The organism is Ereboglobus sp. PH5-5, from assembly GCF_029504805.1.
In the GTDB taxonomy this organism is placed as follows: domain Bacteria; phylum Verrucomicrobiota; class Verrucomicrobiia; order Opitutales; family Opitutaceae; genus Ereboglobus.
In genome coordinates this window covers 1-115,343 of the sequence record NZ_JAQFIT010000001.1, presented here as the reverse complement: position 1 = coordinate 115,343, position 115,343 = coordinate 1, and the positions used below count along the sequence as shown (strand labels likewise).

63 protein-coding genes (1 of these 63 running past the window's edge) are annotated in these 115,343 nt (G+C 61.9%); 37 read left to right on the top strand and 26 right to left on the bottom strand.

Annotated elements, in window-relative coordinates; translation table 11 throughout:
* A protein-coding gene (locus tag M2103_RS00315) for a DUF6250 domain-containing protein (RefSeq protein ID WP_277508000.1) crosses the window boundary here: on the top strand, positions 1-342 show its 3' end. The gene continues 411 nt to the left of window position 1, outside the view; only the last 342 of its 753 coding nucleotides appear in the window; the start codon falls outside the window, past its left edge; its stop codon occupies positions 340-342.
* 103 nt (positions 343-445) lie between these two features.
* Here the strand turns inward: M2103_RS00315 and M2103_RS00310 are convergent, their stop codons facing one another.
* The gene (locus M2103_RS00310) at positions 446-1,387 is read right to left on the bottom strand and encodes a diacylglycerol kinase family protein (protein WP_277507998.1); all 942 of its coding nucleotides are present in this window, start codon (positions 1,385-1,387) and stop codon (positions 446-448) included.
* A gap of 43 nt (positions 1,388-1,430) precedes the next feature.
* Positions 1,431-4,913: a glycosyl hydrolase 115 family protein gene (locus M2103_RS00305; protein WP_277507997.1), complete on the bottom strand. Its 3,483-nt coding sequence runs from the start codon at positions 4,911-4,913 to the stop codon at positions 1,431-1,433.
* A gap of 164 nt (positions 4,914-5,077) precedes the next feature.
* Between M2103_RS00305 and M2103_RS00300 the strand changes: the two genes are divergently transcribed.
* Positions 5,078-6,667, top strand: coding sequence for a peptide ABC transporter substrate-binding protein (locus M2103_RS00300; protein ID WP_277507996.1), 1,590 nt, complete (start codon positions 5,078-5,080; stop codon positions 6,665-6,667).
* 136 nt (positions 6,668-6,803) lie between these two features.
* Here the strand turns inward: M2103_RS00300 and M2103_RS00295 are convergent, their stop codons facing one another.
* Positions 6,804-9,011 (bottom strand): TonB-dependent receptor, encoded by a 2,208-nt coding sequence (locus tag M2103_RS00295; protein ID WP_277507995.1) that lies wholly within the window; start codon positions 9,009-9,011, stop codon positions 6,804-6,806.
* A gap of 146 nt (positions 9,012-9,157) precedes the next feature.
* Positions 9,158-9,487 carry a hypothetical protein gene (locus M2103_RS00290; RefSeq protein ID WP_277507994.1) on the bottom strand — a complete coding sequence of 110 codons (330 nt, stop codon included), beginning with the start codon at positions 9,485-9,487 and terminating at the stop codon, positions 9,158-9,160.
* A 267-nt stretch (positions 9,488-9,754) separates the two neighbouring features.
* Between M2103_RS00290 and M2103_RS00285 the strand changes: the two genes are divergently transcribed.
* Entirely contained in the window at positions 9,755-10,213 is a 459-nt protein-coding gene (locus M2103_RS00285) for a hypothetical protein (protein ID WP_277507993.1), read from the top strand.
* A 179-nt stretch (positions 10,214-10,392) separates the two neighbouring features.
* On the opposite strand, the gene M2103_RS00280 is transcribed toward M2103_RS00285, so the two are convergent.
* A complete protein-coding gene (locus tag M2103_RS00280; protein ID WP_277507992.1) occupies positions 10,393-17,292 on the bottom strand; it encodes an autotransporter-associated beta strand repeat-containing protein in 6,900 nt (2,299 codons plus the stop codon).
* 1 nt (position 17,293) lies between these two features.
* Here M2103_RS00280 and M2103_RS00275 point away from each other — a divergent pair, with 1 nt between their 5' ends.
* On the top strand, positions 17,294-17,599 hold the full coding sequence (locus M2103_RS00275) for an addiction module protein (protein WP_277507991.1): 306 nt from the start codon (positions 17,294-17,296) through the stop codon (positions 17,597-17,599).
* Between the two features lie 2 nt (positions 17,600-17,601).
* The gene (locus tag M2103_RS00270; protein WP_277507990.1) at positions 17,602-17,904 is read left to right on the top strand and encodes a hypothetical protein; all 303 of its coding nucleotides are present in this window, start codon (positions 17,602-17,604) and stop codon (positions 17,902-17,904) included.
* A gap of 116 nt (positions 17,905-18,020) precedes the next feature.
* Here the strand turns inward: M2103_RS00270 and M2103_RS00265 are convergent, their stop codons facing one another.
* The gene (locus M2103_RS00265; RefSeq protein ID WP_277507989.1) at positions 18,021-21,125 is read right to left on the bottom strand and encodes a TonB-dependent receptor; all 3,105 of its coding nucleotides are present in this window, start codon (positions 21,123-21,125) and stop codon (positions 18,021-18,023) included.
* A gap of 103 nt (positions 21,126-21,228) precedes the next feature.
* Here M2103_RS00265 and M2103_RS00260 point away from each other — a divergent pair, with 103 nt between their 5' ends.
* The gene (locus M2103_RS00260; RefSeq protein WP_277507988.1) at positions 21,229-22,239 is read left to right on the top strand and encodes a LacI family DNA-binding transcriptional regulator; all 1,011 of its coding nucleotides are present in this window, start codon (positions 21,229-21,231) and stop codon (positions 22,237-22,239) included.
* Positions 22,240-22,301: 62 nt separating this feature from the next.
* Here M2103_RS00260 and M2103_RS00255 read toward each other — a convergent pair whose 3' ends face one another.
* A complete protein-coding gene (locus M2103_RS00255) occupies positions 22,302-22,901 on the bottom strand; it encodes a pseudouridine synthase (RefSeq protein WP_277507987.1) in 600 nt (199 codons plus the stop codon).
* 476 nt (positions 22,902-23,377) lie between these two features.
* Here M2103_RS00255 and M2103_RS00250 point away from each other — a divergent pair, with 476 nt between their 5' ends.
* The 8 genes from M2103_RS00250 to M2103_RS00215 all read left to right on the top strand — a co-directional run bounded on the left by M2103_RS00250 (position 23,378) and on the right by M2103_RS00215 (position 32,185).
* The gene (locus M2103_RS00250) at positions 23,378-24,175 is read left to right on the top strand and encodes a phosphatase PAP2 family protein (RefSeq protein ID WP_277507986.1); all 798 of its coding nucleotides are present in this window, start codon (positions 23,378-23,380) and stop codon (positions 24,173-24,175) included.
* A gap of 171 nt (positions 24,176-24,346) precedes the next feature.
* Positions 24,347-25,897, top strand: a complete 1,551-nt coding sequence (locus M2103_RS00245) for a calcineurin-like phosphoesterase C-terminal domain-containing protein (protein WP_277507984.1) — start codon at positions 24,347-24,349, stop codon at positions 25,895-25,897.
* A 238-nt stretch (positions 25,898-26,135) separates the two neighbouring features.
* Positions 26,136-27,287 carry an ABC transporter permease gene (locus M2103_RS00240; RefSeq protein WP_277507983.1) on the top strand — a complete coding sequence of 384 codons (1,152 nt, stop codon included), beginning with the start codon at positions 26,136-26,138 and terminating at the stop codon, positions 27,285-27,287.
* Positions 27,288-27,322: 35 nt separating this feature from the next.
* Entirely contained in the window at positions 27,323-28,159 is an 837-nt protein-coding gene (locus M2103_RS00235; RefSeq protein ID WP_277507982.1) for an ATP-binding cassette domain-containing protein, read from the top strand.
* A gap of 54 nt (positions 28,160-28,213) precedes the next feature.
* Positions 28,214-29,227, top strand: a complete 1,014-nt coding sequence (locus M2103_RS00230; protein WP_277507981.1) for an MlaD family protein — start codon at positions 28,214-28,216, stop codon at positions 29,225-29,227.
* Between the two features lie 128 nt (positions 29,228-29,355).
* Entirely contained in the window at positions 29,356-30,027 is a 672-nt protein-coding gene (locus M2103_RS00225) for an ABC-type transport auxiliary lipoprotein family protein (protein WP_277507980.1), read from the top strand.
* A gap of 78 nt (positions 30,028-30,105) precedes the next feature.
* Positions 30,106-30,777: a response regulator transcription factor gene (locus M2103_RS00220; RefSeq protein ID WP_108826357.1), complete on the top strand. Its 672-nt coding sequence runs from the start codon at positions 30,106-30,108 to the stop codon at positions 30,775-30,777.
* A gap of 16 nt (positions 30,778-30,793) precedes the next feature.
* Positions 30,794-32,185, top strand: coding sequence for a HAMP domain-containing sensor histidine kinase (locus M2103_RS00215; RefSeq protein WP_277507978.1), 1,392 nt, complete (start codon positions 30,794-30,796; stop codon positions 32,183-32,185).
* 113 nt (positions 32,186-32,298) lie between these two features.
* Here the strand turns inward: M2103_RS00215 and hisC are convergent, their stop codons facing one another.
* The 3 genes from hisC to M2103_RS00200 all read right to left on the bottom strand — a co-directional run bounded on the left by hisC (position 32,299) and on the right by M2103_RS00200 (position 34,900).
* On the bottom strand, positions 32,299-33,402 hold the full coding sequence (gene hisC, locus M2103_RS00210) for a histidinol-phosphate transaminase (protein WP_277507977.1): 1,104 nt from the start codon (positions 33,400-33,402) through the stop codon (positions 32,299-32,301).
* A 64-nt stretch (positions 33,403-33,466) separates the two neighbouring features.
* Positions 33,467-34,129: an NAD(P)H-dependent oxidoreductase gene (locus M2103_RS00205; RefSeq protein ID WP_277507976.1), complete on the bottom strand. Its 663-nt coding sequence runs from the start codon at positions 34,127-34,129 to the stop codon at positions 33,467-33,469.
* A gap of 75 nt (positions 34,130-34,204) precedes the next feature.
* On the bottom strand, positions 34,205-34,900 hold the full coding sequence (locus tag M2103_RS00200) for a TetR/AcrR family transcriptional regulator (protein WP_277507975.1): 696 nt from the start codon (positions 34,898-34,900) through the stop codon (positions 34,205-34,207).
* 483 nt (positions 34,901-35,383) lie between these two features.
* Between M2103_RS00200 and M2103_RS00195 the strand changes: the two genes are divergently transcribed.
* Both M2103_RS00195 and M2103_RS00190 read left to right on the top strand, forming a co-directional pair.
* The gene (locus tag M2103_RS00195) at positions 35,384-36,169 is read left to right on the top strand and encodes a trigger factor (protein WP_277507974.1); all 786 of its coding nucleotides are present in this window, start codon (positions 35,384-35,386) and stop codon (positions 36,167-36,169) included.
* 252 nt (positions 36,170-36,421) lie between these two features.
* The gene (locus M2103_RS00190; RefSeq protein WP_277507973.1) at positions 36,422-38,404 is read left to right on the top strand and encodes a hypothetical protein; all 1,983 of its coding nucleotides are present in this window, start codon (positions 36,422-36,424) and stop codon (positions 38,402-38,404) included.
* 71 nt (positions 38,405-38,475) lie between these two features.
* Here M2103_RS00190 and M2103_RS00185 read toward each other — a convergent pair whose 3' ends face one another.
* On the bottom strand, positions 38,476-39,924 hold the full coding sequence (locus tag M2103_RS00185) for an amino acid permease (protein WP_277507972.1): 1,449 nt from the start codon (positions 39,922-39,924) through the stop codon (positions 38,476-38,478).
* A gap of 157 nt (positions 39,925-40,081) precedes the next feature.
* Here M2103_RS00185 and M2103_RS00180 point away from each other — a divergent pair, with 157 nt between their 5' ends.
* Complete coding sequence (locus tag M2103_RS00180) at positions 40,082-41,452, top strand: DcaP family trimeric outer membrane transporter (protein WP_277507970.1); 1,371 nt, start codon at positions 40,082-40,084, stop codon at positions 41,450-41,452.
* A 156-nt stretch (positions 41,453-41,608) separates the two neighbouring features.
* On the opposite strand, the gene M2103_RS00175 is transcribed toward M2103_RS00180, so the two are convergent.
* The 3 genes from M2103_RS00175 to M2103_RS00165 all read right to left on the bottom strand — a co-directional run bounded on the left by M2103_RS00175 (position 41,609) and on the right by M2103_RS00165 (position 44,124).
* Entirely contained in the window at positions 41,609-42,379 is a 771-nt protein-coding gene (locus tag M2103_RS00175) for an amino acid ABC transporter ATP-binding protein (protein ID WP_269467221.1), read from the bottom strand.
* Between the two features lie 138 nt (positions 42,380-42,517).
* Positions 42,518-43,180: an amino acid ABC transporter permease gene (locus tag M2103_RS00170; RefSeq protein WP_277507969.1), complete on the bottom strand. Its 663-nt coding sequence runs from the start codon at positions 43,178-43,180 to the stop codon at positions 42,518-42,520.
* 119 nt (positions 43,181-43,299) lie between these two features.
* On the bottom strand, positions 43,300-44,124 hold the full coding sequence (locus M2103_RS00165) for an ABC transporter substrate-binding protein (protein WP_277507968.1): 825 nt from the start codon (positions 44,122-44,124) through the stop codon (positions 43,300-43,302).
* A 379-nt stretch (positions 44,125-44,503) separates the two neighbouring features.
* On the opposite strand from M2103_RS00165, the gene hutI reads away from it, so the two are divergent.
* Positions 44,504-45,718 carry an imidazolonepropionase gene (hutI, locus tag M2103_RS00160; RefSeq protein ID WP_277507967.1) on the top strand — a complete coding sequence of 405 codons (1,215 nt, stop codon included), beginning with the start codon at positions 44,504-44,506 and terminating at the stop codon, positions 45,716-45,718.
* A gap of 370 nt (positions 45,719-46,088) precedes the next feature.
* Entirely contained in the window at positions 46,089-46,589 is a 501-nt protein-coding gene (locus M2103_RS00155; RefSeq protein ID WP_277507965.1) for a hypothetical protein, read from the top strand.
* Between the two features lie 305 nt (positions 46,590-46,894).
* Here M2103_RS00155 and M2103_RS00150 read toward each other — a convergent pair whose 3' ends face one another.
* Complete coding sequence (locus M2103_RS00150) at positions 46,895-47,875, bottom strand: malate dehydrogenase (RefSeq protein ID WP_108824007.1); 981 nt, start codon at positions 47,873-47,875, stop codon at positions 46,895-46,897.
* A 341-nt stretch (positions 47,876-48,216) separates the two neighbouring features.
* Between M2103_RS00150 and M2103_RS00145 the strand changes: the two genes are divergently transcribed.
* From M2103_RS00145 to M2103_RS00135, 3 genes are all read left to right on the top strand, one after another.
* Positions 48,217-49,152: a L,D-transpeptidase gene (locus tag M2103_RS00145; RefSeq protein WP_277507964.1), complete on the top strand. Its 936-nt coding sequence runs from the start codon at positions 48,217-48,219 to the stop codon at positions 49,150-49,152.
* 136 nt (positions 49,153-49,288) lie between these two features.
* Positions 49,289-49,624: a zinc ribbon domain-containing protein YjdM gene (locus M2103_RS00140; protein WP_277507963.1), complete on the top strand. Its 336-nt coding sequence runs from the start codon at positions 49,289-49,291 to the stop codon at positions 49,622-49,624.
* Between the two features lie 219 nt (positions 49,625-49,843).
* The gene (locus tag M2103_RS00135; RefSeq protein ID WP_277507962.1) at positions 49,844-52,930 is read left to right on the top strand and encodes a TonB-dependent receptor; all 3,087 of its coding nucleotides are present in this window, start codon (positions 49,844-49,846) and stop codon (positions 52,928-52,930) included.
* A 229-nt stretch (positions 52,931-53,159) separates the two neighbouring features.
* On the opposite strand, the gene M2103_RS00130 is transcribed toward M2103_RS00135, so the two are convergent.
* The 4 genes from M2103_RS00130 to gdhA form a co-directional block, all read right to left on the bottom strand.
* On the bottom strand, positions 53,160-54,017 hold the full coding sequence (locus M2103_RS00130; protein WP_277507961.1) for a family 16 glycoside hydrolase: 858 nt from the start codon (positions 54,015-54,017) through the stop codon (positions 53,160-53,162).
* Between the two features lie 84 nt (positions 54,018-54,101).
* Positions 54,102-56,153, bottom strand: coding sequence for an alpha/beta fold hydrolase (locus M2103_RS00125; protein ID WP_277507959.1), 2,052 nt, complete (start codon positions 56,151-56,153; stop codon positions 54,102-54,104).
* A gap of 494 nt (positions 56,154-56,647) precedes the next feature.
* The gene (locus tag M2103_RS00120; protein ID WP_108824001.1) at positions 56,648-57,745 is read right to left on the bottom strand and encodes a sugar kinase; all 1,098 of its coding nucleotides are present in this window, start codon (positions 57,743-57,745) and stop codon (positions 56,648-56,650) included.
* A 203-nt stretch (positions 57,746-57,948) separates the two neighbouring features.
* Complete coding sequence (gene gdhA, locus M2103_RS00115) at positions 57,949-59,301, bottom strand: NADP-specific glutamate dehydrogenase (RefSeq protein ID WP_277507958.1); 1,353 nt, start codon at positions 59,299-59,301, stop codon at positions 57,949-57,951.
* A gap of 461 nt (positions 59,302-59,762) precedes the next feature.
* On the opposite strand from gdhA, the gene M2103_RS00110 reads away from it, so the two are divergent.
* From M2103_RS00110 to M2103_RS00095, 4 genes are all read left to right on the top strand, one after another.
* Positions 59,763-60,470, top strand: a complete 708-nt coding sequence (locus M2103_RS00110) for a zinc metallopeptidase (RefSeq protein WP_277507957.1) — start codon at positions 59,763-59,765, stop codon at positions 60,468-60,470.
* Between the two features lie 108 nt (positions 60,471-60,578).
* Entirely contained in the window at positions 60,579-64,625 is a 4,047-nt protein-coding gene (gene smc / locus M2103_RS00105) for a chromosome segregation protein SMC (RefSeq protein WP_277507956.1), read from the top strand.
* 83 nt (positions 64,626-64,708) lie between these two features.
* On the top strand, positions 64,709-65,875 hold the full coding sequence (locus M2103_RS00100; protein ID WP_277507955.1) for an MBL fold metallo-hydrolase: 1,167 nt from the start codon (positions 64,709-64,711) through the stop codon (positions 65,873-65,875).
* A 93-nt stretch (positions 65,876-65,968) separates the two neighbouring features.
* Positions 65,969-66,919: a family 43 glycosylhydrolase gene (locus tag M2103_RS00095; RefSeq protein ID WP_277507954.1), complete on the top strand. Its 951-nt coding sequence runs from the start codon at positions 65,969-65,971 to the stop codon at positions 66,917-66,919.
* Between the two features lie 67 nt (positions 66,920-66,986).
* Here the strand turns inward: M2103_RS00095 and M2103_RS00090 are convergent, their stop codons facing one another.
* Positions 66,987-69,872, bottom strand: a complete 2,886-nt coding sequence (locus tag M2103_RS00090) for an insulinase family protein (protein WP_277507953.1) — start codon at positions 69,870-69,872, stop codon at positions 66,987-66,989.
* 81 nt (positions 69,873-69,953) lie between these two features.
* Between M2103_RS00090 and M2103_RS00085 the strand changes: the two genes are divergently transcribed.
* Positions 69,954-71,594, top strand: a complete 1,641-nt coding sequence (locus tag M2103_RS00085; RefSeq protein WP_277507952.1) for a peptide ABC transporter substrate-binding protein — start codon at positions 69,954-69,956, stop codon at positions 71,592-71,594.
* 36 nt (positions 71,595-71,630) lie between these two features.
* Positions 71,631-72,023, top strand: coding sequence for a VOC family protein (locus M2103_RS00080; protein ID WP_277507951.1), 393 nt, complete (start codon positions 71,631-71,633; stop codon positions 72,021-72,023).
* Positions 72,024-72,066: 43 nt separating this feature from the next.
* On the opposite strand, the gene M2103_RS00075 is transcribed toward M2103_RS00080, so the two are convergent.
* The 3 genes from M2103_RS00075 to M2103_RS00065 are packed head-to-tail and all read right to left on the bottom strand — an operon-like array spanning position 72,067 to position 73,511.
* Positions 72,067-72,558: a hypothetical protein gene (locus M2103_RS00075; protein WP_108823994.1), complete on the bottom strand. Its 492-nt coding sequence runs from the start codon at positions 72,556-72,558 to the stop codon at positions 72,067-72,069.
* 18 nt (positions 72,559-72,576) lie between these two features.
* Positions 72,577-72,918: a hypothetical protein gene (locus M2103_RS00070; RefSeq protein WP_277507950.1), complete on the bottom strand. Its 342-nt coding sequence runs from the start codon at positions 72,916-72,918 to the stop codon at positions 72,577-72,579.
* Entirely contained in the window at positions 72,915-73,511 is a 597-nt protein-coding gene (locus tag M2103_RS00065) for an RNA polymerase sigma factor (RefSeq protein WP_108823992.1), read from the bottom strand. Before M2103_RS00065 ends, M2103_RS00070 begins: the two co-directional genes overlap by 4 nt.
* A 265-nt stretch (positions 73,512-73,776) precedes the next feature.
* Between M2103_RS00065 and M2103_RS00060 the strand changes: the two genes are divergently transcribed.
* The 3 genes from M2103_RS00060 to thrC all read left to right on the top strand — a co-directional run bounded on the left by M2103_RS00060 (position 73,777) and on the right by thrC (position 76,904).
* Positions 73,777-74,991, top strand: a complete 1,215-nt coding sequence (locus M2103_RS00060) for an aspartate kinase (protein WP_277507949.1) — start codon at positions 73,777-73,779, stop codon at positions 74,989-74,991.
* Between the two features lie 73 nt (positions 74,992-75,064).
* Positions 75,065-75,460 (top strand): four helix bundle protein, encoded by a 396-nt coding sequence (locus tag M2103_RS00055; protein ID WP_108823990.1) that lies wholly within the window; start codon positions 75,065-75,067, stop codon positions 75,458-75,460.
* Between the two features lie 76 nt (positions 75,461-75,536).
* Positions 75,537-76,904, top strand: coding sequence for a threonine synthase (gene thrC, locus M2103_RS00050; protein ID WP_277507948.1), 1,368 nt, complete (start codon positions 75,537-75,539; stop codon positions 76,902-76,904).
* A 162-nt stretch (positions 76,905-77,066) separates the two neighbouring features.
* Here thrC and cimA read toward each other — a convergent pair whose 3' ends face one another.
* Both cimA and rpmB read right to left on the bottom strand, forming a co-directional pair.
* A complete protein-coding gene (gene cimA / locus M2103_RS00045; protein ID WP_277507947.1) occupies positions 77,067-78,638 on the bottom strand; it encodes a citramalate synthase in 1,572 nt (523 codons plus the stop codon).
* Between the two features lie 119 nt (positions 78,639-78,757).
* Entirely contained in the window at positions 78,758-78,988 is a 231-nt protein-coding gene (gene rpmB, locus M2103_RS00040) for a 50S ribosomal protein L28 (protein WP_277507946.1), read from the bottom strand.
* Between the two features lie 199 nt (positions 78,989-79,187).
* Between rpmB and M2103_RS00035 the strand changes: the two genes are divergently transcribed.
* Positions 79,188-79,967 (top strand): ribonuclease HII, encoded by a 780-nt coding sequence (locus tag M2103_RS00035; protein WP_277507945.1) that lies wholly within the window; start codon positions 79,188-79,190, stop codon positions 79,965-79,967.
* Positions 79,948-81,138 (top strand): ATP-binding protein, encoded by a 1,191-nt coding sequence (locus M2103_RS00030; RefSeq protein ID WP_277507944.1) that lies wholly within the window; start codon positions 79,948-79,950, stop codon positions 81,136-81,138. Before M2103_RS00035 ends, M2103_RS00030 begins: the two co-directional genes overlap by 20 nt.
* Before the next feature lie 77 nt (positions 81,139-81,215).
* On the opposite strand, the gene M2103_RS00025 is transcribed toward M2103_RS00030, so the two are convergent.
* Complete coding sequence (locus tag M2103_RS00025) at positions 81,216-82,232, bottom strand: IPT/TIG domain-containing protein (protein ID WP_277507943.1); 1,017 nt, start codon at positions 82,230-82,232, stop codon at positions 81,216-81,218.
* A gap of 56 nt (positions 82,233-82,288) precedes the next feature.
* Between M2103_RS00025 and hemW the strand changes: the two genes are divergently transcribed.
* The 4 genes from hemW to M2103_RS00005 all read left to right on the top strand — a co-directional run.
* On the top strand, positions 82,289-83,533 hold the full coding sequence (gene hemW / locus M2103_RS00020) for a radical SAM family heme chaperone HemW (protein ID WP_277507942.1): 1,245 nt from the start codon (positions 82,289-82,291) through the stop codon (positions 83,531-83,533).
* A gap of 37 nt (positions 83,534-83,570) precedes the next feature.
* Positions 83,571-84,617 carry a M23 family metallopeptidase gene (locus M2103_RS00015; protein ID WP_277507941.1) on the top strand — a complete coding sequence of 349 codons (1,047 nt, stop codon included), beginning with the start codon at positions 83,571-83,573 and terminating at the stop codon, positions 84,615-84,617.
* Between the two features lie 665 nt (positions 84,618-85,282).
* The gene (locus M2103_RS00010) at positions 85,283-105,295 is read left to right on the top strand and encodes an autotransporter-associated beta strand repeat-containing protein (protein WP_277507940.1); all 20,013 of its coding nucleotides are present in this window, start codon (positions 85,283-85,285) and stop codon (positions 105,293-105,295) included.
* Between the two features lie 1,301 nt (positions 105,296-106,596).
* The coding region (locus tag M2103_RS00005) for a hypothetical protein (protein WP_277507939.1) at positions 106,597-115,343 on the top strand (8,747 nt) is incomplete at its 3' end.

Here is a 115,343-nt window from a genome sequence, read left to right as displayed (position 1 = left end):
CTCAACCTCTACTATGCCGGCTACGGCGGCAATGCGAACACGACAACGCGCTTCCGCCGTTACGATGGCACGGGCGCGCGTCCGCTGCTTCCGGAGCACGACCTCACCGACGCCGGGCACATGCTCAAGCCCGATCACACATACAAGATCGTGCTGATCGCGCAGGACGGCGAGGCGCGCTTTGTTTGCGACGGCAAAACAGTATTCTCCTACAAGGATCCAAAGCCGCTCAAGGAGGGCTGGTTTGGTTTTCGCACGGTGGACTCAAAAATGCAGATCAAAAATTTCCGTGTCACCACGCTGGATGTTCACGCGCATTTTGAGGAGGAGAAGGGCAAGTAAGGTTTGGGCGGGCAGCGGGGCGCGCGCCGGAAACCGCGCCATTGGCTCGCGCTCCCGGTGAAACAATTTAACGCGCGGGCGATTTATACTTTCGCCCAATATATTAAGGCGCCTTCTCGCGCGGGGTCATCACGCGCAAACTTTGCGGCAGGATTTTCACTTCAATTCGCGCCGCCGCTTCGCGCGGTTCGCCGTCGGTGTGAATCATGCCCGGTTCGGGACGTTCGATGACAAATCCCGGCGCGCGCAGGTGCGTGACTTTTTTGCTGCCATACAGGCGGCGCGTGAGCAGGCGGATCGCAAGCGGCAGCGCGTTGAGCAGCGACACGCCGCGCACCAGCGTCAGGTCGAGCTGTCCGTCGTCGATGCGCGCCAGCGGAGTGATGAAGCCGTCGTTGCCGTATTGGTCGGAATTGCCGATCGCCAAAATAAACGCCTCCGCCTCGAGCCGTTGCTTTGTCGTGACGGGCGCCGGGAGTGCGTTTTCATCGAGGGGCGTGATTGCGCAGGACACCGGCTTGTAGCGGAAAAATTCCGAGAGAATGATTTTCAGGTAGCGCGGAAATCCGCGTTTTTTGAGCGAGCGAAACCGGGCGCTGATTCCGGCATCGAAGCCGAGCCCCATCATATTGAAAAACGGATGTTCGTTTGCCATCGCCGTGTCGATCACTCGCGGCGTGCCGTCGACAAGCGCGCGCAGGGCGTTTTCGTCCGGGCGGGGAATGCCGAGGTGCCGCCCAAGTCCGTTGCCCGATCCGCACGGGACGAGGCCGAGCGCAACCGGGGCGGGCGCGTTGACGAGCGCGGTCGCGGTTTCGTTTATTGTTCCGTCGCCGCCGACCGCGACGACGAGCTCGCATCCGTCCGCGATTGCGGCGCGCGCCAGTTCCGTCGCGTGATGCGGACGCTCCGTGCTCACGAGCCGCGCGTCGAGCGCGCCCGCCGCGTTTTGCTCCGCGATGAACCGCCGCACCCGTTCGACAACATGCGGATTGCTGATGTTGTAACCCGAGCGCGGATTAAAAATGAAGCGGGCTTTTTTCACGGAATATTATTCGGGCATTGTTGGTTTAAGCTCATCGATATTCTCACTCAATCGTTACGCGGTCGATCACGACGCTGGAGTCGATGCCGTGGAGATGCAGCGTGTGCTCGCCCGCGGTGAGCGCGGAGGGCGGAAGCGGGATGTCGAAGGTGCGCTCGTTGGCGAGGACGCCTTGCGCCCACTCGGGTTTGCCGTCGTTGATGATGAGTTCGGCGAGTTGCGGTTCGGGGGCACCGTCGATTGCGTAGGCGATGCGGAGTTTGCCGGAGCCGTCGATGGCGTGCGTGGGGAGGACGTGGATGCGCAGGGTTGCGGAATTGGGTTGGGCGGCGAGGGTGTATTTAAAAATAAGAGTGGGGGCTGTTTTTGCTTCTAATATCGATGTCGCTGATGTCGTGGCGGGAGTAATGGTAGTGACTGTTCCTGAGCGTCCCAATCCGTCAATCGGAGTGAGCATGCCTGTCGTCCAGATTTCAATGCCATTCTCTTCCGCTTCTGTCAGCGGATCTTTTGGCGCGGACGGGAGCGGTTGCTGGAAATTGGGGACGCGCCACTTGGAGATGCGCATGGATTTCCAATCGTTGTCGGCGGGCTCGAGTTGCATGAGGTGTCGCCATTTGCCGCCGGCGATGAGATTGTTGTAGCGGTGCGTGATGCGCGCGAGTTGGAGGTTGAGGACGTCGGCTTGGTAGCCGAGTTTGTTGAGCGCGGTTTTGTCGCCGGCGATGTGCTTGAGCGCGGCTTCCTCGCCGGTGAAGTAGCGGTTGTTGGCGAGGATGGAGCCTTGCACGGGATACTCGACGAGTTGATAAAACGCGTCCTGCTTTTCGGCGGGGATGCGTTCGCGGATCGTGGCGAGGAGTTCGTTCATTTTGCGCGCGAGTTCGTCGCGGCGTTCGCGTTGCGCGGGGGTGAATGTGGATGGTTTTGGTTTTTCGCGGGGCAGCCACCATTGCAGGTGCTCGGGGCGGCGCTCGAAGTTGTAGCGGTAATACATGTCCATCAGTTGCGCGATGTCGGGCGCGTGTTCGGCGCCGAATTCGCGCGCGGCCCATTGGCGCAGAAAATCGATTTGCATGTTCGGAAGCGTGGCGACGGAACCGATGTCCCATGCCATTTGCAGGAAAAACTCGGTGGTGATTTCGGCGGGCTTGATGTCGCCGACGTTGGCGATCCAGATGCGGTCGGCGCCGAGCTGGTGGGCTTTGTTCATTTCCTCCCAGATGAGCGCGGGCGGCGTGGTGCTGAGCCAAAGGTAGGCCATGGGGCGTCCGAGGTAGGAGAGGTGGTAGTAGATGCCGAAACCGCCGGTGCGTTTGCCGTCGCGCATGGCGGCGCGGTCGGCGTCGGAGGGGAAGTTGCGGATGTAGCCAAAGTTGTCGTCGGGGAACATAATCGTGACGTCGTCGGGCACGCGCAGGCCGCCGCGGTAGAGGTCGAGCACTTCCTTGTAGGCGCAGAACATTTGGGGGACGCGCTCGACACCGGGCGAAACGTGCTTGGCGATGAGCGCGCGCTGGTCGGCGAAGATTTTTTCGAGGCGGGCAATTTGCTCTTCCTTTGTGCCGCCGCCTTGCATTCCGCTGTCGTGGATGCCGCGCATGCCGATGGTGTAGATGTTTTCGTAGCGACCGTTGGTTTTGGCGCGCTCCTCCCAGTAGGCGAGGACGCCGTCGCGATTGGTGGCGTAGTTGTAGTCCTTGTGGGGGGCGGTCCACTCGGTGACGTTGTTGCGGAGCATGGGCTCGGCGTGCGAGCTGCCCATGACGATGGCGTAGTCGGAGGCGAGTGCGGCGTTGGCGGGGTTGCTGTTGAACGCGGGCGAGCAGGCGTGCATGGCGGGCCAGAGCGTGTTGGCCTTGAGGCGCAGGAGGAGTTCAAAAACTTTTTCGTAGGTCTTCGGGCCGATGCCGCCGGTTTCCGGCTCGAAGGTTTTTGCTGCCCAGGGTTGCAGGCCCCAGTCCTCGTCGTTGATGAAGATGCCCCGGTATTTGACCGAGGGCGGACCGAAAACGCGCGTGCCGGCGGGAATCGAAATGCTGGTTTTCTTTTCGGGCGTGACGTCCGCCCACCAATGCCAGGGCGAAACGCCGATCATGCGCGAGAGTTCGTAAACGCCAAACGCCGTGCCGCGTGGATCGCTGCCGGCGATGACGAGCGTGTTGTTGTCGAGCGCGGTGATGAGAAAGGATTCCCATGAGCCACGGAAAACGGCGAGGTCGAATTCCTGGGTGGAGAGGAGCTGATCAATGAAAGGGGATTTTCCAAGAGTGCCGATGAGAATAACAGGAGCATCGGAAAGTTGGATTCTAGTTTTGAGGGTCGAAATTACCACAGGGCGCTTTCCGGTGACGCGCTCTATGTCGGCGGCGAGGTGATTGGCGGCGAGGGAAACGACTTTGGCGTCCATATCCGAATAATGGATACGCGCGACGGCGGTTTCACCGGCGAGCGTGAAGTTTGCCGCGACGGCGGAGTCGGCGGGCGGGGAAAGTTTCACGTAAGTCGGCGCGTCGCGGTCGCACGAAATTGCGCCGTCTTTTTCGCGGAGCTCGACGACTTGGATGGAGCTGCGGCGGAGTTCGAGGTTGTTTTTGTCGTCGGGCGAAATGGTGCCGTTGCGTCCGGGATGCGTGAAATAGAAACAATACGCGCGGTCGGTGGCGTGATCGACCACGACGCCGCAATGCCCGCCGTTCACGCCGTCATCCGCGCCCTTGCCGGGTTTGCCGAGGAGCGGATCGCCGGGCTGCGGCGTCCAGTTGAGGAGATCGTCGGAGCGGTAAACGCCGATGCCGCGCCAGAGATCGACGAGCATCCAGTAGTGTCCGCGCCAGCGGAAAACATACGGCCCCTCGCCGGGGCGCTCGCCGACGCCGGCGCACTTGCCCCTGTCGGTCCAGTTGTGGAGGTCGGGGCTGTCGGCGTAGTAGATGGATTTGGCGTCGCGCTCGTTGTTATACCACATGCGCCAGCCGCCTTGGGGCAGCGGAAACACGCACGCGTCGATGACGCGGTCGCTGGCGAGCGCGAGCGTGCTTTGGTAGTGCCAGTCGATGAGGTTGCGGCTGGTGAGGTGGATGATGTCGCGCGGGTGTTTCCAATCGGTGAAAACGCCGGGCACGAGCGTGAGATACATGTGGTAAACGCCATCGTGCTCGATGACATCGGGCGCCCAGTGCGTGAGCGTCTTTGGATCGGTTCCCGCAGGAAGCGGGATGCCGTGGAAGCGCGCGTCGCAACGGTAGGCCCACGTCGCGCCGCCGTCGTTGGATTGCGCGATGCCGACGGGCGTGCCGTGCACCCAGCTCACGCCGTCGAGCCCGGGGACGTTGGCGCGGCGGTTGGTGTAGAACATGAGCCAGTTGTTCCCGGCGCGGTTGTGGATGACGACGGGATCGGCCGCGCCGTCGTAAATGGTGTCGCGATAAAGCGGCTTGGGCGCGCGCGCGCCAATGCAGAATGGAGAATGAAAAATGAAGAATGAAAAGGCGGCGAGGGCCAGGGCGCGACGAAATGGGAGCATGAGGCGCACGATGTCCCGCGCGGCACGGGCTGCCAAGTCTGCTGTTGGGGGCTCGCCATTATGTGAGGTCGCGCATGCGCTAAACCAGCACCCGCCCGAAGTGTGTTCGGCTGCGCGTGTTTTTCCACTTCCACCGCATAAAATACCGCCTACACATTTCAAACATGCGATTTCTCCACCTCCTCGCGCTGCTGTTTCTTTCAGCCCTTCAGCCTTTCGGCCCTTCAGCCCTTTTTGCCTCCTCTTCCGTCTTGCGCATCGGCAACGGCGCGGAGCCGCAGGATATGGACCCGCAAACGATGTCGGCCTACACCGACCAAAACATCGCAATCGCGCTCTTCGAGGGGTTGGTGGCGATCGACGAGGCCACTTCGCAACCCGTCCCCGCCGTTGCCGAAAGCTGGGAGATCTCGCCCGACGGACTCACGTGGACATTCCGCCTGCGTGCCGGCGCTCGCTGGTCCAACGGCGACCCGGTGACCGCGCAAGATTTCGCGACATCATTCCGGCGCATCCTTTCGCCCATGCTCGGCGCCGAATACGCCTACATGCTTTACCCGGTCAAAAACGCAGGGGCCTTCAACACCGGCAAGCTCTCCGATTTTGCGCAAGTGGGCGTCGCCGCGCCCGACGCGCGCACCCTCGTGCTCACGCTCGAGGCTCCGACGCCGCACCTGCTCTCCATTGTCGCGCAACCGATGTGGTTTCCCGTTCACGCGCCGACGATTTTGCGCTTTGGAAAGCTCGACCAGCGCGGCACGGCTTGGACGCGTCCGGAAAACATCGTCGGCAACGGCGCGTTCACGATGAAAAGCTGGGAGCCGAACCGCCAGATCACCGTTGAGAAAAATCCGCTCTACTGGGACGCCGCCGGCACGCGGCTCGACGCGGTCGTGTTTTTCCCGAACGACGACATCGCCACCGACGAGCGCAACTTCCGCTCCGGACAGGTTGACATCACCTACGACATTCTCCCCGAAAAAATTCGCGCCTACCGCAAAAACAACCCCGCCGCCCTGCGCATCGACCCGTTGCTGGAAACCTTTTTCCTGCGCTTCAACACCAAGCGCCCTCCGCTCGACAATCCGAAAGTCCGCGCCGCGCTCGCCCGCGCCATCAACCGCGACCTGATCGCGCGCGTGCTCCACAACAGCCGCACGCCCGCGCGCTTTTACACGCCGCCAAACACCGGAGGTTACACCTGCGCGACCGCGATTCCCGACGACTTCGCCGCCGCCCGCCGCCTGCTCGCCGAGGCGGGTTATCCGAAAGGAAAAGGGTTTCCGAAACTCGACATCCAGATGAACAACGACGCAGTCAACCGAACCGTGCTCGAGGCCATTCAGGAAATGTGGCGGCGCGAACTCGGCATCAGCGTCACAATCACGAACAAGGAATACCGCGTGTATCTCGACGCGCAGCGCGCCATTGGCTTCGACATCAGCCGCTCGCGCTGGGTCGGCGATTTCAACGACCCGATCACCTTTCTCGACATGTTTGTGACCAACGGCGGGCAAAACCAGACACACTGGAGCAACGCCGAATACGACCGCCTCATCGCCGAGGCCGGACGCGCGTCCGACCGGGAGAAACGCTTCGAGCTTTATCAGCGCGCCGAAAAAATCCTCCTCGACGAGGCTCCGATCGCGCCGATCTTCTTTGGCACGCGCAGCTACCTGATTTCCCCGCGAGTGAAAAACTGGGTGCCCTCGCTCCTGGGAATCCACCGTTATCAAAAAGTGTGGGTGGAGTGATTGTCGGGGAATCTCAAAGGCAAACGCTTCGGTTTCGACGTTTCGAGTGTTAGCGACAGTCTGCCAACCGCCCTGCCTTTGGCGGCGCTTTCCCGCTTGTTTAGGTTGCGTTTGCTCCGTGCCAAGAGATCCGTGGTCAGAACTCAATGCCCGCGGTTGCGAAGAGGGTGCGCGGACGCACGGGGCCGTAAAAGTAGGTCGGATCGCGGTCTTCGCCATTGTCGAAAAGGTCATCCTGACGATCATCAAACAGGTTTCGCACGCCGACGCCGATTTTCAGGTCCATGTGTGTTGAGAGGCGGAAGGTTTTGCTCAGGTTCAGGTCGAGCTCCCAGAACTTCGGCGTTCTGCGATGAATGTCCGCCTCCTCGCCGACGGCCAGCATGCCGCCGGTGTAGTTGAGCAGGGACACGATTTGCCAGCCCGCGCCGCAATCGTATGTGACGGAAAACTTCCCCGTCCATTCAGGGCGCTTGACAAACTCCCTCGTGGCCAGGCCGCTGACGCGGAAGATGGGATCGTCGAAGCGCGCGCGGATGTAGCTGACGCTGCCCTCGAGTCGCAAGCCGGGGGCAGCCATCCATTGGAAACCGTTTTCCCAGACAAAAACCCTGGCGTCGGGGCCGTTGACGCGTTCCCAGATTCCCGTGCCGTTGACGTCGCTGTCGTCGATGTCGAACGTGTCGTGCAGGAATGTGTAGTGGACGGTCGAGCTGAGTATGAGGCGTTTTCCGAGGGCGGGCACCAGCCAGTCGGCGCCGAGCGTGAAGGAGTCCGAGCGCTCCTCCTCGAGGTCGGGCGAGTTGCGCAGAAAAATGGCGCCGCCGGAGCTCACGCCGATGTGGAGATCCTCGTTGTAGGCGCCGGGGGCGTTGAAGCCCGCCGCGTAGGAGGCCCGCAACGTGAGGGAGTTGACCGGCTGGTAGCGCAAGGCGACGCGCGGCGAAAAGATGGCGCCGCCAACATTGTCATGCCGGTCGACGCGCACGCCGGGCACGAGCTCCAGCCCGGGCCGGAGCGTCCAGATGTCCTGGGCAAAAAAACCGTAGGTGGCGAAGTCGTCGCTGGTGTCGGCGATGGAGGAATCGTAGGGACGGCGTTCCTTCAATTTTTCGTAACGGTATTGCGCGCCGTAAACGAGCTCGTGCGCGCCGAGTTTTTGCGTGACTTGGGCGTCGAGAAAGACGACCTGGTTGCGCGTGTCGCTCCAGATGCGATGCGCGACATCGTTGATTGCGGACTGGTTTGCGGGATCGGCGGCGAACGCTTCCAGCGCGGCCTCCTCGGCGGGCGTGGGATTGCCGGGATCGGCGAATCCGCCAGCCTCGTCGAACGCGCCGAACTCGGCGTCGGCCCGCGCTCCGTAGAACGCATCGCGCCGCAGGCGCAGGTAGGAACCGCGCAGCGAATAGGAGAGGGCGGGCGTGAGTTGATGATCCCATTGCAGGTTGAGCATGTGGATTTTGTGCGCCAGCGATTCGGCGACGCGGGCTTGCTCCTCGGGCAGGTCGAGCCGGTCGCCGCCGCGGTGCGACTGGTCGATGTATTGATAGGTGGCTTTGAGCAGCTTGTCCTCGTCGGGACGATAGTAAAACTGGAGGCCGCCGACCTTGCTTTCAAATTCGGGCAGTTCGGTGAATCCGTCCGTCGTCAAATCGAGGCCGTCCCGATCCTCCCAGAGGCCGTAGGCGGTGAGGGCGAGTTTTCCCGAGCGGTCCAGCCAGCTGGATTTGAAGGTGAACTTCCACTCGTCCGCGTCGCTTTTCAAGTTGGAGTAGCTCAACAGCGCGCTGGTGTGGTTGTGCGTGGGCATCGTGGTGATGAGGTTGACGACGCCGGCGACCGCCTCCGGCCCGTAAAGCACGGAACTGCTTCCTTTGACGATCTCGATGCGGTCGATGAAAATCGTGGGGAAAAGATCGGCGCCATAAACCTTGGCCAGCCCCGAGTAGAGCGGCGCGCCATCAAACAAAATCGCGGTGTAATCGGTGCTGAGCCCGAGAAGCTGGATTTCGTTGAGGCCGCAATTGGAGCAGTTCGACTCAAAGCGGGCGCTCGGTATCAAGCGCAGGCTGTCGGCGAGGGTGACGCCCCCGTGCGCCTTGATTTCGGAGGCCAGGAAAAACTCGGTTTTGACGGGCGCGTCGGAAGCCAGCCGCTCCGTTCGCGTGCCCGTGGAAACGGTGAGGCGGTCCAGGTTGATGACATCGTCGTCGTCGCGGGTCGCGCCGCGAACGCCGGAATTAAGCGCGATGAGCGCGATTGCGATGACGAGCCGCGCGATGTTGCATCTTGCGGTGTTTGAATTGAGCAGGGATCGGGAAAAAAGGGAAATTGTGGACATTGGTTTTCATGTTGGGTTTCGGGTGTTTTTCGGGACGGTTCGCGCAATCGCGGGAATACAGCTCGCGCATTGCAAACAGGAGGAACCGCGTCGCATGTCATGTTCGGCAATCGCGGGCGTCGCGCCCCAAAGCGGACGAGTTTTTATCAAACGCGCGCCGGCGGCCCGCATTGGAGCGGGTGCGTGTGTTTCGGAATCCCAAACAGCGGCGCCTCGGGCGCCGTGAAAAAAACCTCGCGCCACACGATCACGTTCGCGGGCGGGACGTCGAGGGCGGCCGTGAGTGTGGCACCCTGCGCAAAGTCCGTGATCACGCAAGTATGGTCGGGCTGGTCGGCATCATTGTGCAGCATCTTGTGCAGCTGGGGCGAAGCCGCGAGCATGCCAACCGCCAGCACAAGCGCGCACAGCCCCGACGCAAAAAGCCGTCGGAAAAAGGGAGCTGCGGTGTGCGCGTTTTCGTGCATTGGCGACATGAAAAGACCGACTGTAACGAGCCTGTCAATCCTTCGCCGCCCCGGTTGTGCGGTTGAGTGAAAGAGATTTGCTCAGTCGCATTTTTAGGTGGGGCGAACCGTCCCGGTGAGCCGGAAATCTTACGGCTCGCCTTGGGGCGTCACAAATCTTCGACTCGCCATTCACGGCAATTTCAAGCATGCCGGCTTGTGTTGGAAACACTCAAACCGTGCCCAACCCCAAGTTCAATGAAACGCCTCCTCGCCCAAACATTTTCATTTTCGCTCATGATTGCCGCCGTCGTCATCGCCGCCGGATGCGCGAGCGGCGGATCAAAATCCGGCGCGGTCAAAGTCGTGCGCGTCTGGCCGGAATACCGCGCGGCTGAATCGTTCGACCGCATCTCGGAGTATTTTTCCGGCAGGGAAAACACGGGCGGCCAAATCGTTCTCCGCACCCGCCCCGAAAGCCGGGAGGGCTACTATTTTTTCACCCGCGTGAAAATCCCCGGCGACATTTCCGGCGCGCGCATTGTGCTCGACGTCATCATGCCGACCTCGCCCGATCCGAAAACCTATTCGCTGCCCGCGCCGCCGCTGCGCAAGGGCGCGCTGATTCTCAATCCCGGGCTCACCGGCGCGGACTGGCCCGACGCAAAGGCCCGTCCCACGGCCTGGCGCCTGAGGCTGCTCGCCGCCGACGGCGCGGAAATTTTCTCACGGCAAAGCTATCTCTGGTCGAAGTAAGCGCGCGTGGCGCCCTGCCGTCACGCCCCCCGGCGAGGTCATGCCGGTGCGCGACCGGGCGGTCGCTTTTCGCGGCAGCTTAAATGAAAAAGCGCGAGCCTGCACTTTGCTCGCGCTCGAACCGCCCAAGAGTGGCGATGGTGTTGTTTTGTGGCGTGTCGGTGACCGGTTCCGGCGGCTTACCAGTGGCAGCTTATGCCGAGGTTGGCGGTGTAGTTTTCGAGTTCGCCGCCGATGCTGCCGGAGATGTCGGCGTAGAGCTCGAAGTGCGCGTTGAAACGCAGCGTCGCGCCGGCGCCGATGTCAACCGAGCCGCCGCTGAAATCGTCGGCGTAATCATACCGGTCGCGCAGGCGGGTGCGGCCCGCGTCGTGGTAGCGGAGAACCGTCGTGCCGTTTTTGCCCTTGAACTCGTGGTCGTAGGCCACGCGAAACGCGGGGCGCAGATCCCATTTTCCAAACAGCCGGACGTTTCGCGAAAATTGCACGCCCACGAGGCCGCGGAACGAATCCACGTCGCTCACCTTGAACAGGCGGTGCGCGCTGTCGATGTCCTCCTGCACGTTGGTGATGCTGTAAAGAATGCGCTCGCTCACGTCCACCATCCAGCCGGACTTGGTGCGGAAGGTGTGACCGAGCGAAAGCGAGAGGCCGAAGCCGTTTGTGCCGAGCCGCATGTCGTCCATGCCGTTCACGCGGGTGTCGTGCTTGCCTTTCGCCAGGCGCGCGATGCCTTCGGCGTGGAACGCGTCGTTGGGCTGGTAGGTGAGATAAAATCCGCCGCCGCCGGTCCGGGTGGTGGTGTCGGCGTCGGTCATGTCGATGTCGGTGTCGGTGAAATCGAGGAACACGCCCGCCGCGTATTTGAGGCCGCCTTTGCTTTTTCCTCGCGCGGCCTTGGGCGCCTTGACGAGGTTCACGCCGGTTTGCACGGACCTGGTGTCCGCCTTGGCGCCTTCGTAGAGCGTGCCTTTTATCTTGTCGTGGCGATAGGCGCCGGCCACCCACAGGTCTCCGCCGATGCGGTGCTTGCCGTCGTTGGCGAGGCGCAGGAGGCTGATGCGTTGCGAGAGCGTGTCGAAGGCGGTTTGCGTGCCGATGTGGACGGCGGCGTTGATGCCGGTGACGGCCGGGATGACGGGGATGAGGTTTTCGCGGGAGAGGCGCCAGTTGTTGCCGTCGCTCGTCACATCCCAGGCGTAGATGGTGTCGTCGGGGTTGTTGGCGATGCTGATGGAGAGGTCGGCGGTGTTGTTGCCGGATTCGATCAATATCACCGAGGAGGGCGCGTCGCCGTTGAGCGGGGAGTAGCCGTCCTCGTCGGTTTCGCTGAGGGTGAGGGCGATGGAGCCGGTGCCGGTGACGAAGTCCGTCGCCTTCAGGTAATCCGAGGCGATGATGGCGCCGAGGTTGGAGTTGACGGTGGCGGAGAGGAGGAGCGCGCCGTCGAGGGAGAGTGACGAGACGGTCTGGCGCGTGCCGCGCATGTCGAGCGCGGCCCCTTGGGAAACGATGAGCGGCGAGGCGGCGGAGAGCTGGTTGTCGGCGCCGGTCTTGAGGGTGCCGGCGGCAACGCGGACGGCGCCGGTGTTGCCGAGCGCGGAGAGGAGCGTGAGCACGCCCGCGCCGCGTTTTTCAAAGACGCCCGCGCCGGTGATTTGCGGGGTGTAGTCCGCGTCGGCGGCCTGGTTGACGGCGACGGTGCCGGCGGCGTCGAGCGTGATGGCGCGGGAGAGGATGGTCGCGTCGCCCTCAAGGACGCCCCCGGCCACATGGTAGGCGAGCGTGGTGGAGTTGCCCGTGTTCGTGATGACGAGTTCGCCGTCGCCGGCCTTGGTGAGCGTTTTGCCGAGGCCGGTGATGGCGCCGGCCCAGGTGCCGCTTGCGCCGGCGGCGATGGAGAGCGTGCCGTTTTCGTCGAGGCCGAGGGTGCGGTTGGAGAGGAAACCGTCCTCCGTGATTTCGAGCGCCGCGCCGGAGCCGGTGACGCGGACTTCGCGATTGAGGGAGACGAGGCCGAGGCGGTCGTCGGCGGCGATGCGGAGCGTGCCGCTTTGGAGGAGTGTGCGCCCGGCGTAATTATTGGCGCTGGCAAGGGTGGCCACGCCGTCGGCGCCGGCGTCAACGACGACGAAGATGCCTTGCTCGGCGATGGTGGCGCCGCCGACGGAGGCGAGGATGGCGCCGTCGCGGAGGGTGATTTTGTCGTTGGAGCCGATGATGGTGCCGCCGGTGCCGGTGATTGTGAGGCCGGCCCAGTCGTTCGCGCCCGCGCCGGTGGCGGGATTGAAGCCGGGGGTGTCGGAGAGGTCGAGCCAGCCGCCGTCGAGGATGAAGGTGTGCGTGGTCGCGGTCGCGTCGGCGGCGGTGAAGTCGCGGAGCAGGACGGCTCCGTCCACGATGCGCGTGACGGCGTCGGCGGAGAGGAGGCTTGCGCCGGAGGTGGCGGCGGAGAGCGTGAGCGCGCCCGTGCCGAGCTTGGAGAGCGTGCCGGAGCCGGCGATGCCGCCGGTGAGCGTGATTGCGTTCGCGCCGGTGTCGAGCGCGGCGGAGCCGCCCGCGAGCGTGAGCGTGTCGGAGAGCGCGAGGCTGGCGAGGGCGCGGAGGGTGCCGGAGGAGAGGGTGATGCCGGCGCCGGCGGTGCCTATTTGCGCGTCGGTGGAGACTGCGAGGAGGCCGGCGTCGAGCTCGATGCCGCCGATGAAGGTGTTGGCGGCGTTTTCAAACACGAGCGCGCCCTCGCCGGATTTCACGAGTTTGCCGGCGGCGTTTGTGATGAGCGCGCCGTTTGTCGCGACGCTGGTGGAGAGGGCCGCGCCGGTGAAGGTGAGCGTGCCGGTGTTGTCCACGACCATGTCGGAGACGGTGGCGGCGGATTCGAGGGCGATGCTTGCGGTTGCGGCTCCGGTGAAGCGCACGGTGTCGCCGTCCTGGAATTTGGATTTGCCACCGGTGTCGCCGTTGTAGCCCTGCCAGTTGGCGAGGCCGATGTTCCATGTGCCCGTGCCGCTCGCGCCGGTCCATTCCATGTAGCGCGAGTCGTCCATGCCGTAGATGTAGAGGAGCGTGCCGGAGGTGGCGGCGAGTTCGCTGACGATGCGCAGCGAGCTGTCGATGAGGACGCCGTTGACCTCAAGGTTTTGCACGGAGGCGAGCGCGCCGGCGTTGCCGAGGGCGTAGGTGCCGGAGGCGATGCCGCCGGCGATGCTGATCGAGACGACGTTTGTGGCGTTGGCGGTGTTGATGGCGCCGGTGACGTCGAGGGTGTCGGCAATGCCGCCGGCGTGGATGCCGAACTCGACTCGGGCGGCTCCGTTGAGGGTGAGCGCGCCTCCGATGGCGAGCGCGCCGGCGCCGGTCTCGCCGGCGTCGCCGACGAGGAGCGTGCCGTCGTTGACGGTGACGCCGCCGGTGAACGCGCCGATGCCGCCGGCGGTCGCGCCGGGGGCGACGGTGAGCGCGCCGCCAAGTTTCGCGCCGTCGGCGAGGAGGAGCGAGCCGGCGGAGACGAGGGTGGGGGCGGCGAAGGCGGCGTTGTCGGTTGTGCGGAGTATGAGGTTGCCGTCGCCGATTTTGACGAGCGTGCCGGAGCCGGCGAGCGTGGCGGTGGATTCGACGGTGTGGGCTTGCGTGTCGAAGGTGCCGCTCGCGGCGGCGATGACGAGCGTGCCGCCGAGCGTGCCGGTGGCGCCGAGAATGTCGCCGTTGGCGCGGAGTGTGGCGGGGCCGGTGAGGCTGATGGTGCCGGAGGCGTCGCCGAGCTGGGCGGCGCGATTGAACGCGAGCACGCCGTCCTCGATTTCAAGGCCGCCCTCGAAGACGCCCGCGGCGTTGTCGAATGTGAGCGTGCCCGCGCCTTTTTTGACAAACTTGCCTGTTGCCGCGACGGTGCCGGAGCTGAGGTAAACGGCGTCCGCGACGCCGTCCACCGAGGCGGAGGTCGCGCTGGCGGTGATGGCGCCGCCGGTGAAGGTGAGCGCGCCGGTTGACGCCACTTCGATGTCGCCGGCGGTCACGCCCGCGTCCGCGACGAGGACGGTGCCGGAGGCGGTGGAGGCGAAGCGGATGCTGTCGCCGGTGACGAAGCGTGTCTCGCCAAAGTCGGACGTGCCGTTGTCGTTCCAGTTTGAGGCGGCGGTGTCCCAGGCGCCGCCGTTTGCGCCGTCCCAGGTCATGCGCAGGTTGCGGTAGGAGGCGGCGACGGTGATGTCGTTTGTGCCGACGGTGAGGGCCAGGCTGTTGCGTCCGGTGAGCGGGCCGCCGTTGACGGTGTAGTCGAAGTTGGAGTTGTTGGCGGTGATGCTGTTTGCGGAGACAATGGTGTAGGTGGCGTTGCCGAGGTTGATGAAGTTGAGCGTGGTGGTGCCGGTGGCGGAGAAGGCGCCGCTGATGTCGAGGGACGCGCCGGAGCCGGCGTCGGCGAGGTTGAATTCGAGGAGGGCGCCTTGCGAGAGGGTGAGGTTGCCGCCGATGGAGCCGGTGGTGATGGAGAGCGTCTGGCCGCTCGAACGCGCGAGGTTGCCGATGTAGGCGGCGGTGTTGGAGATGCTGATGGCGGAGACGCTGTCGATGTTGCCGGAGAGGGAGCCCGCGTTGATGGCGATGGAGGGGACGCCGGTGAGCGCGCCGCCGAGGGCGAGCTGGCCGGAGCCTTGTTTTATGATGCCGCCGGGGCCGGTGATGGCTCCGTTGAGCGCGGTGGTGAACGCGCCGCTGTCAATCACGGTGGTCGTGCTGAGCGTGACGGCGTTTGAAACGGTGGCGGCGGCGGAAAAGCCCACGGTCGCGGTGCCGGTGACGGCGAGCGCGCCGGTGCCGAGCGCGGTGTTGCTTCCAAGCGTGAGCGTGCCCGAGGCGAGCGTGACGCCGCCGGCGAAGGTGTTCGCGCCGGAGAGATCGAGCGTGCCGTCGCCGGTTTTCAGCAGGCCGCCCGCGCCGCTGGCGAGGCCTGTGATGGACACGAGTTTGTCCGCGGCGATATTGGCCGTCACGGTGTCGCCCGCCGCCGCGCCGAGCGTGATGCCTCCCGCGCCGGGCGTGGCGAGCACGCCGTCGCCGATGATGGCGGTGTTGTTTGCGAGCGCGAGGTTGCCGGCGATGGCGAGTGTTTGCGCGGCGCCGTCCGCGCCGTCGAGTCCGACTTGAAGCGTGCCGCCGGTTTGGATGGCGACGGAGCGGTTGAGCGCGCCTCCGGCGGCGGAGTCGATCGTGCCTTCGCCGCCAAAGGTCGCGCCGTCGGCGACGGTGATGGTGCCGCCGAGCGTGGCGGAGTTGGCGAGCAGGAGGCGTCCGGCGTGGAGGTTGATGGCTCCGCGTTGTGAGGAGGAATCGCCATTGGCGAGGATGAGCGTGCCCGCGCCGTCACCGGGGGCGGCGCCGACGGCGGCGGGGTCGTTGTTTATGTTGATGACGGTGTCGGTGAAGGTGCCGGTGGAAATGGTGTCGTGCGCGCCGGATTCGCCGCCAATCTGGACGATGGCGGCGGGGGCGATGTTGAAGTTGGCGGTGCCGCCGGCGCCGAGGTAGAGGAAGCCGCCGGAGGCGGCGCCCGCGCCGGCGATGTTGCCGGAGTGCGTGGCGGAGACGGTGGCGTTGTAGGCAAGGAGGCCGCCCAGGTGAAGGGAGATGGCGCCGCCGGTGCCGGCGCGCGCGGTGTTGCTGGTGAAGACGGCGTCGGTGAGGGTGAGGATGGTGCCCGCGCGGGTGGTGATGGCGCCGCCGGTGTTGGCGGAGTTGCCGGTGAAGCGTGCGCGGTTGAATTCGTAGCGGCTGTTGCCGCCGTTTAGGAAGACGCCGCCGCCCTCGTTGGCGACGTAGTTTTCATCGAAGAGCACGTCGGTGAAGGTGTAGGTTTTCAAGCTGGTGTTTCCTCCCGTAATCAAAACGGTGGCGTGGGAGCTGGAGTTGTTGTTGGCGAATGTGGCGCTGGTGATGGTGGCGACGGTGTCCGCGGCGAGGTGAATGGCGGAGCCTTGGGAGCCGGCGGTGGGACCGACAGAGTTGGAGACGAAGACACCGCCGTTAACGGAGAGAGTGCCGCCGGCGAGGACGGCGATGGCGCCACCATTGCCGGTGGAGGTGAAGTTGCCGTAAAAGGCGGCGTTGTTGAGGACGAGGTTCGAGGAGCCGGATTCGAGGATGGCGCCGCCGGCTCCGTTGGAGGAGAAGTTGCCCCGGGTGAGGTCGGTGGCATTGCCGAAGGTGGCGCTGGTGATGGTGGTGATGCCGGTGGCGTAGACACTGATGGCACCGCCGCCAATGATGGATGATGAATTTTGCTCAAAGACGGCGCCGTCGATCGTGGCGCGCGCGGCGGCCACGATGTGGACGGCTCCGCCCGGGTGGGCGAGGGAGGTGTTGGTGGTTTTGTTGCCGTAAAATGCGACGTCGGTCATCGCGACAGTGCCGGCATAGACGGAGACGGCGCTGCCGCGGGAGGCGGCGGTGTTGCTGGTGAAGACCGCGTTTTTGAGGATGTGCGACTGGTTGATGGAATTGTAGAGGATGGCGCCGGCGATGTTGGCGGAGGAGTTGCCGAGGAAGGTGGCTCCGTCGATGATGGAGCGCGCGCCGCTCGCGATTTGGATGGCGCCGCCGCTGGCGCCGCCGAGGGTGCTTTTGTTGTAATAAAACTCGCCATTGCGGAGCTCGAGGAGGGCGTCGGCAGCGGTGATGGAAAGGGCGCCGCCACCCTGGCCGCTTTGGCGGTTGATGTTGCCGAGCGCGGGGTTGTCCTTGTCGCCGAAGCGGACGTTTTGCAGGTCGAGCGTGCCGGAGGCGCGGAGGCTCAGGCCGGGGCCGCGTCCCACTATGTCATTGTTAATAAAAACGGTGGTGCCGCTGCCGGTGGTGCGAAAAACAGCGCCCGCGGTGTTGCCGATGATGGCGCTGTTGCCGCCGGTGGCGAGGTTGTCGAAGGTGTAGAGCGCGCCGGCGGCGACATCGATGGTGGTGGTGCCTGCGCTGAGGACGAGCTGCGCGGGGGCGTTGGTGCTGGTGGTGATTGTGGTGGTCTGGGCGCGGACGCACGGCAGCAAGGCGCCAAAGGACAAAAAGGCTGCTGCGAGCGGAACGAGCATCTTGACAGGGTTGAATGGGTGGGAGGCAGGGTTTCGGGTTGTCATTTTGAAAAAGCGGGACAGGGTGGCGGGCATGAGTGTTGCTGAAATAAAAGCTGAGATCGCCCGGCTGACGCCAACGGAGAAGGCTGAACTGGCGCTGGAGTTGTTCGCCGGGGTGGATGAGGGGCGTCCGTTGAGCGCGGAAATTGAGCATGCTTGGGGCGAGGAAATCGCGCGGCGCGCGGAGGCGGTGCGAAACGGGACCGCCGGAGGTGTGGACGCCGATGCGGTGTTTGCCGAGCTTGACAGTCGATTCCCGTCGTGAAGGTGAAGTTTTGGCCAATCGCGCGGGAGGAATTGTTCGTGGCGGTCGAGTATTACGGAGCCATCGAAAAGCGGCTTGGCCCCAAGCTGAAGGAGGAGGCGCGCATCGCGCGTGAGCGTATCGCGGGCAACCCGCTGGCGGCGGCCTTGCGCGCGGGCGGATACCGCCGGGTGAACCTGCGGATGTTTCCGTATTACTTCGCCTACATCATCCTGGATGAAACAATTTGGGTGCTGGCTTTCGGGCACCACGCGCGACGCCCCGAATACTGGCTCGGACGCGAGGGGGAAGTTTTCCGCCGGTGAGGCCGGCAGCGTTGCGGAAAACGATGGCAAGGGGGAGTGTTGCGAAAGGTTCATGGCGGTTTTGGGATTTGTGTTTTCGGGGCTTTCAGTTTTTTGCTGGGGCCGGCGGCGGCGGGTCACCACTGGCCTTTCACGGAGAGGCTGACAACGGAGCCGACGCGGTCGGTCAGATACAGGGTGAGCGGGTTGTCGCCCTTTTTTTCCTGCCAGACGTAGCGCGCGTCGAAGACGTTGCGAACGCTGAAGGAGACGGTGTAGCGCTGGCTGATGCGCCAGTCGCCGCTGATGTCGGTCTGGGCGCGGTGGCGGCGGATTCTCTCCCCGTTGGCGACGATTGGGAAGTCGTCGCTCCAGTTGCAATTGACGTTGAGGCTCAGCGCGCGCCACGAGTAGCTGATGCCGGCGTTGATGGTGTGCGGGACGAGGTTGGAGACAATGGTGTCGGCGTAGGTGCGCGTGTAGTTGGCGCGGAGACTGACGGGGCGGAGGACAGGGGCGATCATGCCGAGGTTTTGGCTCCAGGAAAGCTCCATGCTGCGGGTGGTAACCTGGCCGCCGCTGTTGAAGCGGGTGGAGACGTTGTAGCCGGGATATTGGTCCGCCAGGACGTCGTCGTAGCTTTCGACGGGCACCTCCTCGTTTTGAATTTTGCTGTCGATGTTGTTTTGGTAAACGGCGACGGAGAGCTGGCCGGCCCTCTTTAAATACCATGCGAGACGGGCGGAGAATGTTTTGGCTTTTTCAGGACGCAGATTGATATTGGGGACGCTGATGCGGTTCTGGCTGCTCATGACGTTGATGACGCCGATGAGGTCGTCGTAGTTGGGGCGGCGGATGGTGGTGCCGTAGCCAAGCTGAAAGACGAGGTTTTGGCGGATGAGGTATTTCAGGGACGCGCTGGGGAAGAAGTTGTCGTAGTCATATTTGCGGGTGGCGCGGGGGAGGGAGAAGAACTGGTAGTCTATGCCCTCGGTGGTGGTGGCGTAGCCGGTGCTGGCGCCGATGGTGTAGCCTTTGAGCTCGACCTCGCGGGCGGAGCGCGGGTTGGGCTCGTGTATTTTGATGTTGGTGTCCTCGTAACGGATGCCGGCGCGCACGGTGAGGCGCTTGTCGAGGAAGGTGGTGGTGCCCATCAGGTAACCGGCGTCTATGCGCTCGCGGAAATTGCGGTGGTAAAGGACGTTGGTGCTGTAGTAGTCGGCGACGGTGGGGGCTGGGCGGAAGATTCTGTCGGCGGCGTCGCGAGTCTGGTCCTCATCCCAAACCCTGGCAATGGCGGCGGGATCGAACATAAAAATGGTGCCGCCGGAGGGCGTGATGATGGAGCCGCCAAGATCGCCGAAGTCGAAATCGTAGGCACTTTTGAAGGAGGCGTTTTGGGCGGAGATATTGGCGGCGGAGGTGTCGGTATAGGCTATGCGTTTCAGCCAATACGCCTGGTCGAAAGTGCGCTTTTGCTGGTGGCTTTTCAGACCGGCTTTCCAGTGGATGGGCAGGAGCCAGCGGGTGATCGCGGAGGCGTTGGCCTGGGCGGTGAAATCCTTGCGGGTGTTTTTGCGCCCGTCCTCCACAAAGAGGGTGGTGTCCCTGTTAAAGGAGGCGCCGGAGGCGATGTCCTCGCCGGAGAGTTGTGTGACGGTGAAGTCGGAGGTGTCGGCGCCGGGAGTGCGGGTGGATCGGAAGTTGATGCCCCTGGCGTTGGCGCGGGCGAAGTAGGCGGCGCCTTTTTGGCCGTAACCGTCGCTGACGCTTTTCGAGTCGGAGTAGGCGACCGTGGCGTCGAGGGTGATGTCGCGGAGTTTGTATTCGAGGCGGACCTGCGGGGCGAAATAGCGGCTGTTGAGGACGGAGGCGCGCTGCTCAACCTGGGCAAAGGCGGTGGTGCCGGTGGTCTCGAAGGAATACATCGGCGCGTTGCCGATGACGTTGAGCGATGTGGCGCGGTTGGTGCCGAGGCCGGCGCTGAAGGCGACCTTGCGCAGCTTGCTCCACGTGTCGGTCTTGTTGTAGTTGATGGTCGCGCCAAGCGTGAGTCGGGGCGTGATTCGCCAGTCGCCGCGGATGGTGGCGGCGAAGCGGTGGTTCACGCGCGGCTGCTCTTGAAAGTAAAAGTTGTTGGGCAACTGCGGGCGCGGGTCGGCGGCGGTGGGGGCGTAGTCGGTGACGAGGCCGGTGCGGTGCGTGATCGAGTAGATGTTGCTTTCGCTGATATTGATAATGAGGCCGTATTTGTTGCGCACCGCGGTGGAGAACTCGGCGAGGAAACCGGGGCGGACTTTGAGCGAGCCGCGGTCGTCGTCGGGGCCGAGCGTTTTGTCGAGGGTGAGCGCGGAGGAGTGCGCGTTGACGACCAGGCGCGCGGCGAAGCGGGTGCCGCGTCGGTCGAATGCGGTCTTGCTGCGGAGGTTGATGGTGCCGGCGGGGGCGCTGGCGTCCACATCCGCGCTGATGGTGCGCGAGATGTCGATCGACTCCATGCTGTTGAGCGAAATCAACTCGAAGGAGGGCGCGCGCGTGACGGCGTTGAAATCGCCGCCGGGGGGATTGGCGGCGCCGGCGGCCATGCCGTCCACGGTGACGTTGGTGTATTCGGCGGGAAGCCCGCCGATGCTGACGTTGGAGGCCTCGCCGGAAACGGAGTTGACGAAGATGCCGGGGACGTTGCGGAGGAACTCGCCGATGTTGCCCTCGGGGTCGCTGCCGAAAAGGTCGGACGAGATGGACTGGCCGATGTCCATCGAGGCGCGCTGCCGCATGATGACCTTGGCCTGGCCCTCGCGCTCGGAGGTGACGGTGAACCTTTCCAACTGGACCACGTCGTCGTCGCCTCCGGTGACGGCGGGCGCCCTGGCGACGGGCAGGTCGAAATCAAGCGTGGCGGTGGCGCCGGCGGCAACCGTGACGGTGCGCGTGATGTCGGGCAATCCGGCGTAGCTGAGCACAAGCGCGACCTCGCCGGCGGGCAGGCCGGAGATTTGGTAAAAACCGCCGGCCTCGGTGAAAACAGTTTCACCGGTGGGCACGGCGCGGATTTGCGCGTCGCGCACATATTCCTCGGTCGCGGGATTAAAAACGCGCCCGGTGACGGCGCCGGAACCGGCATTTGCCGCGGTCTGGGCCCGCGCCGCCACGCCCGGCAAGGAGATAAGCACGGCGAGCGCGGCGAGGAGAGACAGGGGAAGATGGCGAAGGGCGGACACGGGGCGGGTGCGAGGTTTCATGCTCGGCATTCTATCAGAAAGATTTCAATATTATCATTGAAAATTGATTTTGTTTTTTGAAACTTTGGAAAATTTTTAGAAAAACAGCCCCTATTTTCAAGCCATGAGCAAGCCCTCCATGATAAAGATTCAGGAATTCGCGCGCCTCACGGGAGTGTCGATTGCGACCATCTCGCGGGTTTTCAACCACCACCCGAACATCCGTCCCGACTTGCGCAAGCGCGTGTTTGCCGCGGCGCGCGAGCACGGCTACCACCCCCGGCTTTCGCTCAAGCAAAAGAACGTGGTCATCATCACGCCCTACAACGCGGTGTGGCCGGTGCAGAGTTGCGTGGACATGATTCTGATGGCGCTCACGCAGGAGATGCCGCGGCGCGGCTTCCGCCTGGAAATACTGCCCGTCAACAATCGCGACCGGCTTGAGGACATGCAGTTTTGCGCCGCGGTCGCCATCGGCGCCGAGCCCGCCGACTTTGCCGACTGGCCCGACCGGTTTCCCGTTCCGCTGGTCATCATGGATCGCGACGGAAAGCCCAATCCGTCCCATGTGTTCTATGTTCGCTCGGACGAGGCCCAGGGCATGAAGATCGCGATCTCGCATCTCCACGAACGCGGTTGCCGCAAGATCGGCTGCATCGTCCATGGCGATCCGGGCACGGGCAACGCCGACCTGCGGCACGCCGCCGTCATTCGCGCGCTGAACGCGCGAAAGCTCCCTTGCGACGATTCGCTGGTCATGTTTTCCGGGCCGGGCTCCGAACGGTATGTGGAGTTGATCGGGAAACTGTTGAAGCGCGGTGTGGACGCCCTGTTTTGCCCGGGGGGAAACGCCGGGGTCATGGCGTATTACGCCTTCTCGCTTTACGAGCGCCGGGTGCCGGATGACATCTCGCTCATCGCCTCGGAGCAGACGGCGTTTTCCAACTACACGGTTCCCCCGCTGACGACGATTTCGCCCGACTATGCGGCGATGGCCGCGTCCACCGCCGATGTCATCGAGGCGTGCCTGGACGGGGAAAGGCCGCAGCCCCACACGATTTTGCCGTATGGTTTGATCAAGCGCGAAAGCGTGGCCCTGCCGCAAACGCCGCAGGCGACGGCGAAAAGAAAGTAGCCCCTGGGGGCGCGGGCATCCTGCCCGCCGGTTTGAAGGTCTGTGCGGGCAGGATGCCCGCGCTACGAAAAACACGCTTCGCGCCCGGCGGTTGTGAGTTCGCGCCACTCGCCGGGGGCGAGTCCGAGCGCGGCGAGGCGGAGGGCGCCGATGCGCACGCGCACGAGCCTCAGCGTCGGATGCCCGACGGCGGCGGTCATGCGCCGAACCTGGCGGTTTTTGCCCTCGGTGAGTTCGAGCGAGAGCCACGCGTCGGGTATGTTTTTGCGAACTCGAATCGGCGGATCGCGCGGCGGAATCGCGGCGACTTCCGGCGAGGCGGGATCAATCAACTCCGCGCGGCACGGCAGCGCGCGGTGTCCGCCGATGACGATGCCGCCGCGCGCGAGCCGCGCAAGCGCGCCGGGCTCGGGGATGTTTTCAACCTGCGCAAAATACTCGCGCGCATGGGCGCGGGCGGGATTGAGCAGGCGGTCGACAAGCGCGCGCTCGTCGGTGAGCAGCAACAGCCCCTCGCTGTCGGCGTCGAGACGCCCGACGGGATACACGCGCGGCGGCAGCGGCGCGGGCGCGGAGATGTCCGCGAGCGAGCACCAGCGCGAGCCGGGCTCGGGCGTGAATTGCGAAAGCACGCCGTAGGGTTTGTTGAGCGCGAGGAGCATGAAATTCTGAGGCGTGGCTTTACAACGCCGCGCGGTTTTCAACAAGTTTCAATGCAATGTTAAATCTTGCCGCCGCGGGAGGCCCGGGAGTTTTCCCCGGCGTTTGCTTTCCATAAGGAAGTTCCGTTTCCCGGTCTCTCCGCCCAACACAAGGCGGTTCACTCGCAGGCGCTCGCGACGCTGGCGGTCACATATGACGCGGCTCGTTTTTGCCTCGGAGACAATGGCGCGGGATTTCGAGGAAAACTTTGTCGCGACACCCGGTTGCCCGTGCGCGTTCTTGTGCGCGCTCGTTTTCACCCGCGCGTTTCGCCAGACGCCGCCTAATCTTGGGATGCGTCCGGCTCCTGGAAATCCTGTCTTTTGATTTGCTCAATCGCGCGTGTCCCGGCTTTGCTTTCAGGAAACATCCGCCTTTCGCAATCAAACACCGGGCAACCGCACTTCCCGCCGAAACGCCAAACCAGATGCTACCCATGAAAAAGCTGCTCACCATAACGCTGTTGTTGGCGTCCGGCCTTGCCGCTGCCTTCGGGGCTCCGCCGATTCACCACCTGACCACGGAGCATGAGGACATCCTCGCAAAGCTCGCGACGCCGCGCTTTCTGACAACGGATCACGAACTCATTCTTGCGAAGATTCCGCCGCCGCCCGCGAACGATTCTCCCGCCGGAATGGCCGACGTGGAAACACTGCTCCAAGTCCAAAAAGATCGCACGCCGGAGCAAGTCGCGCGCGCCGTGCGCATCAACGCGCACGCATTCCTGTCCATTGAGGAGGGTTGCATGGGGCAGGTTGTTTTCGGTCCCGCGTTCACCGGGGAAAACCTGCCCCGCACGGCCGCGATTTTGCGGCAGGCAACGGCGGAGCGCCGCGTGGTCATGATTGCGTCCAAAAACCAATGGAATCGCGTTCGTCCCCACAAACGCGGCCTCGGAGTCGAGCCTTGCGTGGACGTGCCGCGCAGCGCCTCCTATCCAAGCGGCCATTCCTCCTGCGGCGTGCTCTGGGCGATGTTTTTGGGCGGGGCGTTGCCCGAGTATAAAACGCTTTTCGACGATGCCGCGCGGGAAATCATGTGGAGCCGAGTCCTCGCGGGCGCGCATTATCCGAGCGACACCCAGGCGGGTCGGCTTCTCGGGCAAATTATCGTGGAGGAAATGTTGAAGAACCAGTCCACTCAAAACGCCGTGAAAGAGATGCGGGCGGAATTGCTCGAATTCCTTGAGAAATATCCGGAGGCCAGGGCAAGGGCTGAAGGACTGAAAGACTGAAGGGCTGAAAGTGGAAAACCAAAATACCGGAGGCCGGTTTCGAGCCAAACGCCAGTCGGACGCTCTTACATTTTATCTTTTAATTTAACCTTTTCCATTGGCGCGGCAGCGCCCCTCCTGACTCCTGTATTCTGACTCCTGACTCCTTTCGCACCGGCTCCTTTCTCAATTATGACCACCCATCACCCGACATCCATCACCACCATGCACCGCATCGCGCGCGCCATCGCCGCGTTTCTTTTCCTTGCCGTCTCCGGCATCGCTTTTGCAAAAGGCACTCACCCCGACATCAAACCGGACGCCGGCATCGACCTCTACGGAAGCATTCTCGACGAAACCGGCGCGCCCGTCGCGGGCGTTGTCGTAAGCGACGGTTTCCAGTGCGTCGCCACCGACGCGAGGGGCGTTTATCAAATGAAGCGCAACTCGAAGGCGCGCATGGTGTATTATTCCACGCCGGAAAACTTCGTCGTTGAAACCGGCGGCGCGCCCGGCAAGAACAGCCTGGCCAAGTTCTGGACAAAACTCGGAAATGGCAACCGCCACAACTTCGACCTCGCGAGGCTTCCCGCGCCCGAGAGGGAATTTACGCTCGTTTGTGTTGGCGACCCCCAGACGCGCATCGACGCCAACCTCGCGCGTTACAAGGAGGAGACCATCGCCGACCTTCGCGCATTCGGCGAGGCCTCGCGCCTGCCCTGCTACGCCATTCTCCTCGGCGATGTCGTCCACGACAACCTGCAGTTTCTCGAACCCATGCGCGACATCACCAGCCTCGCCGAAATACCCTTCTTCGCCGTCATCGGAAACCACGATCACAACGAGGCCGTCAAAAACGACGACTATAAATCCGGCGAGAATTTTGAAAACGTCTTTGGCCCGCTCAACTACTCCTTCAATCGCGGCGGCGTTCACATCATCGGCATGGACAACATCCTCTACGGCGACAGGAAAAACTACAAAGTCGGCTTCACCGACGAGCAGGTCGAGTGGCTCCGCCAGAACCTGCGCTTTGTGCCGAAAAACAAAGCCATCGTTCTCGCTTACCACGCCCCGTTGCGCGCCGACAACTCCCTGCAAAACCGCGAGGCCGTGCTCTCCCTGTTGAAAGGCTACGCCGACGTGCAGCTCATGGCCGGCCACATGCACACCCAGGAGAATCTCGTCATCACCCAGCCGATCGACGCCTTCGAGCACACCCACGCCACCGCCTGCGGCGCGTGGTGGCGGTCCACGCTCAACACCGACGGCACGCCAAACGGTTTCGCCTTCTACACCTTCAACGGAAACAAGGCCGCGAACTGGGCCTACAAATCCATCAGGCGCGGCCTCGATTTCCAGATGCGGATGTATCGCGGCGACGCGCGCTTCGGCGGCCCCGGCGGCCACTTCACTTATTATCAAACCGCGGACGACATCGTCGTCGATGTCTGGAACTCCGATCCGTCGTGGAAAATTATCGCCTACGAAGACGGTGTGGAGGCCGGCCCGTTGAAAAAACTTCCCCGGATGGTCGATGCCTATGCCGCCGGTTACCATGTGGGCGAGCTCAAGCGCAAGTCGTATGCCTCCGGCGGAAACGGCGAAAACACGCACCTTTACCGGCACACCTTGAAAAATCCAAACGCCCGCGTCGAGGTCCGCGCGACAGACCGTTTCGGAAACACCTATTCGGTGAAGGAATTCACAACCGGTCTTTCCGCCGCGAAAGATTACAATTAAAACTTTCCAAAGCCCGCCTGGGTTTCGTGGGCGCGCACCTCGCGTGCGCCCGCAAGGCGCGTCCCTGCGGTTCCGCCCGCGCCGCGGTGACGCCGCCCAGACTTCCTTTGCGCGCGCTTATGCGGGGATTTAACCGTATATTTTACGAAACATTGCAAAATCTTGGGATGCGCCCTGCAAAACGTGGCACACTTTTGCGTTTAGGTTTTCCCAATAATGAACCAGTTATTTTGTGCGAATGAGCATTTCCACCACGACAACATCCACCGCAGCGCGGGCGCGCGCCGTTCCGGACCAGGACGGCGTTCGACTTGAGCTCGGCGGCTCGTGGCAAATCACCGGCGGCACGCCCGAATGGGCATCGTTCGACACCGCCAGCCTCGCCGCGCTCGCATTAAAGGCCGGCAGGCTTCGCCCCGACACTTCACAGGTGACGGAATGGGACACTTCGCTCGTCCTCTTCCTGCGCGAGGCGTTCGACTGGTGCGAAAACAACCAGGTGGAGCCCGACGAAAGCGCGCTTCCCGAAAACATTCGCCGGCCGCTCAAGTCCATGCGCGATGCGCGCGTGCGCCCGATCGACAGGCAGCGCCGCCCCAACATTCTCGCCACGGCCGGTCTCGCCTCCGTCTCCGCCTACAAGCAGGCCAAACAATTCACGCAGTTTGTCGGCGAATGCGTGATCAGCGCGTTTCACCTCGCGCGCCATCCGAAGAAATTTCGCTGGCGCGACTGCCTTCAGGAAATGCAACGCTGCGGCGCCATGGCGCTGCCCATCGTCGGGCTCATCAGCTTTCTCGTCGGCGTCATCCTCGCCTACATCGGCGCCGTTGTGCTCCGCCAATACGGAGGTGACATCTTCATCGCCACCCTCGTCGCGCTCGCCATGGTTCGCGAGATGGGCGCGATGATGACCGGCATCGTTTTGTCCGGGCGCACCGGCGGCGCGTTTGCCGCGCAGATCGCCAACATGAAGACCGGCGAGGAAATCGACGCGCTCGTCACATTCGGCATTCGCCCCGTCGATTTCCTTGTCATCCCGCGCATCGTCGCGCTCGCGATTATGATGCCGCTGCTTTCCCTCTATTCCAACGCGCTCGGCAATCTCGGCGGCATGACCGTCGCCGCCTTGCTTCTCAAAATCTCGCCCTCCGCCTACTGGATTCAGATGCAGTCCGCGCTCGACATGTCCGACATCACCACCGGCCTCATCAAGGCCGCCACCTACGGCATCATCATCGGGCTCGCCGGCTGCCTGCGCGGACTTCAGGCCCGGCGCGATTCCGCCGGCGTCGGCAGCGCCGCCACCTCCGCGGTCGTCACCGCCATGCTCTACATAATCGTCGCCTGCGCCGTTTACGCGGTGCTCTTCAATATTCTCGGATGGTGACGCGCCGCGCGCTAATAAAGAATGCATAATGTAGAATGAACACTCCCGCTTCCAACACCCCGTCACCGCACCGCCCTGCCGCGTCCGGCGCGCAAACCGCCATCGGTGTTGAAAACCTGCGCTGCGGTTACGACGGGCGCGTTGTGATCGAGAACATCAACTTCACCGTCAAGCGCGGGGAAATCTTTTTTATCGTCGGCGGCAGCGGTTGCGGCAAAAGCACGCTCCTCAAGCACATGATCGGCCTTCACCAGCCGACGGCGGGCCGCGTGGTTTATTTCGGCGAGGACTTCACCAACGCCAACCTCGCGCGCCGTCGCGAACACCTCAAAACTTTCGGCGTCCTCTACCAGAGCGCCGCGCTCTGGAGCGCGCTCACGCTTCGCGAAAACGTCGCGCTTCCCCTCGAGGAATACACCACGCTTACAAAACAGGAGCGCGACATTGTCGTCGCGCACAAACTCGCACAGGTCGGCCTCAGCGGCTTCGAGGACTATTATCCCTCGGAAATCAGCGGCGGCATGAAAAAACGCGCGGGCCTCGCTCGCGCCCTCGCGCTCGACCCCAAGATCGTTTTCTTCGACGAGCCCTCCGCCGGACTCGACCCCGTAACCTCGCGCAACCTCGACAATCTCCTGCTCTCCATCCGCGACAGCCTCGGCACCACGCTCATCATCGTTTCGCACGAGCTCGCCAGCATCTACGGCATCGCCGACCGCATCCTGATGCTTGATCGCGAGGCGCGGGGCGCCATCGCCGAGGGTCCGCCCGCGCAACTCGCCGTGTCGAGCACCGACACCCGCGTGCGCGATTTCCTGCAGCGCGGCGCGCTCGCCCGGCCTCAGCGCGACGAGTTTAAGGTGAAGAAATGAAAACTAATTCCCGTCCCTCTCAATGAACCCGAACTTCAAACTTAAACTTTTCCCATGAGAACCAGAGTCAGCCCGACCTTGGTCGGCTTATTTGTCCTAGGCGCCATACTGATCGCCATCGTTGGCATCGTGTCCTTTGGCGGCATCAATTTTTTCTCCAGCCCGAAACGCTTCATCGTGTATTTTGACGAATCGACGCACGGGCTCGACCTCGGCTCGCCCGTGAAACTCCGCGGCGTGCGCGTCGGGCGCGTGGTCGACATGAATGTCGTTTACAACGGGGCCACCAACGCATCCGTCGTCGCGGTCGTCTGCGAGTTCAGCCGCAACATCATAGTCGACAGCAAGGGCTCCCTCATCGACGTCAACGACCGCAAGAGCCTGCAACAAATGATCAAGCACGGACTCCGCGCCGAGCTCGGCATCCAGGGCCTCGCCACCGGGCTGCTCTTCGTCGAGCTCGATTTCCGAAATCCCTCGGAGTTCGCAAACCAGCCTCCGCCCGCCGTGACCATGCTGGACGACAAAGGCTACGTCGTCATTCCCGCCACGACTTCCGCCATCGCCGCGCTTCAGGCCAACATCACCGACCTGCTCGCCGATGTGAAGCGCATGAACCTTCCCGAATTCACACACGAGCTCCGCGGCCTCATCAAGGACCTGCGCGGCCAGGTCAACTCGCTCGATCTTGCCTCCCTCAACACCGAGCTCACTCGCGCCGGCAAATCCGTCGCCTCGCTCGCCGAGTCTGCCGAGGTGCGAAGGATGTTCATCGACATGAGCTCCGCCATCGCCGAGTTTCGCCGCACCCTTTCAAGATTCGATCGTGCTGTCGGGCCGGTCGGCGAGCGCCTCGACACCGTGCTCGTTGACGCGCAAACCGCCATCAACAAGGTCGGCGAGGCGGCGGACGCCGCCAAACAATTGGTCGAGGCGCAGGGCGGACTCGGTGAGGACGCCACGCGCGCCCTCCGCCAGTTCAGTGAAACAGCGGAAACCCTCCAGCAGCTTCTCGACTATCTCGAACGAAATCCCAGCGCGATTATCTCCGGAAAAAAACAACCGTGAAAGTCAGAATACCAGAAGACCAGAGGCCAGAAAGCCAGAGACCGGAATCCTAAAATCCCATCTTAAAATTCCTCACCGCGCGGCAGCGCGCCAACTGTAAACCGTAAACTGCAAACTCCTCCCTTTCCATGACCACCATCCGATCCCTCCGTTTTCTATCCTCCGTCCTCTGGCTTTCTGGCCTTCTGGCCTCTATCCTTCTGGCCTCCGGTTGCTCCATCGTGCCCGAACCCAAGGCCGACCCGACACGCTATTACGTGCTCACGATGCCGTCCGATGGGGCGCAAACCGGTGCCGGCGAAATAAACAAGGGCAAGCCATTCCTCACCCTTCGCGCCATCGAGGTTCCCTCCTACCTGCGCGCGCGCCGAAACATCGCCGTGCGCCACGGAACCAGTGAAATTGTTTATCACGAATTCTCCCGCTGGGCGGAGACGCTTGAGGCCGGAATCACGCGCATCGTGAGCGAGCGTCTCATCGCCACCAATTCCGTGTCCGGCGTGGAACTCCGTCCCGGCCGCGTGAAACGCGATTACGACGTGGGCATCCGCATCATCGAATGCGAAGGCGCGGTTCCGGCTGCCGGGGCGTCCCCCGTCGCGCGCTTCACCGCCGAATATGAAATTACGGCGCCGGGAGGTAACGCGGTCACGGGCATCCGCCAATTCACCGCCCCCGCCGCCGACTGGGACGGCAAGGATGCTTCCGCCCTCGCCACGCTCCTCGGCCAAGCCGCCGCCGCCCTCGCCGACGACATCGCGCGCAATCTCCCGGCAACGCCGTGCGCCGGCGCGGAATAGCGGAGTCACCTTCGCGCCCATTCACCCGTCCGCACATATTTCTTCCGCAACGCCCGCAACTATGCTCTCATGCGTGCCGTGAGGATTCTCGTTGTCGAAGATGATGCAAAAATCGCCCAGTTTGTGGTCAAGGGACTCAAGCAGGAGGGCTACGCCGCGGACCACGCGCCCGACGGGGACACGGGGCTCGCGCTCGCAATGAACACGCCTTACGACGCCGCCATCGTCGATGTGATGCTGCCGCGGCTCGACGGCCTCTCGCTCGTCAAGCGCCTGCGCAACCACCGCGCCGATTTGCCGGTGCTTTTTTTGAGCGCGCGCGCCACCGTGGAGGATCGCATCAAGGGGCTTCAGGCCGGCGGCGACGACTACCTGACGAAACCCTTCGCGTTTGCCGAACTCTCGGCGCGCCTGCAGGCGTTGATACGCCGCGCCACGCGCGCCCCCGAGGCGATGCGGCTTTCGGTGAACGACGTCGTCATGGACCTGGTGACGCGCGAGGTGACGGTCTCCGGGCAAAAAGTGGAGCTGCAGCCGCGCGAGTTTTCGCTGCTCGAATACCTGATGCGCAACCCGGGCAGGCCGCTCACAAAGACAATGATTCTCGAACATGTGTGGGATTACAGCTTCGATCCGCAAACCAACGTCGTCGATGTGCTCATGCACCGGTTGCGCATGAAAGTTGATCCCGACAAAACGCGCATCGAAACGGTGAGGGGCGTCGGTTATGTTTTCAAGGGGAGCCATTAAACAAATACGCCGCTCGGTGGCGATCCGCCTGAGCGTGACGTTCGCGCTGCTGTTCACCGTCGGCTTTACGGCGCTGTTCATCCTGCTCTACTGGCTGCTGGGGAAACAACTCGCGCAGCGCGACGAGGACGCGGTCAGGAACCGCATCGAGGAATACGCGCACATTTACAGGACGCAGGGCGAGCCCGGCCTGCAACTCGCGCTGTATCGCGGATCAAACACACTGCTCGACCGTCCGCTGTTTGTCCGCCTGATCATGCCAAGCGGCGCCACGCCCATCCTGATAGTCCCGGGCGACTGGATCGACAAGGAGGCCAAGCGCGTGAGGGTGCCCGACAGCTGGGGTTTCTGGACGGAGCAGCAAGTTTACTCGTGGCGCGTGCCGCAGGACCAGCAGGAGGACCTGATTGTGTTTTCAAAAATGCTGCGCGGCGGCTCCCTGCTGCAAGTGGGCGTCAGCACAAACAACCGCGCCACCCTGCTCAAGCCGCTCCAGCGCACATTCACGTTTGTGGCCGGGGCGGTCGTGCTGGTGGGCTTTGCCGTCGGCTGGTTCGCCGCGCGCCGCGCCGTCAAGCCGCTCCAGGGCGTCATCGACACGGCGCAGCGAATCATCAGCACCGGCGCGCTCGACGCGCGCGTGGCCGAGCCCAGGCGCGACAACGACATCGCCGAGCTCGTGCGCCTCTTCAACACCGTGCTCGACAAAAACGCCGCGCTGCTCCGCTCCATGCGCGAGGCGCTCGACAACGTCGCGCACGACTTGCGCACGCCGCTCACAAGCATGCGCGGCACCGCCGAGCTCGCGCTCGCCAACGGCGGCGAGCCGGCCATGCGCGACGCGCTCGCCGACAACATCGAGCGCTCCGACGAGGTGCTGCGCCTGCTGCGCGCGCTCATGGAAATTTCCGAGGCCGACTCCGGCATGCTCAAGCTCAAGCGCGAGCAATGCAACGTGGAGACGATCCTGCGCGCCGCGTGCGACCTGTATGCCGACGTCGCCGACGCGCGCGCGCAGACCCTGGAAGTCGCGCCGTTTGCCGCCCCCCTGTTTGTATCCGCCGATCCGATACGCCTGCGGCAGGTCATCGTGAACCTGGTGGACAACGCGCTCAAATACACGCCCGACGGCGGACGCGTGATGTTGGGCGCGCGCGCCGAAAGCCGCGGCATCCAAAACGGCGCGCTGCTCGCGGTCAGTGACAACGGCCCCGGCGTGCCCGAGGCCGAGCAGGGGCGAATCTGGGAGCGGCTTTATCGCAGCGACCAGAGCCGCTCGCAAACCGGCCTCGGCTTGGGATTGAGTTTGGTGCGCGCGATTATCGAGGCGCATGGCGGCGTGGTCTCGGTGCGCAACGCCGCCCCGCCCGAACACGGCGCAATCTTTGAGGTGTGGCTGCCGGAGTAGGGGAGGGAAGCCGGCGATCGTCAGGTCGTCCCTTGGTATTTCGCCGGCATGGACTGTCGCAAAGGAAAACCTTTTGGCGGGGCGGTTTGGCGCTCTTCGGTTTCCGCCGCGAATCATGCGAGGGCTTGCCTCAGCTCTGCCAGAAACTTCTCATTCTGCGGAGCGGTGCCGATCGTCACGCGAATCCACTCCGGCATCGCATAGCCGCGCAGCGGGCGCACGATCACGCCGCGGCGCTGCAATGCCTCAAACGCGCGCGCGCCGTCGCCGACCTTGACAAGCATGAAATTCGCGCGGCTCGGCACGCACTCCAATCCGAGCGCGCGGCAGCCCTCCTCGACTTGCGCGAGGCCGCTTTTGTTTTCCCTGGTGCAGCGCCCCGTGAAATCGTGGTCGTCGAGCGCGGCGATGGCGGCGGCTTGCGCGATGGCGTTCACGTTGAACGGCTGGCGCACGCGGTTGAGCAGCGCGGCAAACTCCGCGCTTGCGTATCCGTAGCCGACGCGCAGCGCGGCGAGTCCATAGAGCTTGGAAAACGTGCGCAAGCCGATCACGTGGCGGCCCTCGGCGATCAGCGGGCGAATGTCCGGCGCGTCGCCGTCGGCCTCGACAAATTCCGCGTAGGCCTCGTCGAACACAAGCACGACATGCGGCGGCAGCGCGCGCGCGAAATCGAGGATTTCCCCGGCGCTGTTGACCGTGCCGGTCGGGTTGTTCGGGCTGGCGTAATAAACGATGCGCGTCCGCGGCGTGACCGCGCGCAGCATCGCGGCGAGGTCGTGCGTGTGGTTGATGAGCGGCACCTCGACCGGCTTCGCGCCGAAGAGCAGCGCGACCAGCTTATACACGGCAAACGCGGGCGCGCCCATCACCACCTCGTCGCCGGGGCGCAGGAACACGCGCCCCACGAGTTCGAGCAATTCGTTGGAGCCGTTGCCGACCACAAACTGCTCCGGCGAAAGCCGCCATTTTTCGGCGAGCTTGGCGCGCAGCGCAACGCATCCGCCGTCGGGATAAAGCTGCGCCTGCGCGAGCGCGCGCCACGCCGCCTCGATGCCGAGCGGCGACGGCCCGGCGGGATTTTCGTTCGACGCGATTTTGATGATGCCGTCGGGATCGAGGCCGAGTTCGCGGGCAACGTCTTCGATGGGCTTGCCCGGTTCGTAAACGGGCTGCGTGAGGACGGACGGGTTGGCGAGTTCCTGAAGCGTTGGCATGGCGGTAATCAATGGTGTGTGCGGTGATTTTCATGCGGCTCCGGAGAGCCGCATTCCAGTCACTTTACACATGTGTGATTACTTCGCTATCCTCAAAACGCACTTTTGGAATTGACGAGTATTTGTCATCGGCGGCGCGATAACCGGCGGCGCACGCGACAAGCGGCATGTGGCTTTCGCGGTCGAGCCCGAGAATCTCCGCGTATTTTTCGCGGTCGATGCCCCCGAGCGCGCATGTGTCGATGCCGAGCAGCGCCGCCGATGTCATGAACTGCCCGAGCGCGATGAACGACTGCTGCGCTTGCGAGATATCCAGAACGCCGGCTTTGGCCTGTTGCTCAATGCTGCTCTCAATCGCCTGCCGGAAAGGCTTGAGCGTTTCGGCGGGCACGCCGCGAACTTGCGCCGCGCGCCTCAGGTAGTTGTCCAGATATTCGTCGCCGATGTTTTTGCGGAGGGCGAACACGACAAAATGCGAGGCATCCGCCGGTTGTGTCTGCCCGTAGGAGGCCTCGACCAGGCGCGCGCGCACCGCGGGGTCGTTCACCACGAAAAACTTCCACGGCTGCAGGCCGAACGCCGACGGCGAAAGCACGAGCGCCTTCTCCAGCGCGGCCCACGTTTCGGCGGGAATCTTTTTTGATGCGTCGAACTTTTTCGTCGCATATCTCCAGTTGAGCGCGCCAAGAAGCTGGGCGGTTGTGATTGTGTTTTCTGATGTGTCCATAACGAAAAATGAAGATATGGTTGCGGCTGAAATTCTCACCGCGGCATAGTTTTTGAATAGTTGACTAGTTGTCTATTAATACTTGGTCGGGTCGAATTCCTCTGATTCCACGGGCGGGGCGGTCGTTTCCACTGAGGTTGGCGCACTCGGCGAGCTGGGCTTGCCTGGTGAGCTGTCCCTGCTGGCCAGCATATGTTCGCACACCCGATCTCCGAGCGACGCAAGTGTTTCGGCGTTATTGTGCAGGCGCGCCTGCGCGAGCAAACCCTCGAAATACGCCATTGCGCAACGAGCCTTTTCGGCGCTATTTCCCGGGGCGGCAAGGCCTTCCTTTTGTGCGTCGTTTATTGCTGATTCCCAATATTTTGTCTTGTTGCTGAGGATCTCGCAAATCTTGGCGCGAATCGCCTCGTCTTGTTTGCAAATTTCGGAACCCAGTGTGCAAAACGGGCACCCCAGCACGCGCCCCGTGCGTTCCTTGATCGCGACTTGTTGCCGATAGACGGCATCACAATGCGCACGGATGCGTTGCATTGGTTCTATAGTTGGCGAGAACTGGCTGTCCCACAATGGTTTCTGCTCACGCCAATAGCGATCCAACGCCGCGACGGCCAGGTCCGCCTTGGAATCGAAAAAGTAATAAAAACTCCCCTTCTTTACTTCCGCTTTCCGGCAAATGTCATCAACGGTAATGGCGCCGTAGCTCCGCTCCCAGATAAGCGAGAGCGCGGCGTCCATCAGGCGTTGATCGGCATTGCTTGTGCGTCCCATGCGGCATACTTTGTTGACTTATTGGTCAACAAACAAGGTTAAAATTCATTTACCGCCGCGGGCGAATTATGAAAAACGCCGTTAAGTCTGTTTGGTTGGCGGTGACTGGCGAAAGGAAGCGGGAGGTTTTTTTGCGCGACGGTTGCGCCATTGCCGGAGTTTTGGGCGGCGGGCGTTTGACTTTATATTAACAATTCGGGCCAATTGATTATATAATTTAATAAATATTGTTGCGAAATTATGATTGCGCGGGGCCGCAAGTGCCTTCGAGTTCGCTCGAATTTTATAACATAATGGAGGATGGTAAAATGCGCGCGACGGGGTTTCTCCCTCCGGGGCGGGGGTTTTTTCATACTTATTATACACTTTTGGACGCCACATCCGGAAAAAATTATATTACAGCTCATATGTTTTCAGTGATATGGACTGTCCAGCTTGGTCAACCCGCCCTCGCAGTATATTAACCCATAGGAAAATCCCAAAATGTATACATCATTCATGCAAGTAACCCCGGGCTGTATCCGCATTACGCTTGAAGCGGCGTGGAGCACGGCCGCCTCGGACTACGCGGAAGCCTGCGCGCTTTATCGTGACATCCCGGTTCCCGGTTTTTCGCAGGGCGAGGTGCCCGCGATCATCACCGCCAATTGCTTCAGCCGCGAGATACGGGCGGAGACCATTCGGCGGTGCGCGTCGCGGTTGATCCGCTCGGTTCTCGTTGAAAAGGGAATCCGCACGGTCGGTCCGCTTTTGATTCTCCAGGCCTCGCTCGAGCCCGGGGAAAAATTCGTTTGCACGATTGAATTGCTTTTGCGCCCCGAGGTGTCGCTGCCCGATTGCGGGAGCTTTGAGCCCGTGACGGACAGCAAGCACACGCGGCGCACGGAGGCGAGGGAATGGCTGGTTGCCAACACGGAATGCAATGTGCCGGAGCCGATCATTCGCAAGGAGCTCGATTCCATGCAGCGCGACATTGTGCAGCCGGGCTCAAAGTTGTGGGACGAGGCCGAGCACAACGCGCTCCTGCACATCATCGCGCACGAGGTGGCGGACCGCCACGGCATCACGGTCAGCGAGACGCGTTTGGAGGAGCACCTCCGAAATGTGGCGGGCTCGGTTGGCATGAGCCCCGCCAAGCTTCGCGCCGCTTATAACAAAAACGGCCAGATCGAGGTGATTCGCGAAAGCCTTTTGATTGAGGCGGTCCTGGACTTCCTCACGAAACAAGAAGAAGCGTTCCTGGCGCAGGAATCGGCGATCGTCGCATAAGTCCGCGGCCTTGGTGCCGGCGCATGCCGCGTCCTGTTAATCCGGGGTGGCGTTCGTGCCACCCCGGTTTAATTTTTTAATGGGGCGGGCGGGAGGCCCGGCGTTTATTTGGGCTTCGTTTTTTGATTTTGCGGATCGGACAGCGCCGGTTTCCCCATTGATTCGGTGTTTGTCCGGGTAAAATTATTTACGGCGTGACTGCCGCGAAACTTGCGTCCACAAGTCCCGTCTTATCCGCTCAACCTCCTTTTTATGCAATTCGCGTCCCGTCGTTTCCTTGTCGCCTGCGTCCTTTCGTTGTTTCCTGTTTTCGCAACCTTGAGTTTTGCGCAGGCCGTTTCCGGCACCGTCGCCGCTTCGGGCACTGCCGCGCGAGAGCAGGAACCCGTCGTGCGACTCGACACGCTCGTGGTCACGGCCGCAACCGAGCTGCCGCCTCCGGAAAACTGGCTGGCCACCAGCATCCCGGGCTTTGAGGTTTACTCCAGCGCCAGCGAGCGCGCCTCGCGGAAACTGATCCAGGACTTTGAGATGTTTCGCATCGCGCTCGACGCCGCGTGGCCGATCAATGTCACCGTTCGCAAACCCGCCACGCTGATTTTGTGCGGGCGCGCGGGTTTCGACGATTTTATTCCCCGATCGGACCTGGCCGATTATTCGAAGGACAGCGCGCGCGCGAGCGCCACGCTCATCGGACCCGAACAGGCTTTCATTGTGATCGACATGAGCACCTCGAGCGTGACGCTCAACGACACCACTTACGATATCGACGCCTCGTCGCTGGGCGCGACATTCGATGTCGATTATTACAGCATCCTTTATCGCGAGTATGTGCATTATTTGCTCAGCCAGACGGAGACGCCGCCGCCCGCGTGGTATGAGGAGGGCGTCCTGCAAATCATCCAGAAAATGGAAGTGTATCCCAAATACATCCGCATCGGGGAGCTCAGGTCCGTGCGCCGAGGCCAGGGCAAGAACAACATGGCGGTTGTCGCCCCCGTTGCCGGCGACGGCGAGGACATCGAAACCAGCGACGAGGAGGACGCCGGCATTCCCGGCATGGAGACCATACCGGACGAGGATTTTAACGTCGCCCTGGACCGTCGCGCGCTTCTCGGATTCAAGGATTTTTTTGGCGTCACGCGCGATTCGCCGCTCGCGCGCAATCCGATCGGCAACAACGTCTGGGCCAAGCAGTGCTACGCCTTTGTGCACAGGTGCCTTTACGGGATTCCCAACAAAAACTACAAGGCCGCGCTCGAAACCCTTGTGGCGCGCTCGGCGAAGGAGCCGATGACCGAGGAGTTGTTCAAGGAGTGCTTTGGCGTGACCTACAAAAGATTTCTTGTCGAACTGCGCGGCTACATCGGCCTCGCGGCCTACCAATACACGGATTTCGTCGTCAAGGGGAAGGGTGAGCGCATCGACGCGCCGGCGCGCGAATTCACGCTCGCGCCGGAGGGGGACAGCGCGCGCATGAAGGCCGACGCGCTCGTGCTCGCCAACAATGCCTCCCCCTCGATTCCCACGCTGCGCGGCGCTTACGGGCGCGGGGCGCGCGATCCGGAATTTCTTGCCTCCTACGGGCTCGCCGCCCATGCGGCGGGCCAGACCGAGCTCGCCCGCCGCATGCTCTCGAAAGCTGTCGCGGGAAAGGCGAAACGCGCCGCCGCCTATCCCGCATACGCGGGCATTTTGCTGGACGACGCCAAGGCGCATCCGGAGGCCTCCGACGGCGTGCACATAACGCCCGCGCAACTCACGCCGATTCTCGAAGTGCTTTTTGCCGCGCGCAAGTTGAGGCCGGCCCTGCCGCAAACCTACCGGACGATTGCCGACGCATGGATCGCAAGCTCGGCGACGCCGTCCAATGAAAACTTTGTCGTCCTGTCGGAAGGCCTGGTGCTGTTCAGGAATGACAGGGCGCTGCTCTACCAGTCCGCCCGAATCCTGCTGCGCATGAAAAATAACACGGCTGCGCGCGCCTTGGTCGAATTTGCCCTAAAAACATCGAAGGACGACGCGGAGCGCGAGCGTTTCAACGAGCTGAAATTGCAACTGCCGACTCCGCCGCCCGCCGCGGATGCCGCGCAGGATTCGTCCGCGACCCCGGATGGTGAAGCGCAGCAAGTGTCCCAGCCGAGCGCTTACGAAGTCAAGCGGACCAAGGTCGGCACACCGCCGCAGCAGCAACAACAACCGCCGCCGCAACAGCAGCAACAGCCGCAGCAGTAAAAGCGCGTTTGCGAAGGGGAGGGCGGCTTTTTCAGCCGCCCGTCGAGGCGAAGGACTCGTCCGTTTTCCGGTTACTGCGCGCCCTGTTTGGGCTTGCGATGCAGTATCCAGTAAAGCAACGCCAGGACGCCGATCCATATCGGCATGATGATGACGGAGGTTCGCATACCCGCCCACGCGGCCATGACAAACAGGATGAACGCCACGAACCCGATGCAAATCCAGTTTGTGACCGGGAAACCCCATGATTTGAAACTCGTCGTGTAGCCTTCGCGATTCTTCGCGCGGCGGAACATCAGGTGCGTGAAGCTGATCAACGCCCAGTTCAGCACAAGCGCCGCGACCACGAGCGCGAAGAGCAGGCCGAGCGCCTTGCCGGGCATGGTGTAGTTGATGAGCACGCCGATGCCGGTGCCGCACGCCGAGGCGATGAGCGCGTTGACGGGCACGCCGCGGCGGTCGGTTTTCTTGAAGAGCGCCGGCGCGTTGCCCTTGTCCGCCATGCTGTAAAGCATGCGGCTGTTGCAATACACACCGCTGTTGTAAACCGAGAGCGCCGCGGTGAGGATGATGAAGTTGAGAATGCCCGCCGCGCTCGGCACGTGCATTTGTTTCAGGATGAGCACGAACGGGCTCGCGCCGTATCTGTCGCCGAGGTCGGAGTTGCTGACCGCGTTGATCGCCTTCACCATTTCCGGCCAGGGCTGGAGCATGATCATGACGGTGAGCGCGCCCACGTAGAAAATGAGGATGCGGAAAAACACCTGGTTGACCGCCCTCGGGATGGTCTTTTTCGGATTGGCCGTCTCGGCCGCGCTCACGCCCACGAGCTCAAGCCCGCCGAAGGAGAACATGATCAGCACGAGCGCTATTGAGAAGTTCTGGAACATCGCGAAACCGCTTTCGGCGGGCGCGAAAAATCCGCCGTGCTTCCAAAGGTTTGACACGCCGGCCTCCGGACCCGCGCCGCCGCCGATCAGCAGATACGCGCCAAACACAATCAGCCCGATCACCGCGAGCACCTTGATGATCGCGAACCAGAACTCCGCCTCGCCGAATATCTTCACGTTGGCGAGATTGATTGCGTTGATGAGTATGAAGAACACCAGCACCGGAATCCATTGCGGCATGTCGGGCATCCACCAGTGTATGTATTTCGCCACTGCCGTGAGTTCGGCCATGCCCACGAGCACGTAGAGCACCCAGTAGTTCCAGCCCGACATAAAGCCGGCAAACTTGCTCCAGTATTTATACGCGAAGTGCGCGAACGATCCCGCCACCGGCTCCTCGACGACCATCTCGCCGAGCTGGCGCATGATAAAAAACTCGATGATTCCGCCGATCAGGTAGCCGAGAATCATGGCAGGGCCCGCGAGCTGGATGACGCCCGCCGAGCCGAGAAACAGCCCCGTGCCGATGCAGCCGCCGAGGGCGATAAGTTGGATGTGACGGTTTTTCAGTCCGCGCTTGAGCAAACCTGTTTGCGGCGGCTGGGTATCGGGCGTGACGCTTTGGTCCATAAGAGATTAGTGGGCGGTAGTTGCTGGGAAAGAAGCGTCTAGAAATGAGGGGCGGGGCAAGGGGGAGGCAAGAAACAATATCGTTGGTTTGGAAAATAATATCGACCACGGCCGATGAAATCGCAGAGCATCGAAATTTCTGTCCATCGAAAACACCATGAACAAAACCTCGCTACGTAACATCAGCGCAAGTCTTGCGCTCTTATTAACCGCTGCTCTTCCCTCGACAGCCCAAACCTCGTCATCCGAGGTCGAGCAATTGCGCGCCTCCGTCAAGGGCCTGCAGGAAATGGTTATCAAACAGAACGCGCAAATTTCGCGTCTCGAGCAGCAGCAGGGCGGCAACACGCGCCCGGCCCCGGTTGCCGTCGCGCCAGCCGAGCCTGTGGCCATCGGCCTTCACGACATCGGTGACGGTTACATCTTCGTGCCCGGCACCAACACCAAGGTCCGCCTCAACCTCAGCCCGCGTCTCGACGTCATCGCCGACAGCCGCAACCCCGGCCTCAACAGCCGCTTTGCCGTCGCGCTCGTGCCTGTCAAAAACAATAATGTCCCTGGCTCCGAAGTCGGCGGCTACGACAGCTCGAACCACACCTACGTCACCGGACGCGGCTCGAACATCACCTTCGACGCCGTCACCGTGGCCGGTGACAACGAGATCACCGTTTTCTACAACAACGACTTTTACGACACCAGCAATGGCCGCGACTTGGGCTACCGCATCAATCACCTCTATGCCCGCATGAAGACCCGCTTCGGCAAGTTCACGCTCGGCAAGACGGTCTCGCCCTTTGAGAACGTTGACTCATGGCCCGCGACGCTCGACTACAGCGGCGCCAGCGCCAAGGTCTTCTCGCGCCCTTCCATGCTGCGCTACGACACGCCGACCTTTGGCCGCGGCTTCAGCACCGCCTTCGCGATCTCCAACCCGGACGCCTCGCTCTACAGCGCCACGGGCAACGACGGCAGCGTTAGGGATCGCCTTCCCGACGTCTCGGCCAACATCCGCTGGGAAAGCGAAAAATGCGGCAGCGCCCAACTCGGCGGCATCGTGCGCAAACTCGCCGTTGACGGTCCTGTTGACGACGACGTTCTCGGCTGGGGTTTGAGCCTGAGCCTTTGCCCCAAGTTTGGCGAAAACGACAGCATCCAGCTCGAAGGCACCTACGGCGAAGGCATCTTCAGCCACATCAATGACTTTTTCCGCGACGGTGACATGGCGTTCAACAGCAAGGGCGAACTCAAGGCGCTCACCTATTGGGGTTTTGTTGCCGGCTACACGCACCGCTGGTCGCCGAAGTATCGCTCCACGGCTTCCTACAGCGTGTCCAGCATCAAGAACATCTCCACCCAGGCCGAAGACGCCTACCACCGCGTGCAATACGCCTCGGTGAATTTCGTGTGGACGGTGATGCCCCGCTTCGACGTCGGCATCGAGGCCCTCTACGGCAAGAACAAGGTGAAGAGCGGCTCCTCGGGCGAAAACGTCCGCGTGCAGATGACCTTCAGCTATTCGCTGTTCTAAGAATTGCGAAAACGTTGAATCACAAAAAACGGACGCCCGAAAAGGCGTCCGTTTTTTTTGTGGGGGCGCGCCTTGCGCGCGCCCTCGCGTCATCCCGCTTTTTGGCTGCCCTCGCAAACAGTCGTTCGCACACGAGGGCGCACGCAAGGTGCGCCCCTACGAGGCCAGCACTTTTTTCAAGAACATGCGCGTGCGTTCGTTTTTCGGTGCGGTGAAGATTTCCTGCGGCGGGCCTTGCTCCACGACCTCGCCCTTGTCCATGAAGACAACCCGTGTCGCCACGTCACGCGCGAAACTCATCTCGTGCGTCACCACGACCATCGTCATGCCCTCGGTGGCGAGGTCCTTCATCACATTGAGCACCTCGCCGACGAGCTCGGGGTCGAGCGCCGATGTGGGCTCGTCGAAAAGCATGATTTGCGGCTGCATGGCGAGCGCGCGCGCGATGGCGACGCGCTGCTGCTGGCCGCCGGAAAGGCGCGAGGGATACTCGTCGCGCTTGTCGGCGAGGCCGACCTTGACGAGCAGGTTTTCGGCGAGGGCGATCGCGGCGGCCCGGTCCATGTGTTTCACGCGCATGGGCGCCTCGATCAGGTTTCCGAGCACGGTCATGTGCGGGAAGAGGTTGAAACGCTGAAAAACCATGCCGAGCGAGGCGCAGTGCGCGGACACCTCGGACGCGGTGAGCTTGTGGACGTCGCGGTCGTTCTCGCGCTTGTCGAAAAGCTCGCCGTGGATGGTGATCTCGCCGGAGGTGATGCGCTCGAGATAATTCAGGCAGCGCAGGAGCGTGCTTTTGCCGGAGCCGCTCGGCCCGATGATGCACACGACCTCGTCCTTGTCGACGTGCAGGTTGATGCCCTTGAGCACTTCGAGTTTCCCGAAGTTTTTGCGGACGTTTTTGATTTCAATTATTTTTTCGGACACGGCGGTGAAAAAGATTTTTGGGAGTTTTTATTAACCACGGATTTCACGGATTTGCACGGATCCGGACTCCGGCACTTTTGTATTTATCCGTGATAATCCGTGAAATCCGTGGTTCAGAAATGCAGCGAAAAAAGCGGCTCATTCGTATTTCGCGTGGCGCTCCTCGATCTTGGAGAAGATGTAGGTGAAGAGCGTCGTCATTATCAGGTAGATGAGCGCCGAGGGCAGATACACGAGGCTTTTGCCGCCGGAGCTTTGGATCTGCGAGGTGATTTTCATGAGGTCGGTCAGGCCGATGAACGCCACGACGGAGGTGTCCTTGAGCAGCATGATGATTTCGTTGCCCACCTGCGGCACGAGCCGGCGGATGGATTGCGGGATGATGACGCGCCCCATCGTCTGCCAGTAAGTGAGCCCGAGCGCGTGCGCGGCCTCATACTGGCCCTTGTCGATCGACTGGATCGCCGAGCGATACATCTCGGCGAGATACGCGGCGGAGTTGAGGCTGAACGCGATCAGCGCCGCCTGCAACGCGTCGAGATAACGCAGGTGAAAAATCAGCTTCGGCAGCACGAAATAAATAAAGCACAGTTGCATGAGCAACGGCGTGCCGCGAATGAACCAGGTGTAGAAACCGCACACGGCGCGCAGAACCGGGTTCTTGCTGATTTTGCCCAGCGCGATGAAAAAGCCCAGCACGAGCCCGCCGATCAAACCCACAAAGGCAATGAGCAAGGTGTAAACGGCGCCGCGTGCCAGTTGCGGCATCATCGGCCAGATTTCGTTAAAAATGTCAGTCATGTTGAAATTTTCGATTTTCGATTCTCGATTTTCGATTGGGAGCTACCGCTCCGTTTTCGATTTCGGGCACGCGCGGAAGCGCGCAATCGAAAATCGAGAATCGAAAATCGAAAATCACCTCACTCTGGATATTCCTGCTTCACGTTCGAGACGATGTCCTCGTTGAACCATTTTTTGGAAATGGCCTGGAGCGTGCCGTCGGCGCGCATTTCGGCGAGGATCTTGTCCACCTTGGCGTGCAGCTCGGTGTTGGTTTTCTTGAAGGCCGCGCCGATGGGCTCGTAGGCAAACGAGGCGGGCGCGTAGGCGAAGCCGCGCTTGGCGTCGTTCACATAGTAGCTGCCCACGACGAGATCGACGACGACGACCTGCAGGCGGTCGAGCTCAAGATTGTCGAGCGCCTGCGTGGCGCCGGGATACGATTCGAGCGTGAATTGCTTGTTTTTGTTTTCGTCGAGAAACTTTCGGCAGGCGGAATCGGCCGTGGTGCCTTTTTGCACGCCGACCTTCATGCCGGCGAGGGCGTCGAGGCTCGTGATTTTGCCGGCGATGGCCTTCTTCGCGACGATCACCTGCTTGTTGGCGATGTAGGGCTTCGTGAAGAGGTAGTTTTTCATGCGCGCCTGCGTGATGGAGCACGCCGAGATGGCGGCGTCGTAACGCTCGGTGTTGAGCCCCTCCCAAATGCCGTCGAACTCGATCTCGACAATCTTGAGATCCTTGCCGAGGCGCTTCGCGATCTCGCGCGCCATGTCGATGTCGAAGCCGACGGTTTTGCCGCTGGCGTCCTTGAATTCCATCGGGGGATAACTGGCCTCGAGGCCGATGCGGAAAGTGTTTTGGGAGTCGCCGCCGCCACCGCAACCGGCGAGGCCGAATGCGAGGGCAAGCGCCGAAACCAGCGCGGTGAGTTTGGCAGGGATGGACAATGCGGGTGTTTTCATGAGTGTGGATTGTGCGAGGAAAACCATCACGCATGGGCAAGTTTTGCGCCGGGGTCAATTGAGGCTTTGCATAATTTACTCCGGACGCCGCCGGGTGTAATTGCAATTGGTAGCAGTTTGATGGAATACGCGACGAAGCGGAGTTATTTTGGAGTGCGGTGGCAAAGGGAGCGCAAGCGACCGGCGACACCGCTTTGAACAGCGTAAGATTTTCACCGGGCGCAACTCGCTCAAAGCGGTGTCGCCGCTTCGCTTTGCCACCGCACTCCAAAGGATTGCATCTTTGCGTTTTGCTACCATTCGCAATTACACCCGGCGCCGCCCCGCCCGTCACACAATTCTTGAAGCGATCCGGAGATGCATCTCTACTAGGTGCATCATGCCAGCCCTCATTATTCGCAATGCCCGCATTCTCACCCTGTCCGGATCACCCGTCGCCCGCCGCGGCGCGGAGTTGCGCGCGCTGGGAGTGATTCCGCAGGGCGAGGTGCTGGTCGGCGACGATGGGAAAATTGCCGCGGTCGCCGAAAAAATCGACACGGCGCCCGCTGACGCGCAGGTGATTGACGCGGCGGGGCGCGTGCTCATGCCGGGTTTTGTCGACTGTCACACGCATGCGTGCTGGGCGGGCTCGCGGCTCGATGAGTGGCGGGCGCTGCTCAACGGCGAAACGTATTCCGATCTGCTCAAGAAGGGCGGCGGGATGCTTGCCACGGTGCGCGCCGTGCGCGAGACCACGCGCAACCAGCTGGCCGCAAACCTGCGCGGGCGGCTCGACGAATTTTTGCGCAACGGCACGACGACGCTCGAGATCAAAAGCGGCTACGGCCTCACGCTCGAGGCCGAGCTAAAAATGCTTCGCGCGATCCAGCGCGCGGCGGGTGACTGGCCGGGCACGGTCGTGCCGACGGCGTTGCTCGGGCACGGTTGCGAGGGCAGCAGTCTCGACGACTATGCGAAAATGGTCGTGCGCGATATTTTGCCGGAGGTGTTGCGCGAGTTTCCGGGGATCGCGATCGAGGCGTTTTGCGACCAGGGCGCGTGGACGGTTGAGACGTGCGTGCGCCTGCTCGAAAAGGCGCGCAAGCACTTGCCGATTCGCGCGAGCGCCGACCAGTTCACGCCGACCGGCATGGTGCCGGAGGCGGTGCGGTTGCATGCGGGCTGCGTGGCGCATCTCGAGGGAACGCCGAAGGAGCAGCTTCGCGAGCTTGCCGAGTCGCCCGTTGTCGCCGTGCTCACTCCGCTGACCGGATTGCATCTCAACCAGCGTTTCGCGCGCGGAGGATTTCTGGCGGAAAACGGGGGCGCGGTTGCCATCGCCACGAATTGCAATCCCGGCACGTCGCCCTCGTGCTCGATGCCGCTTGCCATCGCGACGGCGGTGCGTTTTTGCGGGCTCGACATCGAGGAGGCGATTGTGGCCGCGACGGTGAATCCGGCGCTTGTGCTCGGCCTTGCGGATCGCGGCACAATCGAGCCGGGCAAACGCGCGGATTTGGTTTTGCTGCACCACAAGGACGAACGCCTGCTCGCCTACGAGCTGGGCGGCAATCCCGTCGCCCAAGTCATCTGCGGCGGAAAACTCGTGTGAGCAGTCGGGGATTCGATATTCCGGGGAGTGCCCCCATTTACGAACGCGATTTATTCTTTTGGTGGGCGCCAAGGGCAGGGCGGTTGGCAGCCTGTTGCTAACCGCCGTGTTTGCCTTTCATAATTCTTGGCGCGCGCCTACCCATTAAGGATCAAAACTAACTCATAAATGGTATCGTGGAGGCACGTAAAAGTGACGTTGCAATCAACGCACTCGCCTGCATGTTGAGACTGCAAATAAATACGAATAATTCATTAAATTAATGCCCTTTTATTCCCGTCAAAACTCATACCGCCAACGAAAATAAAAAAACATCGCCCCTGCCCCCTTCAAAGCCCCTATAAACTCATATATTCAGAAAACATTCACCATGAGAAAGCTTTTTGCATTAATGTTCCTTCTCCCTCTTTTGGTAACATCTTGTGGACGGGATGCGAAAATCGTTTGCCTAGAAATGAGGTTGGGAGACAATAGGGTTTTCATCTCACAGCCTCTTGCTGAGGCGTTTATTATAGATGATAATGTTTTGTTTCCTTTCACTAAGGGTGACTCAAAAAAGGTGGCAGCTATTGCGCACACTTATCGGGGAAGCGTTGTGACAGTGCTTGTCGACGGTCTGAAAACTGTCGATCTTGCAATTCCGATAGACTTCTCCGAATCAGAAATAGAATTAATATCAATTCGTCCTGATAACCTAAAATTGCTGGAAAGCCGACTCAGTCAGCGTAAAATATCAATACATAAAAAGACTACTAATAATGCGAACTCGAAAGGTCCGAATAGAAACTTTTTACTATATAGGGATAATCCTGAAAAGCAAAACGAACTGAACAAAATGCTAGATGCTGTTCAAGAGGAACTGAATCGATAGTTGTTACGGGACGAATTAAAATCCGAGAAATCATGAGGGCAGTCAGAGGGGGTGGGTCGATTTTTTTGATTTTTAAATACAAATGTGAAACGACAATTACAAAGTGAATTGCCAGTATTGTTGCTGTTGTTGGCCTGGCATTCTTCAAAGTCGCATGGTTGTAACCTCCCGTAACACGCGGCGCGCACGCCCGGTTATAGTTTCATTTGAGACACTCTGAAATCACCGCGCAAAAAAACGGCGTCCGTTTTTGCGGACGCCGTTGAAAGTGCGGAAGGATTTTGCTTGTTGCGCGGTTGCCCCTCTTAGAGCAACTCGGCGACCATCGCCTTCTCTTCCTTGAGCTCGTTCTCGGTGGCGGTCATTTTCTCGCGCGAGAACTCGTTGATTTCCACGCCTTGCACGATCTTCCAGTTCTTGCCGTCGCTGACGATCGGGAACGAGTAGATGAGGCCTTTCTCGATGCCGTAGCTGCCGTCGGAGCAGACGCCCACGCTGAAGCAGGTGCCGGCGGGCGTCGGGTTGACGAGGTTGCGCACGGTGTCGACGACCGCGTTGGCGGCCGAGGCGGCGGAGCTGAGGCCGCGGGCCTTGATGATGGCGGCGCCGCGTTGCTGCACGGTCGGGATGAAGGTGTCCTTGAACCAGATCTCGTGCTTGATGACCTCGGTGGCGGGTTTGCCGCCGATCTTGGCGTTGAAGTAGTCGGGATACATCGTTGAGCTGTGGTTGCCCCAGATGGCGAGGTTCTTGACCTCGGTCGTGTCGACGCCGGCCTTCATGGCGAGCTGCGTGACGGCGCGGTTTTGGTCGAGCATGGTCATCGCGAACCAACGGTCGGAGGGGATCGACTTCGCGTTGTTCATGGCGATGAGGCAGTTTGTGTTGCAGGGGTTGCCGACGACGAAGATGCGCACGTCCTTGGCGGCGTTGGCGGCGATCGCCTTGCCCTGGCCGGTGAAGATCTTGCCGTTGATGCTGAGCAGGTCCTTGCGCTCCATGCCTTGCTTGCGGGGAACGGAGCCGACGAGCAGCGCCCAGTTGACGTCCTTGAAGCCGGCGTTGAGGTCGGCGGTTGCGACGATGCCCTTGAGGAGCGGGAACGCGCAGTCTTGCAGTTCCATCACCACGCCGTTGAGCGCGGGAAGCGCGGGCTCGATCTCAATGAGATGGAGGATGACGGGTTGCTCCGGGCCGAACATCGCGCCAGAGGCGATGCGGAAGAGGAGCGAATAACCGATTTGTCCGGCAGCGCCGGTAACAGCGACACGAATGGGTGTTTTCATAATTGGAACCTGTCAGGTTGCGGGATTTGGCGCGCGAGTCCACGAGTTTTTTAAAAAATAACACCGGCAAATCACAAAAATCACGCCGCGCATTCGCATTTTCTGCGCATTGCGTTTTTTTATTCGCGAAGGCGCGGGTCGCGTGCATTTTTATGCGCGGATGAACAAAGCAAGAGCAGGCATTGCCGGGTTGGGCGTGGCAATTGGCCGGTCAAAATCCTTCAGCCTCCGGGCGCATCGTGGAACGACTCTGTAAATTCCAAGTCCTGAGAGTTCAAATGAGCAAATTTCCAAAAATTAAAAAGCGCGGCGCGGTGCGCGGTTTCCTTGGGGTTTGGATTTTGAAATTGGGAGTCTTTCCGGGACTGGTAATTTCAAGCGCCGCCGATTCCGGGCAATTTCCCCGCCCGCCCGCCGACATCCTTGAGGCGCAAGTCGCGCTCGCGCGCCGCAACATTTCCAGCGGGCCCATCGATGGCAAGTTTGGCGCGCAAACCCGCGCCGCGTTGATCGCGTTTCAGGAGGAGCAATCACTCGACGCCACGGGCAGGCTCAACGGGGAAACCCGCGCCGCGCTCGCGCTTGCCGCGCCTCCGGTCACCACTCGCATTGTCACCGCCGCCGACCTCGCCTCGCTCCATCCCGTGCCTCCAACCTGGCTCGGCAAATCGCAACAGCCCTCGCTCGCCTACGCCACCGCGCTCGAAATGGCGGCCGAGCAATCCCGCGCGCATCCCGCGCTTCTCCGCCAGCTCAATCCCGGCATGATTTGGGAAAAAATCGAGCCCGGCACGATCATCGCCATTCCCGATACCGGCCCGGGGACGCGCGCCGCCACGATTCGCGCCGGTGAAAAAGCGGCGCGCATCATTATCAGCCTTGGCGAGCACACGCTTCAGGCGCGCGCTGACGACGGGCGGCTCCTTGCGCATTTCCCCGTGAGCATCGCGCGCAAAATTGAAAAGCGCCCCGTCGGCACGCTGCGTGTCAAAACCATCGCGCCCAACCCCAACTACACATTCGATCCCGAGATTTTCACCGAATCCGAGGAGGCTCGCGAGCTCGGGCGCAAACTCATCATCCCTCCCGGCCCGAACAATCCAGTCGGCCTCGTCTGGATCGGCCTCGACAAATCCGGCTACGGCATCCACGGCACGCCGGAACCGGAAAAAGTGGGGCGCACGGAATCGCACGGTTGTTTTCGCCTCGCAAACTGGGATGCGCTCGCACTCGTAGAACTCGTCGAAATCGACACCGAGGTGATTGTGCTGCCATGACGGGAGAACGGTTTTCCGTGACGCGAAGGGGAAAACAAATGCGTGTGAAATGGCGCGTTTTCCACCAACGGGCATTGTTTCGATTGGACAATCCCGGGGCGGTGCGGCATCTCGTCCGCGCACACTTTTTTTAATCATGACCAAACCCGACGCCTGTCCCGCCTGCACACTTGAAGACATTCTCGAGCATCCCGCCCACTGGGAATGCTCCACCTGCGGACACGAATGGCCCAAGGAGGCCGCCGCCGAGGAGAGTGGCGCGCGTGTTGTGAGGGATGCCAACGGCAACGTGCTCGCGGACGGCGACACGGTTGTGCTCATCAAGGATTTGAAATTGCGCGGCTCGTCGGGAGTTTTGAAACAGGGCGCGAAGGCGAAAGGCATCCGCCTGGTTGATGGCGACCACGAGATTGATTGCCGCATCGACGGCGTGGCGATGGCGCTGAAAGCGTGTTTCGTGAAGAAGGCATAGGCGGGGTTTTCGAAACACGGAGCCATCGCGGGGCCGGTGTTCGCGCGATGTTTGAGGTTGAAAAATCACGGGGCGCGGTTTGACTGGAGTCGAACTCCACGCCAACCCCAACCCCGCGTCCCCATGTGTTTGCGTTCGCCCTGCTCCCCACGAAAGTTAAGACAAATTGTGTGTGCCTGCGTCATCGCGTGGTGTTGTCCGGACGGGCTTCGTGCGCAAATGGAGACGACGGCGGCGCTCGGCGGCACGGTTTTTGGCGGTGTTTTGAAAACGCCGGTTGGCGGCGCGCGCGTGGTGTTGCGCCATGGGGCGACGGGGGATGTTTTTGAGACGCGCACCAATCACGCCGGCCGGTATTTGTTCACCGGATTGCGCCCGGGCGAACGCCTTTCGCTGCGGGTGGGCGCGTCTGGACATGAGGTCGCGGATATCCCGGAGATCGTGCTTTCGCTGGGGGAGGACCGTCAGCTTGACGTGGCGCTTTCCGCTTCGGCGGATGAGATTGTGCACCTTGAAAAGTTTGTCGTCGAGGCGCGCCGCGAGCATCCGCAACCGGGCACATCGACCGCGCTTACGCAACGCGATATCGAGGAGCGCCCGTCGATCGACCAAACCGTCAACGACTACGCGACCGCTGATCCGCGCGTCACGATGCTTGACGAGGAGAACAGTGTCATCGCGGCGGCGGGGCAGCATCATCTTTTTAACTCGCTTCAAATCGACGGCATTCGTCTCGACGACGGTTTCGGTCTGAGCGACAACGGCCTGCCCGCGCTCGGGAATCCGTTTTCGATGGAAACCATCCAGGCCGTTTCGGTCGATCTTGCGCCGTATGACGTGCGGCGCAGCGGATTTACCGGCGCGTCGATAAACGCCGTGACACGGAGTGGTGAGAACGCCTTTTCCGGTTCCGCTTACTACAAATACGCCAACGAAAAATTTCGAGCAAAGGATCCCGCCACCGGCCAGCGCACGCGTTTTACGGACGAGACGTATGGTTTCACACTTGCCGGCCCGATTATAAGAAACCGGCTGTTTTTTTTCGTGAACTGGCAGCGCAAGGAACGCACTGATCCGTCGCGCGAGGCCAGTTTCATCCCCGCTCCCGGGGCGCTTGAGAGGATTGTCAACATCGCGAGGGAGAAATACGGCATCGAGCCCGGCGTGCTTTTTGACCCGGGCGAGCGAAGTCAGAAAAGCGATTCCCACATGGCCAAACTCGACTGGCGCATCAACGCGAGGCATCGCTTGTCCGCGCGTTACTCATCGTCGTATGGCGACAATCCCGTTTATCAGAATTATGCCAGCACGGCGTCCACGTCCCTGAGCAGCCATTGGTATGTCAACTCGCGCGACTTGAAAGCGTGGAGCGCGCAAATGACCTCGCAATGGCATCCGAATTTTCAGACCGAGATCAGTTTTGCGAACCAGCGATACTCCTCGGACCGTCAGCCAAACTCCCGCCTGCCGCAAATCAGGGTGAACAGTGTTGACGCCGCCGACGGCAGCGGCGCCGAGACGCTGTGGCTGGGCGCATACAGCACGAGCCACTTGAACTTTCTGACGACAAAAAAGCAGCAGGCCAAAATCTCGGCAACGTGGTTGCTTGGAAGGCACACGCTCCAGTTTGGCGCCGAGCGCGTCCGCAATGATTTCGACAACAAATACCTCGATTACGCCTGGGGGCACTACGCCTTTGCGTCCATCGACGATTTTGAAAGCGGAAAGATCAGCTCCTACATTTACCAATACACAGCCGATGGCGGCGCGCCGGGTTTTGCCTGGGGCTACGCGATCAACACCGCGTTTTTGCAGGCCAACTGGCGCTTCTTCCGCTCGCTCACCATCACCACCGGACTGCGTTTCGATTATCCCGAGATGAACGAAGCCCCGCGTGAAAACAAACAGGTCGAGCAGACCTTTGGCGTGCGCAATAACTCGACGATTGACGGCGTTTACACCTTCAGCCCGCGCGTCAGTTTCACATGGTCGCCGCGCAAACTGCGCAAGGCGCAAGTGCGCGGCGGCGTCGGCATTTTCCAGGGGCAGATACCCGGCGTCTGGATGGGCAACTCCTACATCAACGATGGCATGACGGCGTTTCGCACCACGCAAAAACCCGGCAGCGTGATTGTTGATGTCGATGCCCAGCCCGAAGGCGAGCCGGGCTCGAAACGCATGCGCGTGGACATGATGGACAAGGATCTGCGAATGCCCAGCCTGCTGCGCGGAAACATCGCCGTGGATTTTCAACTGCCCTGGCAGCGCATGAGCGCCTCGATCGAATGGCTCTTTTCGCGCGCGGAAAAAAGCCTCGTCTATCGCAATCTCAATTTGAAGGAACCCGTTGCCGGCCCCGACGGGCGCCCGCTCTACGGCGAATGGGAAATCAAGACCGACAAGGATGGAAACGTCACCGGCATTCCGCACATCACCGACAGCCAGCTCAACCACGGGGCGTTTGATGATGTGTATTGGCTCACCAATGCCGACAAAGACAAGGATTCCTCCCGCAGCTCGCATCTCACATTCAGCCTCAGCCGCCCGATGCGCAACCATTGGAGCGCGAGGCTCGCCTACACACGCGGGCACGCAACCGAGGTAAGTCCCTTCACAAACAGCAGCGCCTCGGCCAACTTTACCCGCCGCATCGGCATCAACCCCAACAGCGATGAATCGGGCGCGTCGGCCACGGAAATACGCGACCGCGTCATCGCAAGCGTGACGACCAGGTTTGCCCTCATCCGCGGCTTCAACACTATCATGACGCTCACCTACGACGGCCACAGCGGCCGCCCCTACAGCTTCACCTTTCGCAACGACGCCAACGGCGACGGACAGTCCGGCAACGATCTTTTCTACGTTCCCGCCGGGCGCAATGATCCAAAACTCTACTGGGCGAGCAAAACCGACGAGGACGCATTTTTCGCCTACCTCGCCACCAATGACGCCCTCCGCCGTTACGCCGGAAGAATCGCTTCCCGCAACAGCGAGCGCAGTAAATTCCAGCACCGCCTCAACCTGAGTGTTACGCAACAAATCCCCTTTTGGCGCACTTTGCGCGCGGAGGTGTATTGCACCATCACCAACCTTGCAAATCTGCTGAACGAAAAATGGGGCCGCGTTCACCAATACAATTCCCCCTACAATCTCGGCATCGCCTATGGTTACTACGATCCCGAAGCGGAAGTGTATCGTTATTCCATGACGGATTCATCCGGAACTTTGGTCCAGCCCCGCTCGCAACCTCTCCAAAGTAGCAACAGCCGCTGGCGCATTCAAACCGGAGTAAGGGTGAAATTTTAGCCGGTCTGTTTTCTTGGTCTTGCTCGCGTTATTTGATGCTCGGGCGGCGTCAGAAAGGGCGCGACCTTTGGGGTAGGGCGGTTGGCTGACTGCCAATCGCCGTGTTTGCTTCACGTGATTCTCGGCCCGCTCGACGGGCACGCCCGACCCATTAAAACTCATGATTGGTATAAATCGCGCAATGGGTTTTAGAAAAGCAAAGTGTTCCGAAGCTTGCCCCGGAAAATCTTCACTCGGTTGAAATCCAGGCATTGCGCAGTTCGATTGGCGCGCCGCGGGTTTCGATTTTTAGCGGCGCGGGCGTTGTGGAGTCTGCGATCTTTACGCTGTCGTGGATTCTCACGCCGTTTAAAAAAATGGTCGCGCGGTCGTCGCGCGTTTCAATGTCGAGCGCCTGCCATTCGAGAATGGCGCGCTCGGCGCGTATCGTTGGCGGCGTGTCGCCGAGCGCTCCGCATGCCGGCGCCGCGCCAGCGCGCCCGTAGCTGGCCGGGAGAGCAATCCACTTGTCCTTCCAAAGCGTGACGGCGGCCGCGCTTTGGTCGCTGAGCAGACGGAACTCAATGTGCGCGCGGACGTTTTTTCCGGCGATTGTTTCGCTTACGAGGATTGCGGAATCAAGTGTCCTTACGCCGTCGCGCATGCGATTGGTGAACACCATGCGCGTGTTTGCGCCTTTCGGCGGCTTTACTTGCAACCGCGGATTCGGGCGCATGTATTGGGCGAGACGTATTTTTTCCCCCGTCTTGGAATTGACGATTTCCATTTGCGGACTGCCGCAGCAATCGGGACGAAGCGCGCCCGTCCAATCGCCACCATTTAGGGAAACCGGCGACATTTCGTCGGGGCGCGTGCCGTGCAAAACAGCGACCGGTTCCGCGCTGCTTTCGTCGTCGAACGCGAGAAGGATGTTTGCCTGATATGCGTTGTCGCCCGTTGCGAAGACTTGCGCGACATGATCCCCCGGATTCTTCGGCAGCCAGTCACCAACAAAGGGATCGTGTTTCGTCGGGACAAATTTTTCGGGCGCGGCGATGCCAATCGACGAAAGGCAGCACGACAAAACGATGAGCGGAAGAAAACGCATGAGATTCACTTGAATTGCCGCAAACAGGCGCAAAAGGCGCAAGCGTGATTCTGAAATAACGACGCCTCGTCCGGACGAAATCGCCTAGTCGGCAGGCGCGTTTTTTTTCAGGAAAGTTTCCAGCGCATTGAACACTTTTGCCCGGTTTGCCTCCATCTGAATACCATGACCTTCGCCTTCCGGGGCATGCAGGGTAAACTCGATTTTGAAGTGTCTCAATCGCGCCACCAGTTGTTTGTTTTGCCGCTCATAATCAATGCGGTCATCCTTGTCCCCATACATCAGGAAAAGCGGGACTTTAATGCGCGATATGAAGTTTATCGGTGAAGCGGCAGTCAGGAGGTCTTTGTCTGTTTTTGGATCTCCCACCCATTCTTTCCACCAGAACGCCGCCCGTTCGCCATCGCGCCCCCTTCGCTCGTATCCGGCAATTTGCTCGAAAATATCTGATACTGGAATGAAAGCTACGCCCGCCTTGAATTTGTCCGGCATACCTGTGAGCGCACAGAGGGTGGCATAGCCGCCATAACTGCTCCCGGCGATGACGAGCCTGTCGGGATTGGAATACTTTTGCGCGACAGCCCAGTCGATTGCGTCATAAATATCCGTTTGCATGGCGAGGTTCATTTGTTTGCGGCTCAATTCGGAAAACCGTTTTCCATAGCCGGATGAACCGCGAAAATTGACGCGCAATACAGCGTAACCGCGCGTCGCGAAAAATTGCGTCTCGGGATCAAACAAATCGTAATCGCGAACGCTCCAGGGGCCGCCATGCACAAGTAGCACGGTGGGCAGGCAGTCGCCGACGGTTTTCCCCGGCGGACGGGTAATATAACCGTGGATGACCAAGCCGTCGCGGGCCTTGAACTGAATCGGCTCGGTTTGTCCAAGAGCCTTGGGGTTCAGCCACTCCGCGCTTCGGTATATCTGTTCAAGATGTCCTGTTTTTTGGTCAAACAGATAGTAGCGTCCAGGCTCCTGACTCGACTGGCTGCGAATGATCAAACGCTGATAATCGAGCGACCAGCTTGTGAAGGTGTTGGTAAATTCGGGCAGCACGGAGTCGATTTCCGTTTGAAGCGCGCTTAAATGCGGATCCAGCCAGATTGTGGTGGCCTTCCCGTCCCAATAACGAATGCCCGCCACCGTGCCGTCCCATGGGGACAAAATGCCGGTTTCAACATCGACATTTTCATTGGCTATGAGCGGCCCCTCTACGGTGTCGCTTTCCGGAAGATATGCGTAGATTGCGGCCCGATCTTTTCCCTGGCGGCCAGAGAAAAGGAATTTTTTGCCCTCATAATCGAAACCCATCGGCAAAAAATTTTCATTCTCACCGAAGACAATGCCGCTCATGGGGCGCACGCTGTTGTCATCGTCAATCCAATAAACGCGCCCGGCGGGATATTGGCTGGGATTTTTGAGGAGTCCCTTGGTGTCATAATCCTCGGGGGCATGGCCGGAAGCCACGCGCATCACGCCTTGCTTGTCGGCAAACCATTCCATGGTGCGTCCGGGATCACGCCGCACCAAGGCGATTTCTCCAGTCTTGGTGTTGAGTTGATAAACCCCCGGGACCGGTTCCATGCCGGCATATTTCCAAGAACGCCTTTCTTCGTATGCATCGCCTGTTTTCCGACGGGCCATGAGCACCCGGTCGGGCCACAATGTTCGAGATGGAATCATTTTTGCCCAGCGCAACAAAGCCGCGGCACTTTGTTTTTTATTTCCCTTAATCAACGGCGGAACTAATTCGACGAAATCTTCACCATCTATATCGTATGCGTAAATCGCTCTTTTTTCATTTTTGAAGCCTCCGGTCATCCACGCCATAATCCGCTTATTGCCCACCCAGGTAAAATACTGGACATGAACATCGTCCGCGTCATGGAGTTTCGCCGCTTTTCTATCGTCAACGGAAATGAGAGCCAACCCGTAACTGGCGAACACATCGCGCTGGGATTTCACCCGGTTGTGCGCAAAAATACTAACCATATTTTTGCCATCAGGTGACAGCTTGATGGTAAATCGTTCATACTTTCTAAAAATATCCTCAACGCGAACCGTCGGTTTCGCATAGGCATTTGCGGAACCGAGCAAAATTACAAAGACAAGCAATGGCGGGAAAATTTTCATGACGGAAAAAATGTCTCAAAATGACCAACATCGACTTGTCCCGACGAGGCAGGCGCTAGTTGGTGCAAGCTGGCTTTGATTCGAACTAAACGAGCCGTTAATATCCAAGCCTGAAATGCAGTTTGGATCGATTGCAAAACTCGGCGCAACCTGAGATGCGGCCGCTGAGATCAGCCATCGATGAATCTTAAAAGACGAGGGGTGGAGGGCGCGGAATTAGCGCGGCCATTTTAGCATGCAGTGCCCCGGCTATATATACCGGGCAGTGCTGTTACGGGAAATCCTTGGGAATCGATTTACGCATGCTTTTCCATCAACTTCACACAACACCACCCCAACGAGATGCTGCGCAGTAAATTCGCGGGGAGTGCCGCAAAAGGCGCAAGCGTGATTCTGGAATAACGACGCCTCGTCCGGACGGGATAAATCGCAAATCCAAAAAAGCCCGGAGTGAATCCGGGCTTCGTTAATCAAATGTTTGCCCTTGCCGGTTCTCAGCGGACGACGCGGGCGCCGCCGCCGGCGATTTGTTTTTCGACTTCCTTGCGCGTGGCCATCGAGGTGTCGCCGGGCGTGGTCGAGGCGAGCGCGCCGTGGGCCGCGCCGTATTCGACCGCCTTTTGCGGGTCGTTGTGCTCGAGGAAACCGAACGAGAGGCCGCTCGCAAAACCGTCGCCGCCGCCGACGCGATCGAGGATTTCGAGGTCGTTGTATTTGCGGCTTTCGTAGAACTTGCCGTCGTGCCAGCAGATCGCGCTCCAGTCGTTGACGGTGGCGGTCTTCACGACGCGGAGCGTGGTGCCGGCGGCCTTGAAGTTCGGGAATTCCTTCACGGCGGTTTCGATCATCGCCTTGAACGCGTCGACTTCGATCTTGCTGATGTTATGGTCAACGCCCTTGACCTCGAAGCCGAGCGAGGCGGTGAAGTCCTCCTCGTTGCCGATCATCACGTCGATGTATTTGGCGATCTCGCGGTTGACCTCCTGCGCCTTCTTGAGGCCGCCGATGGTCTTCCAGAGCGAGGGGCGGTAGTTGAGGTCGTAGGAAACGATGGTGCCGTATTTGGCGGCGGCCTTCACGGCCTCGATCGTGAGCGCGGCGGTCGATTCGGAGAGCGCGGCGAAAATGCCGCCGGTGTGGAACCAGCGCACGCCGAGCTTGCCGAAAATGTGGTCCCAGTCGAAGTCGCCCGGCTTGAGCTTGGAGGCGGCGGTGTTGCCGCGGTCGGGAACGCCGACGGCGCCGCGAATGCCGAAGCCGCGCTCGGTGAAATTGAGGCCGTTGCGAACGGTGCGGCCGATGCCGTCGTCCTCGCTCCACTTGATGAAGTCGGTGCAAACGCCGCCCTGCATGACGAAGTCCTCGAGCAGGTGGCCGACCTCGTTGTCAACGAACGCGGTGGCGACGGCGGTGCGCAGGCCGAAGCATTTGCGCAAGCCGCGCGAGGTGTTGTATTCGCCGCCGCCCTCCCAGACTTTGAAGGAGCGCGTGGTGCGGATGCGGCCCTCGCCGGGATCGAGGCGGAGCATGATCTCGCCGAGCGAGATTTGGTCGAAGGCGCATTCCTTGGCTGATTTGATTTTGAGGCTCATGGTGTTTGTTTTTTTGGAAGTTTGAGGAAAATAGTCTGCCCATTAGGAAGCAGGCGGTCGAGGCGTGTCCAATCAAAAGTCGCACGCGTGTCCGAAAGTCTTTCGGGGAGCGTAAGACTGGCCGGTTCGCCCGCCAAAAAGCCCCGGCATTTTTGGCGCCGGGGCTTCATGGTTATGGCTAGGACATTTCTGTGCCTGTGTTGTCAGACGACGCCCTGTTCGATCATCGAGTCGGCGACTTTGCGGAAGCCGGCGATGTTCGCGCCGAGCACGAGGTTGTGCGGCTCGCCGAATTCCTTGGCGGTTTCGGCGGCGGTTTTGTAGATGCCGCGCATGATGCCCTGGAGCTTGAGGTCGACTTCCTCGAAACGCCACTGCTGCATCGAGGCGTTTTGCGCCATTTCGAGCTGGCTCGTGGACACGCCGCCGGCGTTGGCCGCCTTGCCGGGGCCGTAGCCGATTTTCGCGGCGAGGAATTTTTCGACCGCCTCGGGCGTCGAGGGCATGTTCGCGCCCTCGGAGACGCAGACGCAGCCGTTCTTGAGGAGCGCGTCGGCGTCCTTGCCGTTGAGCTCGTTTTGCGTGGCGCTCGGGAAGGCGCAATCGCAGGGAACGGTCCACACGGCGTTGTGCCCCTCGGGATATTTTTCGACGGGTGTGTAAACGGCGCTTTTGCGCTCCTTGGCGTATTCGGTGAGGCGTTCGCGGCGCACTTCCTTCACGTTTTTGAGGAGTTCGAGGTCGATGCCCTCCTTGTCGTAGATCATGCCCTTCGAGTCGGAGCAGGTCACGGGTTTTGCGCCGAGCTGCTGGAGTTTTTCGATGGTGTAGATGGCGACGTTGCCGGAGCCGGAAACGGTGCAGACCTTGCCCTCGAGCCCGCTGTGGGCGGCCTTCATCATGTGCTCGGCGAAATAAACGGAGCCGTAGCCGGTGGCCTCGGTGCGCACGAGCGAGCCGCCCCAGTTGAGGCGCTTGCCGGTGAGCACGCCCTCGTAGTGGCGGGTGAGTTTTTTATACTGGCCGTAAAGGTAGCCGATTTCGCGGCCGCCCACGCCGATGTCGCCGGCGGGCACGTCGATCGTCGCGCCGATGTGGCGGTAGAGCTCGTTCATGAACGACTGGCAGAAGCGCATGACCTCGTTGTCGGACTTGCCCTTCGGGTCGAAGTCGGAGCCGCCCTTCGCGCCGCCGATGGCGAGGCCTGAGAGCGAGTTTTTGAAAATTTGCTCGAAGCCGAGAAACTTGATGATGCCCGCGCGCACGCTTGGATGGAAGCGGCAGCCGCCCTTGTAGGGGCCGACGGCGGAGTTGAACTGGATGCGGTAGCCCTTGTTGACCTGCACGTCGCCCTTGTCGTCAACCCAGCACACGCGGAAGAAAATCTGGCGCTCGGGTTCGACGATGCGCTCGATGATGTTGTGCTTCAGGTATTTTTTCTCGCGCTCAAAAAGCGGACGCAAGGAGTGCAAAACTTCCTCGGCGGCTTGGTAGAACTCGGCTTGCGCCGGGCTGCTGAACTTGAGGGCCTCGATGGTTTTTTGGACGTATGGCATGGCTGGAAATGTGTGATGTGGAGAGAATCAACGCTTTGTGCGAGGGGCAGACCTTGAGTCGCCATGCTCCGCTGCACAAATCGGAAATTGGCAGGATGGCTAACAATAAAAATAACTAATAGTAGTTGTTCGCTGATGAAAAAAATCTTTCACCAAATTAGGAACAGTGAACACTGTTTAAAATAATTTTTGAGAATAAATTACATAAATCGAGGGCAGTTGTTTTATCCTCTTTGCGCACTGTTGAACCAAAAACGTCATGCAAAAAAGAAAAATGGTCAGTTTAACCAATTCTAATAATCTTCGCGGCATCTTCGGTTGCGCAAGGCTGGCGGGCTGGCCGGAGTTTCATGTCATCCGCTGACACATTTGATCCATCTCGCGCTTGCCTCTTGTGATAATCTTGAGACCTGCGAAATTATTGGAAACAAAACCCAAAAAACAGAATCTCTTTCAGCGTAATGACCATACAACTCTTTGCCTTCGCATTTCTTTCGCCGCCGATTGTCCTGGGGCTGCTGCTATTCTCGATCATTTTCGCGGGTTATGCGCAGTATCGTGTGTCGAGCGCCTATGGCAAAAACGTCCGCATCCCATCGCGCGGACGCATCACGGGGCGCGAGGCTGCCGAGGCGGTGATGGCGCGCGCCGGCATCCGCGACGTTGAAATCGTCCAGACGCCCGGGCACCTCACCGATCATTACGACCCGACGCACAAACGCCTCGTTCTCTCGACGGAAAACTACCAGGGCACCAGCCTCGCCGCGCTCGGAGTCGCGGCGCACGAGGCGGGCCACGCCATCCAGCACAAGGTCGGTTATTCGATGCTCCAGACACGCATGGCGCTCGTGCCCATCACGCAAATCACATCGCGCATTTTGCCCTTTGTGATTGTCGGCGCGTTTTTCTTTCGCGGCTTTGGCGGCATCATGCTGGACGTCGGCATTGTTTGCTACGCCGTGCTGACGCTTTTTCACCTTGTCACGCTTCCCGTTGAGTTCGACGCCAGCCGCCGCGCCAAGGCCGAGCTCGCGGGGCTCGGCATCATCGCGCCCGAGGAAAAAAAAGGCGTGAGTGAAACCCTCAACGCCGCCGCGCTCACCTATGTCGCGGCTTTCCTCAGCTCGTTGATAAACCTCCTCTGGCTCGTCTCCGCCAGGCGGAATTGACGCGCAAGCCGGCGGGTGCGCGGGCAATGTGAACAATTTCCCGCGTGTGTGTGAATTTTCCGTTTGCCGAGCAAGAAAGCGTCCGCTCCATTAGCGGGCTTCATTTTCATGTATCTCAAGGCACTCAAACTGCACGGCTTTAAATCTTTTGCTGATCCATCCACACTCGACTTCGAACGCGGCGTGACCGCTGTCGTCGGCCCCAACGGCTGTGGCAAGTCCAACATCGCCGACGCCATCCGCTGGGTTCTCGGTGAACAAAGCGCAAAGGCGCTCCGCGGCGGCAAAATGCAGGACGTCATTTTCGAGGGCGCCGACACCCGCAAACCTTCGCAAATGTGCGAAGTCTCGCTGCTCCTCACCGACTGCGAAAAACAACTCGGCAGCCAGTTCCACGAAATCGAAATCATGCGCCGCGTCCATCGCGACGGCGGCAGCGAATACTTCTTCAACAACACCCCCTGCCGGCTCAAGGACATCCACAAGCTTTTCATGGACACCGGCATCGGCCGCACGTCCTACTCGATCATGGCGCAGGGCCAGATCGACCAGATCCTCTCCTCCAAACCCGAGGAGCGCCGCGCCGTGTTTGAGGAAGCCGCCGGCATCACCAAATACAAAAGTCAGCGCCGCGAAGCCCTCCAAAAACTCGCCCTCACCGACACCAACCTCGCCCGCGTCTCCGACGTCATCACCGAGGTCGGACGCCAGATCGGCTCCCTGCGCCGCCAGGCCTCGAAGGCCCTTCGCTACAAGCGCGTCTCGCACCGCCTCCGCCACCTCGCCCTCGCGCACAGCGGCCACCAGCACGGCAAAATCACCGCCACGCTCGCCGAGCTCGACGAGCAAGTCGTCAAACTCCGCGCCGCCTCCGAAACCCGCCGCGTCCACTACTCGCAACAACAGCAGGATCTCGAGGAGAAAAAAGCCCACCGCTCGCGCCTCAACCAGCGCGTGCAGGAAGCCCAGCAAGCCGTCTTCGATCTGCGCACCGAGCGCGAACAAATCCTCAACGCCGCCAACCTCGCGCAAATCAAGCGCACCGGCCTCATCGAGCGCCTCGACGCCACCCGCGCCACCCTCGGCGAACTCGAAATGCAGCTCCGCGACATCGCCACCCAAGTCGACACAGGCGCGCAGGACAAACAACTCCAGCTTTCCCTCCTCGGCACCTCCGAGGCGCAACTCCAGGAAATCATCCAGCAAGTCACCGTCGCCGACGCCTCCCTCGCCAACACCGAGCAGGAACTCACACAATCCAAGTTTCAAATCCTCCAAGTCGAAAGCACCCTCGCGCGCCTCCGCACCGATTGTTCCAGCTACGAGGTTGACCAAAAAACCTCCGTCCACCGCCACGAGGCCCTCCTCGCCGAAATCGAAGGCGTCCGCCAGCAGCAAAGCGCCGCCGCGCAAATCGCCACCGAGTTCGAGCAGCGTGTCGAGGAAGCCCACGTCGCCAAGGCCCGCGCCCAGCAGGACGCCCGCGACGCGCAGCAAGCCATCGCCGACCGCACCCGCGAATTTCGCGACGCCCAGCGCCGCCTCACCGAAATCGACCGCCAGCTCACCACCCGCTCCGGCCGCCTCCAAGTCCTCCAGCGCCTCCACGAATCCTTCGAGGGTTTCGGCGAAGGCGCGAAAGCCGTCCTCCAAGGCCAGCTCGACAACATCCTCGACGGCGCGCCCCGCCCCGTCGCGATTATGGACGGCCTCAGTTTCGCCCCCGAATACACCAGGGCCATCGAAGTCCTCCTCGGCGCCGCCGCCGAGGCCGTGACCGTCGCCGACCTCGCCACCGCGCAAAAAATCCTCACCCACCTCGAAACCTCCCAAACCGGCTCCATCTGCCTTCGCGTCGGCGAACTCGCAGAAAAGCAGAGGCCGGAAGACCAGAGGCCAGAAAGCCAGAAGACAGAAAATCAGAATCCGGAATCTTCCGGCCCTCTGGCCTCTGGCTCTCTGGCTTCTGGACTGACGCCAGTCAGCGCAATCCTCAACACCGCCGCCGAGCAGCACCCCGCCGCCGGTCTCCTCTCCGCCTGCTACATCGCCGACGACCTCGCCGCCTTCCTCGACTACTGGAAACAAAACCCCGCCTTCCCCTTCCTCGCCGTCGCCACGCGCAAAGGCGAATACGTTGACCGCCGCGGCCTCGTCTCCGGCGGCAGCAACAAGAAAAACCCCCGCAGCATCGTCCAGCGCGAAAACGAAATGCGCGAAACCGCCAACGCCCTGGCCGACGACCAAAAGGCGCACGACGAGCAAAAAACCATCTGCGACGCCATCAACGCCCGCATCGCCGAGGCCGAAACCGCCCTCGCCGAAAAACGCGAGGAGGAACTCGCCATCTCGCAACAAGTCGCCGCCATCCAGGCCGAGCAACGCAACGCGCAAAAAGCCCTCGAGGACATTTCCAACAAACTCCGCCGCATGGAAGCCGAGACCGCCTCGGTCGAAGCCGCGCGCAACGAAGCCCACGCCCGCTGGGAAAAAGCGCAAACCCAGCTCACCGAGGCCGAAACCCTCCACACGCAAGGCAAGGAGCGCATCGCGCAAATGGAAACCCGCCTCGCCGAACTCCGCGTCGAGCGCGACACCAAGCGCGAAAGCCTCAACTCCGCCCGCCTCGCCGCCTCCGAGCAACGCAGCAAAGTCGATTACCTCGACCGCGGCATCGCCGACATGGAACGCCGCCGCGCCGAGCTCGGCACCCTCCTCATCCAGCGCCAGCAGGAAATCGAACTCTGGACGCAGCAAATCCAGGACCTCGAAGGCGAGACGGCCGCCAAGCGCGCCCGCGCCGAAACCCTCGACGAAACCATCACCGTCGCGCAGCAGCAAGTGGAGCAAATCCGCGTGCAACTCGTCGAAGTCGAGCAACAAATCACCGGCGTCGAAGGCACGCAGGACGGCCTCCGCGTCGAGGCGGAAAAAGCGCACGACGAATTTAGCAAGTGCGAGGTGAAACTCGCCGAAAGCCGCGCCCGCGCCGATTTTCTCAAGGAGGAAGTCGAGCGCGAATTCCAAACCGACATCACCATGCTCGACTGGAAAAACCTCCTCTGGCACGCCGACGACGAACCCGAGGGCATCGAAAATCTCGACCTCGACGAAGACGAAGAGGAAGGCCAGAAGCCGGAGGCCGGAGCGCCAGAGAGCCAGAAGCCGGAAGACCAGAAACCGGAGGGGCAGCAGCCTGCTTCCGATCAAGCCGCTGCGCCCGATCAGTCCACGCCGTCCGATCAATCCGATCCGTCCGTTTCCGAATCCGCCGAATCTGCTGCAGAAGTGCCGCAAGCGGCACCTGCCGAAGCCGCCGCCGCCGCACCCGCCGAGCTCGCCAAACGCACCCGTCGCCGCAAACAAAAGCAAAAAGGCGAGCCCACCGAGGAAGACCTTGCCGCGCTCGACAACACCAACTGGGACCAAGTCCGCTCCGACGTCGCCAGCCTGCGCCAGCGCATCAACAGCATGGGCGACGTGAACCTCGTCGCCATCGAGGAATACCGCTCGCTCAAGCAACGCTACGACTTCCTCAAGACGCAAAACGACGACCTCGTTAACGCGAAAACCGAACTCCTGAAAACCATCGACGAAATCAACAACACCTCGATGCAGCAGTTCCAGATCACCTTCGAGCAAATCAAAAAGAACTTCGACTACACCTTCACAAAACTCTTCGGCGGCGGCAAAGCCGCGCTCGACCTCGTGCAAGCCGACGACCCGCTCGAAAGCGGTATCGAAATCACCGCGCAGCCCCCCGGCACGAAACTCAAGGGCATCTCGCTCCTCTCCGGCGGGCAAAAAACGCTCACCGCCGTCGCGCTCCTCTTCGCGCTCTACATGGTGAAGCCCTCGCCCTTCTGTTTGCTGGACGAACTCGACGCGCCGCTCGACGAATCCAACATCGGACGCTTCACGGACCTGCTCTCGCACTTCACGAACGAAAGCCAGTTCATCATCATCACGCACAACAAGCGCACGGTGGCCGCCGCCGACGCGATCTACGGCGTGACGATGGAGGAGCGCGGCGTTTCGAAGACCGTCTCGATGCGCTTCAACAAGGAACTCGGCGACGCCGAAGTCCAGCGAGGCAGCGACGACACCATCGCCGAGGCCGTCCGCGGCACACAGCAAAAATCCAACGGCGCGTAATCGCCGCATTCGGTTCCCGCGCATCTCTCGCCAATCCTCGGCGCGCTCGGCGCGCTCGCCCTGCCGCTCAAACCCAACACCGCATGGCGTCCGCCAAAAAAACAACCAAAGCAAGAAAGTGGATTAAGCGCATGTTGATCATCGGACTCAGCCTGATCGGCGCGATGGCGCTGTTGGTGTTTGCATACATGCAGCATCCGAAATTTGGACGCCTTCCCAGTGGTGCGCGCCTTGAACGAATTCAAAAGTCGCCGCACTTCAAGAACGGCAAATTTCGCAATGTGGAGCCCAAGCCCCGAACGCCGGAAAACGTGAGCACGATCGAGGCGCTCGGAAAATTCTTCTTTGGCGACAAAAGCAAGCGCACGCCGTCCGCCCCTGTTCCGTCCGTGAAGCGCGACTTGCATAATCTCGACGCCGGACGCGATGTTCTCGTCTGGTTCGGGCATTCCTCATATTTTATGCAAGCGGGAGGGAAACGCATCCTGGTCGATCCGGTTTTCAGCGGCGCGGCCTCGCCGGTTTCCTTTACCACAAAGGCGTTCACGGGCTCCGATGCCTACACGGTCGGCGACCTGCCCGGCATCGACTACCTTTTCATCACGCACGATCACTGGGACCATCTCGACTACGAGACCATTTTGAAACTCAAGCCCAAGGTCGGGAAAGTTGTCTGCGCGCTCGGCGTCGGCGAGCACCTCGAATACTGGGGCTTCAAGCCGGAGCAGATCATTGAAATGCACTGGGGCGACGAAACCTCGCCGGAGGCGGGTGTGAAAGTGCACTGCCTGACCACCCACCATTTTTCCGGACGCGGTCTTTCGCATGAACGCTCGATGTGGGCCGCGTTTTTCGTGGAGACTCCCGCGCTCCGTTTCTACATCGGGGGCGACAGCGGCTACGGCGCGCATTACGCCGAGGCGGGCGAACGCTTCGGCCCCATGGATCTCGCGATTCTCGAAAACGGACAATACGACCCAAACTGGGCCAGCATCCACATGATGCCGGAGGAAACACTGCAAGCCGCGGCCGATTTAAAAACCAGGCGGCTGCTGCCCGTGCACAACTCGAAGTTCAGCATTTCAAACCACGACTGGGACGACCCCCACCGGCGAGTCACACAGGGCGGGCGAGCCCCAAACCTTCGACTGCTCACGCCGGTCATCGGCGAAATTGTTGACCTTCGCGACGACGCCCAAACTTTCGCGCACTGGTGGGAAAGCGTTGGCAAACAAACGTCCGCAAACTAATCCGCGCCAGCGCGGATTTTGGCGGTTTTTGTTGTCTCGTCCGTTCGCGAAGGCAGGCTTGCGCGCATTAACGCTTCGACTTTCTTGCCAACCATGAAAACCGTTTTTCGCCACGCAATCCTGCTCGTTTGCATTGCGGGGTTCGCCGCCGCCGCAGGTCACGCCCGCGCGGGCGAGTTCGCCAATCCGCTGATGCGCGGCGCCGATCCCCACGCCGTGGTCGCCGGCAAAACCGTCTGGCTGTATCCCACCATATCGAGAGATCGCTTTTACGCGTTTTCATCGGACGATTTAAAAACATGGAAGCGCCACGGCCCCGTGCTGGATTTCAAGAACGTGCCGTGGGTGGGGGAGGATGGACGCGAGCATCACGGCGCGTGGGCGCCCGGCGTCATCGAGCGCGACGGCACGTGGTATTTTTATTATTCCGTCGGCCCAAAGCGCTCGCGCATCGGTGTCGCCACCGCGGCGAGTCCCGCCGGGCCGTTTGTTGACAGCGGCCGCCCGCTCCTTGACGACGAGGGCAAAAGAGGCTTCGAGGCAATTGACCCGATGGTTTTTGCCGACCCGAAGTCGGGAAAATATTATTTTTACGCCGGTGGAAGCGCCGGCTCGAAGCTGCGCGTGTTCGAGTTGAACAAAGACATGGTCAGCTTCGCCGCCGAAGTGCCCGTGGAGACGCCCGCGCATTTTACGGAAGGCGCGTTCATGCATTTTCGCGACGGCGTGTATTATTTGTCCTACAGCCACGGAAGCTACAAGAGGGCTTCCTATTCCGTGCACTACGCGACGTCAAAATCCCCCGTTGGCCCGTGGAAATATCGCGGCGCAATTTTGAAAAGCGACGCATCGCATAAGGGACCCGGGCATCATTCCTTTTTCAAAGATCCCGCCGACGGTTCCGACCTTATTGTTTATCACCGCTATGACGGCCAGACCGGGGATGGCCCGTATAGCACGCGCCGGCAAATTGCGATTGAGCGCGTGCGTTACGACAAGAACGGCCTGATCCTCCCGATCATAATGACCGACGGACGCGATTAGGTTTTATGCCATTTGCGATGGCCGGGGTTGGCCTTTAACGGCGCGGATACAGTTCAATTAAACAGCCCTATTTTTTCGCGGGGGCTGTTTTGAAAAGGAAAAGGGTGTCGTCGCGGAGGTGCCTGGCGGCGATGGCGTTGACTTCGTCGCGTGTTATGGAGGAGACGTCGGCAAGGCGTGTCAGCGCCTGGGTGAGGCGTTCGGGGCGGTTTTGAATGTCGCGCAGGACGGTGTAGCCCCAGTAGGCATTGGTGCGGGATTGCTGGTCGTAGTGTTCGACGAAGGGTCTTTTGGCGCGCAGGAATTCGTCGTCACTGAAACCATTGGCGGCGATTCGGGCGATTGTTTTGCGCACGGCGTTGATGGCTTTGTCGAGCGAGCCGCGGTCAACCTCGGCGCCGACGAAGAGGTAGTTGAAATTGTCGAAACCGTCGTGCGTGGCATAGGCGGCGGACGAGACGTAGGCGGCGCCGAGTTGTTCGCGGATGCAAAGGCGGACGGCATTGTCGAGCGCGTCGGCAAGAAGCACACGGGCCCGGTCTTGGTGCGTGTCGCCGGCGTCGGGCACGGGCCAGACGAGGAGGAACGCGCCTTGTTTGAGCGCGGGGTTCACATTGATGACAATGGGCGCGGAGGGCGCGGGGGCGAAGGCGACGCCGGTGTTGGGTTTTGGCGGGAGGCGCTTGGCGCGAACGGGAAGGGCGCCAAGCGTCCCGGCGGCGGCATCGAGGGCGGCTTGCAAATCGACATCGCCGACGATGCTCAGCTCAATGTCGTCGTAGGTGAAAAGGGGGACGAGCCATTCGCGAAGCTCGTTGACGGTGCGGGAGGCGGGCTCGTCGTAATTGGGCCAGCCGAAGCGCGTGTCGCGCGTGAGCGCGCGTTCGCAAATCGCGTTCAGGTTTGCGGAGGGCGACGAAAGGGTGTGCTGGAACAGTGTTGTGAGATCGGGCCGGGCGAGAACGAACGACTCGGGCCGATAGGCGGCGTCGGTGATGAAGGCGGTCATCATTTGAAGCGCGTAGGGGAGCGACCGCACCGGGCATTGGGCGTAAAAGTGCGCGGCGTCGTCGGCGATTGTAAAATTGATGTCGAGCAGATGCCGCGCGTTGAGCTGGGTGATCTCGGCTGCGGTGTGACGGCCCAGTCCGCCGAAAAGAAAGGCTTTTGATGCGAGGAGTCCGATGCCGGGAACGTTTTTGGGTTCCTCGCGTTTTCCGTGCCCGATGCGGAGGTTTATGAGGACGTAGTCTTTTTCGTATTCGGTGTGCTTGAAGTTGAGAAGAATGTTGTTCTCGAAGCGGACAAGGTGCGCGTCGATTTCGGGGAGCGTTTTGGTTTCCGCAATGCGTCCGGGCTTGCCGAAATCGGTGTAGGCAAAATCGAGCGCCTTGATTCCGGCGGGCGGCTTGACGGGGATTGCGCGGCTGGCCGCGAGTTTTTTCTCAAAGGCGGCGGGCTTGGAGGGCAGGAGGCGGATGTTGCCGTTGATAAATGTGCGCACGGGGGCGCGGCTCCAGAGCTTGGCAAAGGCGGCGTTGCATTCGGCGAGTGTGGCGTCGGCGATGGGTTTTTCGACTTCGCGCCAGGTTGTTTCGGGCGTGGAGAATCCCTCGCCATTGAGCAAAAAATAGGCGAGTTGCGAGGCGAGCATCGCCGATTTTCGGGAAGGGGCGTAAAGGGCGCCCTGGCGGTAGCGGTTGACGAGGTCGGCCTTTGCCTCGTCGAGCTCGCCTTGGGTGAAACCGTGCTCGATCGCGGCGCGGAGGGATTGCTCGGCGGCGGCGATGACGATGTCAGTTTTATTGAGGTCGCCGGGAACGGCAAACTGGACCATGCGCAGGCCGGGGAAAAGTTGCGTGTATTCGACATTTGGGGCGCCGAACGGCGCGCCGGGCTGGCGGGCGCGGAGCGTCAGGCGGCGGGTGAACATGGACAGGGCGAGGTTGCGGCGCGTGTGCTCGGCGAGTTTCTCGCGCGTGAAGGGCGCGGGCGGCTCGGCCCACGCGCAGGTTTGCATGACACCCATGCCGGTGAGTTCGTTGTGGGTGAAGACGCCGACAGCCGGTAGTTTCCTGGAGGCGGGGCGCGGGGATGGCGGCGGCGGTTCCGGGCGCGCGGGGGCGCGCGCGGCAAGCGGGGAAAACTCATCCGCGATCATCGCGCGCAGGGCATCGGGGTCGATCTGCCCCACGGCGATGAGCGCCATGCGCTCGGGGCGATACCACGCGTCATAAAATGCGCGGAATTGTTTTTGGGTGAAGCGGCGGATTTGTTTTTCGACACCGATGGGGGAGCGGCTGTTTTCGCGCGCGGAGGGCCAGATGAACGCGCTGTAACGCTGGCCGGCGCGCGCCATGCCGGTGTCGCGCGTGGCCATTTCGCTGAGAATCACGCCGCGTTCGAGCTCTATGTCGCCGGGCGCGAATTCGATGCCGGATGCGTATTCGCGGAAGACTCGCAAGCCCTCGCGCAGGGTGGACTTGGAAACGTCGGGCAGCTCGAGGTGGTAGATGGTGTTGTTGAATGAGGTGAAGGCGGTGTGATCGGGGCCGAAGCTGACGCCCATGCGTTCCAGCTCGGCAATGAGCCCGCCTCCGGGCTTGTTGCGCGTGCCGCGAAACGCCATGTGCTCGATGAAGTGGGCGATGCCGCGCTCGTTGTCGTTTTCGTGTATTGATCCAACGGATACAAGCAGCCGGAGCGAGACGCGGTTCGCGGGCTCGGCGTTTGGCAGAAGCGCGTAGCGAAAACCGTTGGGCAGTTCGCCGAGGACGAGCGCGGGATCCTGGGGCAAGTCGGTCTCGAGATTGGCCCAGGGCGCGGCTTTTGCCAAATGGGCGGGCAGCGCGATCGCGATCAATGCGGCGAGCAGCGTGAAAACCCGGGGAAGGGGATGGCGGCGGGGAGGCATCTTGGCGGCAAGGGTGCGGGCGGCGAAAATTGTTCGCAAGCCAAGAGAAACACATTCACCGCGAGCTCCGCGCTTGCGACGGCGCGGCTGATGGTATTGGGTGCGCGACAAACTGTTTCCATGGCTCATCGTATCTTTCAACGAATCTTTTGCGCGGCGGCGGCCCTCGGCGTTTTTGCGCTGGGCTCCTGTTTTCAGCGCGAGCGCGCCATCGACAGTGGAAATCGCGAGCAGGTTTTGCATCGAGGCGCGGGACCGGAGATCGCGACACTCGATCCGCACCTGGCGACGGGGACTTCGGAGTATAATATTTTGTCGGCACTGCTCGAGGGGCTTGTGACGGAGAATCCGGTTGACCTGTCCCCGGAGCCGGGCGTCGCGGAGAGCTGGAATGTCTCGCGGGACGGGTTGGCCTACACGTTTTTGCTGCGCGACAACGCGCGCTGGAGCAACGGCGACCCGGTGACGGCGGGTGATTTTGTGGCGTCGTTCAAGCGCATGCTTTCGCCGTCGCTCGCCGCGGATTACGCGCACTTTTTATACATCATCCAAAACGCGGAGGCGTATCACAAGGGGCACCTGGAGGATTTTGCGCAAGTGGGCGCGGTGGCGGTTAACGAGCGCACGCTGAAGATCACGCTGGAGCATCCGTGCGCGAATTTTTTGTCGATGCTCAATCACACCGCATTTTTCCCGGTGCACGCGCGCTCGATCGAGGCGCACGGCGCGCTTGCGGATCGCAAAACCGACTGGGCGAGACCGGGACGCTTTGTTGGGAACGGCGCGTTCGTCCTCAAGGAATGGCGGCACGGTCAGCGGATATCGGTCGAAAAATCGCCGACCTATTGGGATGCCGAAAATGTGCGGCTGAACGGGGTCGTGTTTTATTCGTTCGAGAGTCGCGATGCCGAGGAGCGCGCGTTTCGCGCGGGGCAGCTTCACCTGACCGAGGCGCTTTCCCCCTCGAAGATCGACGCGTATCGCCGCAATTCACCGGGGCTGTTGCGCGTCGATCCGTATTTGGGAACCGAGTTTTACCGAATCAACACGGAGCGTCCGTTCTTGAATGATGCGCGTGTGCGGCGCGCACTTTCGCTGGCGGTTGACCGCAAGCTCATCGCGGCGCAGATACTCCGCGGCGTGCAGTCGCCGGCATTCGAATTCGTGCCGCCGGACGCCCTTGCGCGCGCGGACGGAAAACCGGCCCCCGGCGCGTTGCGGCACGACGCAAACGCGGCGCGCGCCCTGCTCGCCGAGGCGGGTTATCCGGAGGGGAAGGGCGCTCCGCCGGTCGAGCTCCTTTTCAACACATCGGAGAGCCATCGCGCCGTGGCCGAGGCGGTGCAGGAAATGTGGCGGCGAGAGCTGGGGCTGAGCGTGACGCTCGTCAATCAGGAGAACAAGACCGTGCTCGGCGCGCGCCGGGCGCGCGATTACCAGGTGCTGCGCTCGGCGTGGATGGCCGACTATGCCGACGCGCTTTCGTTTCTCGAAGTGTGGGAATCGTCGAGCGGAAACAACCACACGGGCTGGAGCGACGCGGCTTTCGACCAGCTGCTTTACCAGGCGGCGCGCACCGCGGACAAGCAGGCGCGCGCGGTGTTGCTGCAAAAGGCGGAGGCGATTTTGCTGGGGCAGTCGCCGATGATTCCGCTCTATCATTATTCGCACGTTTTTTTGATCCGGCCTTCGGTCAGGAACTGGCATCCGACCCTGCTCGACCACCACCCTTACAAGGCGGTTTGGCTGGAGGCGGATTGATTTGCCCGGAAACTCTGTCTAACTACTCACGATATCATGAAAATCACCAAAATCGCATTCGTTGTTTTGCCCGTGTCCGACATCGCCCGCGCGAGAAAATTTTACGAGGATGCGCTTCATTTGCTGCCCGCCCGGATTTTTGAAAAGGACGGGCGTGGTTCGATTGACTACGACTTGGACTCGGGGCGCGTCACGATCAAGTGCGAGGGGCAGTTGCCCGTGGCAAACATGCCGCGAGTCACCGTGGCGTTCGAGGTGGACAATTTCAACGACGTCATCGCCTCGTTGCGCGCGCACGACACGACTTTCGTGACAATGCCCGCCGAGATTTCGGGCACTTATCAGGCCACGGTGAACGATCCAGACGGCAACAACATCGTCATTTACAAGCTCAAGGGATCCTCGAAGAAGGACTTTCTTGTGATCTGATCGAATTCGGGAGGGACGGCAATTCGGCGATCTTCGCGGCCGGTTACTTTTCCGGCGCGGCGGGGGCCGGAGGCTTCTCCCGATTCTTGTCCTTCTTGTTTTTCAAGTCGACGCGCTTCGGGTTCACGAGCGGGGATTCGCCGTGCCTGGCGCGTTGTTCCTTATACCAGCGCTGCCAGAGTCGTTCGTTCTCGCGATGGCGGGCGCGGATTTTGTCGTATTCCTCCACTTGTCCGGGCGTGAGGACGGCGCGAATGTCGTTGTGCAACTTGGCCGAGGCGTCGCGTTCGATTTGGCGCGAGGCCTGTTGTTTCTCCATGTAAACGGTGACGATGGCCTTGATCTGTTCGCGCTGTTCCGGCGTGGGGTCGAGGCGGTTGGTGATGCGCACCCATTGCTGGTTGCTGAGTTGCTGGGCGGCGGCTTTTCTTTGCACGGTCACGTTCACGTAACGCACGGCAAAGACACCGCCCGCGATGGCGCCGCAGAAAAAAATGCCGATCAGGGCAAATACGGTGATGATGGTTTTGTTCATTTCGAAATAGCCGGGTGCTCAGGGCTGGGCGGGGACTTCGGTGTTGTTCTCGACTTCAACGGCCTCGATGGACGTGCCCCCGAGGTCGCCTGCCGCCTTGTCGATGTTGCGCAGGATCGGGCCGAGGTTGATGGTCACACTGACAATGGCAAGCAGGCCGGCGACGCAGAGTCCGCGCAGCGTGAGCTTGGCCACGAAAAACGGCCCGGCGGAGGTTGGCGGCATGCTGAGCGCCCGTGCGGCGACGCGCGTGGCAAACCCATAGGGAGCCGGGATGTCGCTCACCTTTTCAAATTGCGAGCGCCGGGCGGCCTCCGTCAGTCGTTTCCATGCGGTTGTTCTCGGTGTGGCGGGATTCATGAGCGTTCCTCCTTTTTTAGTTCTTGAAAAAATTTCCTCAACTTGCGCCGCGCGCGGAAGGCGCGGACCTTGATGAGCGTGGTGTTCCAGCCGGTGAGCGCGCTGATTTCGGCGAGTGTTTTTTGCTCGAGATCGAGCAGTTGGATGACCATGCGATCCTCGGGCTTGAGCTGGTCGAGAAGCCGGTGGACGAGTTCGCGCGCGGCAAATGCGTCGCCCGCGGCCACATCGTTTTCGTTGGTGATGACGCTGTCCAGAACCTCCGCCTCCGTCTCGGAAAGGTCGGCCCAGCGAAACTCGGGGCGCCGTTTTTGGGCGCGCAGGTGGTCGATGCATGTCGTCACCGCGATGCGCGAAACCCAGTGCGAGAGCGGCATGGCTCCCTGGTATTGGCCGAGGCGCGTGAACATTTTCATGAACACCTCCTGTGCGAGATCCTCCTCCGGCACGCGGCGGGGAAGATGCGAGCGGACAATGCGGATGACCAGCGGGTAAAGGTGCTCGACCAGCTCGCGCGCGGCCTCCTGATCGCGCGCGCGCACCCGCTCCAGGCAGCGGGCGATGTCAAAGGGCGCGTCGGGGTCGGCAGGCATAAGTTGATCGAAACAGCATTCACAATGAACTGTGACGGTTTTTGCGAGCCGCAAGTTACTATTTTCATGAGATGTCGCGTCCGCGGGCGGGGTGTTGCGGAGCGCGGAACCAGTGGAGTGCGCATGCGCAATGGAGCGTTGCGCGCGCCTCCTCGCGTGCCAAACGGCACCCCGTCTCGCGTGCCAGCCTCAGCGCGGCTCGTTTTTCCTCTCGCCGGAAGGACAAAACTTGTTTTTTAGTCTCATCTTTCGTCCCTATTCCTACATGGCACGCATCGTCCAAAAATATGGCGGCACCTCAGTCGGTGACGTCGAACGCATCAAAAAAGTCGCGGAACGCGTCAAACTCACCCGCGACGATGGCAACGAAGTAGTCGTTGTCGTCTCAGCCCGTTCGGGCGTGACAAACGAGCTCATCGCGCGCGCCAAGTCCATCAGCGACCTTCCCAACGAGCGCGAAATGGACATGCTCCTCGCGGTTGGCGAACAGGAAACCATCGCGCTGACCGCGATGGCCCTGCACGCGCTCGGCGTGCCCGCGGTCAGCTTCACCGGCGCGCAGGCGGGCATCCTCACCAACGACGCGCACACACGCGCCAAGATACAGACCATCACGCCCAAGCAAATCGAGGACGCGCTCAAGCAGGGCAAGGTCGTCATCGTTGCCGGCTTTCAGGGCATCAACGCCGCGGGCCAGCTCACCACGCTCGGCCGCGGCGGCTCGGACCTCACCGCCATCGCGCTCGCCGCGCCGCTCAAGGCCGACAAATGCGAAATCTACACCGACGTTGACGGCGTTTACACGGCCGATCCGCGCATTGTGAAAACCGCGAAAAAAATCGACGAGATTTCCTACGACGAAATGCTCGAGCTCGCCTCGTCGGGCTCGAAGGTCATGCAAAGCCGCTCGGTCGAATTCGCCAAGAAATACGGCGTCGTTTTTGAAGTCCGCTCATCCTTTAACCACAACCCAGGAACAATCGTGAAAGAAGAAGTCTCGTATATGGAAAAAGTCGTCGTGCGCGGAGTCGCCGTCGACAAGGACCAGGCCAAGGTCACCGTCAGCAACATCGCCGACAAGCCCGGCTCCGCCGCCAAGGTGTTTCGCGCCCTGGCCGACGCGAATGTCATCGTTGACATGATCGTGCAGAACGTGGGCCGCAACGGCGTCGCCAACCTCTCCTTCACCGTTCCGCAGGTTGACTCCAATAAGGCGCAGCAAACGCTCGCCCCCGTGCTTGAGGAAATCGGCGGCGGCAACGTGACGATCCAGGAGGACATCGCCAAGTTGTCCGTTGTCGGAGTCGGCATGAAGACGCACAGCGGCGTGGCCGCGACGCTCTTCCAGACGCTCGCCGACGTGAACGTGAACATCGACATGATCACGACCTCCGAGATCAAGATATCCGTCGTCATCTCCAGCGAGCGCGTTGACGAAGCCGCCCGCATCGCGCACAAGGTCTTCGGACTCGACGCGTGAAGGGGAAGGCAAGAGGCCGGAAAGCCAGAAGACCAGAGAGCCAGAGGCCAGAATGCCCAAACATTGACAACCCATGGGATTGATTCGCCATTACACCGATTTGATTGTGTGGCAAAAGGCGTTCGATTTCGGGTGTCGCATATTTGAGTTATCCAGAAACTGGCCGCGCGAAGAACGTTACGCCCTGACCGATCAGGTTCGCCGGTCTGCGCGCTCGGTGAGTGGCAACATCTGTGAATCATGGGCCAAGCGACGCTACAGAGCTCATTTCATCAGCAAGCTTACCGATGCCGACGGCGAATTGCTGGAATCCGAAAACTGGCTCCGCTTCGCGCGCAGTCACGGATATATCAATCAACCTGAATTCGATGAACACGTGGAACTGGCTCGGGAAGTGGGCCGAATGCTGGGAAGCATGATTCGCAATCCCGAACCATTCCTATTGAGCGACGATGACAAACAGTCATAACATAATTTTCTAATTTCAATACTTCGTCTTCCGACCTCTGGCACTCTGGCCTCTGGTTTTCTGGCCTCTTCTTCTCATGCTCTATACATCCACACGCGGACAAACTCCGGCACTCTCATTTTCCGACGCCGTCGCCACCGGGCTCGCGCCGGACGGCGGTTTGTTCCTGCCGGAGACGCTGCCCGCGTTTGATGACGCGCAGCTCGTGCGCTTCGACGCGCTGAAAAACGACTACGCCGCGCTGTGCTTCGAGTTTCTGCGCCACTTCGCGACCGATATTCCGGAGGAGACACTGCGCGCGATCATTGCGAAATCCTACACCACCTTTTCCGTTCCCGAAATCGCGCCGCTCAAGCAGCTCTCGCCGGATCTGTTCGTGCTCGAACTTTTTCACGGCCCCACGCTCGCGTTCAAGGACTTTGCATTGCAAGTGCTCGGCAATCTCTACGAGCACCAATGCCGTGTGCGCGGCGAGTCGATCAACGTCCTCGGGGCGACATCCGGCGACACTGGCTCCGCCGCCATCCACGGACTTTTGGGCAAACCCGGCACCGCCATCTTCATCCTTTATCCCGACGGGCGCACCTCGCCGCTGCAGGAGCGCCAGATGGCCTGCACCGGCGCGGAAAACGTCTTCGCGCTCGCGATCGACGGCACTTTTGACGACGCGCAAAACGCGCTGAAGGATGTTTTCGGCGACCAGGACTTCCGCACGCGCTACCATTTGTCGGCGGTCAATTCGATTAACCTCGCCCGTGTGCTCGCTCAATGCGTTTATTATTTGTCCGCATGGCTGCGCCTGCCGGAGGGCGCGCGCGCCTCGGCGGAGTTTGTCGTGCCGACCGGCAATTTTGGAAATGTGCTCGCCGGCTGGATGCTCCAAAAAATGGGTGTGCCGATTCGCGGCTTCAAGGTCGCCACAAACCAGAACGACATTCTCCACCGCCTCTTCACGACCGGCGAATACAGCGTGGCGGATGTCCGCCCGAGCCTCGCGCCGTCGATGGACATCCAGGTGTCGTCGAACTTCGAGCGGTTCCTTTATTACAGCCTCGGGCGCGACACGGCCAGGGTGCGCGAGGTCATGAGCACGTTCAAGACGACCGGTCGCTACGTGTTCGAAAATTTCGACCGCGACACATTCAGCGCCTCGCGCTGCGACGACGCGGAAATCCCCGGCATCATCAAGCGTGTGTATCAGGATTTCGGATACATCGTCGACCCGCACACGGCATGCGCTTTCAAGGATCTCTCGCGCGACCGCGCCAGCGTGGTGCTCGCGACGGCGAGCCCGGCGAAATTCCCCGACACGATTCGCGAGGCCATCGGCATGGAACCGACCGATCCCGCGCTCGAAATTCTGAAAGCGCGCCCGCTGGTGAAGCACAAGATCAATGCCGATCCCGCCGCGATCAAGGCGTTCATCATGGCAAACGCGGTTTAGTCGCGTTTGATGTTTTATTCTTCGCGGTTCTCGGCGCGCTCACCGAGCGCGCCCCACCCGTTGAAGACCAAAATCAGATCATAGACAGTGCACCCCATTAGGTTGCACTCCCCATAGAAACCTACTGGTTTTTTAAGTTTGGGCCGGGTTGCGTTGCCGGGGTTATCCTTGCAGCAGTTTGTATTCGACCGAGTCGCGGAGGGCCTCCCAGCTGGCGTCGATGATATTGTCGCTCACGCCGACAGTGCCCCAGATGTTTCCCCGCTCGTCGTTTGTTTCGATGAGGACCCGGGTGCGCGCGGCGGCGTGCTGCTGGCTGTCGAGGATGCGCACTTTGTAGTCGGCCAGGGTGACAGTTTTCAGTTGGGGATAGACGGGTTCGAGCGCGTTGCGCAGGGCGCGGTCGAGCGCCGCCACCGGGCCATTGGCCTCGGAGACGGTGAGGTAGGTTTGTCCGTTGACCTTGATTTTGACGGTGGCCTCGGAGACGAGCTCGTCGTGACGGCGCTCGATGATAACGCGGTAGGCTTCGAGTTCAAAGGCGGGTTTGTAGTGGCCAAGGTTTTTTGCGATGAGGAGCTTGAGCGAGGCGTCGGCGGCCTCGTATTCGTAGCCTTCGAACTCGCGCGTCTTGAGTTGCTTGATGAGGTCGGCGATGGTGGGGGATTTTTCGTCGAATTCGTATCCGAGTTCGCGCGCCTTGGTGGCGATGCTGGTGCGTCCGGCCATGTCGGACACGAGGATGCGGGTGCGGTTTCCGACGAGCGATGGGTCGATGTGCTCGTAACTGGATTTGACCTTTTGCGCGGCGTTGGCGTGGAGACCGCCTTTGTGCGCGAAGGCCGAGGCGCCGACGTAGGGGGTCTTGGTGTCGGGGGGGAGATTGGCGAGTTCGTCGAAATAGAGCGAGAGTTCGCGCAGTTCCCCGAGCTTGGGCGCGCAGTGCGCGGTGCAGCCCATTTTCAGGAAGAGACTGGGGAGGACGGTGACGAGGTTGGCGTTGCCGGTGCGTTCGCCGTAGCCGTTGACGGTGCCTTGCACGAGGCGCGCGCCGGCGGCGATTCCGGATAGGGAGAGCGCAACGGCTAGGCCGGAGTCGTTGTGCGTGTGGATGCCGACTTTTTCGGCGCCGAATTCGCCGACTACGCGCGCGACGATTTTTTCAAAGTCGTGCGCGAGCGTGCCGCCGTTGGTATCGCAGAGGGTGATGTTGGACGCGCCGTTTTTGAGCGCGGTGGCGAGTGTGCTGAGCGCGTAGTCGGGGTTGACTTTGTAGCCGTCGAAAAAGTGCTCGGCATCGTAGACCACCTCGCGTCCCTGCGCGGTGAGGTAGGCGACGGAATCGCCGATCATGGCGAGGTTTTCCTCGAGGGTGGTGTTGAGGATTTCGGTGACATGGAGCGTCCACGTCTTGCCGACGATGGTCATGACGGGCATGCCGCTGTCGAGAAGCATGCGGAGCTGCGGGTCCGCGTCGGCCTTGGTATTGGCGCGGCGGGTGGAGCCGAAGGCGGCGAGGCGTGCGTGCTTGAGTTTGAGTTTTTGCGCCTCCTGAAAAAAGGTGATGTCGCGCGGGTTGGAGCCGGGGAAGCCGCCCTCGATGTAGTCCACGCCGAACTGGTCGAGTTTTTGCGCGATCAGGAGTTTGTCGGTGACCGAGAAGTTGATGCCTTCGCCCTGTGTGCCGTCGCGAAGGGTGGTGTCGTATATTCTGACCTGGGTGGGTGTGCTCATGGGAATGCGGAGTGTGAAGTTTGTGGTGTGCTGTTGGGGAGGGAGTGAGAAAAAACAAAAAGCCCGCGGCTTGATCCGCGGGCTTTTTGAAATGGGTGCGTGATACGAGGGCTCGCGGGTTAGACTTTTTCGACGAGACCGGCCTTAATCGCCTTCACGGAGACGAGAATGCGCTTGGTGCCGCCGTTTGCGGTCTTAATTCGAATTCGCTGAAGGTTCGGGCGGAATTTGCGGGGAGTGATGGTCGTCACGTGCGTGCCGATGCCTCCGCTCTTTTTGGACTGACCCTTGCGGTTAATGCGGCTGCCCTTGGTGGGACGTTTGCCTGTTATTGCACAAATTCTTGCCATGTTTCGATTAGATTGAAGTCGGCGAGGCAAAGCTGCCCGCGCGAGTCTGGCAAGGGAAATTTTGGAAAAAATGCATGATCCTTTTTGGAAGGAATATCGATGCGCGTGCGAAACGGGGCGGAGGTGGCGTGATTTTTTGCGCGGCAACGGCTAATCAGCGTGCTTGCACCATGGGCGGCGAGTCTTACAACCGGAACGCATGAAACGCCGCCAGCTGCGCGGCTACGACTTAAAACAGATCAACGGTTACGAAACCCTCATCGGTGTCGACGAGGCTGGCCGGGGCGCTCTCGCCGGGCCGGTTGTGGCCGCTGCCGTGCTCGTGACGCGCGAGTTTCTGACGAGCAACTGGGCCATGCGAAACGCGGGGCGCATCAACGATTCGAAGCAGCTCACCGCCGCCGGCCGCGAGGAGGCGTGGAACGACCTCGACAAGCTTGCCCGTGGCGGGCTCATCCACGCGCATCACGGTGTCGCGTCGGTGGACGAGATCGAGCACCTCGACATCCTCGGCGCCACAAAGCTCGCCATGCGGCGCGCGCTCGAGGGCATTTATCCGCCGGCGGCCTTTCGCCGCAGCAAGCCCGGCGAACCGGAATTATTTGCGGACATGGAAACGCACAGTCCGTTTTTTGGGCAAAAATTGTCGTGCCGCATCCTGGTCGACGGATTGCCGTTGAAAAGTTTTCCGTATCCGCACACGGGGGTTGTCGGCGGCGACGCGCGCTCGCTTTGCATCGCGATGGCGTCGATCATCGCGAAGGTGACGCGCGACCGCCTGATGACGGAGCTCGATGGCGAGCATCCGGGCTATGGTTTCGAGCAGCACAAGGGCTACGGCACCGAAATGCATCGCGCGGCGGTGCTGGAAAAGGGAAGCAGCCCGCAGCATCGCGCAAAATTCCTGCGCAAGCTGCTCGACCATCGCGAGGATCCGGGGCAATTATCGTTTTTCGAAAATGGCGGCCAAAACATATAAATCGCTCGATCATGTCCTGGGCAGGTTCGACAGCCTCGATCCCGCCAGCCGCGCCAGCCTCGTGCAGCGTCTCGCGCGGGAACGCCGCCTGCTCGAAAATATTTTCAACGTGCTCAAGGACGGCGTGATTCTGGTCGATGCCGACGGGCGCGTCGAGTATGCGAACCAGACCGCCGGCAAAATGCTCGGCCTGCGCGACGACCAGCTCGGCGACGTGGTGCTCTGGCGTTTTGTGCCGGGGCTGCGCCCGCCGATCATCGATGTGAGCGGGGACGCGCGCGACGACGCCGTGCAAGCGGCCCATGCGATGACGCGCGAGATCGAGCTGACCTATCCCGAGCCGCGCGTGCTGCGGCTTTACATGGTGCCGTTTTTCTCGGACGAAAACGGCGGGCGGCAGCAATATGCCGTGATCCTGGGCGACATCACCAACGAGCGCGAAAAGACGGAGCAGCGCATCGCGGACGAGCGCACGTCGTCGATCCGCCTGCTTGCCGCCGGCGTGGCGCACGAGCTCGGCAATCCGCTCAACTCCCTCACAATTCATCTGCAACTCATCGAACGGCGTTTGAAAAAACTCAAGGGCGCCGCCCAAAAGGATGCCGACGCGCTGGCCGAGTCGATTGGCGTTTGCCAGGAGGAGGTGAAGCGTCTCGACGGAATCATCACGAATTTTCTGGAGGCGGTGCACCCGCGTCCGCCGGATTTGTGCGAGACGCAGGTTAGCGAGGTGCTCGCCGACGTGCTGCATTTCCAGCGGCGCGAGCTGGAGGATCGCGGCATCACGGTCGAGGTCGAGGCGCCGGGCGACCTGCCCTTGGTGATGACGGATCGCAATCAGCTCAAGCAGGTGTTTTTTAACATCAACAAAAACGCGATGGAGGCGATGCAGCCCGGCGGCGTGTTGCGCGTCAAGGCGCGCGCGGACGACGACAATGTGTATTTGCTTTTTGGGGACACCGGCGCGGGCATCAAGCAGGCCGATCTCGCGAAGCTGTTCCAGCCGTATCACACGACCAAGCAGGGCGGGCACGGTCTCGGGTTGATGATTGTGCAGCGCATCATGCGCGAGCACGGCGGCCAGATCGGCGTCGAAAGCCGCGAGGGAGCGGGAACCGTGGTGACCTTGCAATTTCCAAGAAAAGACCGCCGTGTGCGGATGTTGAAGTAGGCGCGGCCTTTCATGAAAAACGCCCCGGAAAAATCCGGGGCGTTTGTGTAAAGGGAATCCGTTTTCGTGGGCGCGCGTCAGTTGAGCGGCTGGATGGTGACGGGGATTACGAGGGGTTTGTCGGCGCCGGGCATTTGCGCGTAGAGCTGGCCGGTGGCGGGGGTGCCGCCTTTGATGGTGACGCTGCCGACGTTGCTGCCGGGCTGCACGTAAACTTCGGGCATGATCACGCTTTCGGGGATGTCGGTCGTCACGTCGATGAGCATGGGCGCGCCTTGCACGACTTGCGGCGTGATGAACTTGAGGACGAGCGTCTGGGTCTCGCGAATTTTGATTTCCGAGGGGCTGACCGTGAGCGCGCCGCCTTGTTGCGCGGTTTGCGCGGGGGCGGTTGTCGCGGCCGGTTGCGGATCGTTGGGAATCACGGTTGCGGGTGCGCCTGAGTCCGCGCCGGGGTCGATTCGGAAGGTGCCGATCACAAGTTTGCCGGGGACGTCGCCGATCGAGACGGTGTAGTTTTGTTCGGCGGGAAGGTCGGGCACGTAGAAGCTGATTGAGTTTGCGGAGTCGTAGATGGATCGCGCGAGGCTGTCGTTGAAATAGACGTTGTCGTGGCTGGTGAAGCCGCGTCCGGTGATTGCGATTCGCGAGCCGGCGGGGCCGCGGTTGGAGCTGAGGCCGGCGGCGTCGCGCCCGACAATCGTGGCGACTTGCAACGGGCTGTAATCGGTGCGCGAGCGGAGGATGCCGATGTTGGAAACTTGATACTCGATGAGGAAGTAGTAGCGAAGCTCGGTCACGCCCGGGGGCGCCTGGAACTCGTATTCGTAGATGCCGGGGGTGTCGGGAATCATGGTCATCTTGTGGGCGTTGCCGTCGATGATGATCTTGGCGACGGTGCTGCCCTCGACGACGTTGGATGCCTGCGGTTTGATGCGCGCGGTGATCGTGTAGATTTGCGACGGGTTGGGCGGAAGTGCCGGAGCCGTCAGGTTGGTGATGGACGGCGTGCCGCACCCGGCCAGCACGAGGACGGCAAGGGCGCTGATGATGACAAAGAATGATCTCGCGTGAAAGGTGCGGTTGTTTTGCATGAGTGTTTTCCGGTTAAAAAACGACGCAAACGCAACACAAACATTCCCGCTTGGCAATGAGCGAAATTGACTCCCTTAAGAATACGGACGAGCCCGCGCGCCCTGAAAATCGCGCGCTCGGGTTGTATGTGCACGTGCCGTTTTGCGCGACACGATGCGATTTTTGCGCGTTTTACGAGGAAGCCCCGTCGGCGGAAAAGGTGCGCCGGTATCTGGACGGGGTTGCGCGCGAGGTGGATATCCTGACGGAGAACGGCGGGGTGGAAACCGGCGCTGGCAAAAAAACGCGCGCGGTGGACACGGTTTTTTGGGGCGGAGGGACGCCGGGGGTGCTCGCCGCGAAGGATATCCTGCGGCTGGGCGGAATCGCGAGCAGACTTTGGAAAGGGAGGGGCGCGCCGGAAGAGTGGTCGGTTGAGCTGGCGCCGGGGTCGGTGTCGGAGGCGCGGTTGGAGGCGTTGCGCGAGATTGGCGTGACGCGCGTTTCGCTTGGCGTGCAAAGCTTCCGCGCGGATTTGCTGGAGGCACTGGGGCGGCGTCACTCGCCGTCGCAGATTTATCGCGCCTACGAGCGGATTCGCGCGGCGGGGTTCAAGAATGTGAACCTGGACATGATGTTCGCTCTGCCGGGGCAGGAGGAGGCGGCGTGGCTTGCCGATGTGGGCGAGGCGCTCGCGCTCGGGCCGGATCATCTCTCGACGTATTGCCTGACCTTCGAGGAGGACACGGCGTTGTGGGTTAAGCTTTCGCAGGGCAAGGTGAAGCTGGACGCGGAGCGCGAGGCGCGTCTCTACGAGCGCACTTGGGCGGAGCTGGACGCGGCGGGGTTTCCCCAATACGAGATTTCCAACTTTGCGCGGCGCGGTTTCGAGTGTGTTCATAATTTGAACACCTGGCGCATGGAGGAATGGATCGGCCTTGGCCCGAGCGCGGCGTCACAGCACGCGGGCTGGCGCGGCGCGAATGCGCGCGATCTGGGAAAATGGCTGGCGGGCATGCGAGACGGCGCGCGCGTCACCGAGGATCGCGTGAGGATGACGCCGGCGTTGCTGGCGGAGGACGCGTTGATTTTCGGACTGCGCATGAACGAGGGTGTTGACGTGGGTGCGTTGCGCAAGAAAGCGGGCGCGGACGCCCTGAACTGGACGGCAGTCGACGCGCTTGTGGACCGGTTGACAAACGACGCGCTTGCAATAAACGACGAGGGCAGGTTGCGCCTGACATTGAAAGGCCGGCTCGTAGCCGATGCGATTGCCGCCGAAATGCTGGGCGCTCTGACGGAAGGGGCGGGCAGTGAGTAGCGGGTGGCGGGTGGGCACTCCCTGGATATTTATCACCATGGCTCTTTATTATAAATTATACATTATTCATTATAAATTAGCCGTTGCCGTGGCGGCGGCGCTGTTGTTCGCGGGCGCGGCGCGGGCGCAAACGGCGAGGCTCGACATGGCGTGGCCAACGCCGAACACGGCTTTCATGCGGGGCAGGGGAGTCGAGGCGTATATCCAGCCGACGGCGTCGGGCGTGGTCGCGTCGGGCTTGTATGGGGGCACGCGCAACGGCGGGCGGCGTTTTCACGAGGGGATTGACTTGAAGCCGACGCTGCGCGACACGCGGGGCGAGCCGCTCGACGCGGTTTTCGCGGTGCTGCCGGGCGTGGTGCGCCACCTCAACCTCATCCCCGGAAACAGCAACTACGGGCGCTACATTGTGATCGAGCATCCGGGCGTGTCGCCCGCGGTGTATTCGTTGTATGCGCACCTGAGCGCGGCGCAGCCGGGGTTGCGCGCGGGGGACGCGGTTGCGCGCGGGCAGCGCATCGCGACGATGGGGCGCAGCTCGGATGTGATCGCAATTCCGAAAAGCCGCGCGCATTTGCACTTCGAGCTTGGCGTGCGGCTGACTGACAATTTCCAGCCGTGGTATGACGCGCGGGATTTTGGCGGCAAAAACAAACACGGCGTCTGGAACGGAATGAACCTGATGGGGTTTGATCCGCTGGATTTTTTCAGCAAATGGCGGGCGGGTGAGGTTCCTGATTTTCGCGCGTATTTCTCGCGGATGAAACCGGCGGTGCGTGTGCGTTATGTCACGCGCGCGGTGCCCGATTTTACACGGCGCTATCCGGCGTTGCTGACCAAGCCGGTGCCGTCCGGCGGCGTGGGCGGCTGGGAGATTCTGTTTAACGAGACGGGGATTCCTTTCGCGTGGACACCGCTTGGCGAGACGGAGATTGCGGGCATCGCGGGCGAGGCGCGGATAACCTGGAAGGACGACGCGATTCTCAAGGCGTGGCGCTGCAAATCGCTTGTGCTTACCCAGCGCGGCGCGCCCGTGCCGGGGCGCGATCTTCGCGCGGTGCTGGGATTGCTTTTCGGGCAATGATGCCGTTTGCGAACTGGTTTTAAAGGGGGCGTTCCCGTCGGGCGCGCGGAACGGCTGAATCACCCCGCCGTTGACGGCTCGCGTGGATGAGGATCATCCGTGAAGTGCGGTGTGTTTTCATTAATTTCATACGCGAAAATTGTGATGAAATTCATGTTGTGTGCGGTATGTTATAAAATTATGAAATTATAATAAAAAAACTGATTAATATTATTTGTCTAATTATATTAAAGGGTTTTTAACATTACGTCGAGGGCACCTTTTTATATCCCGGCGCGGTGTCGATTTTGATTATTTTTATTCTGAACATTGCCCGTAAATAATTCCCTCGGGGGATATTTTTTTCGAGTGTCGTGCATTGTGATTATATAAATGCGAATATTCGTTTCATTTTACTCCATTTTAACCGAGCGAGCTGCTTTTATAATTTACTATATTATTGATATGTTTTTTCATCGGGCGGTTTGGTAGCGGGGCGTTTTCCATTTTAAGAATTAAATAAATGACAGTTTGAAGGAAACTAGAGCCATGAAAGCGAATCCAGGAACACCATGATTTTTTTCGTTAATTAATCCATGCCATGCGCCGTCCGGCCCGGTTTTCCGTTTCTGGACGGCAAACACAGTAATGCCATGAAAACTATAAAACATCCCGCATCATATCGGATGACTCTCCGTGGTTTGCGCGCCGTCGCCGCGCCCTTCCTGCTGGCGTCCCTTGCCGTGCAGTCGCCCTCGCAAACTGTGACTATTATCACCCCGGGCAACGGCTTCAATATTTCAGCACCCGGAAGCTATGCGCTTTCCGGCACGATTGGCTCCGGGGGCATAACGGGATCGGTGCCAGGCGTGACGCTCATCATCTACACCAACGCGCGCGTAAATTCGTCCGTCAACGCCTTGAACTTTCTCCAAGGCGGCGCTGACATTTACAACTCCGGCACGGTCATCAGCTCGTCGGGCTACGGCATTTACACCGCCACCAATTCTTCATTCATCACAAACAACGCCACAGGCCTGATTCAAGGCTACAATGCGGGCATTTATTTTTCGAGTTCGGATAGAGGCTCGGTAACGAATAGCGGCACCATCATCGGCACGCAAAGCGTTGGCATTTCCGGCGGTAATGAACTGACAATAACAAACTCCATCTCAGGCCTGATTCTTGGTCAATATGATGGCGTTCGCATTACTTACGGAGGCACCGTCATAAATAGCGGCATTATCACCGGCACCAGGTTCAATAACACGGAAGCATCCCGGGGTGTTTACAGTGTCGATAATGCGACAATCATCAACAACGCCACCGGCCTGATGGAAGGCCAATGGTATGGCGTGGAAACGAGGAACGGAGCCACGATAACGAATAGCGGCACGATTAACAGCACGCGCCAGGCAGGTATCAGTAGCGGGCATGATACAATAGTTGCAAACAATGCCACCGGCCTGATTCAAGGCTACTCGGATGGCATTAGAATTGGGGAGAGAGCCGTGATAACGAATAGCGGCACGATCACCGGCGGTTACCTCATCACATGCACAGGCATTGATGCCCGACACGATGATGTAACCATTACAAACACCACCACCGGCTTGATTAACGGCTACTACCGTGGCATTAAACTTGGGATGCGAGGCGCGGTGACCAACAGCGGCACGATTATCAGCACGGGATCCTATGGCATCTACAACGAATTATATCTTTATAATTCCGAAGGTGCCAGCGATGCAACAATCACAAACGACACCACCGGCCTGATTTCCGGCAAATTCCAGGGCATTTTTCTGGGGAACAGAGGCACGGTGACGAATAGCGGCACGATTATCAGCACGGAATCCCATGGCATCCACATCGGTGGAATTTATAGTGCCACTATCGGCAATGATGCAATGATCACAAACAACGCCACAGGCCTGATTCAAGGCGGCAATGCGGGCATTTCCATGAATGACAGGAACACGGTGTTGAACAGCGGCACCATCATCGGCACGGGATCCCGGGGCATCAGCGCCGGCGCTGATGCGACAATCACAAACAGTGCCACCGGAGTCATCCGGGGCGCCATTACCGGCATTTTTATGGGGACCGGGGGCGCGGTGACGAATAGCGGCACGATCATCGGCGAGCGATCCCGGGGCATTTTCATGGGGTCCGGTGGCGTGGTCACGAACAGCGGCGCGATTATCGGCTCGGGTGACTTGGGCCTCGAAGCCGGCGATGACACGACAATCACCAACAATGTTACCGGCATTATCCAAGGCGGCACCTTTGGCATTTCCCTTGGGGCCGACAGCGCGGTGACCAATTACGGCGTGATCTCGAGCGACGGATACGGCTCCAGCGGCATTTTGATGGGGGACGGAGGCACGGTGACCAATAGCGGCACGATCTTGGGCGTCGGAAGCTACTCCATCGGCATCTCCGGCACCGATAATACAACAATCACAAACAACGCCACCGGCCTGATTCAAGGTGACTGGCAGGGCATTTATCTGAAAGGCGGCGGCACGATCACGAACAGCGGCACGATTCGCGGCAAAGATAGCGGAGGCATTGACGGCTGGCGAAATGTGACAATCACAAACGATGTCGCCGGCCTGATTCAAGGCTACAGGTATGGCGTTTCCCTGTGGGACAGCGGCACGGTGATCAACAGCGGCACGATCATCAGTGAGATGTGGTTTGAGGGCATCACCGCCGGCAATGACACCATAATCACCAACACCACCACCGGCCTGATTCAAGGTGGCGGGCATGGCATTTCCTTGGGCAACGGCGGCATGGTGATCAACAGCGGCACGATCCTCGGCAACAATTACTACGGCTCCCCCCGCACTGGCGTCACCAGCGGCAATGACACCACAATCACAAACGCCACCACCGGCCTGATCCGGGGCGAGATGCATGGCATTTCCTTGGGTGACGGCGGCACGGTCACGAACAGCGGCACAATCATCGGCCTGTCGGAGGTCGGCATCGCCGGCGGCAATAACGTGACAATCACCAACAGCACCTCCGGCCTGATTCAGGGCGTCGCGGGTGGCATTTCGCTGTTGGACGGCGGCACGATCACGAACAGCGGCACGATCATCGGAGGCATCGAGGCCGGCATTAACACAACAATCACAAACAGCGCGTCGGGCCTGGCCCGGGGCATGACCCTCGGGGACGGAAGCGTGGTGGTGAACAGCGGCACCACCGGCGGCATCACCGGCGGCGACGACGTGACGATCACGGGCGTCGCGGGCCTGATCCAAGGCATATCGCTGGGCGCCGGGGGCACTGTGACAAATGACGGCAAAATCACCGAAGGCATCACAGCCGGCGATAATGCGACAATTATAAACAACGCGACGGGCCGGATCGAAACCTTCGGCGAAAGGATCATTTTGCTCGGAGACGGGGGATCGATCACAAACAGCGGCACCATCATCAACATCGTGCAAGAACTCGGCGTCACCGGCGGCGATGACATAACAATAACAAACAATGCCACCGGCTTGATCCATGCCGATTTTGACGCCATTTCCCTGGGTGACGGCGCCACGATTACAAATGCCGGCACGATCACCGGCGAGTCCTCCTCCGGCATAAATAGCGGCGTCGATTCAACCATCACAAACGCCGCCACCGGCCTCATTCAAGGCGGCGTCACAAGCATTTACTTGGGGCGCGGCGGTGTGGTGACAAACAGCGGCACGATCATCGGCACGCGGCCAAGCCTCCATGGCATTCAAGGCGGCGATAATATAACAGTCACAAACAGCACCGCCGGCCTGATTCGCGGCGGCAGGAATGGTATTTTCCTGAGGAACGGAGGCGTGATCACAAACAGCGGCTCAATCATCGGCGAGTTGAGCGATGGGGTCTCCGGTTACGATGGTCTGACAATCACAAACACCACCGGTGGACTGATCCAGGGCGGCATCGACGGCATTTCCTTGGGTTCCGACGGCACGGTCACCAATAGCGGCATGATTATCGGCACGGGGTTGCATGGCATTAAGGGCGGCGACAATACAACAATCACCAACGCCTCCACCGGCCTTATCCAGGGCGGCTCCATTGGCGTTTCTCTGGGGATCAACGGCGCGCTTGTGAACAGCGGCACGATCATCGGCGAAATCGGGGCGGGCGAGGGCACGACAATCACAAACGACGAGGGCGTGATCCAATACCTCTCCATGAAGGACGGCGGAGGGGTGATAAATCGCGGCGTGATCCTCGACGGCATCAGCGCCGGCGATGACGCCACAATCAGCAACGCCGCCGACAGCCTGATCCGGGGCGGCACCGCCGGCGTTTCCCTTGGTGACGGCGGCGCGATCACGAACTCCGGCACGATCCTCGGCATGGGCTCGACGCCCCATGGCGGCGGCGACGCGCAAACGGACCACTATGGCATCATCGGCGGCGATAATGCGACAATCACCAACGCCGCCACCGGCTTTGTCCGGGGCGGCACCGCCGGCATTCTTCTGGGTGACGGCGGCGTGGTGGCGAACAGCGGCACGATCCTCGGCACGGGCTCGGAGGCCTATGGCGTCACCGCCGCCAATAACACCCTCGTCACAAACACCACCGGCGGCTTGATCGAGGGCATCCACGGCGTGCGATTTGTCGCCAGCGGAACGGTGCTCAACGCCGGCGTCATCTCCGGCACCGGGGCCAACGGCGCCGGTGTCTATTCCAACGGCGCCGCCACGCTCGTGAGCAACACCACCGGCGGCCTGATCAGCGGCAATTATCGGGGGGTGTATCTTGGCGGCGGCGGCATCGTGCTCAATGCCGGCACCATCTCCGGCCCCGGCGCCAAGGGGCCTTTGGATTCCGGCGTCTCCTCCAACGCCAACGCCACGCTTGTGAGCAACACGACCGGTGGCCTTGTCCTGGCCAATTACTATGGCGTGCATCTCATCGCCGGCGGCACGGTGCTCAATGCCGGCACGATCACCGGGGTCGGAGTTTACGGCATAGGCGTTTATTCCAACTCCAACGCCACGCTCGTTAGAAACACGACTGGCGGCCTGATCCAGGGTGTCGAACGCGGCATCGCCTTATGGGCCGGCGGCACGGTGTTCAATTCCGGCACGGTCTCCGGCACCTACGGCGTCTATTCCCACGACGGCGTCGGATCCGTGGATAACGCCGCCGGCGGTTTGATTCAGGGCGTCACCCGCGGTGTGCAACTTGCCGGCGGCGGCATCGTGGCCAACAGCGGCGCCATTGCCGCCACCGGCGCCAGTGGTTTCGGCGTCCATTCCTCCAGCAACGCCACACTCGTGAGCAACACCACCGGCGCCCTGATTCAGGCCGGCCTCCGCGGTGTGTCTCTCGGTGGCGGCGGCACGCTCACCAATGCCGGCACGATCTCCGGCACCGGGGCCGGCGGTTACGGCGTCTATTCCCCCGCCGCCGCCACGCTCGTGAGCAACACGACCGGCGGCCTGATCCGGGGCGGTTTTCAGGGCGTGTATCTCTCCAACGGCGGCACGGTCACAAACAGCGGCTCGATCATCGGCCTGTCGGACACCGGCGTCACCGCCGTCGATGAGATCACCATCACCAACCTCTCCACCGGGCTGATCCAGGGAGGCTCCACGGGCATTTCGCTGGCGGGTGGCGGCACGATAACCAACAGCGGTCGAATCACCGGCACGGCCTCCGACCTCAACGCCACCAGTTTCGGTATCATCGCCGGCGGTGAGACCACCATCACCAACCTCGCGGGCGGCCTGATTCATGGACGTGGCGCTTACACGGGCATTTCGCTCTTGGCCGGCGGCACGGTCGCAAACAGCGGCACGATTCGAGGTTTCCGCAACTACGCGGTGCGTGTCGATGGCGGCGTGGCGGACATCACCAACGCCGCCTCCGCCGTCATCGACGGCGGCATCTACGCGGGAGGCACCACCAGGGTTGACAACCAGGGCCACGTCAGCGGCGACCTCGGCGTCGTTATCGGGGCCAGTTCCACGCTCGCCAACACCGGCACTATCGGCTATTCCGGCACGGCGGTCATCTTTGAAGGCGCGGCGGATTTCGACAATAAAGGTCTCATTCAGGGATACGACCGCGGCGTGCATCTCGCCGCCGGCGGCACGATCGTGAACAGCGGCACGATCATCAGCGACAGAGTCAACAGCCAGGGCATCTACGGCACCGCCAATGCGACAATCGTAAACGAAACCGGCGGCCTTATTCGAGGCGGCACGGCCGGCATTCAGATGCTGGGCTCGGGCACGGTGATCAATCGCGGCACGATCCTCGGCGCCACTGAGCGCGCTGGCATTTGGGGCGCTGATGATGTCGTGATCACAAATGACGCCACCGGCCTTATTCGAGGCGACGGGTTCGGTATTAAGCTCGGAGCCGGGGGCGCGATCACGAACAGCGGCACGATCATTGCCTCATTCCGAACCGAATCCTACGGCATTCGGACCGGTTCCAATACGACAATTACAAACAACACCACCGGCCTTATTCAAAATGTGTTAACTGGAATATACCTTGGTGACAGCGGCACAATAATAAACAGCGGCACGATCTTCACTGAGAGGGCGCGAGGCATCTTCAGCGTCGGAGAAGCGACAATCACAAACAACACCACCGGTCTAATTCAAAGCGGCACGGATGCCATTTACCTTCACGGTCACTCTGGCACAGTGGCGAATAGCGGCAGGATAATCGGGAACAGCGACGGCGTCAAAATCTACGGCTCAAAATCAGCCAATACAATAATCACAAACACCACCATGGGGCTGATTCAGGGCTTCAGTGTTGGCCTTCTAGTGACTGATGGTAATGTCACGGTGACCAACAGCGGCACGATCATCGGCACGTCCTATGGCGGCATCCAGAGCGGGAACGCGGTCGTAACAATCACAAACAATGCCACCGGCCTTATTAAGGGCGACTATTTGGGCGCTGAGATTAATGGGAGCACAGTGGTCAATCGCGGCGCGATTATCGGCACGAGAACATGGGGTATCGACGCCTCCCTCAATTCAACAATCACAAACGCCACCACGGGGCTTATTCAAGGCGGCTCGGCTGGCATTTCGGCATGGGAGGGCAGCACGATTGCCAACAGCGGCACGATTATCGGCACGGGAACGGCGTCCTATGGCGTCCGCGGTGGTGTCTCAGCAATCACAAACGACACCACCGGGCTTATTCAAGGCGTCCTTGCGGGTGCCAAACCCCATCTGAACACGGCGGTGACGAACAGCGGCACGATCCTCGGCACGGGAACCGAGTCACATGGCATTTATGCCGTTGGCACCGTGGCAATCACAAACACCACCGGCGGCCTGATTCAGGGCGCCGTGGCCGGCGTTCACATGCAGGGCGGGGGCACCGTGACAAACGCCGGAGTGCTCAGCGGCACGCGCAATGCCTTCTTTGGCGGGGGCTACGGCGTGTATGCCGCCAATGCCGCCGCGCACATCACCAACGAGGCCACCGGCCTGTTGCGCGGCGAGTCCGCCGGACTGGCATTGACGGCCGGGGGCGTCATTATCAATTCCGGTTCGATCCTCAGCACGGCCTTCTACAACCCGGACGCCGTCGGCATCCAGGGCGGCGGCGCGCGCGTTCAACTCACCAACCATGCTACCGGATTGATTTGGGGCGACCGCTTTGGCGTCCGGCTGACGGACGGCGGCGAAATCACCAACAGCGGCACCATCGAAAGCAACGAATACGCGGTCACCAGCGTGAACGAGTCCATGCTGGTCTCCAACACCACCGGCGGACTCATCTTGAGCGAAAGGGGCGGTGTCCTTCTGCAAGCCGGCGGCACGGTGCTCAACAGCGGCACGATTGACAGCGCGGTGGGCATCCACGCCCTCAACACCGGGGTGGCGATCGCAAACGCCACCGGCGGCCTCATCCAGGGCGGCACGCTCGGCATCCGCTTGCAAACCGGCGGCGAGGTCACCAACAGCGGCACGATCATCGGCGGGGCCGCTACCGGCGTCAGCAGCCGGGACGAGGCGACAATTACAAACGACGCCACCGGCCTCATCCAAGGCGGCATGTTCGGTATTTTCCTGGGATCCGGGGGCACGGTGACGAACAGCGGCGCCATCCGCGCCCCGGGTGTTCCCGGTGATTTCTACGCGTTCGGCATCGAATCCGAGGACGAGGCCGTGATCACGAACAACGCCGGCGGCCTGATCCAGGGCGCCGATGTCGGCGTCGGCCTGGTATACGGCGGCACGTTGACAAACAGCGGCACCATTAGCGGCATAACGGATTCCGGCGTTCTCTCCGAGGAAGGCAGGACCGTTGTCATGAACATGGTGGGCGGCGTGATTCGCGGCGGCGAATACGCCGTCGATTTGCTCGGCGATGACGACGAGGCGCACGAGGTGCATCTCTGGAACAGCAGCACGCTGGCCGGCAAACTCTCCATCGCCGGCACCGCCTCGCAACTGGTGCTCAACGGCGCGTCCGGCAGCGAACAAGCCTACACCTCGGCGGTCACCGGCCTCACGACCTTCACCGGCACGCTCGTCAAGCAGGGCGCGGGCTCGTGGCTCATGGACACCGGCGGCATCGACATGCGCGCCGTCGATGTGCGCGAAGGCCTCCTGACCGCGCTGTGGGACATCACCCAACTCAACGCCGCCGCCGTGAACATCGCCGCCGACGCGACCCTCGCCGTGCGCGCCACCACCGACGCCACCCTCGCCAACACACTCACCGGCGGCGGCCTCGTCAACCTCCTCAACACCTCCCCGACCGACGCCGTCACCTTCAGCCTTCAGCCCTTCAGTCCTTCAGCCCTTTCCTTCACCGGAACAATCGGTGTCGGCGGAGACGCGCAAATGGCCGTGTTCAATTTCAACGACGCCGCCGAAACCACCCTCGCCAACGCCACCCTCTGGCTCGCCGACAACTCCGAGACCACCCTCAATGCCGACCGCTCCATCGGCGGCCTCAACCTCGACGGCGGCACCTTCATCGTGAAAACCGACACCGCCTCCGCCTCCGGCGTCGAACCCCACCTGCTCACCGTAAAAACACTCTACGTCAACGAAACCGACCTCACCGCCTCGACGACGATCGGCATCGACACCGACCTCCTCTCCGGCGTCCCCCAGTCAGCGGACCCGCGCATCGGCCTCGCGGGAAATATCTTCGACATTGATGTCGTCAAGTCCGGCTCCTTCCTGCGCGAGCGCACCATCGTCCACTCCACCGAAAGCGGCCCCGAGGACGGCATCGCCTTCGACCTCGTCGATAGCAACGGCGACCCGATCCACTCCGGCACCTCCTCCATCACCTACGGCGAGGATTCCGGCGGCGGCCCCGTCGGCAAAAACACCTACGGCTACAACGCCATCACCCAGGACGGCGACATCCTGCTCAACCACGGCCTCGTCTCCATCGAGTCGCTCAGCGACATCGAAAACATCGTCATCGATCCCGCCGACGCCATCGACGACACCCTCAGCGCGCAACTCACCGGCGCGGGCGCGGCGGGCTTCGCGTTCACCGGCAGCCGCACCATCGTCCTCGGCCACACCGACAACGACTACACCGGCGCCACGCTCATCACCGGCTCCGCCACGCTCACCACCGCGGGCATCGACAACGTCATCGCCAGCAGCACGAGCGTGACCATCACCGCCGGCGCCGCCTTCGACACCGACAACACCGACCAGGCCCTGCGCAACCTCTCCGGCGCGGGCGCCATCCACATCGGCGACGGCTCGCTCGACATCATCAACAACACCGCCGACCTCGTCTTCTCCGGCACGATCGACGGCGCGGGCGCGCTCACCCTCGCCGCCGGCGGCGCGCTCATCCTCACCGGCAACAACACCCACACCGGCCTCGCCACAATCGAAACCGCCGCGCACCTCCAACTCGGCGCGGCGGGGGAGGGCGGCGGCGCCTCCGGCATGATTGCCAGCGCCGCGGTCGCCAACTCCGGCACGCTCACATTCAACCGTTCCGACGCCGTCACCTACGCCGGCGCGATCACCGGCGCGGGCGACCTCGTCCAACTCGGCGACGGCGCCACCACGCTCACCGGCGCGAACGCCCTCACCGGCAATCTCGTCGTCAAAAACGGCTCGCTACAAATCGGCTCCGGCGCGACCGACGGCTGGGCGGGCGGCGTCATCGCCGCCAACGCGCAAATCAGCTCCGGCGCCACGCTCTTCCTCAACCGCTCCGACCGCGTCACCTCCACCGGCACGATCGACGCGGCCGGTTACCTCCGAGGCGCGGGCGACCTCCAACTCGGCGATGCCGGCGCCGGTGGCGTCATCATGGTCGCCGGCAGCGGCTCCGTTAACATCGCCGGCGCGTATGTGCAAAACGCCCGCTCCTCGCTCGCGCTCGACGCCTCCGGGCGCGGCCTCGCCGACGCCTTTGTCGTCGCGTCGTCGGCGACGGTCGGCGGCACGCTCAGCGTGCGCGGATTCGCCGCGGGCTCGGCTGGTTCCTCCGCCAGCGCGGTTCTCGCCAACAACAACCAAGTGCTCCTCGAAACCACCACCGGCACGATCTCCGGCGTCTTTGCCAGCGCCACGCTCGACGGTTTCGACGGCTCCGGCCTGCCCAATTATCTCCTCGGCAGCATCTACAAATCCGCCAATGCGAGACAATACCTCGCCGGCATGACCCTCTCCTGGTTCGGCGCCGCGGCATACAGCCACGGCACGTTCACCATCGGCGCGGGCGAGACGTTCAATGTTGACGTGACCATCGGCAACACCACCGCGCACGCCGGCTGGGACGGAAAATCGCTCACCAAGCTCGGCGAGGGCGCGCTCATCCTCAGCGCGAGCAACACCTACACCGGCACGACCCTCGTCAGCGGCGGCTCGCTCGACATCACCAACTGGACGGGCGCCACCGCGCGCGTCCTCGTCGGCGGCGCCGCCGGCACAAGCGGCACGCTCAACGTCATCGGTTACCTTGGCGGCGCGAGCGATCTTTACGTCGCCGATCAAGGCGCCGCCGCCATGACCGTCTCCGGGAGCGGCGTCGTGCAAAACACCACCGGCGCCATCGGCAACAACACCAACGGCGTCGGCGTCGTGACCGTGGGCGGTTCGGGCCACTGGCTCAACACGGGCATCCTCTCCGTCGGACGTTACGGCTCCGGCAGCCTGGCGATTGTCGGGAGCGGCAGCGTGCAAAGCGCCACCGCCTACATCGGGCGCTTCGCCAGCGGCAAGGGCGCCGTGACCGTGTCCGGTTCCGGCCTCTGGAACAACACGGGCAACCTCTTCGTCGGCAACAGCGGCACGGGCCGCCTCTCCATTTCCGACGGCGGACGCGTCACCATCGGCGGCACCTACCGCCAAAACGCCATGTCCACGCTCGCGCTCGACGCCACCGCGCGCGACCGCGACGACGCCTTTGTCGTCGCCTCGTCGGCCACGGTCGGCGGCACGCTCAGCGTGAGCGGGTTGAGCATCGGCGCGGATTTCTCCAAGGCCAGCGACGTTCTCGCCAACAACAACCAAGTGCTTCTCGAAACCACCACCGGCACGATTTCCGGCGCGTTCGCCAGCGCCACGCTCGACGGCTTCGACGCCGCGAGCCTGCCCGATTATATCCAGGGCGGCATCCGCAAATCCGCCGATGCGAGACAATACCTCGCCGGCGTGAGCCTCTCCTGGCTCGGCGACGCGCCGGGCAGCCACGGCACGTTCACCATCGACGCGGGCGACACGTTCGACGTTGACGTGCCGCTCGCCGACACCGCCGCGCACGCCGGTTGGGACGGCAAATCGCTCACCAAGCTCGGCGCGGGCGCGCTCATCCTCAGCGCGAGCAACACCCACACCGGCACGACCTTCGTCAACGGCGGCTCGCTCAACATCACCGACTGGACGGGCGGCAACACGCGCGTCATCATCGGCGAAACCGCGGGCGACAACGGCACGGTCAACGTGAGCGGTTATCTCGGCGTCGAGGCCGGCCTTTCCAACAACGGCTATCTTTATGTCGGCCACACCGGCGCCGGCGGCCTGGCGATTGTCGAAAGCGGCAGTGTGAAAAGCGCGTTCGGTTTCATCGGCGCATATGCCGGCGGCGTCGGCAACGCGACGGTGAGCGGTTCCGGTTTCTGGAATAATAGATATGGCTTTTATGTCGGCGCCAACGGCAGCGGCACCCTGACGATTGCCGGAAGCGGCAGCGTGCAAAGCGACAGCGGCGAAATCGGAGCCCACGCCACCGGCGTCGGCAGCGTCACCGTGGGCGGTTCCGGTTTCTGGAATAACACGCAATCCCTCACCATCGGCAATAACGGCGCCGGCGGCCTGAGGATCACCGAAAGCGGCGGCGTGCGAAACACCATCGGTTACATTGGCAACAACAGCGTCAACAGCACCGGCACCGTGACCGTGGACGGTTCCGGATTCTGGAATAACACGGGCGACCTCCACGTCGGGCGCACTGGCGCCGGCATACTGATGATTGCCGGGAGCGGCAGCGTGCAAGCCGTCAACGGTTACGTCGGCAACATCGCAAACAGCAACGGCGGCGTGACGGTGGGCGGTTCCGGTTACTTTAACAACACGGGCAACCTCCGCGTCGGCAACAGCGGCACGGGCCGCATGGCGATTTCCGGCGGCGGCAGGGTGCAAAGCGCCAGTGCCGATATCGGCTACGCCGCCAACGGCAACGGCAGCGTGACCGTGGACGATTCCGGACACTGGAACATTACGAGCATGAGCGGCCTCTACGTCGGACGTTCCGGCACGGGCAGCCTGGAGATCGCCGGGAGCGGCAGCGTGCAAACCACCCACGGCTACATCGGTCGCAACGCAAACAGCCACGGACGCGTGACGGTGAGCGGCTCCGGTTACTTCAATAATGCGAACAACCTCCGCGTCGGCTACACCGGCGTGGGATACCTCGGCGTTTCCGGCAGCGGCCTCGTCAACGTCGTCGGCACGTATCAGCAAAACGCCGCGTCCACGCTCGCGCTCGACGCCTCCGGGCGCGGCCTTGGCGACGCCTTTGTCATCGCGTCGGCGGCGACGGTCGGCGGCACGCTCAGCGTGACCGGATTCACCATCGGCCCGGATCTTTCCACCGCCGCCGAGGTTCTTGCCAACGGCACGCAAGTGCTCCTCAAGACAACCACCGGCGTGATCTCCGGCACCTTCGACAGCGCCACGCTCGCCGGCTTCGACGCCGCGAGCCTCCCCGACTATCTCTACGGCGGCATCCACAAATCCGCCGACGCGAAACGATACCTCGCCGGCGTGAACCTCTCCTGGTTTGGCAACGGCGCGCCCTACGGCCACGGCAACTTCACCCTCGGCTCGGGCAAGACGTTCGATGTTGACGTGGTCCTCGGCAACACCACCGCGCACGCCGGCTGGGACGGCAAATCGCTCGTCAAACTCGGCGAGGGCACGCTCATCCTCAGCGCGGAAAACACCCACACCGGCACGACGCTCGTCAGCGAGGGCGTGCTGCGCGCGGGCACGGCCAACGCCATCGCCAGCAGCACCGCCGTCGTCGTCAACGGCGTGTTCGACCTGAACAATTATAACCAGCGCGTGAACAACCTCTCCGGCGACGGCGCCGTCACCCTCGGCACCGGCACGCTCACCGTGAACGCCACGCGAAGCTCCACCTTCTCCGGCCTCGTCTCCGGCGACGGCGCGCTGGTGAAGGAGGGCGACTCCACCCTTGCGCTCACCTCCGGCAACACCTACTCGGGCGACACCTTCGTCAACAACGGCGAGCTCTCGCTCGGCGCGTCCGGCGCGCTCGGCGTGACCGGCGTCGCGCGCATCGCGCAAACCGGCACGCTCACCCTCGCGCTAAGCGACGCCGCCTTCTCCAACGCCGCGGCCAACGCCGGCGTGCTCCTCGTCACCGGCAGCGGCGTCACGCTCGCGTCGAACATCACCGGCAGCGGCACCAACCGTATTGAAAACCTGGATACAAACATCACCGGCGGCAACACCGGCTTCGACGGCCTGTGGCACATCGCCGCCGACGGTTCCGCGACCGTCACCGCGCAGCACAATCTCGGCGACGCCGCCACGCGCGTTGACGGCGTGCTCACCGTCGGCAACGGCTCCGACTGGACCTACGCCAACGCCCTCGGCGGCTCCGGCGTGCTCGCGGCCGAGCTCGGCGGCTCCGGCACGTTCCGCTTCGCCGCCGCGAGCGCCGCCTTCGCCGGGGATAATTTCACCGGCGCGGTGCTCGTCAAAAACGGCTCCTTCCTGCTCGACGACGACACCTCCGAAACCGCCTTGCGCAACGCCACGCTTCGCCTCGGCGCGAGCGGCAGCGCGTCCATCGCCTCCAACCGCGAAATCGCCGGCATCGACTTCGACGGCGGCGCCTTTGTCACGAGGATGGTCAACAACGTCATCACCGGCACGCTCACGGTCGGCCACCTCGGCGCGACCGGCACGGGCACCATCGTCATCAGCGGCAGCGGCCCGATTGATTTCGACGCGGATGAACCCACCGCGCCCTCGTTCTTCGACCAGGACGACGGCAAAAATCTCCAGCAAGTCATCACCGCCGCCGTCGTTGATAGCGGCGCGGGCGCGCAGCTCACCGTCACCACGATTAGCGGCAGCGCGCTCAGTGGCGGCACGGCCGCGATCAGCAAGCCGGTCATTGAGGCGGGCGGCACGCTCGGCACCGCGTATTACGATTATTTCGCCGTGGTCAGCGACGAGGATGGAAGCCGCGGCGTGTATCTCACCTACGGCCTCAAGCGGCTCGACGCCGACGCCGGCAAGACCATCGTGCTCGACAACACCGGCGCCGACGCCACCCTCGGCGCGCAACTCACCGGCGCCGGCAATTTCGATATGCGCGCCGCCGGCGTCGCGTTCATCGGCAACGCGCTGAGCAACTACACCGGCACGACCACGATCACCAGCGGCACCGTGATCGCCAACACGGACAACGCCTTTGGCCTCACGAGCCTGCTCGAACTCGCCGCAAACACCGGCGCGGACCTCGACGGCAACGCGCAAACCGTGGGCGCGTTCAACGGCGCCGCAACCTCAACGCTGAACTTGAACTCCGGCGCGCTCACGATTCTGTCCGGCGGCACGAGCTCCGGCGCGCTCACCGGCGGCGGCACGCTCGCGCTCACCGGCGGCGTGTTCGACGTGACCAATTCCAACAGCGGATTCACCGCCGCGATTGAAAACAGCGGCACGCTCAAACTGCGCGAGGCCGACGCGGTGGGCGCGACCGGCGCAATCGAAAACAGCAACCTCGTGTTGTTCGACGCGGCGCGCGGCGACTTCGCGAAATCCGTCAACGGCGACGGCAACGTGCAACTTTCAAACAGCGCGACAATCACGCTCGCCGGAGCCAACGCCGTCACCGCCTCCGGCAGCTTTATCATCGACGCGGAGTCGCGCCTCATCGCGAGCGAGGCCGCGAACACCGGCGCGGCTACAATCGCCAACAGCGGCGTGTTTGTCGCCGACAACGCCGCGATGTGGGATTTAACCAACGCCCTCGCCGGCACCGGCACGCTCGTCAAGCAAAACACCGGCAACCTCGTCATCGCCCGCGCCAACGAAAACTTCACCGGCGACACGCTCGTCACGACCGGCACGCTCACCGCCGCGATTGCCGGCGCGCTCGGCTCGTCGGATGTCGGGGTGCAACCCGCGGGCGTCCTTGTTTTCGACGATTTTGACGGCGCCGTTTCCAATAACATCAGCGGCGGCGGCGCGGTCATTGTCGGGGCGGACGCCGATCTCTCCATCGCCGGCGACAACACCGGCTTCGCGGGCGCGTGGCTCGTGCGCGGCACCGGCACGATGACTTCGCAGGACAATCTCGGCGTCGCCGGCGCGTCCGGCGCGACCGTGGAACTCGACGGCGGTCGCCTCGCGCTGCTCGGCATGGGCGGCGACTACATTTTCAACCACCGACTGGTCGGCGCGTCCGGCGAGCTGCTGGTGGACAACGCCGGCGGCTTCGGCTTCGGCGCGGCCTCGGTGGTCGGCGCGAATTACAGCGGCACGGTGCGCTTGCAAAACAACACATTCGCGCTCGGCGCGGACAACGCCTCCGCGCTCGCGAACGCGAGCCTGCTCATTGGCGACGGCAACGTCACGACCGTCGCCACCGGCTCGCAGCGAGTCGGAAACCTCCTGCTGGAAAGCGGCACGATCCGTTTCGCGCTGGACAACAGCGGCACCGCCGCCGCCGGCTTCGTTGACACAAACGCGCTGCACGTCGGCGACACCGTGCTGGTGGTTGACACGGGCAGTTTCAACAACGTCCTCTCGCTCCTGCGTCAGGACGAGGGCCTGGGCGTCCAGCTCGTCAAGAGCGTCGCGCACAGCGGCAAGACCGCGCTCTCCGGCGCGCAGCTTGTTGACCAGTTCGGCAACGAACTCGGCGACGCCACGCAGCGCGACATCACGCGCGGCGACACCGTGACCGCCAGCGGCACTTACAACTTCACCGCGACCGCCGACGAGGGCGGCCTCTTCCTCGGCTACACGCTCACGCACCTGCGCCTGCTCACCAGCCAGACGACGCTGCTGGACAAGGACACCGCCTTCCTCGGCGGCGACGAACTGCACGCCCTGGTCAGCGGCGACGGCAACCTGCAAATCAACGCCGACGGCGACACCGGCGTCATCACCCTGGGCAACGACGGCAACACATACACCGGCGCGACGCTTGTCACCGGCGGCACGTTGAAGCTCGGCGCGTCCGGCGCGCTCGGCCAGACCAGCTTGCTCGAACTCGCCGCTGGCGCCGGCGCGGACCTCGACGGCAACGCGCAAACCGTGGGCGCGTTCAACGGCGCCGCAACCTCAACGCTGAACTTGAACTCCGGCGCGCTCACGATTCTGTCCGGCGGCACGAGCTCCGGCGCGCTCACCGGCGGCGGCACGCTTGCGCTCATCGGCGGCGTGCTCGACGTGACCAATTCCAACAGCGGATTCACCGCCGCGATTAAAAACAGCGGCACGCTCAAACTGCGCGAGGCCGACGCGGTGGGCGCGACCGGCGAGATCGAAAACAGCAACCTCGTGTTGTTCGACGCGGCGCGCGGCGTCTTCGCGAAATCGGTCAACGGCGACGGCAACGTGCAACTTTCAAACAGCGCGACAATCACGCTCGCCGGAGCCAACGCCGTCACCGCCTCCGGCAGCTTTATCATCGACGCGGATTCGCGCCTCATCGCGAGCGAGGCCGCGAACACCGGCGCGGCTACAATCGCCAACAGCGGCGTGTTTGTCGCCGACAACGCCGCGACATGGAACTTCGCCAACGCCCTCACCGGCGCCGGCGAACTCGTCAAACAAAACACCGGCAACCTCGTCATCAGCCAGGCCAACGAAAACTTCACCGGCGACACGCTCGTCACGGGCGGCACGCTCACGCTGGCGCATCTCGGCGGCATCGGCGACGGCAACGTGACCAACAACGCCGTGCTCGCGCTCACCGCCGCCGGCGCTTACGCGAACACCACGGCCAATGCCGGCTTGCTGGACGTGCGCGTCGCGGGCGTTGACCTGGCGGCGGATATCAGCGGCAGCGGCACCAACCGCATCGCGTCCGGCGCGTCCGCCACGGTCGGCGGCGACAACTCCGGCTTCGACGGCAAGTGGGACATCATCGGCGACATGCTCGTGGGCGAGCAAGACCATCTCGGCGCCGCCGCGACCGATGTCAGCGGCACGCTCCGCATCGAAAACGACACGGCCCCCGCCTGGACTTACGAAAATGTTCTCACCGGCGCCGGTGTGGTGGCTGTTGACCTCGACGGCGGCGCGTTAAACTTCGCCGCCTCCGCCGGCGCGGATTTCAACGGCGCGCTCAACCTCGTCTCGACCAGGCTCGACTTCGGCAACGATGCCGCGGGCGCGCTCAACGAGCAAGCGCTCGCGCTCGCGACCGTGCGCGCCGGCGCCGACTCGAATGTGCGCGTCGCGCGCAGCGGCACAATCGGCGGCCTGACGATGGACGGCGGCACGCTCGGCATCGCCATGGACGCGCTCAACCCCGCGCACGTTTTCAAGACCGGCACGCTCGCGGTGGCGGACTCCTCCAGCAAAGTCATTTTCGAGGGCTTCTCCGAGGACTTGACGTCGGACGGCACGCTGCCGCCCCCGACCAACTTCCTCGACCAGGACGACCCCGGCGCGAACGCGGTCAAGCTCTTGGACGCGGACATCGTCACGCAGGAGGGCCAGATGGAAATCCGGCGCGAGGACGGCAGCGCCATCGGCGCCGGTAAGAAAATAAATTACGACGGTGTCGTGATCGCCAATTACGAATACGCCGCCGTTGCCACCGCGACAAACGCCATGGGAGGGCGGGGCGCGGGTCTCTATTACGATTATCTGCTCACCGAGCTCGACATCCAGGGCGGCAAAACGCTCGCGCTCGACACCACCGGCGCGGCGAACAGCGTGCTCGACGCAAGAGTCACCGGCGAGGGCGGTCTGCGCATCAGCGCCACCGGCGGCATCATCACGCTCAACAATAGCGGCAACGACTATGCCGGCGAAACCGTTGTCACCGCGGACAGCGTGCTGGTGACCGGCAAAAACAATGCCCTTGGCAACAACGACAGCCACACCTCGCTCCTGCGCCTGGAAAACAACACCACGGCCCTGATCGGCAACACCGCGCAAATCGTCGGCGCGCTCCACACCGCCGCCAGCTCCACGGTCGCCCTCGGCTTCGACGGCGCGCTCGCCATCGTGAACGGCGGCGTCGCGGCTGGCACGCTCACCGGCGGCGGCTCGCTCGAATTGCGGGGCGGCACGCTCACCGTCACCTCCGCCAACACCGGCTTCGACGCAAACATCACAATCGCCGAATCCGCCATAGCGGACTTGAAGGACGTTGCCGCGCTCGGCGCAAGCGACATCACGGTTGGCGGCACGCTCCGGTTTGATGTCGCCGCGGACGGCGCCATCGCCAACACGCTCGCCGGCGCGGGCGAAATCATCAAAACCAACGGCGGCGCCGCCGTCATCGCGACGGCCAACGCCGGATTCCTCGGCAGCGCTCGCGTCGAGCGCGGCAGGCTCGTCCTCGAGGACATCGCCGCGCTCAACACCGCCGATATTTCCGTCGCCGACGGCGCCACACTCGAATATCGCAACGCCGCCGGCGTGATGGGCAACACTGTCACCGGCCCGGGCACGCTCGCGATCACCACCAGCGACTGGTTTGCCATCGAGCACGACAACGCGATCGACAACGTCGAGCTGGCCAACGCCGTCGTTCACCTGCGCGCCGCAAGCGCCCTCGGCGGCGCCACCGCCCGCGTGGACGCCCGCGACGACTCCGCCATCTGGCTCGACATTGACAACGCGCAACTGGGCGCCACGACACTCGACAACTCGAAGCTGGGCTTTGTCCATTCCGGCCCGGCCTTCCGGCGCGCCGCGCTTGCCAGCCTCTCCGGCGACAATGGCTCGCTGGTGTTCAACGTCGATTTCAGCAACGCCACCGGACTCAAGGCCGATGGCGAGGTGGCCGACCATCTCGCAATCACCAACGGCAGCGCCGTCGGCGCGCACACCGTTGCGGTCAACCCGGTGTCCGCCGACGGCATTCCCGCCGGTGGCGAAACCGCAATCCCGCTCATCACCGACGCCGGGGCCGCGACCTACCGGCTCGAAGGCGAAAAAATCGACTTTGGACTGGCCTCGTTTGAACTCAACAAAGGCTCCGCGGTCCTTAGCGCGTTGAGCCTTGACCCCGACAAATGGTATCTGCTCAACACCGGCCTCTCGGACGTGGCGGACTCGATCATCAACACCGCCTCCATGCTCGCCAAGGACTGGCACTATTCCCTCGACGCGCTTCACCTGCGCATGGGCCATGCCCGCGCCGAACTGGCCGGCGTCGAAAAACCGACCGGCAACCTGTGGCTGCGCGGACGCGGCTACTATTTGAACGCGAACAACACGATCTCCGGACGCGGCTTTGACCAGCATGCCTATGGCCTGACCGCCGGCGGCGACAAAGCCTTCCGCGCGCGCACCAGCGTGAATCTCATCGGCGGATTTGTTGACATGGGCAACATTGACCGCGACTTCGACGCCGCCGGCGGCGAGGGCGAGACCCGCAATCTCTCCGCCGGCCTCTACGCCACGTGGCTGCGCGACAACGGCTGGTTCGCCGACCTCGTGCTCAAGGTCGATCGCTACAAAAACAGCTTCGAGGCGCGCACGACCGGGGGCCGCCTGGTTCGCGGTGATTACAACAGCAACGCGCAAGGCGTGTCGCTTGAGTTTGGCCGCCGCCTTGAAAACCCCAACGGCTGGTGGGTCGAGCCGGGCGTGCAAGTGGCCGTGGCCTGGCTGAACAGCGCGAGTTATCGCACCACGCCGGAAAGCGTCGCGCTTGACGTAAAAGTGGACGGCTCCCGCGCCGCCCAATATCGCGGCCAGGTGCGTGTTGGCCGTCAGCTCACGAATTCGAAATGGTCGCCCTACGGCAAAATCGGCGTGGTGCGCACCGACACCGACGGCGGCAAGATACACGCGAACGAAAAGACCTTCGCCCCCGACTACGACGGCTGGCGATTCGAGGCCGGTTTTGGCGCGAGCTACCTGATCGACCCGCGCAGCCAGGTGTATTTGGATTATGAATACAACAAGGCGGGCGCCTACGAGCGCCCCTGGTCGCTCAACCTCGGCTACCGCCGCCTCTGGTAACGCGGATTGGGCATCCACCCATGATTCCGAAAGCATTGGCTTGGGGTATCTGCGTAAATCTGCGTCCATCTGCGGTTAAAAAATTCCGGTCTCTTCGTTCCATTGAAAAAGGAACACAGAGGGCACGGAGGACCACAGAGTTTTGGGAGGCCCGCAAGCCGTCCACGCGCACACGCGAACTCACGTCTCTTATTTTTAATAAAGACAAATTGAACCGCAGATAAACGCAGATACACACAGATAATAAAACCATCGACCCACAAACCTCGTTGGCTTGGGAATCTGCGTGCATCTGCGTCCATCTGCGGTTAAAAAATTCCGTCTTCTTCGTTCTCTTCGTTTCCTTCTGTGCAATGCTGAGTCATTATTTTTTACAGAAAATAACGAAGAAAACAAAGAGGGGAGGGGAATTAAAATTTCGAAGTTTTTTTGGGGCACGGATGGCTTAGCGCGGCGCAGTCGCAACCAAAATGGGGAAATAGGAGATGGTCTGTTTTGACACAGAGGGCACGGAGCGCGCGGAGCGCGACACAGAGGACACGGAGGGCGGCTTGATTAATTGTATAATTTCAGGCGGGTGAGAGGTTTTATTTATAAAAAATAAAAGTGGTAAATTGCGTGTTGATGCGTGGCTTTTTGCGGGCCTCCCAAAACTCTGTGTCGCGCTGCTTGGAGCGCGCTCTGTGTCCTCTGTGTCCCAAATGGTTTGAATAAGTCGCGACATGGGGAAATCATGCAAAAATTAGAGGATTTTTGAAGATGGTATCACGGATTAATCAATCCGTGTCCTGCCTTGCCCAGTTTGTTTTGCCACAGACATGCCTTGATCGCATGCAAACAACCAGCGGGCCTCACTGTCCTCTGTGGTCCTCCGTCCCCTCTGTCTTCCTTTCCTCACATTAATTGGCGTGAAATATCTGCGTGCATCTGCGTCCATCTGCGGTTAAAAAAATCTTCCCTTGCGGCTGCGTCGCGCCAGATCCATTCGCGGTTTAAAACACGGTTTCGGAACAGGCACTTGCTTTGCAATAGCCCGATTTTTTAGGCGCATTCGTGAGATTATTCTTAACAAATCGCGGTAATCACACCACAAATCGAGGGCGTGGTATTGAGAACAAAATAGCTTTGAGCACACCCATTACAAAAATTTTCAGGGTTTATAATCACTTTACGACTGATGCCGCGGTTTCCGCGCCCCATATTCACTCATCCCTCAACCATCCATCCACCCGTCAACCCGCGCCGGCCACTCGCCGACTTGCCCCGTCAATCTCATGCAAAACACAAACCGTAACCATCCCATGAACACCACACCTGTTCGTCCCTCCGCGCGCGGCCTCCTCGCGCTTTCTTTGTTTGCGTTCCTCGCCGTGCAACTGCCCGCGCAAGACTACCAGACTAATACATACACCAGCAGCATTCCCATCACCATCGGCCCTGACACCGGCACGGCGAGCACCTATCCGCTTGCCATCAATGTCACGGGCGTCAGGGGAGTCGTCTCGGATGTGCGCGTCACGCTGACTGACTTGACCCACAGCCGTCAGGCCGAAGTTCAAGCGTTGTTGGCGCATATTGACAGCACCGTGGTGCTGGCGGGCGGGACGGGCTCCAATCCCGTGAATACTTTTGCCAGCGCCACGATTACCTTCAGCGATGCGGCGTCTGGCACCCTGCCTTACGGCACCAATATCACCGGCGCGGTCACCTACAAGCCGACCCAGTATGGCACGGAGTATGTTCTCCCGTCCGGACCGCCGGCTGCTCCATACGGGACAACGCTGTCGGCGTTCGATGGTCTCATCGCAAATGGTGCATGGAATCTCTATGTTGCGGATAGCGCCAACCAGGACGGCGGCTCGCTCAGCGGCTGGTCGCTGACAATCGACTCCATATACAAATTCAAGTGGACCGGCGGCGCCACCCCGAACAGCTCCCTGCTTGCCGCGGGAAATTGGAACGTGAACCTCGTGCCCACCTCCGGCTTGGACCTTGAGCTGACCTTTGCCGACAACACCAATCTCGCGCCGGTCATCAATTCGAATTACTCCGCGCGAACCTTCATCTTCGACAGCACCGCCGGCTCCTTCACCATCGGCGGTTCGGGCAATCTGACCCTGCGCGAAATCTTCAACAGCAGCGTCGCCGTCCAGACCATCACCAACAACATCTCCGCCGAGGCCGGCGCCCTCCTGACTGGCAGCAGCGCGGCGGGCTCCTCGCTCATCCTCAGCGGCAGCATCTTCAACACCGGCACCCTGCTAAAAATCGGCGATGGCAGCCTGACCACGACCGGCACGGTCCACAGCCTCGTGCAGGTCAATGCGGGCAACTACACCAACCAGGGCCGCGTTGACACCACGGGCATCGCCGGGGAAACCATCGGCGTGCGCATGAACAGCACCGGACTCCTGACGAACACCGGCTACATCGAGGGCCGTCAGGATGGCGTGGAGATCACCGCCGCCGGCAGGATCGTCAATTTCGGCACGATCACCAGCGCCACTACCGGAGTCTATTCTCAGAATGCCGCCGCGCTTGTGAGCAACACCATCGGCGGACTCATCACAAGCGCCGATCGCGGGGTGCTCCTCAACGACGGCGGCACGGCCGCCAACGCCGGCACGATTCGGGGCGATAACAATGGTGTGCTCATTTATGGCGCATCGGGTGAGCTCACCAACAGCGGCCTTATTGAAGGCACAAACGGGGGGGGCGCATTTATTACCGGCACTGGCGCGATCACCAATTCCGGCACAATCCGCGCCGGCCGCCTCGGCGTTGGTTTCAATAACGCGGCCTCGATCCTCAACAATCGCTCCGGCGGCCTCGTCACCGGCGGCACCTACGGCGTGTGGCTCAACGACGGCGGCACGGTTGCCAACTCCGGCACGATCATCGGCACAGATGCCAGCGGCGTCACGTCCTACGGCAACGCCACGCTCGTGAGCAACACCACTGGCGGCGTGATCACAGGCGGCACCTACGGCGTGAGTCTCAACGCAGGCGGCACAGCCATCAACTCCGGCTCGATTACGGGCGGCGAAACCGGCGTGTCCTCCCACGACAACGCCACGCTCGTGAGCAACACCACTGGCGGACGGATCACAGGCGGCACCTACGGCGTGAACCTCACCTACGGCGGCACGCTCGCCAACATCGGCGTCATCGTCGGCACAAACGGCGTCGGCGTCATTTCCCACGACAACGCCACGCTCGTGAGCAACACCACCGGCGGGCTCATTCAGGGCGGTGCTCAAGGAATAAACCTCACCAAGGGCGGCACTATCGCCAACACCGGCACAATCATTGGCACAAACGCAAGCGGCGTCTCTTCCAACGATGGCGCCACGCTTGTCACAAACGAAACCGACGGCCTGATTCGAGGCGGTGCCTACGGCGTGGACCTTGCCGCCGGCGGCGCGCTCACCAACTCCGGCTCGATTACGGGCGGCGGGTTCGGCGTGTTTGCCAACAACAACGCCACGCTCGTGAGCAACACCACTGGCGGCGTGATCACCGGCGGCACCTACGGCGTGAACCTCAACACCGGCGGCGGCACTATCGCCAACACCGGCACGATCATCGGCACAAACGCCAGCGGTGTCATTTCCTACGATGCCGCCACGCTCGTCACCAATAACGCCGCCGCCCTCATCGCGGGCGGCTCCTCCGGCGTGGTGCTCAACGCCGGCGGCACCGTCGCCAACTCCGGCACGATCTCCGGCACCAACGACTACGCCGTGCGCGTCAACGCAGGCGCGGCCGAAGTCACGAACAACGCCTCCGGCGTCATCGACGGCGGCGTTTACGCGGGCGGCACCACGACGCTCCGCAACGACGGCGCGATCACCGGCAACCGCGGCGTCTGGCTCGGCGCGAGCTCCACGCTCAGCGGCACGGGCAGCATCAATGTCACCGGCACGGCGCTGACCCTGGCGAACGGTTATGTTTACACCAACACCCTCGCGCCCGTCGGCGGCCTCGTCGGCATTTCCTTCATCGGCACCGGCTCGCTCGGCAACTCCGGCACCATCACCGGCACGGCGGACGCCGGCGTGGAGGCGAAAAACGCCTCCATCGCCGTTACCAACGCCGCCACCGGCGTCATCACCGGCGGCTCCTACGGCATCAACCTCGTCCGCGGCGGCACGATCACCAATTCCGGCACGATCCTCGGCACCACGACCCAAAATGGCAGCGTCGGCATATCGGCCACCGGCGGCCTCACCGACATCACCAACAGCGGCCACATCGAGGGGCACTCGACGGGTGCCTATTTCGGCGCGGGCGCGGCGGGCAGCACGATCCTCAACTCCGGCACCATCCGCGCTCTCGGCGGCAGCGAGGCGATTGAGTCGGACGTCACCATCCTCGTCACCAACACCACCGGCGGCCTGATTGAGGGCGCCGACACCGGCGTGTGGCTCAAGGGCGGCGGCACCGTCGCCAATTTCGGCGTGATCACCGGCATGAACACCGCCGGCATCCTCGCTCAAAACACTCCCGTCCTCGTCACCAACGCCGGCCAGATCACGGGCGATGCCGGCGTGCTATTGAACGCGGGCGGCACCGTCGCCAACAGCGGCACGATTCATGGCGAGAACACCACCGGCATCTTTGCCGGCACCAGCGCCACGATCACCAACAACCCCGGCGCGCGCATCGAGGGCAACACCATCGGCGTCCAGCTCAACGGCGGCGGTGACATCACCAACAATAGCGGCGCCCTTGTCGCGGGTCGTGTGGCCGGCGTGTCCTTGGCCGCCGGCGGCACGATTGAGAACTCCGGCACGATTCGCGGCGGCGCCGGCGGCACCGATTATGGCGTCTATTCCAACAACAACGCCACGCTCATCACGAACAACGCCGACGGCTCCATCACCGCCGGCATCGGCATCAGGCTCGCCCAGGGCGGCACCGTTGCCAACTCCGGCACGATTCAGGGCACAACCGCCATCGGCATCCGTGCCGACAACATCGCCACGATCACCAACAACGCCGGCGCCCTCATCCAAGGCGGCGCCCGCGGCATCACCCTCGTCGCCGGAGGCACGATCACCAATTCCAACAACGCCATCATCAGGGGCACCGCGGCCGGCAGCCAAGGCATCCAGGCCTCCACCGCCCCGGTCGAAATCCGCAACGACCAATACGCCACCATCACCGGCGATCTGATAGGTGTCTCGCTGGACGCCGGCGGCACGATCACCAACACCGGCCGCATCGAGGGCCGCGACCCGGCCAACGGCGTCGGCGTTTACGGCGGCTCCAGCGGGGAAATCACCGTCACCAACGACTACTACGCAAGCATCATCGCCGGCGGTTACGTCGGCGTGCAGCTCGCCGGCGACGGCACGGTGGCGAACACCGGCACGATCATCGGCACGGGCGCCGGCAGCTACGGCGTGCGCACCGACGGGGGCGCGGTGGACATCACCAACGACACCCGCGGCCTCATTCGGGGCGAGGCGGCCGGCGCATATCTTGCCGGTGGAGGCATGGTGACCAACGTCGGCCTGATCGAGGGCGGCATCGACGGCATGGAGCTCGACGGCGGCGCGACGATCACCAACTCCGGCACGATTCAGGGCATTGCCGGCGACGGCATCCGCAACGCCGCCGTCGGCAGCCTGACCGACATCACGAACAACAGCACCGGCGCGCTCATCCACGGACAGGTCCACGGCGTCAACGTCGCGGGCGATCTCAAGCTGGCCAACACCGGCACGATTCACGGCGAGGACGCCGAGGGCGTTCTGGTCTCGGGTCGCGCGGAAATCACCAACCAGGGTTATATTGAGGGCTCCATCGCGGGAGTGAACCTCGCGGGCGCCACCGCGACTGACAGCAGCGTGAGCAATTCGGGCACGATAAAAGTGTTCGATCCTGGCGAAGCGGCGATTTACATTGAGCAGAACGGGGCGCGAATTGACAACCTCGCCAACGGCCTCATCGAAGGCGAATACGGCATCCAAGCGGAGGGCTCCAATATCTCGACATTCGTGACCAACGCCGCCGGCGGCTGGATACATGGGGACTATTACGGCGTTTCGTTGCAAAGCGGCACGGTGGCCAACGCCGGTTACATCTACGGCGACACCGCCGTGCTGTTCGAGCAAAACGGCACTGTCACAAACAGCGGCACGATCGACGGCAACGCCTACGGCATCAAGGCTATCAACGCCGCGGCCGTGGTCGAAAACACCGGCGGAGTGATCACCGGTGACGTTGCTGTGCATCTCGCGGCGGGCGGCACTGTCACAAACAGCGGCACGATCAACGGAGGCTCCACCGGCGTCAAGACGGACTCCGTGGGCGCGGCCACGATTACCAACAACACCGGGGGCCTCATCAATGGCGGATGGAACGGCGTGTGGCTTGATGGCGGCGGCACGGTTACGAACTCCGGCACGATCCTCGGCGGCAACGACTCGGGGGTGCGCGCTTACAACGAGGTGGTCGTGGTTGAAAACACCGGCGGCCAAATCCAGGGCGGACTGAACGGCGTGTGGCTGGGCGAAGGCGGCAGGGTGCGCAACACCGGCGCAATCACCGGCACAGCGGCGGGCAGTTACGGCATTTACTCCGGGGCCGGCGCGGAGGTTAATAACGAGGGCGGCGCCATCAAGGGCGGCCTCACTGGCGTGCACATGACGGGATCGAGCACGATCACCAACACCGGCACGATCATCGGCACGGGCAGTGCCGGCATCTATTCAAAGGATATCGCAGAGCTCGCCAACACCGGCGGTCGTGTCGAGGGCGGCAAATACGGCGTGCAACTCAACGCCGGCGGCACGGTGACCAACAGCGGCACGATTCGAGGCACGGATTTCACCAGCAAGGGCATTTACTCCGGCAGCCTCGCCACGATCATCAACAACGCCGGCGGCCTGATTGAAGGCGGTTATGAGGGCGTGAACTTGGCCGCGGGCGGCACGGTGACCAACGCCGGCGCGATCCTGGGCAAAAGCCCGCCCGGCTCCGGCATTTTCAGCACCGGCTCAACCGGCACAATCGTCGTCACCAACGAATCCTCGGGTTTGATCGAGGGCTTTGCGGACGGCATTAACACGGCCGGCACGCTTGAGCTGGCGAACAGCGGCACGATTCTCGGCACGACCGTTGACGGCGTCCGTGCCGAGCGGTCCTCGGAAATCACCAACACGACCGCCTCCAGCCTGATCTCCGGCGGCACGATCGGCGTGCATCTTGCCGGCGGAGGCACTGTTGCGAACGCCGGCACGATTCGAGGCACGGACCTCGTGGGCATTTACTCCGGCAGCCTCGCCACGATCATCAACAACGCCACCGGACTGATCTCCGGCGGCACGGTCGGCGTGCACCTTGCCGGCGGCGGCACGGTGAAAAACACCGGCACGATTTCCGTGACAAATATCAATGCGGGTTCTCTTTCCAACCCATCTCCGCATGCCGGAATATTGGTGGAAACCCGCGGTGCTGAAATCATCAACACCGGCCTTGTCCAGGGTTACAGCGGGATCACGATTCGTGCCGGCGGAACCCTCGTCAATTCCGGCACAATCGCCGGCGTGGGAACGGCGGGCAGCGGTGTGTTTGGAAAATATACCGTCGTCGCCACCAACACCATCGGCGGCGTGATCACCGGCACCATCTATGCGCTCAACCTGCCTGACAACGCGTCGAGCATAGTGAACCTGTGGAACAGCAGCACGCTCGCGGGCAGCCTGCGCATCGAGGGCGTCTCCGCGCAGCTCACCCTCAACGGCGACGCGGGCACGGAGCAACTCTACTCGGACGCGGTGACCGGCGACACGGACTTCACCGGCATACTCATCAAGCAGGGCGCGGGCACCTGGACAATCGACAAAAACCTCAACACAAACCCCCTCGCGCAAATGAGGCAGAAACTCACAAGGGTGGACGCCGGCAAGCTCATCGTTGACTGGGAGAAACACACGCTCAATAACGCCGCGGTGAACATCGCCGCCGGCGCCATCCTCGAAGTGCGCACCGCCAACACGGCCACCACGACCACGCTCGTCAACCCGCTCACCGGCGACGGCCTGCTCGACCTCGTCGGCACGGCGACGGTCAACGCGCCCAACGTCACCTTCGCGCTCTCCTCCAGCATGGGCTCCGCCTTCAGCGGCACGGTCGGCGTGAGCAGCGCCTACGGGCACAAGACCGTCTTCGACCTCGCCACCTCGGAGACCGCGCTCACAAACGCGACCCTCAAACTCAACGCCAACAGCGAAACCACGCTCGACGCCAACCGCGAAATCGGCGGCCTCGACCTGGCCGGCGGCACATTCCTGGTCAAGACCGACACGACCGCCGCGGGCCTGCCGCCCTACCGGCTCGACGTGGACAACCTCATGAGCACCGCGGGCGGAAGCAAGATCGGCGTGGACACCGAGGTGCTCTCCGGCATCAACCCGCCGCTGCCCCCCGGCGACGGACTCAACCAAAACGTGTTCGACATGGACGTGATTCCGCCCGACACGCTGCTTAGCGGCACCATCGTGCACGGCGCGAACAGCACCATCGCCAACGGCGCGGCCTTCGACATGATCGACAGCGACGGCAACGCGCTGCCCTCGGGCACCAGCACGATCAGCTTCGGCCAAAACGGCCTCTATCCGGTCGGCGTGAACAGCTACGGCTACAACGCCATCCACAAAACCAATGGCAGCGGCGGCGGCGACATCGTGTTCAACTACGGCCTGATCTCGATCGAATCCGTCCACGCCACCGAGCTGATCATCCTCGACCCGACCGGCTCGCTCGACAAGACCCTCAGCGCCAAGCTCACCGGCTCCGGCGCGGGCTTCGAGTTCCGCGGCTCCGAGGCGATCACCCTCGCGCACACCGGCAACGACTACACCGGCTCGACACTCATCAACGAGTCCGCCTGGATCATCGGCGGCGTCGCGGACGTGATCGCCAGCAGCACCAAAGTCACGCTCGCGACCGTTGACACCGGTTTCGACCTCGGCGGCAACGACCAGCGCCTGCAAAACCTCAACGGCCTCGGCAACATCCGCCTCGGCGACAAAACGCTCACCGTTGCGAACACCGAAACCGGCCTTGAACTCTCCGGCGTGATCGACGGCACCGGCAATGTGACGCTCGCCGACGACAGCGAGTGGACGCTCCTCGGTGACAACACCTACACCGGTGTGACCACGATCGGCGCGGGCGCGCAACTGCAACTCGGCAACGGCGGCGCCACCGGCATGATCGCCGACGCCAGCGCGGTGGCCAACACCGGCACCCTCACGATCAACCGCAGCGACGACCTCGTCTACGGCGGCACCGTGACCGGCGCGGGCGTGTTCATCCAGCGCGGCGCCGGCACGACCATCCTCACCGGCGCGAACAAAATCGACGGCGGCCTGGAAGTTGAAAACGGCGCGCTGGTGATCGGCCAGGACGACGAAACCGGCTGGTATTCCTCGACCATCGCGGCGAACGTCCGCGTGGACGAAAACGCCGGGATCATCTTCAACCGCAGTGACGAAGTCACCTACGACGGCGTGATCAGCGGCTCGGGCGCCGTGGCGACGATCGGCAGCGGCACGCTCGCGATCAAAAACGCGCAAACCTACGAAGGCGAAACCTACGTAATAGGCAGCACGCTGCGCCTGGACACCACCAACGCGATCGAACGCAGCGAGGAGGTGGTTCTCTTCGGCGGCACGCTCGACCTGAACAACAACAACCAGCGCATCCAGAACCTCCACGCCGCCAACGGCGTGATCCGCTACAGCACGAACAGCGGCACGGCGACGGCCTACACCAACCTCACGGTGGCGGGCGAGCTCGACGGCACGAGCACGCACCACATGAACGTGGATCTCGTTGGCAAAAAGAGCGACACGCTCACGGTGGCCGGCCTTGCGAGCGGCACGCACTACGTCCACTTCGACCCGACCACCGACCCCTCGCTGCTCAGCGACCCGCAGCGCAAATACGCGCTCGAAGTCGTCAAGCTCGGAGCCGGAAGCACCGCGGAGTTTGACTCCGACGGAGTGGAATCGGGCATGCACACCTACAAACT

Excerpts from the sequence above, each read along its gene's own strand:
- M2103_RS00305 (WP_277507997.1), bottom strand. The coding sequence starts at position 4,913 with ATGCTCCCATTTCGTCGCGCCCTGGCCCTCGCCGCCTTTTCATTCTTC.
- M2103_RS00300 (WP_277507996.1), top strand. The coding sequence starts at position 5,078 with ATGCGATTTCTCCACCTCCTCGCGCTGCTGTTTCTTTCAGCCCTTCAG.
- M2103_RS00295 (WP_277507995.1), bottom strand. The coding sequence starts at position 9,011 with ATGTCCACAATTTCCCTTTTTTCCCGATCCCTGCTCAATTCAAACACC.
- M2103_RS00290 (WP_277507994.1), bottom strand. The coding sequence starts at position 9,487 with ATGTCGCCAATGCACGAAAACGCGCACACCGCAGCTCCCTTTTTCCGA.
- M2103_RS00285 (WP_277507993.1), top strand. The coding sequence starts at position 9,755 with ATGATTGCCGCCGTCGTCATCGCCGCCGGATGCGCGAGCGGCGGATCA.
- M2103_RS00280 (WP_277507992.1), bottom strand. The coding sequence starts at position 17,292 with ATGCTCGTTCCGCTCGCAGCAGCCTTTTTGTCCTTTGGCGCCTTGCTG.
- M2103_RS00265 (WP_277507989.1), bottom strand. The coding sequence starts at position 21,125 with ATGAAACCTCGCACCCGCCCCGTGTCCGCCCTTCGCCATCTTCCCCTG.
- M2103_RS00260 (WP_277507988.1), top strand. The coding sequence starts at position 21,229 with ATGAGCAAGCCCTCCATGATAAAGATTCAGGAATTCGCGCGCCTCACG.
- M2103_RS00255 (WP_277507987.1), bottom strand. The coding sequence starts at position 22,901 with ATGCTCCTCGCGCTCAACAAACCCTACGGCGTGCTTTCGCAATTCACG.
- M2103_RS00250 (WP_277507986.1), top strand. The coding sequence starts at position 23,378 with ATGAAAAAGCTGCTCACCATAACGCTGTTGTTGGCGTCCGGCCTTGCC.
- M2103_RS00245 (WP_277507984.1), top strand. The coding sequence starts at position 24,347 with ATGACCACCCATCACCCGACATCCATCACCACCATGCACCGCATCGCG.
- M2103_RS00240 (WP_277507983.1), top strand. The coding sequence starts at position 26,136 with ATGAGCATTTCCACCACGACAACATCCACCGCAGCGCGGGCGCGCGCC.
- M2103_RS00235 (WP_277507982.1), top strand. The coding sequence starts at position 27,323 with ATGAACACTCCCGCTTCCAACACCCCGTCACCGCACCGCCCTGCCGCG.
- M2103_RS00230 (WP_277507981.1), top strand. The coding sequence starts at position 28,214 with ATGAGAACCAGAGTCAGCCCGACCTTGGTCGGCTTATTTGTCCTAGGC.
- M2103_RS00225 (WP_277507980.1), top strand. The coding sequence starts at position 29,356 with ATGACCACCATCCGATCCCTCCGTTTTCTATCCTCCGTCCTCTGGCTT.
- hisC (WP_277507977.1), bottom strand. The coding sequence starts at position 33,402 with ATGCCAACGCTTCAGGAACTCGCCAACCCGTCCGTCCTCACGCAGCCC.
- M2103_RS00205 (WP_277507976.1), bottom strand. The coding sequence starts at position 34,129 with ATGGACACATCAGAAAACACAATCACAACCGCCCAGCTTCTTGGCGCG.
- M2103_RS00200 (WP_277507975.1), bottom strand. The coding sequence starts at position 34,900 with ATGGGACGCACAAGCAATGCCGATCAACGCCTGATGGACGCCGCGCTC.
- M2103_RS00195 (WP_277507974.1), top strand. The coding sequence starts at position 35,384 with ATGTATACATCATTCATGCAAGTAACCCCGGGCTGTATCCGCATTACG.
- M2103_RS00190 (WP_277507973.1), top strand. The coding sequence starts at position 36,422 with ATGCAATTCGCGTCCCGTCGTTTCCTTGTCGCCTGCGTCCTTTCGTTG.
- M2103_RS00185 (WP_277507972.1), bottom strand. The coding sequence starts at position 39,924 with ATGGACCAAAGCGTCACGCCCGATACCCAGCCGCCGCAAACAGGTTTG.
- M2103_RS00180 (WP_277507970.1), top strand. The coding sequence starts at position 40,082 with ATGAACAAAACCTCGCTACGTAACATCAGCGCAAGTCTTGCGCTCTTA.
- M2103_RS00170 (WP_277507969.1), bottom strand. The coding sequence starts at position 43,180 with ATGACTGACATTTTTAACGAAATCTGGCCGATGATGCCGCAACTGGCA.
- M2103_RS00165 (WP_277507968.1), bottom strand. The coding sequence starts at position 44,124 with ATGAAAACACCCGCATTGTCCATCCCTGCCAAACTCACCGCGCTGGTT.
- hutI (WP_277507967.1), top strand. The coding sequence starts at position 44,504 with ATGCCAGCCCTCATTATTCGCAATGCCCGCATTCTCACCCTGTCCGGA.
- M2103_RS00155 (WP_277507965.1), top strand. The coding sequence starts at position 46,089 with ATGAGAAAGCTTTTTGCATTAATGTTCCTTCTCCCTCTTTTGGTAACA.
- M2103_RS00150 (WP_108824007.1), bottom strand. The coding sequence starts at position 47,875 with ATGAAAACACCCATTCGTGTCGCTGTTACCGGCGCTGCCGGACAAATC.
- M2103_RS00140 (WP_277507963.1), top strand. The coding sequence starts at position 49,289 with ATGACCAAACCCGACGCCTGTCCCGCCTGCACACTTGAAGACATTCTC.
- M2103_RS00135 (WP_277507962.1), top strand. The coding sequence starts at position 49,844 with ATGGAGACGACGGCGGCGCTCGGCGGCACGGTTTTTGGCGGTGTTTTG.
- M2103_RS00130 (WP_277507961.1), bottom strand. The coding sequence starts at position 54,017 with ATGCGTTTTCTTCCGCTCATCGTTTTGTCGTGCTGCCTTTCGTCGATT.
- M2103_RS00125 (WP_277507959.1), bottom strand. The coding sequence starts at position 56,153 with ATGAAAATTTTCCCGCCATTGCTTGTCTTTGTAATTTTGCTCGGTTCC.
- M2103_RS00120 (WP_108824001.1), bottom strand. The coding sequence starts at position 57,745 with ATGAGCCTCAAAATCAAATCAGCCAAGGAATGCGCCTTCGACCAAATC.
- gdhA (WP_277507958.1), bottom strand. The coding sequence starts at position 59,301 with ATGCCATACGTCCAAAAAACCATCGAGGCCCTCAAGTTCAGCAGCCCG.
- M2103_RS00110 (WP_277507957.1), top strand. The coding sequence starts at position 59,763 with ATGACCATACAACTCTTTGCCTTCGCATTTCTTTCGCCGCCGATTGTC.
- smc (WP_277507956.1), top strand. The coding sequence starts at position 60,579 with ATGTATCTCAAGGCACTCAAACTGCACGGCTTTAAATCTTTTGCTGAT.
- M2103_RS00100 (WP_277507955.1), top strand. The coding sequence starts at position 64,709 with ATGGCGTCCGCCAAAAAAACAACCAAAGCAAGAAAGTGGATTAAGCGC.
- M2103_RS00095 (WP_277507954.1), top strand. The coding sequence starts at position 65,969 with ATGAAAACCGTTTTTCGCCACGCAATCCTGCTCGTTTGCATTGCGGGG.
- M2103_RS00085 (WP_277507952.1), top strand. The coding sequence starts at position 69,954 with ATGGCTCATCGTATCTTTCAACGAATCTTTTGCGCGGCGGCGGCCCTC.
- M2103_RS00080 (WP_277507951.1), top strand. The coding sequence starts at position 71,631 with ATGAAAATCACCAAAATCGCATTCGTTGTTTTGCCCGTGTCCGACATC.
- M2103_RS00075 (WP_108823994.1), bottom strand. The coding sequence starts at position 72,558 with ATGAACAAAACCATCATCACCGTATTTGCCCTGATCGGCATTTTTTTC.
- M2103_RS00070 (WP_277507950.1), bottom strand. The coding sequence starts at position 72,918 with ATGAATCCCGCCACACCGAGAACAACCGCATGGAAACGACTGACGGAG.
- M2103_RS00065 (WP_108823992.1), bottom strand. The coding sequence starts at position 73,511 with ATGCCTGCCGACCCCGACGCGCCCTTTGACATCGCCCGCTGCCTGGAG.
- M2103_RS00060 (WP_277507949.1), top strand. The coding sequence starts at position 73,777 with ATGGCACGCATCGTCCAAAAATATGGCGGCACCTCAGTCGGTGACGTC.
- M2103_RS00055 (WP_108823990.1), top strand. The coding sequence starts at position 75,065 with ATGGGATTGATTCGCCATTACACCGATTTGATTGTGTGGCAAAAGGCG.
- thrC (WP_277507948.1), top strand. The coding sequence starts at position 75,537 with ATGCTCTATACATCCACACGCGGACAAACTCCGGCACTCTCATTTTCC.
- cimA (WP_277507947.1), bottom strand. The coding sequence starts at position 78,638 with ATGAGCACACCCACCCAGGTCAGAATATACGACACCACCCTTCGCGAC.
- rpmB (WP_277507946.1), bottom strand. The coding sequence starts at position 78,988 with ATGGCAAGAATTTGTGCAATAACAGGCAAACGTCCCACCAAGGGCAGC.
- M2103_RS00035 (WP_277507945.1), top strand. The coding sequence starts at position 79,188 with ATGAAACGCCGCCAGCTGCGCGGCTACGACTTAAAACAGATCAACGGT.
- M2103_RS00030 (WP_277507944.1), top strand. The coding sequence starts at position 79,948 with ATGGCGGCCAAAACATATAAATCGCTCGATCATGTCCTGGGCAGGTTC.
- M2103_RS00025 (WP_277507943.1), bottom strand. The coding sequence starts at position 82,232 with ATGCAAAACAACCGCACCTTTCACGCGAGATCATTCTTTGTCATCATC.
- hemW (WP_277507942.1), top strand. The coding sequence starts at position 82,289 with ATGAGCGAAATTGACTCCCTTAAGAATACGGACGAGCCCGCGCGCCCT.
- M2103_RS00015 (WP_277507941.1), top strand. The coding sequence starts at position 83,571 with ATGGCTCTTTATTATAAATTATACATTATTCATTATAAATTAGCCGTT.
- M2103_RS00010 (WP_277507940.1), top strand. The coding sequence starts at position 85,283 with ATGACTCTCCGTGGTTTGCGCGCCGTCGCCGCGCCCTTCCTGCTGGCG.